The organism is Puerhibacterium puerhi, from assembly GCF_009846865.1.
In the GTDB taxonomy this organism is placed as follows: domain Bacteria; phylum Actinomycetota; class Actinomycetes; order Actinomycetales; family Cellulomonadaceae; genus Puerhibacterium; species Puerhibacterium puerhi.
On the sequence record NZ_WUWN01000003.1, the window covers coordinates 54,597 to 169,939 of the forward strand.

93 protein-coding genes and 2 tRNA genes (1 of these 95 only partly in view) are annotated in these 115,343 nt (G+C 75.6%); 49 read left to right on the forward strand and 46 right to left on the reverse strand.

Features of this window, described 5'->3' with window-relative positions; translation table 11 throughout:
* Positions 1-60: 60 nt before the first annotated feature.
* The 3 genes from GSF02_RS02970 to GSF02_RS02980 all read right to left on the reverse strand — a co-directional run bounded on the left by GSF02_RS02970 (position 61) and on the right by GSF02_RS02980 (position 1,484).
* Positions 61-133, reverse strand: a tRNA-Arg gene (locus tag GSF02_RS02970).
* Positions 134-340: 207 nt separating this feature from the next.
* Positions 341-432, reverse strand: a tRNA-Ser gene (locus GSF02_RS02975).
* Positions 433-581: 149 nt separating this feature from the next.
* A complete protein-coding gene (locus GSF02_RS02980; RefSeq protein ID WP_159792600.1) occupies positions 582-1,484 on the reverse strand; it encodes an EamA family transporter in 903 nt (300 codons plus the stop codon).
* A 171-nt stretch (positions 1,485-1,655) separates the two neighbouring features.
* Here GSF02_RS02980 and GSF02_RS02985 point away from each other — a divergent pair, with 171 nt between their 5' ends.
* The gene (locus tag GSF02_RS02985) at positions 1,656-1,943 is read left to right on the forward strand and encodes a hypothetical protein (protein ID WP_159792602.1); all 288 of its coding nucleotides are present in this window, start codon (positions 1,656-1,658) and stop codon (positions 1,941-1,943) included.
* Between the two features lie 101 nt (positions 1,944-2,044).
* Here the strand turns inward: GSF02_RS02985 and GSF02_RS02990 are convergent, their stop codons facing one another.
* The 3 genes from GSF02_RS02990 to GSF02_RS03000 form a co-directional block, all read right to left on the reverse strand.
* Positions 2,045-3,010 (reverse strand): carbohydrate ABC transporter permease, encoded by a 966-nt coding sequence (locus GSF02_RS02990; protein WP_159792604.1) that lies wholly within the window; start codon positions 3,008-3,010, stop codon positions 2,045-2,047.
* A complete protein-coding gene (locus tag GSF02_RS02995) occupies positions 3,007-3,996 on the reverse strand; it encodes a carbohydrate ABC transporter permease (protein WP_159792606.1) in 990 nt (329 codons plus the stop codon). Before GSF02_RS02995 ends, GSF02_RS02990 begins: the two co-directional genes overlap by 4 nt.
* Positions 3,997-4,103: 107 nt before the next feature.
* Positions 4,104-5,510 carry an ABC transporter substrate-binding protein gene (locus GSF02_RS03000; protein ID WP_159792608.1) on the reverse strand — a complete coding sequence of 469 codons (1,407 nt, stop codon included), beginning with the start codon at positions 5,508-5,510 and terminating at the stop codon, positions 4,104-4,106.
* 326 nt (positions 5,511-5,836) lie between these two features.
* On the opposite strand from GSF02_RS03000, the gene map reads away from it, so the two are divergent.
* Positions 5,837-6,619 carry a type I methionyl aminopeptidase gene (gene map / locus GSF02_RS03005; protein ID WP_159792610.1) on the forward strand — a complete coding sequence of 261 codons (783 nt, stop codon included), beginning with the start codon at positions 5,837-5,839 and terminating at the stop codon, positions 6,617-6,619.
* Positions 6,620-6,640: 21 nt separating this feature from the next.
* Here map and GSF02_RS03010 read toward each other — a convergent pair whose 3' ends face one another.
* The 4 genes from GSF02_RS03010 to serS all read right to left on the reverse strand — a co-directional run bounded on the left by GSF02_RS03010 (position 6,641) and on the right by serS (position 9,904).
* Positions 6,641-7,168, reverse strand: coding sequence for a hypothetical protein (locus GSF02_RS03010; RefSeq protein WP_159792612.1), 528 nt, complete (start codon positions 7,166-7,168; stop codon positions 6,641-6,643).
* Positions 7,162-7,692: a type IV toxin-antitoxin system AbiEi family antitoxin domain-containing protein gene (locus GSF02_RS03015; RefSeq protein WP_159792614.1), complete on the reverse strand. Its 531-nt coding sequence runs from the start codon at positions 7,690-7,692 to the stop codon at positions 7,162-7,164. The genes GSF02_RS03010 and GSF02_RS03015 overlap by 7 nt, the downstream gene beginning before the upstream one ends.
* A gap of 143 nt (positions 7,693-7,835) precedes the next feature.
* Positions 7,836-8,636: an HAD family hydrolase gene (locus tag GSF02_RS03020; protein ID WP_159792616.1), complete on the reverse strand. Its 801-nt coding sequence runs from the start codon at positions 8,634-8,636 to the stop codon at positions 7,836-7,838.
* Positions 8,633-9,904 carry a serine--tRNA ligase gene (gene serS / locus GSF02_RS03025; RefSeq protein WP_159792618.1) on the reverse strand — a complete coding sequence of 424 codons (1,272 nt, stop codon included), beginning with the start codon at positions 9,902-9,904 and terminating at the stop codon, positions 8,633-8,635. The genes GSF02_RS03020 and serS overlap by 4 nt, the downstream gene beginning before the upstream one ends.
* 239 nt (positions 9,905-10,143) lie before the next feature.
* Here serS and GSF02_RS03030 point away from each other — a divergent pair, with 239 nt between their 5' ends.
* Entirely contained in the window at positions 10,144-11,403 is a 1,260-nt protein-coding gene (locus tag GSF02_RS03030; protein WP_159792620.1) for a diacylglycerol/lipid kinase family protein, read from the forward strand.
* A gap of 110 nt (positions 11,404-11,513) precedes the next feature.
* Positions 11,514-16,118 (forward strand): hypothetical protein, encoded by a 4,605-nt coding sequence (locus tag GSF02_RS03035; protein ID WP_159792622.1) that lies wholly within the window; start codon positions 11,514-11,516, stop codon positions 16,116-16,118.
* Positions 16,119-16,130: 12 nt separating this feature from the next.
* Here the strand turns inward: GSF02_RS03035 and GSF02_RS03040 are convergent, their stop codons facing one another.
* Positions 16,131-16,919, reverse strand: coding sequence for a glycosyltransferase family 2 protein (locus tag GSF02_RS03040; protein ID WP_235915336.1), 789 nt, complete (start codon positions 16,917-16,919; stop codon positions 16,131-16,133).
* Between the two features lie 327 nt (positions 16,920-17,246).
* Entirely contained in the window at positions 17,247-18,083 is an 837-nt protein-coding gene (locus tag GSF02_RS03045; protein ID WP_159792626.1) for a DUF5926 family protein, read from the reverse strand.
* A gap of 200 nt (positions 18,084-18,283) precedes the next feature.
* Between GSF02_RS03045 and GSF02_RS03050 the strand changes: the two genes are divergently transcribed.
* A complete protein-coding gene (locus GSF02_RS03050) occupies positions 18,284-19,807 on the forward strand; it encodes a CoA transferase (RefSeq protein WP_235915328.1) in 1,524 nt (507 codons plus the stop codon).
* A gap of 29 nt (positions 19,808-19,836) precedes the next feature.
* On the opposite strand, the gene GSF02_RS03055 is transcribed toward GSF02_RS03050, so the two are convergent.
* Both GSF02_RS03055 and GSF02_RS03060 read right to left on the reverse strand, forming a co-directional pair.
* Entirely contained in the window at positions 19,837-21,177 is a 1,341-nt protein-coding gene (locus GSF02_RS03055) for an MFS transporter (protein ID WP_159792628.1), read from the reverse strand.
* Between the two features lie 133 nt (positions 21,178-21,310).
* Entirely contained in the window at positions 21,311-22,774 is a 1,464-nt protein-coding gene (locus GSF02_RS03060; protein ID WP_159792630.1) for a glutamyl-tRNA reductase, read from the reverse strand.
* Between the two features lie 49 nt (positions 22,775-22,823).
* Between GSF02_RS03060 and hemE the strand changes: the two genes are divergently transcribed.
* The 3 genes from hemE to GSF02_RS03075 all read left to right on the forward strand — a co-directional run bounded on the left by hemE (position 22,824) and on the right by GSF02_RS03075 (position 26,704).
* Positions 22,824-24,017, forward strand: a complete 1,194-nt coding sequence (hemE, locus tag GSF02_RS03065; protein WP_408003852.1) for a uroporphyrinogen decarboxylase — start codon at positions 22,824-22,826, stop codon at positions 24,015-24,017.
* Positions 24,018-24,024: 7 nt separating this feature from the next.
* Positions 24,025-25,593, forward strand: coding sequence for a protoporphyrinogen/coproporphyrinogen oxidase (locus GSF02_RS03070; RefSeq protein ID WP_159792634.1), 1,569 nt, complete (start codon positions 24,025-24,027; stop codon positions 25,591-25,593).
* Between the two features lie 76 nt (positions 25,594-25,669).
* Entirely contained in the window at positions 25,670-26,704 is a 1,035-nt protein-coding gene (locus tag GSF02_RS03075) for a nitronate monooxygenase (protein WP_159792636.1), read from the forward strand.
* A gap of 37 nt (positions 26,705-26,741) precedes the next feature.
* Here GSF02_RS03075 and GSF02_RS03080 read toward each other — a convergent pair whose 3' ends face one another.
* The gene (locus GSF02_RS03080) at positions 26,742-27,311 is read right to left on the reverse strand and encodes a TetR/AcrR family transcriptional regulator (RefSeq protein ID WP_159792638.1); all 570 of its coding nucleotides are present in this window, start codon (positions 27,309-27,311) and stop codon (positions 26,742-26,744) included.
* A gap of 83 nt (positions 27,312-27,394) precedes the next feature.
* Here GSF02_RS03080 and GSF02_RS03085 point away from each other — a divergent pair, with 83 nt between their 5' ends.
* The 5 genes from GSF02_RS03085 to hemL all read left to right on the forward strand — a co-directional run bounded on the left by GSF02_RS03085 (position 27,395) and on the right by hemL (position 33,768).
* Positions 27,395-28,939 carry an MFS transporter gene (locus tag GSF02_RS03085; RefSeq protein ID WP_328798990.1) on the forward strand — a complete coding sequence of 515 codons (1,545 nt, stop codon included), beginning with the start codon at positions 27,395-27,397 and terminating at the stop codon, positions 28,937-28,939.
* 98 nt (positions 28,940-29,037) lie between these two features.
* A complete protein-coding gene (gene hemC / locus GSF02_RS03090) occupies positions 29,038-30,213 on the forward strand; it encodes a hydroxymethylbilane synthase (protein WP_201308759.1) in 1,176 nt (391 codons plus the stop codon).
* Positions 30,210-31,301, forward strand: coding sequence for a uroporphyrinogen-III synthase (locus GSF02_RS03095; protein ID WP_159792640.1), 1,092 nt, complete (start codon positions 30,210-30,212; stop codon positions 31,299-31,301). Before hemC ends, GSF02_RS03095 begins: the two co-directional genes overlap by 4 nt.
* Positions 31,298-32,368 carry a porphobilinogen synthase gene (gene hemB / locus GSF02_RS03100; protein WP_268892833.1) on the forward strand — a complete coding sequence of 357 codons (1,071 nt, stop codon included), beginning with the start codon at positions 31,298-31,300 and terminating at the stop codon, positions 32,366-32,368. The genes GSF02_RS03095 and hemB overlap by 4 nt, the downstream gene beginning before the upstream one ends.
* A complete protein-coding gene (gene hemL, locus GSF02_RS03105) occupies positions 32,365-33,768 on the forward strand; it encodes a glutamate-1-semialdehyde 2,1-aminomutase (RefSeq protein WP_159792642.1) in 1,404 nt (467 codons plus the stop codon). The genes hemB and hemL overlap by 4 nt, the downstream gene beginning before the upstream one ends.
* On the opposite strand, the gene fdhA is transcribed toward hemL, so the two are convergent.
* The 4 genes from fdhA to GSF02_RS03125 all read right to left on the reverse strand — a co-directional run bounded on the left by fdhA (position 33,750) and on the right by GSF02_RS03125 (position 39,387).
* Positions 33,750-34,973: a formaldehyde dehydrogenase, glutathione-independent gene (gene fdhA, locus GSF02_RS03110; RefSeq protein WP_159792644.1), complete on the reverse strand. Its 1,224-nt coding sequence runs from the start codon at positions 34,971-34,973 to the stop codon at positions 33,750-33,752. The two genes, hemL and fdhA, sit on opposite strands and share 19 nt — an antisense overlap.
* Before the next feature lie 113 nt (positions 34,974-35,086).
* Positions 35,087-36,247, reverse strand: a complete 1,161-nt coding sequence (locus GSF02_RS03115; protein ID WP_159792646.1) for an NAD-dependent formate dehydrogenase — start codon at positions 36,245-36,247, stop codon at positions 35,087-35,089.
* An 86-nt stretch (positions 36,248-36,333) separates the two neighbouring features.
* A complete protein-coding gene (locus tag GSF02_RS03120) occupies positions 36,334-37,569 on the reverse strand; it encodes a GAF domain-containing protein (RefSeq protein WP_159792648.1) in 1,236 nt (411 codons plus the stop codon).
* A 111-nt stretch (positions 37,570-37,680) separates the two neighbouring features.
* Entirely contained in the window at positions 37,681-39,387 is a 1,707-nt protein-coding gene (locus GSF02_RS03125; protein WP_159792650.1) for an outer membrane protein assembly factor BamB family protein, read from the reverse strand.
* Positions 39,388-39,610: 223 nt separating this feature from the next.
* On the opposite strand from GSF02_RS03125, the gene GSF02_RS03130 reads away from it, so the two are divergent.
* Positions 39,611-41,497, forward strand: a complete 1,887-nt coding sequence (locus GSF02_RS03130) for an ABC transporter ATP-binding protein (RefSeq protein WP_201308760.1) — start codon at positions 39,611-39,613, stop codon at positions 41,495-41,497.
* A 45-nt stretch (positions 41,498-41,542) separates the two neighbouring features.
* Here the strand turns inward: GSF02_RS03130 and GSF02_RS03135 are convergent, their stop codons facing one another.
* The gene (locus GSF02_RS03135) at positions 41,543-42,853 is read right to left on the reverse strand and encodes an MFS transporter (RefSeq protein ID WP_159792652.1); all 1,311 of its coding nucleotides are present in this window, start codon (positions 42,851-42,853) and stop codon (positions 41,543-41,545) included.
* A 71-nt stretch (positions 42,854-42,924) separates the two neighbouring features.
* Here GSF02_RS03135 and GSF02_RS03140 point away from each other — a divergent pair, with 71 nt between their 5' ends.
* The 17 genes from GSF02_RS03140 to poxB all read left to right on the forward strand — a co-directional run bounded on the left by GSF02_RS03140 (position 42,925) and on the right by poxB (position 63,875).
* The gene (locus GSF02_RS03140; RefSeq protein ID WP_159792654.1) at positions 42,925-43,824 is read left to right on the forward strand and encodes a LysR family transcriptional regulator; all 900 of its coding nucleotides are present in this window, start codon (positions 42,925-42,927) and stop codon (positions 43,822-43,824) included.
* A 57-nt stretch (positions 43,825-43,881) separates the two neighbouring features.
* Entirely contained in the window at positions 43,882-44,226 is a 345-nt protein-coding gene (locus GSF02_RS03145; protein ID WP_159792656.1) for a metal-sensitive transcriptional regulator, read from the forward strand.
* A 27-nt stretch (positions 44,227-44,253) separates the two neighbouring features.
* A complete protein-coding gene (locus GSF02_RS03150; protein WP_159792658.1) occupies positions 44,254-44,562 on the forward strand; it encodes a heavy-metal-associated domain-containing protein in 309 nt (102 codons plus the stop codon).
* Positions 44,563-44,836: 274 nt separating this feature from the next.
* Entirely contained in the window at positions 44,837-47,335 is a 2,499-nt protein-coding gene (locus GSF02_RS03160; protein ID WP_201308772.1) for a heavy metal translocating P-type ATPase, read from the forward strand.
* 109 nt (positions 47,336-47,444) lie between these two features.
* Positions 47,445-48,935 carry a sensor histidine kinase gene (locus GSF02_RS03165; RefSeq protein WP_159792660.1) on the forward strand — a complete coding sequence of 497 codons (1,491 nt, stop codon included), beginning with the start codon at positions 47,445-47,447 and terminating at the stop codon, positions 48,933-48,935.
* A gap of 104 nt (positions 48,936-49,039) precedes the next feature.
* Positions 49,040-49,756: a response regulator gene (locus GSF02_RS03170; RefSeq protein WP_159792662.1), complete on the forward strand. Its 717-nt coding sequence runs from the start codon at positions 49,040-49,042 to the stop codon at positions 49,754-49,756.
* A gap of 100 nt (positions 49,757-49,856) precedes the next feature.
* Entirely contained in the window at positions 49,857-50,762 is a 906-nt protein-coding gene (locus GSF02_RS03175) for an ABC transporter ATP-binding protein (protein ID WP_159792664.1), read from the forward strand.
* A complete protein-coding gene (locus GSF02_RS03180; RefSeq protein ID WP_159792666.1) occupies positions 50,759-52,015 on the forward strand; it encodes an ABC transporter permease in 1,257 nt (418 codons plus the stop codon). Before GSF02_RS03175 ends, GSF02_RS03180 begins: the two co-directional genes overlap by 4 nt.
* Positions 52,016-52,146: 131 nt before the next feature.
* Positions 52,147-53,259 (forward strand): LacI family DNA-binding transcriptional regulator, encoded by a 1,113-nt coding sequence (locus GSF02_RS03185; protein WP_201308762.1) that lies wholly within the window; start codon positions 52,147-52,149, stop codon positions 53,257-53,259.
* Between the two features lie 144 nt (positions 53,260-53,403).
* Positions 53,404-55,065 (forward strand): ABC transporter substrate-binding protein, encoded by a 1,662-nt coding sequence (locus GSF02_RS03190; protein ID WP_159792668.1) that lies wholly within the window; start codon positions 53,404-53,406, stop codon positions 55,063-55,065.
* Positions 55,066-55,132: 67 nt separating this feature from the next.
* Positions 55,133-56,113: an ABC transporter permease gene (locus GSF02_RS03195; protein WP_159792670.1), complete on the forward strand. Its 981-nt coding sequence runs from the start codon at positions 55,133-55,135 to the stop codon at positions 56,111-56,113.
* A gap of 5 nt (positions 56,114-56,118) precedes the next feature.
* Positions 56,119-57,135 (forward strand): ABC transporter permease, encoded by a 1,017-nt coding sequence (locus tag GSF02_RS03200; RefSeq protein WP_235915329.1) that lies wholly within the window; start codon positions 56,119-56,121, stop codon positions 57,133-57,135.
* Positions 57,132-58,847: an ABC transporter ATP-binding protein gene (locus GSF02_RS03205; RefSeq protein ID WP_159792672.1), complete on the forward strand. Its 1,716-nt coding sequence runs from the start codon at positions 57,132-57,134 to the stop codon at positions 58,845-58,847. The genes GSF02_RS03200 and GSF02_RS03205 overlap by 4 nt, the downstream gene beginning before the upstream one ends.
* Positions 58,844-59,809 carry an alpha/beta fold hydrolase gene (locus GSF02_RS03210; RefSeq protein ID WP_159792674.1) on the forward strand — a complete coding sequence of 322 codons (966 nt, stop codon included), beginning with the start codon at positions 58,844-58,846 and terminating at the stop codon, positions 59,807-59,809. Before GSF02_RS03205 ends, GSF02_RS03210 begins: the two co-directional genes overlap by 4 nt.
* 70 nt (positions 59,810-59,879) lie before the next feature.
* The gene (locus GSF02_RS03215) at positions 59,880-61,070 is read left to right on the forward strand and encodes a glycoside hydrolase family 1 protein (protein ID WP_235915330.1); all 1,191 of its coding nucleotides are present in this window, start codon (positions 59,880-59,882) and stop codon (positions 61,068-61,070) included.
* Positions 61,071-61,229: 159 nt separating this feature from the next.
* On the forward strand, positions 61,230-62,078 hold the full coding sequence (locus GSF02_RS03220; protein ID WP_159792676.1) for a CPBP family intramembrane glutamic endopeptidase: 849 nt from the start codon (positions 61,230-61,232) through the stop codon (positions 62,076-62,078).
* Positions 62,079-62,159: 81 nt separating this feature from the next.
* Complete coding sequence (poxB, locus tag GSF02_RS03225; RefSeq protein WP_159792678.1) at positions 62,160-63,875, forward strand: ubiquinone-dependent pyruvate dehydrogenase; 1,716 nt, start codon at positions 62,160-62,162, stop codon at positions 63,873-63,875.
* Positions 63,876-63,964: 89 nt separating this feature from the next.
* On the opposite strand, the gene GSF02_RS03230 is transcribed toward poxB, so the two are convergent.
* Genes GSF02_RS03230 through GSF02_RS03245 form a run of 4 tightly spaced genes read right to left on the reverse strand, consistent with a single transcriptional unit; the run spans position 63,965 to position 69,474 of the window.
* Positions 63,965-65,665, reverse strand: coding sequence for an ABC transporter ATP-binding protein (locus GSF02_RS03230; RefSeq protein WP_159792680.1), 1,701 nt, complete (start codon positions 65,663-65,665; stop codon positions 63,965-63,967).
* A complete protein-coding gene (locus tag GSF02_RS03235) occupies positions 65,662-66,774 on the reverse strand; it encodes an ABC transporter permease (protein WP_159792682.1) in 1,113 nt (370 codons plus the stop codon). The genes GSF02_RS03230 and GSF02_RS03235 overlap by 4 nt, the downstream gene beginning before the upstream one ends.
* Before the next feature lies 1 nt (position 66,775).
* The gene (locus tag GSF02_RS03240) at positions 66,776-67,819 is read right to left on the reverse strand and encodes an ABC transporter permease (protein ID WP_159792684.1); all 1,044 of its coding nucleotides are present in this window, start codon (positions 67,817-67,819) and stop codon (positions 66,776-66,778) included.
* 8 nt (positions 67,820-67,827) lie between these two features.
* Entirely contained in the window at positions 67,828-69,474 is a 1,647-nt protein-coding gene (locus GSF02_RS03245; protein WP_159792686.1) for an ABC transporter substrate-binding protein, read from the reverse strand.
* 293 nt (positions 69,475-69,767) lie between these two features.
* Here GSF02_RS03245 and GSF02_RS03250 point away from each other — a divergent pair, with 293 nt between their 5' ends.
* Positions 69,768-72,569, forward strand: coding sequence for a lysylphosphatidylglycerol synthase transmembrane domain-containing protein (locus GSF02_RS03250; protein ID WP_201308764.1), 2,802 nt, complete (start codon positions 69,768-69,770; stop codon positions 72,567-72,569).
* 69 nt (positions 72,570-72,638) lie between these two features.
* Here GSF02_RS03250 and GSF02_RS03255 read toward each other — a convergent pair whose 3' ends face one another.
* A complete protein-coding gene (locus tag GSF02_RS03255; RefSeq protein WP_159792688.1) occupies positions 72,639-73,100 on the reverse strand; it encodes a helicase associated domain-containing protein in 462 nt (153 codons plus the stop codon).
* 242 nt (positions 73,101-73,342) lie between these two features.
* On the opposite strand from GSF02_RS03255, the gene GSF02_RS03260 reads away from it, so the two are divergent.
* Entirely contained in the window at positions 73,343-74,962 is a 1,620-nt protein-coding gene (locus GSF02_RS03260; RefSeq protein ID WP_159792690.1) for a helix-turn-helix transcriptional regulator, read from the forward strand.
* Between the two features lie 59 nt (positions 74,963-75,021).
* Here the strand turns inward: GSF02_RS03260 and GSF02_RS03265 are convergent, their stop codons facing one another.
* Positions 75,022-75,423, reverse strand: coding sequence for a four-helix bundle copper-binding protein (locus GSF02_RS03265; RefSeq protein WP_159792692.1), 402 nt, complete (start codon positions 75,421-75,423; stop codon positions 75,022-75,024).
* 156 nt (positions 75,424-75,579) lie between these two features.
* Between GSF02_RS03265 and GSF02_RS03270 the strand changes: the two genes are divergently transcribed.
* Positions 75,580-75,966, forward strand: a complete 387-nt coding sequence (locus GSF02_RS03270) for a VOC family protein (protein ID WP_159792694.1) — start codon at positions 75,580-75,582, stop codon at positions 75,964-75,966.
* A gap of 174 nt (positions 75,967-76,140) precedes the next feature.
* Here the strand turns inward: GSF02_RS03270 and GSF02_RS03275 are convergent, their stop codons facing one another.
* The 3 genes from GSF02_RS03275 to GSF02_RS03285 form a co-directional block, all read right to left on the reverse strand.
* The gene (locus GSF02_RS03275) at positions 76,141-76,422 is read right to left on the reverse strand and encodes an HU family DNA-binding protein (protein WP_159792696.1); all 282 of its coding nucleotides are present in this window, start codon (positions 76,420-76,422) and stop codon (positions 76,141-76,143) included.
* Positions 76,423-76,639: 217 nt separating this feature from the next.
* Positions 76,640-77,323, reverse strand: a complete 684-nt coding sequence (locus GSF02_RS03280) for a copper resistance CopC family protein (RefSeq protein ID WP_159792698.1) — start codon at positions 77,321-77,323, stop codon at positions 76,640-76,642.
* Positions 77,324-77,349: 26 nt separating this feature from the next.
* Positions 77,350-77,865, reverse strand: a complete 516-nt coding sequence (locus GSF02_RS03285) for a MarR family winged helix-turn-helix transcriptional regulator (protein ID WP_159792700.1) — start codon at positions 77,863-77,865, stop codon at positions 77,350-77,352.
* A gap of 98 nt (positions 77,866-77,963) precedes the next feature.
* On the opposite strand from GSF02_RS03285, the gene GSF02_RS03290 reads away from it, so the two are divergent.
* The 5 genes from GSF02_RS03290 (at position 77,964) to GSF02_RS03310 (ending at position 83,534) form a co-directional block, all read left to right on the forward strand.
* Positions 77,964-78,539, forward strand: coding sequence for an NADPH-dependent F420 reductase (locus GSF02_RS03290; RefSeq protein ID WP_159792702.1), 576 nt, complete (start codon positions 77,964-77,966; stop codon positions 78,537-78,539).
* 174 nt (positions 78,540-78,713) lie between these two features.
* Entirely contained in the window at positions 78,714-80,765 is a 2,052-nt protein-coding gene (locus GSF02_RS03295) for an NAD(+) synthase (protein ID WP_159792704.1), read from the forward strand.
* Between the two features lie 283 nt (positions 80,766-81,048).
* Positions 81,049-82,437, forward strand: a complete 1,389-nt coding sequence (locus GSF02_RS03300; RefSeq protein ID WP_159792706.1) for a sensor histidine kinase — start codon at positions 81,049-81,051, stop codon at positions 82,435-82,437.
* Complete coding sequence (locus GSF02_RS03305; protein WP_159792708.1) at positions 82,434-83,099, forward strand: response regulator; 666 nt, start codon at positions 82,434-82,436, stop codon at positions 83,097-83,099. Before GSF02_RS03300 ends, GSF02_RS03305 begins: the two co-directional genes overlap by 4 nt.
* Positions 83,100-83,231: 132 nt before the next feature.
* Complete coding sequence (locus tag GSF02_RS03310) at positions 83,232-83,534, forward strand: SHOCT domain-containing protein (RefSeq protein WP_159792710.1); 303 nt, start codon at positions 83,232-83,234, stop codon at positions 83,532-83,534.
* 82 nt (positions 83,535-83,616) lie between these two features.
* On the opposite strand, the gene GSF02_RS03315 is transcribed toward GSF02_RS03310, so the two are convergent.
* Together GSF02_RS03315 and GSF02_RS03320 are read right to left on the reverse strand one after the other, a co-directional pair.
* Positions 83,617-85,746, reverse strand: a complete 2,130-nt coding sequence (locus GSF02_RS03315; RefSeq protein WP_235915331.1) for a penicillin-binding transpeptidase domain-containing protein — start codon at positions 85,744-85,746, stop codon at positions 83,617-83,619.
* Between the two features lie 198 nt (positions 85,747-85,944).
* Positions 85,945-86,649, reverse strand: coding sequence for a hypothetical protein (locus tag GSF02_RS03320; RefSeq protein ID WP_235915332.1), 705 nt, complete (start codon positions 86,647-86,649; stop codon positions 85,945-85,947).
* Positions 86,650-87,226: 577 nt separating this feature from the next.
* Here GSF02_RS03320 and GSF02_RS03325 point away from each other — a divergent pair.
* The 8 genes from GSF02_RS03325 to GSF02_RS03360 all read left to right on the forward strand — a co-directional run bounded on the left by GSF02_RS03325 (position 87,227) and on the right by GSF02_RS03360 (position 97,160).
* On the forward strand, positions 87,227-87,550 hold the full coding sequence (locus GSF02_RS03325; protein ID WP_159792712.1) for a hypothetical protein: 324 nt from the start codon (positions 87,227-87,229) through the stop codon (positions 87,548-87,550).
* Between the two features lie 125 nt (positions 87,551-87,675).
* A complete protein-coding gene (locus tag GSF02_RS19060) occupies positions 87,676-90,603 on the forward strand; it encodes an ATP-binding protein (protein WP_328798992.1) in 2,928 nt (975 codons plus the stop codon).
* A gap of 104 nt (positions 90,604-90,707) precedes the next feature.
* Positions 90,708-92,999 (forward strand): SpoIIE family protein phosphatase, encoded by a 2,292-nt coding sequence (locus GSF02_RS03335; protein ID WP_159792716.1) that lies wholly within the window; start codon positions 90,708-90,710, stop codon positions 92,997-92,999.
* 114 nt (positions 93,000-93,113) lie between these two features.
* Positions 93,114-94,136 carry a sigma-70 family RNA polymerase sigma factor gene (locus GSF02_RS03340; RefSeq protein ID WP_159792718.1) on the forward strand — a complete coding sequence of 341 codons (1,023 nt, stop codon included), beginning with the start codon at positions 93,114-93,116 and terminating at the stop codon, positions 94,134-94,136.
* 114 nt (positions 94,137-94,250) lie between these two features.
* Positions 94,251-94,766, forward strand: coding sequence for a fluoride efflux transporter FluC (locus GSF02_RS03345; protein ID WP_159792720.1), 516 nt, complete (start codon positions 94,251-94,253; stop codon positions 94,764-94,766).
* Complete coding sequence (crcB, locus tag GSF02_RS03350; protein ID WP_159792722.1) at positions 94,763-95,158, forward strand: fluoride efflux transporter CrcB; 396 nt, start codon at positions 94,763-94,765, stop codon at positions 95,156-95,158. Before GSF02_RS03345 ends, crcB begins: the two co-directional genes overlap by 4 nt.
* Before the next feature lie 107 nt (positions 95,159-95,265).
* Complete coding sequence (locus tag GSF02_RS03355; RefSeq protein ID WP_159792724.1) at positions 95,266-96,201, forward strand: 5'-3' exonuclease; 936 nt, start codon at positions 95,266-95,268, stop codon at positions 96,199-96,201.
* 38 nt (positions 96,202-96,239) lie between these two features.
* The gene (locus GSF02_RS03360; RefSeq protein WP_159792726.1) at positions 96,240-97,160 is read left to right on the forward strand and encodes an EamA family transporter; all 921 of its coding nucleotides are present in this window, start codon (positions 96,240-96,242) and stop codon (positions 97,158-97,160) included.
* On the opposite strand, the gene GSF02_RS03365 is transcribed toward GSF02_RS03360, so the two are convergent.
* The 13 genes from GSF02_RS03365 to GSF02_RS03425 form a co-directional block, all read right to left on the reverse strand.
* Complete coding sequence (locus tag GSF02_RS03365) at positions 97,144-97,821, reverse strand: VOC family protein (protein WP_159792728.1); 678 nt, start codon at positions 97,819-97,821, stop codon at positions 97,144-97,146. The genes GSF02_RS03360 and GSF02_RS03365 overlap by 17 nt on opposite strands.
* 145 nt (positions 97,822-97,966) lie before the next feature.
* Complete coding sequence (locus tag GSF02_RS03370; protein ID WP_159792730.1) at positions 97,967-98,449, reverse strand: ribose-5-phosphate isomerase; 483 nt, start codon at positions 98,447-98,449, stop codon at positions 97,967-97,969.
* Between the two features lie 35 nt (positions 98,450-98,484).
* Entirely contained in the window at positions 98,485-100,212 is a 1,728-nt protein-coding gene (locus tag GSF02_RS03375) for a dihydroxyacetone kinase family protein (RefSeq protein ID WP_159792732.1), read from the reverse strand.
* Positions 100,209-101,057, reverse strand: a complete 849-nt coding sequence (locus GSF02_RS03380) for a sugar phosphate isomerase/epimerase family protein (RefSeq protein WP_159792734.1) — start codon at positions 101,055-101,057, stop codon at positions 100,209-100,211. Before GSF02_RS03380 ends, GSF02_RS03375 begins: the two co-directional genes overlap by 4 nt.
* A 30-nt stretch (positions 101,058-101,087) precedes the next feature.
* On the reverse strand, positions 101,088-101,864 hold the full coding sequence (locus GSF02_RS03385; protein ID WP_159792736.1) for an SDR family NAD(P)-dependent oxidoreductase: 777 nt from the start codon (positions 101,862-101,864) through the stop codon (positions 101,088-101,090).
* 101 nt (positions 101,865-101,965) lie between these two features.
* Positions 101,966-103,357 (reverse strand): MFS transporter, encoded by a 1,392-nt coding sequence (locus tag GSF02_RS03390; RefSeq protein WP_159792738.1) that lies wholly within the window; start codon positions 103,355-103,357, stop codon positions 101,966-101,968.
* Between the two features lie 189 nt (positions 103,358-103,546).
* Positions 103,547-104,287 (reverse strand): GntR family transcriptional regulator, encoded by a 741-nt coding sequence (locus GSF02_RS03395; protein WP_201308765.1) that lies wholly within the window; start codon positions 104,285-104,287, stop codon positions 103,547-103,549.
* Positions 104,284-105,222 carry a cyclase family protein gene (locus GSF02_RS03400; RefSeq protein WP_159792740.1) on the reverse strand — a complete coding sequence of 313 codons (939 nt, stop codon included), beginning with the start codon at positions 105,220-105,222 and terminating at the stop codon, positions 104,284-104,286. The genes GSF02_RS03395 and GSF02_RS03400 overlap by 4 nt, the downstream gene beginning before the upstream one ends.
* 62 nt (positions 105,223-105,284) lie before the next feature.
* Complete coding sequence (locus GSF02_RS03405) at positions 105,285-106,325, reverse strand: substrate-binding domain-containing protein (protein WP_159792742.1); 1,041 nt, start codon at positions 106,323-106,325, stop codon at positions 105,285-105,287.
* 60 nt (positions 106,326-106,385) lie between these two features.
* The gene (locus GSF02_RS03410) at positions 106,386-107,411 is read right to left on the reverse strand and encodes an ABC transporter permease (protein ID WP_159792744.1); all 1,026 of its coding nucleotides are present in this window, start codon (positions 107,409-107,411) and stop codon (positions 106,386-106,388) included.
* Complete coding sequence (locus GSF02_RS03415; protein ID WP_159792746.1) at positions 107,401-108,387, reverse strand: ABC transporter permease; 987 nt, start codon at positions 108,385-108,387, stop codon at positions 107,401-107,403. The genes GSF02_RS03410 and GSF02_RS03415 overlap by 11 nt, the downstream gene beginning before the upstream one ends.
* 3 nt (positions 108,388-108,390) lie before the next feature.
* Positions 108,391-109,905: a sugar ABC transporter ATP-binding protein gene (locus tag GSF02_RS03420; protein ID WP_159792748.1), complete on the reverse strand. Its 1,515-nt coding sequence runs from the start codon at positions 109,903-109,905 to the stop codon at positions 108,391-108,393.
* Positions 109,906-110,091: 186 nt separating this feature from the next.
* Complete coding sequence (locus GSF02_RS03425; protein WP_201308766.1) at positions 110,092-110,790, reverse strand: GntR family transcriptional regulator; 699 nt, start codon at positions 110,788-110,790, stop codon at positions 110,092-110,094.
* Positions 110,791-110,928: 138 nt separating this feature from the next.
* On the opposite strand from GSF02_RS03425, the gene GSF02_RS03430 reads away from it, so the two are divergent.
* A complete protein-coding gene (locus GSF02_RS03430; RefSeq protein WP_159792750.1) occupies positions 110,929-111,699 on the forward strand; it encodes a VOC family protein in 771 nt (256 codons plus the stop codon).
* 94 nt (positions 111,700-111,793) lie between these two features.
* Here the strand turns inward: GSF02_RS03430 and GSF02_RS03435 are convergent, their stop codons facing one another.
* Together GSF02_RS03435 and GSF02_RS03440 are read right to left on the reverse strand one after the other, a co-directional pair.
* Positions 111,794-114,430, reverse strand: coding sequence for a phosphoenolpyruvate carboxylase (locus tag GSF02_RS03435; protein ID WP_159792838.1), 2,637 nt, complete (start codon positions 114,428-114,430; stop codon positions 111,794-111,796).
* A gap of 138 nt (positions 114,431-114,568) precedes the next feature.
* Entirely contained in the window at positions 114,569-115,156 is a 588-nt protein-coding gene (locus tag GSF02_RS03440) for an RNA polymerase sigma factor (RefSeq protein WP_159792752.1), read from the reverse strand.
* A 115-nt stretch (positions 115,157-115,271) separates the two neighbouring features.
* Here GSF02_RS03440 and GSF02_RS03445 point away from each other — a divergent pair, with 115 nt between their 5' ends.
* Positions 115,272-115,343, forward strand: the 5' end (the start) of a protein-coding gene (locus GSF02_RS03445; RefSeq protein ID WP_159792754.1) for an Asp23/Gls24 family envelope stress response protein. The gene runs 402 nt beyond the window's last position; only the first 72 of its 474 coding nucleotides appear in the window; it begins with the start codon at positions 115,272-115,274; its stop codon lies beyond the right edge, outside the window.

The following is a 115,343-nucleotide window of genomic DNA, read 5'->3' on the forward strand; positions in this document are numbered from 1 at the left end:
CGGTTCCCGGCACAAGGGAGAAGGCCCCGCACCGGGGGTGCGGGGCCTTCGTAGGGAGCGTGCGCCCGGAGGGATTCGAACCCCCAACCTTCTGATCCGTAGTCAGATGCTCTATCCGTTGAGCTACGGGCGCGTGGCTTGTCTGCCTTCCGGCTGACCGGCCGACGAGAACATTACCCGACCGGGCCGGTTCCCCCAAACCGGATCCGCCCGACGTGACGCACCCCACCAGCAGCGCGGCGGGCGGCCATCAGGGCGGGTGATCAGGGCGAGCACCTCGGCACGAAAGGGCCCCCGGGCAACAGAAAAGGCCCCGGGCTCTTGGCATCCGAGGCCTTCCTGGCGGAGACGGCGGGATTTGAACCCGCGAACGGGTTGCCCCGTTACCACCTTAGCAGGGTGGCGCACTAGACCTGACTATGCGACGTCTCCTCACGGGTGGCCGCTGATGGACCGAAAGACCCACCACAGCACCGTGGCCGTCAGGTTACCCGGACGACCCCTCCAGCGCCAAAGCCGCGCCGACGCGCCAGGAACCAGACCCAGGTCGATGCCCGACGACGGGTTCGCAGCACCGGTCCTCACACGCGCGCACGGGCGGTCATCGCGATCGCCCCGGACACCAGCGCCAGGCCGGCGATCTCGGGCCACGTCGGGATCTGCCGCAGCACCACGGCCCCGACGACGACGGCGGTGGCGGGCAGCAGCGCCGTCAGCACCGAGAACGCGGCGGTGCCGACGCGCCGCAGCACCACCTGGTCGAGCACGTACGGCACCACCGACGAGCAGATCGCCACCACGAGCAGGAACACCAGCACCCGCGGGTCGGTGACGACGTCGCCGGCCGTGCGGGCGAACACCGGCGCGAACACCAGCGCGCCCGCCGCCATCCCGACGGCGAGGCTGTCGATCCCGGAGCCCGCCCCGGCCACGCGCTTGCCGAGCACGATGTAGCCGGCCCAGCACACCGCCGCGGCGCCGATCGCCGCGAGGCCGATCACGACGTCCTGTCGCGGCAGGCCGGACTCGAGCGTCACCCCGGCGAGCAGCACCACCCCGCCCGCTGCCACGAGGATCGCGCCGCGCTCGGCCCAGCCGCGGCCGGTGATCGCGGCGACGGCCACCGGCCCGCAGAACTCCAGCGCGACGGCGACGCCCAGCGGCAGGTGGTCGATGCCCACGTAGAACACGACGTTCATCGCCGACAGCGCGATGCCGAACGCCGCGGCCCAGGCCAGCTCGCGCCCGGTCCACCGCCGGCGCCACGGCCGGCGCCACGCCAGCAGCACGACGGCGGACAGCAGGATCCGCCACCACCCCACCGCGGGAGCGCCCAGGGTGTCGAAGAGCCCCACCGCCACGGCCGCGCCGACGTAGAGCGTCAGGCCCGAGACGACGAACAGCAGCGGGGCGGGGACGCGGGCGAGGGCGCCGCCGGCGCGCGCGCTGGCCGGCGTCGAGCGCCGGCCGTCAGGGGTGGTCACGTGCCGACCCTAGCCGCGCGATGCTCCACGGCTCGCACGGGCCTGGTCCGGCGATCTCGCTGGTGGTCGAGCCGGTGCAGGACCGGCCGGAGCACGAGCGTCCCGCGTCGTCGCCCTCCCCCACCAGGACGACGACGACGGACGCTCGCCGGGTCCTGGCAGGATCGGCGGGTGCCCTCCTACCGCGTGACACTCGCCGTCGGGACGCTGCAGCCCGGCGTCGACCCCGAGGCGGTGCTGCCGGCCGCGTGCGACGCCGCCCGCGCGCTCGCCACCGTCGAGTCGTGGGACGTCGGCGTCGTGCGCGGGCAGGCGCGGATCACGGTGCGGTTCATGGCCGACGCCGACGGCGACGCCCACCAGGTGGCCGACGCCGTGCAGGACGCCGTCGACCGCCTGGCCGACACGTGGGGCACGCGGGTGACCCGCCGGTGGGGCAACCGCTGGCACCCCGCCTGACGGCTGGCGCCGGACGCTCGGCACTCGGACGCCGGACGGCGAGCGGCCCGGGCCGGCGACCTTCCGCCGGCCCGGGCCGCTCGTCCTGCGACGCCGCCGCGTCAGCCCTTGACCGACCCGGCCAGCAGACCGCGCACGAAGTAGCGCTGCAGCGCGACGAAGACCACCAGCGGCACGATGATCGAGATGAAGGCCCCGGCCGACAGGATGTGCCAGTCGCCGCCGCGGGAGCCGGACATCTCCGCGACGCGCACCGTCAGCGGCGCGACGTCGGGCGTGCCGCCCGCGAAGACCAGCGCGACGAGCAGGTCGTTCCACACCCACAGGAACTGGAAGATGCCGAACGCCGCGATCGCCGGCACCAGCAGGGGCATCACCACGCGGAAGAAGATCGTGACGTGCCCGGCGCCGTCGACGCGGGCCGCCTCGACCAGCGAGCTGGGGATGTCCTTCATGAAGTTGTGCAGCAGGAAGATCGCCAGCGGCAGGGCGAAGATCGAGTGCGACAGCCAGACCGTCCAGAAGGAGCCGGCGATCCCGACGTCCACGTACGCGGTCAGCAGCGGGATCATCGTCACCTGGATCGGGACGATCTGGAGGGCGAACACCGCGACGAACAGCCAGTTGCGGCCCGGGAAGTCGATCCAGGCGAAGGCGTACGCCGCCAGCAGCGCGACGGTGATCGGGATGATCACGCTCGGCAGCGTGATCACGATCGAGTTGACGAAGTACTGCACCAGGTTGGTCGAGCTGCCGTACAGGGCGGTCTGGTAGTTCTCCAGCGAGAACTGGTTCTCGCCGGTGAACAGGTTGCCGAACACCGTCCACCAGCCGCTGCGGCGGATGTCGGACTCGGGACGGAACGAGGTGATGAACAGCCCGATCGTCGGGATCGTCCACAGGATGCCGAGCACGATGGCGATGCCCGACGCCCACGGGTTCGACAGCCGGCGCTTGGCCCGGGCGGCCCGCCCGGACAGCCGCCCGGCGCGCGTGCCGCGGCCGGCGTCGACCGCCGGCTCCGGCAGGACGACCTGGGGGCCTTGGGTGAGTCCTCCGGCGCTCATCGGACCTCCTCCGCGAGACGCAGCTGCCGCACGTTGTAGACGATGATCGGGATCACCAGGATGAACAGGACCACCGCGAGCGCGGCGCCGAGGCCGGCGTTGTTCTGCCGGAACGACTGCGTGTAGAACTCGTTGGCCACGACGGACGTGCCGAACTGGCCGGCCGTGGTGGTGCGCACGATGTCGAACACCTTCAGCGTGGTGATCGCGATCGTGGTGAGCACGACGACGAGGGCCGGGCGGATGCTCGGCACCGTGATGTAGCGGAACATCCCCAGGCCGTGCAGGCCGTCGAGCCGCGCAGCCTCGGTGATGTCGTCGGGGATCGCCTTGATGGCCGCGCTGAGCAGGGTCATGGCGAACCCGCTCTGGATCCAGATGAGGATCACGATGAGGAACACCGTGTTCCAGGGCTGGTTGATGAGGAACTGCTGCGGGGGCAGGCCCAGCCACACGAGCAGCTGGTTGAGCAGACCCGTCTGCTGCACGCCCGGCTGGTCGGGCTTGAACTCGTAGACGAACCGCCAGATGATGCTCGCGCCCACCATCGAGATCGCCATCGGCAGGAAGATCAGCGCCTTGGCGAAGCGCTCGAACCGGCTGCGGTCGACGACGACCGCGTAGACCAGGCCGATGAGCGTCGACAGCACGGGGGCGACGAGCACCCAGATCGCCGTGTTGCGCAGCACGATGAGGAACTGCTCGTTCGTGAACGCCGTGACGTAGTTGTCGAAGCCCACGAACTCGGCGCCGCTGCGGTCGAAGAACGAGTTCTTGATGGTGACCAGGCCCGGGTAGACCAGGCCGAACGCCAGGCCGAGCAGCGCCGGCCCGACGAAGCCGACGGCCACGACCCAGCGCGGGACGCGCTTGGGCCGGTCGACGGCGAACAGGATCGCGCCCATGACGACGACGAACAGCAGGATCGCCACCGCCATGACGCCGAACTTCTGTGCCGGTGACCCGGCCTCGAGGAGCCAGTCCATGGCCCGCTCCCTCCAGGGGTGTGATGCCGAGCCGGTGCCGACGGCGCCCGCCCCTGGCGGGGGCGGACGCCGTCGGCGTGCCGGCTGCCGGTGTCGGGGTTCCGGTGTCAGGACTTCGGCCAGGAGCTCTCGATCTGGTCGAGCACCTGCTTGGTGTCCGCCCCTGTCAGCCAGTCGACGATGCCCTTCCAGAAGGTGCCGGCACCGACCTCGCTGGGCATGAGGTCGGAGGCGTCGTAGCGGGCGACGGTCGCCTCGTCCGTGAGCGTCGCGTAGACCAGGCGGTCGAAGTCGGTCGCCAGCAGCTCGGGGTCGAGGTTCTTGTTGGCGCTGACCCAGCCGCCCGCGGGCGTCGCGACGGCCTTGGCGTTGGCCCAGTCGGCGCTGGCCAGGTACGTCTGGAACGCCTGGACCTCGGGCCGGTCGGCGAACGCCGCGATGAACGGGCCGGCGACGAGCGTCGGCTTCTCGTCCGTGGTCTGCGCCGGGAGGTAGAACGCCCAGACGTCGCCGTCCTCGGCCACCTCGGTGCCCTCGGGCCACTGCGCCTGGTAGAAGTTCGCCGCGCGGTGCATCCAGCAGGCGCCGTCGAGGATGCCGAAGCCGGCGTCGGTCCACGGCGTCGTGGCGATGGAGTCGACCCCGCCCAGGCCGGCGTTGACGAAGTCCGGGTTCTTGAGGATCTCGCCCGCGGTGTCCCAGGCCTTCTCGATCTGCGGGTCGTTGAACGGGATCTCGTGGGTGTACCACTGGTCGTAGACGTCCGGACCGGCCGTGCGCAGCACCATGTCCTCGATGAAGTCGGTGCCCGGCCAGCCCGTCGCGTCACCGGACTCGACCCCGGCGCACCACGGCATCGCGACGTCGCCGGACTTCGCGTCGTCGGCGATCTGCTGGCTGAGGGTCATCAGCTCGTCCCAGGTCTGCGGGACCTCGTAGCCCGCGTCCTCGAACATCGAGGGCGAGTACCAGACGAAGGACTTCACGTTGGCGTCGTAGGGCGCCGCGTAGAAGGTGCCGTCGACCGTGCCGTACTCCTTCCAGTCGGCCGAGAAGTTGGCGTCGACCTCCTTGACGACCGGCTCGGGCGCGGGCAGCACGGCGTCGTACTGCCGCACGAGGGTCTGCAGCAGGCCGGGCTGGTTGACGATCGCGATGTCCGGCGGGTCGCCCGCCTGGATGCGCACCGGCAGCTGCGCCTCCTGCTCGCGCGACGCCTCGTACTCGATCTCGACGCCCGTGCACTCGGTGAACGGCTCGTACGACGCCTGGTGCGCCGCACCCTCCGGGTCGACGATCGTCGTGTAGACGTGGACCGTCTTGCCGTCGATGTCGCCGAACTGGTCGTACTTCGAGCAGTCGATCTTGTAGGCCTCGGCGCTGGACTCGCCGCCGCCCCCGCCGCCACCGCCACCGCCGCCGCTGCACGCGGCCAGCACCAGCGCCAGCACCGAAGCCCCGGCACCCGCCGCGAGCAACGAACGACTGCGCCTGGTTCTCGTGGTCGTCCTCATCGTCGTCCTCCACCTCGTCGTGGCATCGGTCGGAGCCTCGCGTGATGACGCGGCTCTCTTCGCGCACAAGGCAACCCCCAAGTGCCGCGGGCCGCAACCAGGAAGGGGGTATCGCCCCCGGTAGGGGGGCGTGTTCACCCATCCCTCACACGACCGTGATGTCCCCGTGATCCCACCGCGTCCTGTCCGTGACCGCCGCCGTCGGGCCTCCGGCGGCCGCCGCCCCGCGGACGCGCGGCGGGACGGCCGATCCCCGCGCCGCGGCCCGGCGTGGGATCCTTCAGGGGCAGACTTGTGCCGTGCGCTGGAGGAGGAAGAGGACACCGATGATCGAGCTGAGGACCCCGCAGGAGATCGAGGAGATGCGGCCGGCGGGCCGGTTCGTGGCGGAGGTGCTCACCGCGTGCCGCGAGGCGGCGAAGCCGGGCGTCAACCTGCTGGAGCTCGACGCCCTGGCGCACCGGATGATCAAGGAGCGCGGCGCGGAGTCCTGCTACATCGACTACCACCCGTCCTTCGGCGCGATGCCGTTCGGCAAGGTCATCTGCACGTCGGTGAACGACGCCGTGCTGCACGGCCTGCCGCACGACTACGTGCTGGCCGAGGGCGACCTGCTGAGCCTGGACTTCGCCGCCGCCGTCGACGGCTGGGTCGCCGACTCCGCGGTCTCCGTCGTCGTCGGCGACCCGGCCGACGCCGAGCGTGCCGCCCGTGACGCCAAGCTGATCCGCACCACCGAGGAGGCGCTGGCCGCCGGCATCGCCGCCGCGACGGTGGGCAACAAGATCGGCGACATCTCCGCCGCGATCGCCCAGGTCGCGCACGCCGCCGGCTACGACATCAACACCGACTTCGGCGGCCACGGCGTCGGGCGCACCATGCACGGCGACCCGCACGTGCCGAACGACGGGCGCGCCGGGCGCGGGTTCCCCCTGCGACCGGGCCTGGTCATCGCCGTCGAGCCGTGGTTCCTCGAGACCACCGACGAGATCTACACCGACCCCGACGGCTGGACGCTGCGCTCGGCCGACGGCTCGCGCGGCGCGCACTCCGAGCACACGATCGCGATCACCGAGGACGGGCCGATCGTCCTGACCGCGCGCGACTGAGCGCCCGCCCCGCCGATCCCGTCAGGGTCGGTTCCGGAATCCGCCCGATCCCGGGACCGACCCTGACGCTTTCCACGTCGACGACGGCAGCAGCAGCTCGCCCGGGCAGGCCCGCCCCGGGCGCCACCCGGCGTCGTCGAGCACCTGCCGCACGTCGTCCAGCATCGCGCCGCTGCGCGCCTGGGCCCCCGTCCAGCGCCGCAGGACCGTCGAGCCGGTGACGATCGCGTTCTGCCGGTGCAGGTCCGCCACCACCGCCTCGCGGGTGCCGTGCACGTCGATGCCGTCCACCTCGCCGAGCAGCCAGCGCCCATCGCCCAGCGCCCACGCGAGGTCGACCCGGGCGAGCAGGCGGCCGTCGGCGCCGCGGACCGGGAGCTGGAGCACGTCCGGCGGCACCCCGCCGTCGACCAGCCGCAGCCGGGCCCACGTCTCGGCCGGCGACTCGGCCCGGGCGTCGGAGGCGTCCCACCACCCGCGGCTGCGCGCCGCGCCCCGGCGCCCGCGGGCGATCTGGCGGGCCCTGGCGAACGCGCGGTCCGTCAGCACCCGACGCTGGCGGAGTCCATCAGCGCCACCGCCGTCCAGCGGTCCACGTCCCCGACCGCCTGCGCGAGCGCGACCTCGGGCAGCACGCAGGGCACCCCGCCGCGGTGCACGATCCGCGGCACCGGCTCGCGGCGCACCCGAGCGCCGTCGGCCCGCGCCGCAGCGCCGCCGCGGCGCAGCGCCACCTCGGGCGTGAACGACGGCGGGACGCCGCGCACGCCGTACAGCACCAGGGCGCTGAGCCCCGTGGCGACGGCCGCGGGACCGTGCAGCAGCACCCCCAGCCGAGCGGTCCGCTCCCGCTGCCGGTCGAGGCGGGCGGTGCGTTCCGCGGGGACCGGGACGGTCGTGAGGTCGTACACGCCCCGAGCGACACGGACGAGCAGACCGGCGTCGACCAGCCGGTGCACGCGCGACTTCGCGACCCCACAGGCCGCGAGCTGCCAGGCAGCGACCAGGCCCGCCTGGGCGTGCGCCGTCGTCACGACGACGGCGGGAAGCGGGGCGAGCGGACGGGCGGCCACGGACCCAGCCGACCAGAGCCGGGGCACCACGCGGGGCCGTCGTCCACAGGTCCGCCGCGCGGCCTTCGCGAAGCGTCAGGATTGGTTCCGGGATCCGGCCGATCCCGGAACCAACCCTGACGGGATCCGACGGGCGGAGGACCTCAGAGCAGGCTGCGCAGCACCGTCGCCGCGCCGTCCTCCTCGATCGTGCCGGTCACCTCGTCGGCCACGGCACGCACCGCCTCGTCGGCGTGCCCCATCGCGACGCCCCGCGCCGCCCACCGCAGCATCTCGACGTCGTTGTGCCCGTCGCCCACGGCGAGCGTGCACGCCGGCTCGACGCCGAGCCGCTCGCGCACGTGGTCCAGGGCGGTGGCCTTGGTGACGCCCTGCGGCGCGATGTCCATCCAGGCGGTCCAGCCGACGGCGTAGGTGACGTCGTCGAGCCCCAGCCGCTCGACCAGCCGGTGGAAGTCCGTGCTCGTGGCGTCGGGGCTGCGCACCACCACGCGGGTGACCTCGCCGCCGGCGGCCAGCTCCTCGAAGTCGACCACGCTGTGCTCGCCGTCGAGCTCCCCGTCGGGGAAGAGCTCGTTCAGCCGGAAGCCGACGCCCACGTCCTCGACCGCGAACCGGGCCTCGGGCAGCTCCTGGCGCAGCAGGCGCAGGGCCGGCTCCGGGTCGAACGTCTCGATCTGCTCCACGACCCAGCCGCCCGGCCGGTCCGGGTCCAGGCGCACGGTCACCGAACCGTTGGAGCAGACCATCCACCCGGTCTCGATCCCCAGCAGCCGGGCCACCGGCGTCATCGCGATGAGCGAGCGCCCCGAGGCGAGGACGACGTGGTGCCCCGCCGCGCGCACGTCGCGCACGGCGTCGCGGACGACGTCGGACAGCGTCTGGTCGTAGTCGAGCAGGGTGCCGTCGATGTCCAGCGCGACGAGCCAGGGCTGCGACGTCATGCGACCGGCTCGAGCACCTCGAGGCCGCCCAGGTACGGGCGCAGCCCCTCCGGGACGCGCACCGAGCCGTCGGCCTGCTGGTGGTTCTCCAGGATCGCCACGATCCAGCGCGTGGTGGCGAGCGTGCCGTTGAGGGTCGCGACCGTGCGCGTGGTGCCCTCGGCGGTGCGCTCGCGCACGTTCAGGCGCCGGGCCTGGAACGTGGTGCAGTTCGACGTCGAGGTGAGCTCGAGGTAGCGCTGCTGGGTGGGCAGCCACGCCTCGCAGTCGAACTTGCGCGCGGCGCTGGTGCCCAGGTCGCCCGCGGCCGTGTCGATCACCCGGTAGGGCAGGTCCGCCTTGGCGAGCATGGCCTCCTCCCAGGCGAGGTAGCGCTGGTGCTCGGCCTCGGCGTCCTCGGGGCGGCAGTAGCCGAACATCTCCACCTTGTGGAACTGGTGGACGCGGATGATGCCGCGGGTGTCGCGGCCCGCCGCGCCGGCCTCCCGGCGGTAGCAGGCGCTCCAGCCGGCGTAGCGCAGCGGCCCGCCGGACAGGTCGAGGATCTCGTCCGCGTGGTAGCCGGCCAGGGCCACCTCGGAGGTGCCGACGAGGTACAGGTCGTCGCGCTCCAGGTGGTACACCTCCTCGGCGTGCTTGCCGAGGAAGCCCGTGCCGCGCATGGTCTCGGGCTTGACGAGCGTGGGCGTGATCATCGGCGTGAAGCCCTCGGCCACCGCCTGGTCGATCGCGGCGTTGAGCAGCGCCAGCTCGAGGCGCGCGCCGATCCCGGTGAGGAAGTAGAACCGCGCGCCCGACACCTTCGCCCCGCGGGCGGTGTCGATGGCGCCGAGGTTCTCGCCCAGCTCGAGGTGGTCGCGCGGCGCGAAGCCCTCGGACTCGAAGTCGCGCGGCTCGCCGACGGTCTTGAGCACGACGTAGTCGTCCTCGCCGCCGGGGGGCGCGCCCTCGACGACGTTGGGGATCTGGTAGAGCAGCTCGTCGAGCTCCTTCTCCGCGGCGTGGGCGTCCGCCTGGCGGGCCTTGACCTCCTCCGCGAGCTGCTTGGTGCGGACCAGCAGCTGCTGCTTCTCCTCGCCCTGCGCCTTGGCGACCTGCTTGCCGAGCGCCTTCTGCTCCGCCCGCAGCGACTCGAAGTCGGCCAGGGACGATCGCCGGCGCGCGTCGGCGTCGAGGGCGACGTCGACGAGGGCCGGGTCGTCGCCGCGAGCCGTCTGGCTCGCGCGGACGACGTCGGGGTTGTCGCGCAGGAGTCGGAGATCGATCACGGGGGAAGCCTAGCGGGGCGGGGCCAGGCGATTCCCGCCCCGTCCGCCGCCGCGCCGCGCCGCGCACCGTCCGCGCCGCCACCGCCGCGAGGGTGTCGCGAGACCGGCCGCGAGACCGGCCGCAAGACCGGCCGCAAGAGCGCCTCGAGGCAGCCTCGAGGTAGCTGCAGGACGGCTGCCCGGGGACTCGGGCCCCGCTCACCACGTGGGCGGACGCTCCTCGTCGTACCGTTGCGGGCATGCGCTGGGAGCTGTGGGTAGCGGTCGCCGCCATGGTGCTGGCCGTGGTGGCCTTCACCGTCGCCGCGGTCGTCGTGATGCGCTCTCGCGGGCGCACCGGCGCGGCGCCGGCGGGTGACCCGGGCGCCGTCGAGCGGCACCCGTCGGGCGAGCGGCTCGCGGTGGTCGTCAACCCGTCCAAGGACGGCGTCGAGGAGCTCGTCGAGGTGGTACGGCGCGTGTGCTCCGAGGCGGCCCTGCCGGAGCCGATGTTCTTCGAGACGACGATCGAGGACCCCGGCGAGGGCCAGGCCCGCGCCGCGCTCGAGGCGGGCGCCGACGTCGTCGTCGCCGCGGGCGGCGACGGCACCGTGCGGGCGGTCGCGGCGGCGATGGTGGACACCGACGTGCCGATGGCGCTGCTGCCCGCCGGAACCGGCAACCTGCTCGCCCGCAACCTCGACATCCCGGTGACGAGCGTCGAGGAGGCGATGGCCGTGGTGCTCGCGGGGCGCGACCGGCGCATCGACGTCGGCTGGGCCCGCATCCTCGAGCACGCGCCGGACGAGGCCGCCGAGGTCGCCCAGGCCGAGCGCGTCGAGGCGGTCCACGCCCGCCAGGCCGCCGGCGGCACCCGCCCCGAGGGCGACGAGCCGCCCGAGCGCCCGGAGGACGGCCGCCAGGGCGAGCCGCCGTACGACCCGCGCGCGGAGGGCCGGCCGTTCCCCGGCACGGTCGAGGACACCGCCGGCGAGAAGGAGATCTTCCTGGTCATCGCCGGCCTGGGGTTCGACGCCGCGATGGTGGCCGACGCCGACGACGCGCTCAAGCGCAAGGTCGGGTGGATGGCCTACTTCCTGGCCGGCGTGCGGCACCTGCACGGCCGCCGCATGCGCGCCCAGGTCACGCTTGACGACCGCGACCCCGTCAAGGCGCGCCTGCGCACGATCCTGGTGGGCAACTGCGGCCGCCTCCCCGGCGGCATCACGCTGCTGCCGGACGCGGTGATCGACGACGGCGAGCTCGACGTCGCGGCGGTCGACGCCCGCGGCGGGCTGGCCGGGTGGGCGCAGCTGTTCGGCGAGGTGGTGATGCAGGGCTTCGGCATGCGCACCGGCGACGTGCCGAAGATCGGCCGCATCGACCACACGCGCGCCAAGAAGGCCCGCATCCGCGTGGAGGACGGCGAGCAGGCGCAGGTGGACGGCGACCCGATCGGCCGCGCCCGCGTGCTCGAGACGTGGGTGGACCCCCAGGCGCTGATCGTCCGCGCGCTCTGAGCGCCGGCGTCGTGGACGTCCTGCGACGGTTCGGCGAGCGGCCGTAGGACGTCCGGTGCGGCCGGGCGGCACGCCCGAGGCCGCGCGGCCCGGCCGCATACGCTTGCCGGGTGATCGTCCGTGCTCGTGCCGCCGCCGTCCTGTCGTCCCTCCTGGCGGTCCTGCTGGGAGCGGCGGTGCTGGTCGGAGGCGCGCCTGCGGCGCTCGCGACGCAGGCCGTGAGCGGGACGACCGCGACCACGCCGTCGGGCACGCCCGGGGGCGACGCGACCGCCACGGACGCCGCCGAGGACCCCGGCCCGGCGGGCCAGGCGCCCGAGCCCACGGCCACGCCGGAGCGCCCGCTCGTCGTCGCGGGCGTCGCGGGCCTCGAGTGGTCCGACCTCGACCGCACCCGAACGCCGCGCCTGTGGGCGCTCGTGGCGGGCGGCGACGTCGCCTCGATCGCGGTGCGCACCCTGTCCCCCACCTGCCCCGTGGACGCGTGGCTGACCGTGTCGGCCGGCAACCGCGTCACCAGCGCTGACACCCCCGCGCCGCCCGACGCGACCGCGGAGGCCGCCGCACCCGCGGGCGGCACGCTGCGCTGCCCGCGGGAGCCCGCGGTGATCGCCGACGGCACCACCGCCGCCGGGACGCCGTCCGCCGCCCAGGTGAGCGGCTGGTCCACGCTCGTGGCCCCCGAGGCCGAGGGGACCGGCAGCTACGGGCGCCCGGGCACGCTCGGCGACGCGCTCGGCGCGGCCGGGCAGTGCGCGACGGCGTTCGGCCCGGGCGCCGCGGTCGCGCTGGCCGGGTCGGACGGCCGGGTGCAGCGCTACCTGCCGGGCCTGCCCGAGCGGGTCGAGCGGCCCGACGGCGGGGAGACGGCCGGGCCCGTCGAGGACCCGCTGGCCGCCGCCCTGACGACCTGCCCGGTCTCGGTGGTCGACCTCGGCACGCTGCCGGACCCCGCCGCAGAGCGCGCCGACGCCCTGCGCGACCTCGACGCCGCCGTCGGCCGCCTCGTGGACGCCCTGCCCCAGGGCGGGCGCCTCCTCGTCGCCGGCGTGGCGGACACGCCGCTCGGGCCCCGCTCGGCCGGGCAGGTGGCCGTCGACTCGGTGCGCGGCGACGGCGCGGCGCCGAGCTGGCTGTCCTCCGGGTCGACGCGCCGCGAGGGCGTCGTCGGCGTCAACGACCTGTCGGCCACGATCGCCACCGCCGCCGGCCTGGACACCACCGGGTTCGACGGCAAGAACCTGGAGCGCGGCGAGCCGCGCCGTCTCGACACCGCCGGCACGGTGGAGACCCGCCGCTACCTCACCACGCTCACCGAGACCACCCCGCACGTCAGCTACGCGCTGCTGGGCACCCTCGTGGCGGCCGCGGTGATCTGCCTTCCGGTGCTGCTGCGCCCGTCGTCGCCGCGGGCGCGCCGCCAGGCGGCCGCGCTGCTCACCGTCGCGGCGATGCTGCCCGCCGGCGCCTCGCTGGCCACGCTGTCGCGCTGGTGGTCCTCCCCCGCGCCCGGCCCGGTGCTGGCCGTCGCGACGGTGCTGCCCGCCGTCGCGCTCGCGCTGGCCGCCTGGGCCGCGGAGCGCGGCCTGCGCCGCCCGCTGCCCGACGGCACCCCGGGCGCGGCGTGGCGCCTGCCCCTGGCCGTCGCCGGCCTCACCTGGCTGGTGCTCACGGTGGACGGCCTCACCGGCACCACGCTGCAGCAGGGCTCCCCGCTGGGGCCGTCGCTGGCGCTCGGCGCCCGCTTCTACGGGTTCGGCAACACCGTGTTCGCCGTGTACGCGACGGCGGCCGTGGTGCTCGCCGCCGGGCTCGCCGCAGCGGCGCTGCAGCGCGGCCGGCGCCGGGCGGCGCTCGCGGCGGTGGCCGGCGTGGGGCTCGTGACCGTGCTCGTCGACGGCCTGCCCGCCCTCGGCGCGGACGCCGGCGGGATCGTCTCGCTCGTCCCGGCGTTCGTGGTGCTGGGCGTGGCGGTGACCGGGCGGCGCGTGCGGCTGCGCCACCTCGCGCTCGCGGCGTTCGCCGCGCTCGTCGTCGTGGCAGCGATCGCGGTGGCCGCGTGGCTCCTGCCCGGCCCGGGCTCGCACCTCGGCCGGTTCGTGCAGCGCCTCGTGGACGGCGACGCCGCCGCGGTCGTGGCGGCCAAGGCCGCGGGCGCGTGGCACACCGTGGCCAGCGTGCCCGGCGCCGCCGCGACGCTGCTGGTCGTGGCCGCGGCCTGGGCGGTCCTGGCGCCCGCCCGGCGGCCGTGGTCGCGGGTGCCGGCGCTGCGCCGGCTGGCCGAGGCGTACCGCGAGCGTCCGGTGCTGCGCGCCGGCGTGGTCGCGCTCGTCGTCGTGGCCGGCGTCGGCTCGCTGCTCAACGACACCGGCGTGGCAGTGGCCTTCCTGGTGCTGGTGCTCGGCGCCGCGACCCTCGGCACGGGGCTGGCGGCCCAGGCCCCGGCGCCCGCCCGGGCGGCACCGCTGCCCGACCCCGACGCCGCCGGCCTGGTCCGCCGGGCGCCCACCACCGTCGTGACCGTGGGCGGCGGCGTGCTCGTGGCGTTCCTGCTGGTGGTGGGCATGGCGCCGCCGAGCTCCGGCACCGGCGTCGCCGGCGGGCAGTCCACCGCCCTCGGCGACCCGGACGCCACCGCCGTCGCCGCGCCCGGGTCGTCGCTCGTCGTGGTGGGCACCGCCGGGATGCGCTGGTCCGACGTGCGCCCCGACGCCCCGGTGGCGCCGACGCTCGCCGGCCTGCTCGCCGACGGCGCCGACGCCGCGGGCGTCGCGCTGCCGACCGGTGCGGCGGCGCGCTGCGTGGAGGGCGGCTGGCTCGCGCTGTCCGCGGGGCAGCTGGCCGAGGCCGCCACGACGCGCGGCGCGGACGGCGCGTGGGCGTGCCCGCCGCTGGCCGTGGAGCCGGGCGCCGGCGAGGGCACCGACCAGGGCGGCGCCGTCGTCGCCGGCTGGGCCGCCCTGCAGGACCAGCAGCGGGGATCGAGCTACGGCGCGCGGCTCGGCCGGCTCGGCACGGCGCTGGCCGGCGCCCCGGCGTGCGCCACCGCCGTCGGGCCCGGGGCCGCCGTCGCGCTCGCCGACGGCGACGGCACCGTGGCGCGCTACCGCGACGTCGACGCCGCGGTGACGCGGGGCTCGGACGCGTTCGACTGCCCCGTCACCGTGGTCGACGCCGGCAGCGCCGTCGTCCCGCGGGAGGCGACCGCCGAGCAGCGGGCCGAGGCCGTCGCCGCCGTCGACGACGTCGTGGGCGACGTCCTGGACGCCGTGCCGTCGAGCGCCACGGTGGTGGTGGTCGACGTCGCGAACGTGCCCGGCACGCAGGCCGCCCTGGGCCTGGGGATGGTGCGGCCGTCGGCGGACCTCGAGGACCGCCCCCGCTACCTGTCGAGCACCGCCACCCGCACGGACGGCGTCGTGCGGCTGCTCGACGTGCCGGCCACCGTGCTGCGCACCGCCGAGGCCGCGGTGCCCGCCACGCTGGACGACACCCCGCTGGCCCGCGCCGCCGTGCGCCCCGCGGACGCCACCGCCACGGCCGACGAGCTCGCCGACCTCACCGACCGCGACCACGTGCGCCGCACCGTGTACACGTGGCTCGTCGACGTCCCGTTCTACGCCGGCCTCGCGCTGGCCGCCGCCTGCCTCGTGGCGGCCCGCACGGGCCGCGGCCGCGGCGCGCGGGCGTGGCGCTGGGCGGAGGGCGCGGCGCTCGCGCTGTCGGCCCTGCCGGCGGCGTCGTTCCTCGGCGCGCTGGTCGGGTGGTGGCGGTTCGCCGCGCCGCTGCCGGCGCTCGTGGTGGGCACGGCGCTGACGACGGCGGTGGTGGCCGGGCTGGGCGCGCTGGCGCCGCGGCGGCCGCTGTGGGCGCCGCTGGGCGTCGTCGCGGGCGTCACCTTCGCCGTGCTGACCCTCGACGGGCTGGTCGGCACCCCGCTCAACCGCGCCTCGCCGCTGGGCTCCGCCCCCACGTTCGGGGCCCGCTTCTACGGCTTCGGCAACCCGACGTTCTCCATCTACGCCGTCGCGGGGCTGCTGTTCGCCGCGGCCGTCGCGCAGTGGCTCGTGCGGCGCGGCCGCACGGCGCTGGCGGCCGTGGCCGTGGGCGTGATCGGCCTCGTCGCGATGGTGGTCGACGTGTGGCCCACCCTCGGCGCCGACCTCGGCGGCGGGCTCGTGCTCGTGCCGGCGTTCGTGATCATCGGGCTGGTGGCGTCGGGGGCGCGGGTCACGCTGCGGCGGTTCGTGCTCGTCGCGGCCGCCGGCGTGGCCGCCGTCGCCGCGGTGGGCGTGCTCGACTGGCTGCGCCCCGAGGCCGCCCGCTCCCACCTGGGCCGGTTCGTGGCCCAGGTGGTCGACGGCGAGGCGTGGGGCATCCTGGCCCGCAAGGCCTCCTACGCGCTGCGCTCGGTGCTCGGCGGGGTGCCGGTGTGGCTGACGCTCGTGGTGCTCGTGGCCGCGGCGGTGCCGCTGCTCGCCCCGGCGCGGGTGCGGGCGCGCTGGACGCCCGGCTGGTTCGCCCGCGCCGAGGAGGGCTGGCCCCTGCTGCGGCCGGCGGTGCTGGCGATCTGGACGATGGCCGTGCTCGGGTCGCTGGTCAACGACTTCGGGGTGCGCATCGCGCTGATCGCGCTGGTGCCGGCGATCCCGATGGTCACCCTGGTGGCGCTGCAGGCCCGCGGCGGCCGGGAGCTCGAGCGGGCCTCGCGATAGCGGCCGGGCCGCTCAGGACTTCGAGTCGCCGTGCACGCCGCGCAGCGCGTCGAACGCCCCGCGCAGGCGGCGGGCGTTGACCGCCAGCATCACGTCGCGGTACTGCCCCGCGCGGTGCACCTGACCCTTGAAGTCGTTGGCGGACGGGCGGTGCTTGAGGTCACACGGCACCTCGACGGCCACGTACCCCTTGCGCAGCAGGTCGATCGTCATGCCGGTCTCCACGCCCCAGCCGTGCGCCAGCGGCGTCGCGGCCTCGAACGCCTCGCGCGTCAGGCAGCGCATGCCCGACAGCGGCTGCTGCGGCGTCCAGCCCGTGAGGTTGTGGATGGCGCGCCGGGCCGCGCCGACGACGATGCCGCGCCCGCCGGCGCCCGGCTGCGGCGGCAGCAGCGCGATCGCGACGTCGGCGACCCCCTCGCGCACCGGCGCCACGAGCGGCGCGGTGTTGACCGCCGTGTCGCCCAGGTCGCCGTCGACGAAGAGCAGCAGCCGCGGCGGGCGGCCCGGGGCGTCGCGCATGGCCACCACGGCCGCGCCCGTCTCCATGGCCGCGGCCTTGCCGCGGTTGTGCGAGTGGCGCACGACGACGGCGCCCGCGTCGCGCGCGACGTGCTGCGTGTCGTCCTCGGACCCGTCGTCGACCACGAGCACGAGGTCGACGTAGGGGATGGCGCGCGCGGACCGTACGGTCGCCGCGATGCGCTCCTGCTCGTCCTTCGCGGGGATGACGACGGCGACACGCTGGGTGTCGCGGCCCGCCCTGCTCGTGGCCGGCCGTGGCGTCTTCGCCACGGGCAGCACGGCCTCGGAGGTGTCGGCCGTCCCGGCGTCCTGCCGGTCGGTCCCGTTCGTCACCACGTCGGGGCCCTCCTGGCCCCGCACCTGGTCGGCGTTCACGCGTGTCCTGCCTGCTGCGTCGTGGGTGTCGATCCACGGGGTTCCCCGGGGATCGGGAGTGCAAAGACTTTCCCTGAGAATGCTACTCCCTCGGTAGCGGAATTCTCGCCGAACGGCGTCGTGGCAGGTCACCCGGGAAGCGCGGAGACGACGACGGGGGTGCCGCCGTGCGGCACCCCCGTCCCGGGCGGCCGGGCGCCGCCGACGACGCCCCAGCCACCGCCGCCGTCAGCGCAGCGTGACCTGGCGCGAGACGATGCCGGCGCGGGCACGGCGCTGGTTCGCGTCCAGCGGCTCGGTGACCGCCAGGGCGGCCGCCAGGCGCTCGCCGAGCTCCGCGACCGGGCCCTCGACGTCGGCGGCCTCGGTGCCCCGGGGCAGCTCCCAGACCGGCACCACGATGCCCGCGGCGCGGAACATGCCGAGGAACCGGCCCTCGCCGCCCGGCAGCGCGATCGCCGAGCGGCGCTCGGCGTGCAGGCGCGCGATCGCGTCGACCACCTGGTCCTCCGGCTCGGGGCGGGCCCAGCGGACGAACTCGCGGCTCATCCGGCACCAGTAGGCCGACTCCACGCCGGGGATCTTCACGGTGGGGATGGTGGCCTCCGCGGCCTCGGACAGCGACGCCTCGACGTCGGAGGTGCGCTCGGCGCCGGCGTCGACCCAGTAGTCGTAGCCGTCGTGCACGGTGACCTCGAACGGGACGGTGAGGTCGAGCACGTCCTGCAGCCGCGGGCCGTCCGACGCGTTCGCGGGCGCGGGGATCGCGGTGCCCGGCTCGGCGTCGATCGCCTCGAGCAGGGCGGCGGCGAGGTCGCGCGAGAGGTCGCCGGAGCTGAGCACGCCCTGGAGCGCCAGCAGCACGGTCCCGTCGGGGCGGTGCATGGCGGCGTAGCCGCCCGGCAGGATCGTCACGAGCAGCACGTCGCGGGCGCCGTGCTCCTCCGTGGTGCGCAGCGGGGCGGTCGCGGAGGGGACGATCTCGCGCATCGCGACCCAGTCGGGCTCGCCGGGGAGGCCCTCGAACGGGCGCAGCACGAAGTCGGTCGCAGAGCTGGAGGCCATGGTCGGGATCCTAGCCGCCGTGCGGCACGCGCGGTCCCCGGGGTCCCGCCTCTCGCCGTTCTCGGCCGCTGCGTGTCAGTACCGGCGCACGCCATACCCGGCGTACGTGCTGACAGGCCCGGGTGTCGGGGGGCTCGGGTGCCCCGGGCGACCGCCCGGCCGCCGGGTGCGGGTGGCCGGGCGTTGCGTACCGTCGTGCTGTGGACGCATGGCGCGAGCTCGTGGCGGCCTACGAGACCGGGACCGGCGTCGACGCCGACGCCCTCGCCGCGGCGCGGCTGCCCGCCCCGGCGGACGCTCCCCCGCCCGAGCCCGACGACCGGCCGTGGCTCGCCGCGACGCTGCCCGCGCTGGACCTGGCGATGGGCTCGGTGGAGGCCGTGCGGCGGGCCGCGGTGCGCGCGGGCGCCACCGGCGCCCTCGCCACCGCGCCCCTGGAGCCCGACCGGATCGCGGCGGCGTTCTCCTCCGAGCGGCTCTTCCGGCTCGACGGCCTCGAGGTCGAGGCCTTCGCCCCGCTGTCCGGCTTCTTCCGCGCCGCCGACGGCTGGGTGCGCACGCACGCCAACTACCCGCACCACCGCACGCGGCTGCTCGGGCTGCTCGGCCTGCACGACGGCGCCAGCCGCGAGGAGGCGGCGGCCACGATCGCCCGGCGCTCGGCGCAGGCGCTGGAGGACGCCGCGACGCAGGCCGGGGCGATCGTCGTGCGCGTGCGCACCGAGGACGAGTGGCGCGAGTCCGCGGCGGGGCGCGCGGCGGCCGGCGGGCCGCTGGTGCGCGTCGAGGCGCGCGACGACGGGCCGGTGGAGCCGGGGCGGCACGAGTCGTCCCGCGCGTGGGACCGGGCCGGCGCGGCCCCAGGGCCCCCGGCGGGGACGAGCGCGGAGGCGGGCGCCCAGGCCGGGGCGCCCGGCGAGGCCGGCGGCGCCGCCCGCCACGCGGCGCCGTGGGACGCCCGGCGGCCGCTGACCGGCGTCCGCGTGCTCGACCTGACGCGGGTCCTCGCCGGGCCCGTGGCCACCCGCACCCTGGCGCTGCTGGGGGCGCAGGTGCTGCGGGTCGACCCGCCGGTGCCGGCCGAGATCCGCTGGGTGCACCTCGACACCGGGCACGGCAAGCGCACCGCCCTGCTGGACCTGCGCGGGGACGGCGACCTCGAGCGCGCGCACCGGCTGCTGGCCGAGGCCGACGTCCTCGTCACGGGCTACCGGCCGGGGTCGCTGGAGGCCCTCGGGCTGCAGGTGCCGCCGGGCGTCGTGCACGCCCGCGTGGACGCCTGGGGCGCCGAGGGTCCGTGGGCGCCGCGGCGGGGCTTCGACTCGATCGTGCAGGCGGCGTCGGGCATCGCGGTCGTGGAGGGCGGCCCCGCTGCCGCCGCCGGCGGGCGGCCCGCCGCGCTGCCGTGCCAGGCGCTCGACCACGGGTCGGGGTACCTGCTGGCGGCCGGCGTGATCGACGCGCTGCTGGCCCGCCGCGCCGACGGACGCGGCCGGGACGTGTCGGTGTCCCTGGCCCGCACCGCCGCGTGGCTGCTCGACCCCGGCGTGCCCGGCGGCGCCCGCGACCCCGAGCACCCGCCGGCCGCCGTCGTGCCGCCGGGGTTCGCGGCCAGCCACGGGCGCGCTCCGATCGTGACGACGGCGCGCCCGGCGCTGCCCGGCTTCGACGACTACCTCGACCCGGCGCGGCCGTGGGGCACCGACCACGCGTCGTGGGTCTGACGGCGCTCACCGCCGCCGGCGCGGGCACGTCAGCCCACGGCGTCCTGCTCGAGCCTCAGGTCGCGCCCGCGGGTCTCCGGCGACAGCAGCGCCCCGACGAACGACAGCGCGATCATCGCCATCATGTAGACCGCCACTGGCCACCAGCTGCCCGACGCCCAGGTGATCAGCGCGGAGGAGACCAGCGGGGCGATGCCGCCGCCGAAGACCGAGGAGAACTCCCGGGCCAGGGAGATGCCCGCGTACCGGTACCGGGAGCCGAACATCTCGGCGTAGAAGGCCCCCTGGCTGCCCACGGTGCCGTAGCCGGCGACCATGAAGCCGACGACCACCACGAGGCCGATGAGCACCTCGTTCCTGGTCTGCAGCAGCAGGAACGCGGGGACGGGGAAGAAGAACAGGAAGCCGAGCACGGCGAGGATCACGGGCTTGCGCCCCACCCGGTCCGTGGCCCAGCCGGCGGCCACGGCGGCCAGGCAGGCACCGAGCGCGCCGTAGAGCAGCACCTCGGGGATGAACGCCGCCTCGACGCCGAGCCAGGTCACCAGGTAGGAGCCCATGAACACCTGGTAGACGTACGACTGCCCGTTCGACCCCATGTTGATCAGGAACACCCGCCACAGGGCCGGGCGCCCGTGGCGCAGGACGTCGCCGATCGGTGTGTCCTTGCGGCCGATCTGGCCCTTGGTGGCCTGCTCGAACACCGGCGACTCGTTCAGCCGCCGCCGGAAGACGTAGGCGGCCACGGTGACGAGCGCCGAGGTGAAGAAGACGGCCCGCCAGCCCCAGGAGGTCAGCGCGGCCTCGTCGAGCCGCTGCGCCCACAGCCACGCCAGGGCGCCGAGCACGGAGCCGAGCGCCGCCCCCACGAAGACCAGCGAGGCGTAGAAGCCGCGGCGGGAGGCCCGGGCCGTCTCGGCCAGCAGGGTCACGCCACCCGCCTGCTCGGCCCCGGCGCCGAAGCCCTGCAGGATGCGGCACACCACCAGCAGGACCGGGGCGAGGAGGCCCACCTGCTCGTAGGTGGGCAGCAGGCCGATCGCGAAGGTGGCGACACCCATGAGGAAGAGCGTGCCCACCAGCACCCACTTGCGCCCCAGCCGGTCGCCGTAGCGGGAGAAGAACAGCCCGCCCAGCGGTCGCGCGGCGAAGCCGACGGCGTACGTGCCGAGCGAGGAGATGACGCCGACGGCCGGCGAGACCTCGGGGAAGAACAGCGTGTTGAAGACGATCGCGGCGGCGGTGCCGTAGATGACGAAGTCGTACTGCTCGAGCGCGGTGCCCACCAGGCCCGCGGCCGCGGCGCGGCGCACGACGGCCGGCTCGACGGCGGTCTCCTCCTCGGCGACCGGGGCGTTGCGGTGCGTCATCGGTCCTCCCCTCCCGGACGGTGCGCCGGGCGGGGTCGTCGCCGTCGACGCACGCCGCGAGGTGGTCGCCCGCGGCGACCATCAGGGTAGACCCGTGCCCGTCACCGCGCGGGGCGAGCGGCGGAGCCTCGGCTCAGCGCGCGGGCTGGTCGGCCGCGGCGCGAGCGGCCTCGGCCTCGGCGGCGCTGACGACGTCGCGCTCGGCGGCGCGCGCCCGGGCCACGGCCTCGGCGCGCACGGCCACGATCCGGTCGTGCAGGGAGGCGTGCACGCGCTTGCGCACCTCGCGGGCGATCGCCTCGACGTCGGCCTCGTCCGGCTCGGCCGGACGGCCCACGGCGTCCACCTCGCCGCGCTCGCGCAGCTCGGCGCGCAGGCGGCCCACGGCCTCGTCGATCTCCGCGCGGGCCTGCTCCTCGGCCTCGTCGAGCAGCGCGACGACGGCGGCGTCGGCCTCCCGGCCCACCTGGTGCTCCTCGAACTCGCGCGCGGCGTCCTGGACGATCTCGCGGGCGTGGTCGACGACGGCGCGGGCCGTGGCGGGCGCGTGCGCCTTGAGCGCCTGCAGGTCGTACAGCAGCACGCCCTCGACGTCGGCGACGCCCGGGTCGACGTCGCGGTGCAGCGCGAGGTCGAGGACCACCAGCGGGCGCCCCTCGGCCTCGTCGCCGTGCTGCGCCGCGGCGCGCAGCCGGGCGCGGGCGACGGCGGCGGCGTCGAGCACGTACTCGATGCTCGCCTCGGGACCGCGGGCCTGGCCGGCGGGGTCGGCACCGGACCCGGCGTCGGACGCGCCGTCGAGCGCGGCGACCGTGCGGCGGCCGCGCGCCCCGGACACCGACACCACGAGGTCGGCCTCGGCGAGCGCCTCGACCAGCGCCTCGCGGTCGCCGTCCAGCGCCACGACCTCGTGCGACTCGGCGAACACTGCCGCGCGGCCGGACTGGGAGTACACGCGGATGTCGTCGCTGCCGCGCTGGCGCAGGGCGGCCACGGAGGCGCCCGCGTACGAGCCGGTGCCGATGAGCACGGTGCGCACCACGCGCCAGTCCGGCAGGGACTCCCCGGCCAGGTCCAGGCCGAGCTTGACCAGCGAGCGGCCGGTCGAGCCCAGCGTGGTGTGCGCGCCGACCCGCTTGGACGTGCGCGAGGCGGTCTGGAAGAGCAGCTCGAGCGTCTTGGACGTGGTGCCCTCGGCCCGCGAGACCTCGAGGGAGCGCTTGACCTGCCCGGCGATCTCCCGCTCGCCCACCACCATCGAGTCCAGGCCGGAGGCCACGGAGAACAGGTGGGTGGGCACCTCGGAGCCGGTGCGCACGGTGAAGGACTCCGCGGCCGTCTCGGGGGTCACGCCGGACGCCTCGGCGACGAGCCGCGCGACGTGCTTGGTGGCGTGGCGGACGCCCTCGCCGTCGAGCGGCGCCTCGACGTCCAGGTAGAGCTCGAACCGGTTGCAGGTCGAGATGACCACGGCGCCCTGCACGGGCTCGCAGGACCGCACGACGGTGCGGCCGACGGAGGCGGAACCCGTGGACAGACGCTCGAGAGCGTCGAGGTCGAGCTCGCGGTGGCTGGCGGTCAGGGAGAGGAGAACCACAATGATCCGACTTTATTCGCCTCTGCGGCCCGGGGCAGAATCGATCTCCGTGACATCTCCCACTCCCGCGGCCCCCGTCCCCGGCTCGGACGCGACGACGCCGCTGCCCGTCGACCACCCGCTCGTCGACGGGCGCACGGCGCGCTCGCCGCTGGTGCGCGCGCTGCGCGGGGACCGCCCCGAGACGCTGCCCGTGTGGTTCATGCGCCAGGCCGGCCGCTCGCTGCCGGAGTACCGCGAGGCGCGCGAGGGCACGGCCATGCTCGAGGCCTGCCTGACGCCGCCGCTCGCCGCGGAGATCACGCTGCAGCCGGTGCGCCGCCACCACGTCGACGCGGCGATCTTCTTCTCCGACATCGTGGTGCCCCTGAGGCTCGCGGGCGTCGGCGTCGAGATCCAGCCGGGCGTGGGCCCGGTGATGGACCAGCCGTACCGCACCGCCGACGACGTCGCCCGGCTCACCGAGCGCGAGCTGACGGACGAGGCGCTGGCCCCGATCGCCGAGGCGGTGGCGCTCACGGCCGCGGGGCTGGACGAGCTCACCGAGTCCGTCGGCGCCCCGCGCGGCGAGACCACCCCGCTCATCGGGTTCGGCGGTGCGCCATTCACGCTGGCCGCCTACCTGGTGGAGGGCCGCCCCTCGCGCGACCACCTGGCCGCCCGCACCCTCATGCACGCCGACCCCGAGACGTGGGCCCGGCTGACCGCCTGGACCGCCGACCTCACCGGCCGGTTCCTGCGCGCCCAGGTCCTCGCGGGCGCCTCGGCCGTGCAGCTGTTCGACTCCTGGGCCGGCTCGCTGTCGCTGGCCGACTACGGCGCGTACGTCGCGCCGGCGTCCACCCGCGCGCTGGCGCACGTGGCCGACCTGCGGGCGGGCTCCGACGCGACGCAGGCCCCCGGCGTCCCGGCCATCCACTTCGGCACCGGCACCGGCCACCTGCTGGGCGCGATGCGCGACGTCGTGCGCGACGCCGGCCTCACCCACACCGCCGTCGGCGTCGACTACCGCACCCCGCTGGACGAGGCGCTCGACCTGCTCGGCCCGGGCGTCGCCGTGCAGGGCAACGTCGACCCGGCGCTGCTGGCGGCACCGTGGGAGGTGCTCGCCGAGCACGTGCAGGACGTCGTCGACCGCGGCGCCGGGGCGCCCGGGCACGTGGTGAACCTGGGCCACGGCGTGCCGCCCGCCACGGACCCCGCCGCCCTGACCCGCCTCGTCGAGCTGGTCCACTCGCTGTGAGCCGGCGGTGAGCGAGGCGGCCGTGGGCGCGGGCGGCCGCGCGCGGGTCGAGGACGTCGACGCGATCGTCGTCGGCGGGGGCGTCGGCGGCCTGGTGGCCGCCCGGACCCTCGTGCGCCGGGGCCTGCACACCGTCGTCCTGGAGGCGGCCGCCCTGCCGGGCGGCCCGGTGCGCGGCGGGGCGTTCGCGTCGCTGCCGTCCGTGCCGCTCGACCTCGGCGTCGAGTCGTACGCGGCCCGTGGCGAGGCGGTCACGGCGCTCGCCAAGGAGCTGGGCCTCGCCGTCGTCTCCCCCGCCGCCGCGCAGGCCTGGGGGTACGCCGCCGGCCGCACGTTCCCGCTCCCCCGCGCGGGCATCCTCGGCATCCCGTCGGTGCCCTGGGCGCCGGACGTCCGCCGGGCGATCGGCTGGCCCGGCGCGCTGCGCGGCGCGCTCGACCGCGTGCTGCCCGCCCGGTTCGCCGACACCTCGTCGCTCGCCACGCTCGTGCGCTCGCGCCTGGGCCGTCGCGTCGCCGACCGGCTCGTGACCCCCGTGGCCGCCGGCGTGCACTCCGCCCCGCTCGACAAGCTCGACGTCGCCGCGGTGGCGCCCGGGCTGCTCGAGGCGTTCCACCGGGAGGGGTCGCTCTCGCGGGCCGTGGCCGCCCAGCGCCGCGCCGCGCCAGCCGGCTCGGCCGTGCGCGGCATCGACGGCGGCGTCCACGGCATCGTCGAGGCCGTCGTGGGCGAGCTCAACGCCGACGCCGAGGGCTGGGCGCAGGTGTCCGACGGCGACCTCGCGCACGCCGGCGTGCGCACCGGCCAGCGGGTGGTCGGGATCGAGCGGCTGCCGGCGCCCGGCCCCGGCTCCGAGGGCGGCGCCGCGGCCGGGTCCGGCTCCGGCGACCCGGGCCTCGGCGGCGAGGACCAGGCCGGCGGGGCGTGGCTCGTGACGACGGCGACCGGCGCCCGGCTGCGCGCCCCGCGCCTGGTGGTCGCGACGCCCGCCGTCGCCGCCCTGCTCTCCCCCGCCCTCGGCGGCGCCACCGCCCCGACGCCGGAGCCCGGCGCCCCGATCGCGCTGGTCACGCTGCTGCTCGACGTCCCCGAGCTCGACGCCGCGCCCCGCGGCACGGGCATGCTCGTCGCCCCGGACGCGACGTCCGGTCCGGGTGCGGGCACCGGCCCCGGCGGGCCCGGCGCCGGCGTGCGGGCCAAGGCGTTCACCCACGCGACGGCCAAGTGGCCCTGGCTCGCGGCGCGCGTGCGCGCGGCGGCCGGCGACGGCGTGCACGTGGTGCGGCTGAGCTACGGGCGCATCGGCGAGGCCCCGGTCGAGCCCGACGTGGCGCAGGCGACGCACGACGCCTCGGTGCTGCTGGGCGTCGACCTGGCCGGGCGCGTGCGCGACCACCTGGTGCAGCGCTGGGACGGCTCCCTGCCGCCGCCCACGCCCGCCTACCGTGCGGCGCTCGGCGACTTCCTGGCGGCGGTGCAGGCCGCGCCGGGCCTCGCCGTCGTCGGCGGCTGGGTGGCCGGCACCGGCCTGGCGTCCATCGTCGGCCACGCGACCGAGACCGTGGCCGAGCTATGACGGCGGCGGTGGTGGTGACGGTGGTGGTGACGGCGGTCGTGACGGTGGTGGTGACGGCAGCGGTGACGGTAGCGCCGTGAGCCGGACGCTGCCGGACCCCCTCGGCGCGAGCGTCCCGGTCCTCGTGGCACCCATGGCCGGCGGTCCCTCGACCCCGGCGCTCGTACGCGCCGCCGCCGGGGCGGGGCACCTTGCCCAGCTCGCGGGCGGGTACCGGAGCGCCGATCAGCTCGGCGCGCAGGTGCGCGCCGTGCGAGAGGCGGGCGTCGAGGCGTTCGGCGTCAACCTGTTCGTGCCGAACCCCGCGCGCGTGGACGCGGCGGCGTACCGGCGCTACCGCGAGGCGCTGCGCCCGACGGCGGCGCGGCTCGGCGTGCCCGACCTGCCCGACGTCCTGGAGGACGACGACGCCTGGGACGCCAAGGTGGAGCTCCTGCTCACCGACCCCGTGCCGGTCGTGAGCTTCACGTTCGGCCTGCCCGCGGCGGACACCGTGCGCCGGCTGCGGGCCCGCGGCAGCGTGACCCTGCAGACCGTGACCGGCGCCGCCGAGGCCCGGGCCGCCGCGGAGCGCGGCGTGGACGCCCTGGTCGTGCAGGCCGCGGCCGCCGGCGGGCACTCCGGCGTCCTGGACCCCGCCGCGCTGCCCTCCGCCACGCCGCTGCCGGACCTCGTGCGCGCCGTCGCGGCCGCGACCGACCTGCCGGTCGTCGCGGCCGGCGGGATCGCCACGCGGGACGACGTCACGGCGGCCCTCGCCGCCGGGGCACAGGCGGTGGCGGTCGGGACCGCCGTCCTGCGCAGCCCGGAGAGCGGCGCCTCGGCGGTGCACAAGGACGCCCTCGCCGACCCGCGCCACGACCGCACGGCCCTGACCCGGGCCTTCACCGGGCGCGTCGCTCGCGCGCTGGTCAACCGCTTCGTCGCGGAGCACGACGCCGCCGCGCCCGTGGGCTACCCGGCGCTGCACCACCTGACCCGTCCGCTGCGCGCGGCCGCGACCGCGGCGGGCGACGCCTCCGCCGTCAACCTCTGGGCCGGGACCGGCTGGCGGCACGCGAGCGCCGACCCGGCCGCCGTCACCCTGGCGCGGCTGGCCTCCGGGCTGTAGCGGGCGCCGCGGACGCGGAGCGCCCGGGTCCCGCGGGTCAGGCCTCCGCGACGGCCTCGTCGATCATCGCCAGGAGCCGGGTGCGCAGCAGGTCCAGGCGCTCCTGGTCGGGCGTCGCGCCCCACAGGGGCGCCCCGCTGATCCCGTCGGCGGCCGCCACGACCACCGCCTGGGCCTCGGGCGGGAGCCCGTCGCCGGCGAGCTCCCGCTCCCACCACGCGGTGTCCTCCTGCGCGAGCCGGGCCACGGCGGGCACGGTGATGAGCTGCGCGGTCAGCGCGATGCGCTCGCGCGCCTCGGACTCCTCGGCCACCTCGGCGAGCGACGCGCGCACGTACGCCCGGGTCAGCCGGCCCGGACCGGCGTCGGCGGGGTCGACGTGCGCCCGCACCGCGCCGCGGAACGCCTCGTTCATCTCCTGCGCCAGCGCCACCACCAGCGCGTCCTTGCTGGGGAAGTGGTAGAGCAGCCCGCCCTTGGACACGCCCGCGTGCTGCGCGACGACGTCGAGCGACGCCGCGACGCCGTGCGTGCGGATCACCTCGGCGGCCGCGTCGAGCACCAGGCGGCGGGTGTCCTGCGGCGTGCGGCCGGCCGTGCGCCCCATCGTGTGTCGCCTCCCCGGGTGTGTCAGGTCTCTCGCACTGTACGGGCTGGATACTGTACCGACCGGTCGGTACAGTATTGACCATGACCCTCCAGACCTCCGAGCCCGGCACGGCGCTGTCGGCGCGGCGCCGCTGGGCCGCGCTGGCGGTGCTCACGCTGGCGATCCTGCTGCTCGCGGTCGACGGCACCGTGCTGTCGCTGGCCGTGCCCTCGCTGACCCGCGACCTGGCCCCGACCGCCACGCAGATCCTGTGGATCGGCGACATCTACTCGCTGGCCCTCTCCGGCCTGCTCGTCGTCATGGGCACGCTGGCCGACCGGGTGGGGCGCAAGCGCCTGCTCCTGGTCGGCGCCACCGCGTTCGGGCTCGCCTCGCTGCTCGCGGCGTCCGCCTCGACGCCCGAGATGCTCATCGCCGCGCGCCTGCTGCTCGGCGTCGCCGGCTCGACCATCATGCCGTCGACCCTGTCGATCATCCGCAACGTGTTCCCGGACCCGGTCGAGCGCACCCGCGCGATCGCCGTCTGGTCGGCGGCGGCGGGCGGCGGCGCGGCGCTCGGCCCGCTCGTGGGCGGCACGCTGCTCGAGCACTTCTGGTGGGGCTCGGTCTTCGTCATCAACGTGCCGGTGATGGTGGTGCTCGTCGTCGCCGGGCTGTGGCTGCTGCCGGAGTCGAAAGATCCCGACCCCGGCCGGTTCGACCTGCCGTCGGCCGCGCTGTCGCTGGCCACGGTGCTGCCGTTGGTCTACGCCGTGAAGCACACGGTCTCCGCGGGCGTCGACCTGCTCGGGCTCGCCTGCGCGGCCGTGGCGGCCCTGGCCGGCACGGCGTTCGTGCGCCGCCAGCGGCGCCTGGCCGCGCCGATGATCGACGTGGAGCTGTTCCGCACGCCGGCGTTCTCCGGCGCGGTGCTGGCCAACTTCATCGGCGTGTTCGCCCTGACGGGGCTGCTCTACTTCTTCTCGCAGTACCTGCAGCTCGCCCGCGGGTTCAGCCCCCTGCGGGCGGGGCTGGCGGAGCTGCCCGCCACGCTGGCGTCCATCGCCGTCGTGGCCGTCGTCGGCACCGCCGTCGTGCGGCTCGGCCGCGGCCGCACCATCGCCGTCGGCCTGCTGCTCACCGCCGCCGGCCTGATCACCGTGGCGGCGGCCGAGGGTGCCGCGTCCTACCTGTGGCTCGGCCTGGCCCTGGTGCCGGTCGGCCTCGGCGTCGGGCTGGCGCAGACCGTCACGACCGACGCCGTCGTCTCGGCCGTGCCGCCCCACAAGGCGGGCGCCGCCTCCGGCATCTCGGAGACGGCGTACGAGCTGGGCGTCGCGCTCGGGATCGCCGTGCTCGGCTCGCTCCTGACGCTCGTGTACCGCTCGTCGCTGGCGCTGCCCGGCGGGCCTGACCGGGGCCGAGCGGGCCGCGGCCGAGGACTCGCTGGCGTCGGCGGTGTCCGTGCTGCCGGCCGGGCACCCCGCCGCGCACGCGGCGCAGGAGGCGTTCGTGGGTGCGATGCAGACGACGTCGCTGGTGGCGGCCGCGGTGACCCTGCTCGGCGCGGTCGTGGCGTGGCGGACGATCCCGTCGGCGCGGGCGGCCGCCGCGAGCGGTCGGGCGGTGCGCTGACGGCGGCGTGAGCAGGAACGTGACCCGGAACTGACGCGGCCCGGTGAGTCCGACCACAGGACGCCCCGCGCGTTTTCGTGCGGGCCCGGCTCGGGGAGACACTGGGCAGGTGACGACTCCCGCCTCCTCGACGTCGACCGCTGCGCCGAGCCGCCCGATCCGCCTCGGCACCCGCGGGAGCGCGCTCGCGACCACGCAGTCGGGCCTCGTGGCCCGCCGCCTCGAGGAGCTGACGGGCCGGCCCGTGGAGCTGGTGCGCATCCGCACCGAGGGCGACGTGCGCACCGGCTCGCTCGCGAACCTCGGGGGCACCGGCGTGTTCGTCACCGCCGTGCGCGAGGCGCTGCTCGACGGTCGCTGCGACATCGCCGTGCACTCCCTCAAGGACCTGCCCACCCGCCCGGCCGAGGGCCTGACGATCGTCACGCCCGAGCGGGAGGACCCGCGCGACGCCCTGTGCGCCCGTGACGGGCTCACGCTCGAGCAGCTGCCGCGCGGCGCCCGCGTGGGCACCGGCTCGCCGCGCCGCGTCGCGCAGCTGCTCGCCGCGCGCCCGGACCTCGACGTCGTCGACATCCGCGGCAACGTGGACACCCGGCTGAACCGGGCGCTCGGCCCGGACGCGGACCTCGACGCGGTCGTGCTCGCGTGGTCCGGCCTCGCGCGGCTGGGCCGCACCGACGTGGTCACCGAGGCGCTCGAGCCCGCGGTCGTGGCCCCCGCCCCCGGGCAGGGCGCGCTGGCGGTCGAGGCGCGCAGCGAGGACGTGGCGCCCGGCGGTCCGCTCGCCGAGGCGTTCGCCGCGCTGGACCACCGCCCCACGCGCCTGGCCGTGCTCGCCGAGCGGGCGCTGCTCGCCCGGCTCGAGGCCGGCTGCGCCGCGCCCGTGGGCACGCACGCGCGCATCGTCGAGGACCAGCTCGTGCTCGGCGCGGTGGTGGCCCGCACCGACGGCACCGAGCAGCTCAAGCACCGCGCGTCGGTGACCCTGCGGCGCCAGCCGGCCGCCGACGACGACGCCGCCCGCGAGCTCGGCGTCCGCGTGGCCGAGGCGCTGCTCGCGGACGGCGCGGACCGGCTGGCGCCCCTCGCGGCGAGCGGCACCGCGCGCCCGCAGCAGGGCGCTGTCGACCCGTCGCCGACGGGCGCCCCGGGGGCGGACACCGAGGCGAAGCCGGCGAGCCCGCGGCGCGCGCCGAGCGGCGACGGGCACGCCCGCGCGCACCGGGACGCGGGCCTCGACGAGGTCGGCACCGCCGCGGACGACCCCGCGGAGCGCCAGTGACCCTGCCGCTCGCCGGCCGGACCGTGCTGCTGCCCCGCGACCCCGAGCGGGCCTCGGGGCTGGCCGCGCGCCTCGAGGCGCTGGGCGCCACGGTGCTCGTCGCGCCGGCCACCCGCACCGAGCCCGCGCCCGACCCGGCCGCGCTCGAGGCCGCGGTGCTCCGCCTGGCCGACGGTGCCTACGCCTGGGCGGTCCTGACCAGCGTCAACGCCGTGCGGGCGCTCGAGGAGGCCGCGGCGCGCGTGGCGCCCGGGGGGGCGGCGGCGCTCAGCGGCCCGACGGCGTCCGGGGATGCCGCGGCGCTGCTGGCCGGCGCGCCGGTCGCCTGGGCGGCCGTCGGGCCGACCACCCGGCGTGCGCTGGAGGCGCTCGGCGTGACAGTCGCCCTGGTGCCCGAGCACGAGCGGTCCGCCGAGGGGCTGGTGGCGGTCTTCCCCGACCCGCCCGCCGCCGTGCCCTCCGCCCCCACCGACGTGTCAGAACCAGCGCACGGTATGGCCGGCGCCCGTACTGACAACGCTGCGGGTGACGCCGGGTTGTCAGAACCAGCGCACGGTATGGCCAGCGCCCGTACTGACAACCCGGGATGGGTGGAGCGGCCCGCGCGGCGGGTGCTGCTGCCCCAGGGCGACCTCGCGCGCGCCATCCTGCGCGACGGGCTCGCCGCCCGCGGGTGGGAGCCCGACGTCGTCGTCGCCTACCGCACCGTGCCGGTCGCGCTGCCGGCCGACGTCGTGCGGCGCGCCACCGCGCCCGGGCCGGACGCCGCCACACCCGACGGCGCCACGCCGGACGGCGCCGCAGACGACGGCGCCGCCCCCGCCGCCGGCGTCGACGCCGTCGTGCTGACCTCCGGCAGCGTGGCGCGCCAGGTCGCCGCCCAGCTCGGCACCGCCCTGCCCACCGTCTGCATCGGCCGCCCGTCCGCCGAGGTCGCCGCCGAGGTCGGGCTCGACGTCGCGGCCGTCGCCACCGCGCCCACCGATGCCGCGCTCGCCGACGCCGTCGTGCGCGCGCTCGCCGCCCCAGCCACCCCGTCGGAGCCCGCCACCGCCCGCCCCGACACCATCGAGGAGGATCCCCTGTGAGCCAGAGCTCCGGCATCGTCTACCGGCCCCGCCGCCTGCGCGCGACCCCGCGCATGCGCCGCCTCGTCGCGGAGGCGCGCCTCGCCGCCGCCGACCTGGTGCTGCCCCTGTTCGTCAAGGAGGGCATCGACGAGCCCGTGGCGATCACGAGCATGCCCGGCCAGCTGCAGCACACCGAGGACTCGCTGCGCCAGGCGGTCGAGGCGGCCGCCCGCGCCGGCGTCGGCGGCGTGATGCTGTTCGGCATCCCGGCCGTGCGTGACGCCGTCGGCTCGCAGGCCGACGCCCCCGACGGCATCCTGCAGCGCGGCATCCGCATCGCGCGCGAGGCCGTGCGCACCGTCGAGGCCGAGACGCACCGCCCCGGCCCGGTCGTCATGGCCGACACCTGCCTCGACGAGTTCACCGACCACGGCCACTGCGGCGTGCTGGCCACCAGCCCCGACGGCGAGATCGTCGTCGACAACGACGCCACGCTGGAGCGCTACGCCGCCATGGCCGTGGCGCAGGCCCGCGCCGGCGCCGAGGTGATCTCCCCGTCCGGGATGATGGACGGCCAGGTCGCGGTGATCCGCGACGCGCTCGACGACGCCGGCTTCACCGACGTGTCGATCCTCGCCTACAGCGCCAAGTACGCCAGCCCCTTCTACGGCCCGTTCCGCGAGGCCGTGGACAGCGAGCTGCAGGGCGACCGGCGCACCTACCAGATGGACGCCGCCAACGGCCGCGAGGGCCTGCGCGAGGCCGACCTCGACCTCGCCGAGGGCGCCGACATGGTCATGGTCAAGCCCGCCGGGTCCTACCTCGACGTGCTGCGCCAGGTGGCCGACCGGTCCGACGTGCCCGTGGCCGCCTACCAGGTGTCCGGCGAGTACGCGATGATCGAGGCCGCCGCCGCGAACGGCTGGATCGACCGCAAGGCGTCGATCCTCGAGTCGGTGCTCGGCATCAAGCGCGCCGGCGCCGACGTGATCCTCACCTACTGGGCGATCGAGATCGCCGCGTGGCTGTGGGCGGACGTCGCCGCGCCGGCCGCGAAGGCCACGGAAGGGAACCAGGAAGCATGACTGACACCTCGGGCTTCGGCCTGGTGGAGGGCGCCCAGGTGGCGCTCGAGCAGCCCACGGACAACCACGCCGCCTTCGTGCGCGCCCAGGCCGCGATCCCCGGCGGGGTCAACTCCCCGGTGCGGGCCTACGGCTCGGTGGGCGGCGACCCGCGGTTCCTCGCCCGCGCCCAGGGCGCGTACGTGTACGACGTCGCGGGCACCGAGTACGTCGACCTCGTCGGCTCGTGGGGGCCGGCGCTGCTCGGGCACGCCCACCCGGAGGTCGTCGCGGCCGTGCAGGACGCCGCCGCGCGCGGCCTGAGCTTCGGCGCCCCGACGGTGGCCGAGGTGGAGCTGGCCGAGGAGGTGCGCCGCCGCGTGCCGGCCGCCGAGCGCGTGCGCCTGGTCTCCACCGGCACCGAGGCCACGATGACGGCGATCCGCCTGGCCCGCGGCGTCACCGGCCGGCCCCTGGTCGTGAAGTTCGCCGGCAACTACCACGGCCACGTCGACGCGCTGCTGGCCGAGGCCGGCTCCGGCGTCGCCACGCTGGCGATGCCCGGCACCGCCGGCGTGACCGCGGCGTCGGCCGCCGAGACGCTCGTGCTGCCCTACAACGACGTCGCCGCCGTCGAGGAGGCCTTCGCCGCGCGCGGCGACCAGGTCGCCGCGGTCATCGTCGAGGCCGCCCCCGCGAACATGGGCATCGTGCCGCCGGAGCCCGGCTTCAACGCCGCCCTGCGCCGCATCACCCGCGAGCACGGCGCCCTGCTGATCCTCGACGAGGTGCTCACCGGCTTCCGCGTCAGCGCGGCCGGGTTCTGGGGCTACGACAACGCCCGCGAGGGCGCCGAGCAGTACGTGCCGGACCTGTTCACGTTCGGCAAGGTGATCGGCGGCGGCATGCCCGTGGCCGCGCTCGGCGGCCCGGCCGCGATCATGGACCAGCTCGCCCCGCTCGGCCCCGTCTACCAGGCCGGCACGCTGTCCGGGAACCCGGTGGCGGTGGCCGCCGGCCTGACGACGCTGCGCCTGGCCGACGAGGCCGTGTACGCCCGCGTCGACCTGGTGGCCGACACCCTGGCCACCGCCGTCGGGCAGGCCTTCGAGGCCGAGGGCGTGCCGCACCGCGTGCAGCGCGCCGGCAGCCTGTTCAGCGTGTTCTTCGGCCCGGGCGCGCAGGCCGACGGCGTGCGGGACTACGCCCAGGCGCAGGCGCAGGAGGCGTTCCGGTACCGGGCGTTCTTCCACGCGATGCTCGACGCCGGGGTCAACCTGCCGCCGTCGGTGTTCGAGGCGTGGTTCGTCTCGGCGGCGCACGACGACGCCGCGGTGGAGCGCATCCTCGCGGCGCTGCCCGCCGGCGCCCGGGCGGCGGCCGGCTGCAGCGGCCGTGGGACTCAGGCGGCCTTGATGTAGCCGTTCGGGTTGAGCACGTACTTGCGCGCCGCCCCCTGGTCGAAGTCCCGGTAGCCCTGCGGCGCCTGCTCCAGCGGGATCGGCGTCGCGTTGACGGCCTTCGCGATCTGTACCTTGTCGTGCAGGATCGCGTTCATCAGGCCGCGGTTGTAGCGCATGACGGGGCACTGGCCGGTGGTGAACGACAGCGACTTGGCCCAGCCGAGGCCGAGGCGCAGCGACAGCGAGCCGACCTTGGCCTCCTCCGTCGGGGCGCCCGGGTCACCGGTCACGTACAGACCGGGGATGCCGAGGGCGCCGCCGGCCCGGGTCACCGCCATGAGGCTGTTGAGCACCGTCGCCGGCTTCTCCTGGCCCGCCTCGGACCCGTGCCCGTGCGCCTCGAAGCCGACGGCGTCCACGCCGACGTCGACCTCCGGGACGCCGAGGATCTGGTCGAGCTGGTCCTCGATGGGCCCGGCCGACACGTCGATCGTCTCGCACCCGAACGACCGCGCCTGCTCCAGCCGCTGCGGGTTGAGGTCGCCGACGATGACCACCGCCGCCCCGAGCAGCTGGGCGCTGACCGCCGTCGCGAGGCCCACCGGGCCGGCGCCGGCGACGTACACGGTGGAGCCGACCTGCGTGCCACCGGTCTTGGCCCCGTGGAAGCCGGTCGGGAAGATGTCGCTCAGCATGGTCAGGTCGAGGATCTTCTCCATCGCCTGGTCCTTGTCGGGGAACACCAGGCAGTTCCAGTCGGCGTACGGCACCAGCACGTACTCCGCCTGGCCGCCGACCCAGCCGCCCATGTCCACGTACCCGTAGGCCGAGCCCGGCCGGTCGGGGTTGACGTTCTCGCAGATGCCGGTCTTGCCCTCCTTGCAGTTGCGACAGCGGCCGCAGGAGATGTTGAACGGGACCGACACGATGTCGCCGATGTTGACGAACTCGACGTCGGGGCCCTTCTCCACGACCTCGCCGGTGATCTCGTGGCCGAGGACCAGGCCCTCGGGCGCGGTGGTGCGGCCGCGGACCATGTGCTGGTCCGACCCGCAGATGTTGGTCGCCACGGTCCGCAGGATGACGCCGTGCGGCACCTTGCGGCCGACGTTGGCCGGGTTGACGCCCGGGCCGTCCTTCAGCTCGAACGTGGGGTACTCGGTCTCGATGACCTCGACCTTGCCCGGGCCCTTGAAGGCGACGGCCCTGTTCTTGTCGGGCATGGGTGCTTCCTCCTCGGTGTTCGCTCTCGGGGTGTTCCCTCTCGGGGGTGTTCCCTCTCGGGGTGCCCCGGGTGACCTGTGCTCGGCCCCCGGGGGGGGTGGCGGTGCAGGCCTCAGCGCCCGCCCGCGGTGTACGAGTGCGCCCCGGCGCCCGCGAGCGCCCCGCCGTCGACGATCAGGTACTCGTCGCGGATCGGGCGGCCCTCGAGGAAGCACTCGAGGATCTCGCGCGTGCCCGCGGCGTAGCGGGCCTGGGCCGACAGCGACGTGCCGGACGTGTGCGGCGTCATGCCGTGGTGCGGCATCGTGCGCCACGGGTGGTCGGGCGGCGCCGGCTGGGGGAACCACACGTCGCCCGCGTAGCCGGCCAGCTGGCCGGACTCCAGGGCGCGCACCACCGCGTCGCGGTCGCAGATCTTGCCGCGCGCGGTGTCGACCAGGTAGGCGCCGCGCCGCATCGTGCCCAGCAGCGCCTCGTCGAACAGCCCCTCGGTCTCGTGGTGCAGCGGCGCGTGGATGGTGACGACGTCGCACTGCGGCACCATGTCCTGCACCGTCTCGTGCCACTCGACGCCGAGCTCGGCCTCGACCTCGGGCGGCAGCCGGTGCTTGTCGGTGTAGTGCAGGTGGACGTCGAACGGCTTGAGGCGGCGCAGGACGGCGGTGCCGATCCGGCCGGCCCCGAACGCGCCGACGTGCATGCCCTCGAGGTCGTAGCTGCGGGAGACGACGTCGGCGATGTCCCAGCCGCCGTCCTTCACCACCTGCCACTGGGGCAGGTAGTCGCGCACGAGGGCCAGGATCATCATCACCGTGTGCTCGGCCACGCTGATCGAGTTCGAGAACGTCACCTCGGCCACCGTGATGCCGTGCTCGATGGCCGCGTCGAGGTCCACGTGGTCGGAGCCGATCCCCGCGGTGATCGCCAGCCGGAGGTTGGGCGCGGCCTCGATGCGCTCGCGCGTGAGGTAGGCGGGCCAGAACGGCTGGGAGATGACGACGTCGGCGGAGGCGAGCTCCCGGTCGAAGTCGCTGCCCTCGCGGTCCTTGTCGCTCGTCACGACCAGCTTGTGGCCCGCCGCCTCGAGGAAGCCGCGCAGCCCGAGCTCCCCCGAGACGCTGCCGAGCAGCTCGCCCGGGGTGAAGTCGAGCCCGCTGGGGGTGGGCGTGGTCTGCCCGTTCGGATATCGGTCGATCACCGGGATCGAGTCCCGCGCGTACTGCGGCGGATACCCGCCGGCCGGGTCGGGGTAGAGCACGGCCAGGACCTTCATCGCAGCCTCCGGTTCGTCGTTGAAGCGGTGGTGCCCGCGACGCTAGGAGCCCCCGGGTAGCGCAGAGGTAGCGACGCGTGCGCGGCTCACGCACGCAGGTCGGCGTCGATGCGCTCGAGCTCGGCGAGGGCCTCGGCGCGCCCCGGCGTGCCCGGCTCGTACGCGCCCGCGACGCGATCCCACAGCTCGGCGTCGTCGTGGTTCTCGGGGCAGCGGGCCAGCTCCAGCAGCAGCCCGGCGTCGTGGCGCTCGAGGACCGCGGTGCGCAGCCGCCGGGCCACGTCGTGCCGCACCGACTCGATCCCGGGCGCGGTGGACCCGGGCAGCACGCCGCCGGCGTGCGCCGCCACGGCCTCGGCCAGGCGGCCGGTGCGCACGAGGTCGACGACTCGCCAGGCGTCGCAGGTCGGCGTGCGCTCGAACCGGTACGGCCGCGGCGTCAGCCGGGCGGCACGCCCGAGCGGGGCCAGCGCCTCGCGCAACCGGCGCATCTCGGCGCGCACGACGACGGCGTCCCGCCGGCCGCGCTCGAGCAGCCCGGCGAGGTGCTCGGCCGACAGCCCGGCGGGGAACCACGCCAGCAGCAGCGCGATCTCCGAGTGCCGGGCGCTGAGCTCGACGCGGCAGCCGCCGGCGGCGAGCACCGCGCGACGGCGGCCCAGCGCCCGCAGGTGCGCGACGGCGACGGCGTCGGGCCCGGCGCCACCGGAGTCCCCGCCACCCGCGGCGGGCAGGTCCTCGAGCGCGAGCCGTGCCTCGACCGCCGCGGCGGCTGCCGTCAGGACGGCCAGCTCCTGCCCCCGCTCGGCGAGCGCGGGGCCCGTCAGGCCGAGCACCCCCACGACGTCGCCGCCCGGGGCCCGCACGGGCGCGGCCCAGGACACGACCTCCGGCCCGAGGTCGGCGTGGTGCTGGGGGCCGGTGACCCGCACCGGCGCCCGGCACGCGGCGGCGGTCCCCACGCCGTTGGTGCCGACGGCGGCCTCGGACCAGTCGTAGCCGGGACGCAGCCCCAGCGCGTGGGCACGCCGGCAGGCGTCGTCGTCGCCCACCACCGCCAGCACGCGCGCGCCCGGGTCCGCGACGGCGAGCGCGAGCCGCCCCGGGCGCATCACGGGCTCGAGCAGCTCGCGCAGCAGCCCCACGTGCCGGCCCAGCGGGCCGCAGCGCAGGCGCCGGTCGGCGTCCTCCGTCGACAGCGCCCGGCGCGGGCGCGCCGCGGTGCGCGGCGGGGCCTGGGCGAGCGACCGCTGCCGGGACTCCGCGACCAGCCGCGCGATCGCCCCCGGCGACGGCGGTACGAGGGTGGGCGGAAGGAGCACGGTGGTCCCCTCGTCGTCGAGGTTGCACTGTCCTCTCACGGTAGGCCGCTCCCGGGCCGGCGGACCACCCCTGGACGGGCCTCCCGTCCACTCCTCGGCCCCGGGCTCGTGCTAGCCGAGGCCCTCGATCCGGTCCGGGCCGCCGCGCAGGAGGTGCCCGTCGACCGCGAGCGTCCACGCCTGGACGTCGCCGTCGAACGGCTGGGACCACACGACCTCGCCGGTGCCCACGTCGTAGGCGGTCAGCTTCCCGGCGCTGCCGTCGGAGCCCCAGTCCGGGCTGAGCACCACGACGCGGCGGCCGTCGGTGAACGCCTGCCCCATCCCCTGTGCGGTCATCGCGAGGTTCTGCGCGTCAGCCGCGCCGACGTCGGTGGCCCACCGGGACCTGCCGGTCGCCGCATCCAGCCCCACGAGCCGCCCCTCCTCGACCGTCAGCACGGTGCCGTCCACCTGGGCGAGCACGCCGCTGTCCGGCCGGCCCGTCCGCCAGGCCGGGGAGAGGCCGTCGGTGCGCAGGGCGACGAGCGCCCCGCCCTCACGCACGAAGAGCAGGTCCTCGCCGGTGCCGTCGGTGACCGCCGGGACGATGAGCGGGCCGGGCAGCTCACCCGCCGCAGTGCCGTCACGGCGCACGAGCGACCACCGGCCGGTCGCGTCGAACGACTGGGTACCGTCCTCCAGGATCTCGGCGGCCGGCGGCACGGCGTAGCCGTCCGCGACGGCGACGGCGCGCACGCCCCACGGCTCGCCACCGCCCAGCCGCACGCCCTCGGGGGTCAGCTGGGCGCTCACGCCGCACCCCTCGACGGTGACGACGTCGCCCGAGGCGTCCACCCACACCTTCGTGTCCCCGTCCAGCCGCGGCACGTCGCCGTCCAGGATCACCGAGATGCAGGAGTGCACGTCGACGGTGGGCTCGGCCGCCAGCGTGGTCGACCACCGCTCCTGCCCGGTGACGGCGTCCTCGAGCGTGACGCGCAGGTCCCGCGCCAGGATGGGGCTGCGGGGCCGCCAGTCACCGACGCCCTCGTCGACCAGCTCCGGCATGGTGGGCGGCTCCCCCAGCCGCACCAGCCGCAGCAGCCCGCCGTCGGCCGTCGGCATCGCCACCGCAGCAGGTGGGGGCTCGCCCTCGGTGGTGAGCCCGGCCGGACCCTCGACACCCGGCAGCGCGCGCTCGGCGACCACGTCACCGGCCGCGTCGAGGACCAGTGCAGACCACCCGCCGTCCGTCCGCACCACGCACACGAGCCGCTCCGACCGGGTGATCCCGCCGGGCCCGCACGTGGACGCCGGCACGTCGCGGCTCCATCGATCCTCACCCGTCGCGGGGTCGAGCGCCCGGAGCGTGACGGACCCGCCCTCGGCCGCGCCGGGGACCCACAGCGACTCCTGCTCCATGACGACCAGCAGCGAGCCCACCTGCGCCACGGGCCACACGGCCCCGTCGGTGGTGGTCGTCCACGCGGCGTGCGGTGGCGTCGCGAGGTCGACGACGCCGCCGGGCAGGGCGCGCAGTCGCTCGACGCGGCGCTGGTCGGCGACCGTCGCGGCCACGCCGGCACCCGCGACCAGCGCGAGCGCCGCCACGCCCGCGACCACGAGCCGCGTGCGCGGCTGGCGGGCGAGCCAGGCCCGGAACCGTGCCCCGCGGCCCGGAGCGTCGGCGGCCGGGTCCGCGGCCGGGTCCTTCGGCGCGGACGTCCCGTCGGGCGAGGACGCGGGGTGCGGCGTCGCGTGCGCGCCGACGCCGTCCTCGTCGTCCGGCACCAGCTCGACGATCAGCGGGCGGTCGCTACCGCGTCCTCGGGGCACGCGCCGAGGCTAGCCCGCCAGGCTCCGGCCGGCGTGGACCTCGCGGTCGCGCCGTTTCCCGTGAAACCGACGGCCGCCCGGGCACGGCCGGGCGCCCCGACGGTGGGCCCGCCTCACGGGGAACTCTCCGCCGTCCCGAGCGGTTGTCCAGCCAAGAGCCCCTCCCGGTCGACCGGGTCAACTGTCGTTGTCCCAGGACGGAGCGTCAACCATGGTTGACACCATGAGCCCGACCACACCCGACACCCCACCACCCGGCGCCCCGGGCGCCGCCCCGGCGGGCGCCGCGCCCGGCGCGGGACCGACCGCCGCCGCCCGCCCGGGTCGCGAGCGCCTGCGCATCCTGCTCGCGTTCGTCCGCCCGCACCGCCGCACGCTCGGGCTCGGCCTCGCGCTCGGCCTGGTCGCGACGGCGATGAGCCTGGCCACCCCGATGGTCACCAAGTGGGTGCTCGACACGCTCTCGAGCGGCGCCGGCCTCCTCGCGCCGGTGTCGTGGCTGGTGGCGCTCATGCTCGTCGGGTCGGTCGTGGGCATGTACCAGTGGATGCTGCTCGGGCGGCTGGCGGAGGAGATCGTCTACGAGGCGCGCGAGTCGCTGGTGGTGCGCTACCTGCGGGCGCGGGTGGGCGCGCTGACGTCCCGGCCGGCGGGCGAGCTGGTCACCCGCGTCACCTCGGACACCCTGCTGCTGCGCGAGGCGGCGTCGAACTCCCTCGTCAGCCTGGTGAACGGGGTCGTGTCGCTGGTCGGCACGCTCGTGCTCATGGCGGTGCTCGACCTGGTGCTGCTGGCCTCCACCGTCGCCGCGATCGTCGTCGTCGCCGTCGTGATGGCCCTGCTGCTGCCGGGCATCGGCCGCGCCCAGCACCGCACGCAGGAGGCGGTCGGCCGGCTCGGCGGCGCCGTCGAGGGCGCCGTGCGGGCGGTGCGCACCGTCAAGGCCAGCCGCGCCGAGGAGCGTCAGGGCCGGGCGATCCTCGCCGACGCCCGCGACGCCCGCCGTCACGCGATCACCGCGGTGCGCACCGAGGCCGTCGCGTGGACGGTGTCGTGGGGCGGCATCCAGCTGGCGATCATCGTGATCCTCGGCCTGGGCGCCTGGCGGGTGTCGCAGGACGCGCTCGCGGTCTCCAGCCTCGTGGCGTTCCTGCTCTACGCGTTCAACATCGTCGGGCCCATCACCGAGCTGACGCAGGCGTTCACCACGCTGCAGTCCGGCATGGCCGCCGCCGAGCGCATCCGCGAGGTGGAGCAGATGCCGCTCGAGGCGGAGCCCCGCGAGGCGGCCCCGGCGCCCGCCCGCGCCACCGACGCGCCGGGTGACCGCCCGGTCGTCCGCCTGGACCGGGTCACCGCCGGCTACGCCGACGGGGCGCCGGCGGTCCGGGACGTCTCGTTCGACGTCCCGCGCCGCGGGCACGTGGCGCTCGTCGGCCCGTCCGGCGCGGGCAAGACCACGATCCTGTCGCTGCTGCTGCGGTTCCTCGACCCGCAGTCCGGCGAGATCCGCCTGGACGGGACCCCGTACGACCGGCTCACCCACGCGCAGGTGCGCGAGCAGTTCGCCTACGTGGAGCAGGAGACGCCGGTGGTGCCGGGCACCATCCGCGAGAACCTGCTGTTCAGCCGGCCCGACGCCGGGGAGGACGAGGTGCGCCGCGTCCTGGCGGCCGTGCGCCTGGACGGCGACCTCGCCGCGCTGCCCGACGGGCTGGACACCTCGCTCGTGTCGTCGTCCGTGTCCGGCGGGCAGCGCCAGCGCATCGCGCTGGCCCGGGCGCTGCTGCGCGAGCCCGCCGTGCTGCTGCTCGACGAGGCGACGTCCCAGGTGGACGGCCTCACCGAGGCGGCGATCCACGACGCGATCCGCGCGCAGGCGCGCCGCGGCGCCGTCGTGACGGTGGCGCACCGGCTCTCGACTGTGCTGGACGCCGACCGGATCCTCGTGCTGGAGCAGGGCCGGGTCCGGGCCGCCGGCACGCACGAGGAGCTCTACGCCGGCGACGAGCTGTACCGCGACCTCGTGGCGGCGCTGCGCATCGCCGTCGACGGCGTGCCGGCCGGCGCGGCGCCGGGCGGCGGGCCGCAGGCGGCACCGGTGCGCTGACGGCGGCGCCGAGGCGGCGTCAGGACGGGCGCCGCCTCGGCGCAGTCAGCCCGCGGGCCGCTCCCCGTACAGCGCCAGGACGAGCGCCACCGCGCCCAGCGCGGCGACCAGCCCGGCCACGAGCGGCCACCCGCCCCCGTCCCAGGCGATCCCGGCCAGCCACCCGAACACGCTCGAGCCCAGGTAGTACGTGACGGTGTACAGCGCGGTGGCCTGCGCGCGACCGGTCACCGCCCGCGCGCCCACCCGGCTGGAGGCCACGGCGTGCCCCACGAACAGGCCGGTCACGAGCACCACGACGCCGGCCACGACCACCACGAGCGGCCCCGCGAGCGTCACGAGCGCCCCGACGGCGAGCAGCGCACCGCCCAGCGCGATCACCGCGCGGTGGCTCCACCGCCCGGCCAGCCACGCCGCGGCCCGCGAGCCGGCCGTCCCGGCCAGGTAGGTCAGGAAGATCAGCGACACCGCGGTGGGCGCGAGCCCGTACGGCTGCGCCTCGAGGCGGAACGGCAGGTAGTTGAAGATCGCGACCATGCCGCCCACGAGCAGCCCGCCGACGGCGAACAGGGCGAGCATGCGCGGGTCGCGCAGGTGGGTGCGCACCGCGCCGCGAGACGACGGTCGGGTGTCGCCGCCGGTCCGCGCGTCACGGGACTGCACGCCGGCGGGCCGCGCGGCGGCGGCACGCCCACCGGCGGGCGCGCCGCCGCGCGGCAGCAGCACCACCAGCACGGCCATGAGGACGGTGAGCGCCACGCCGACGACGACGAGGCCGCCGCGCCAGCCGAGCCACTCGCCCGCCGGCGCGGCCAGCAGCCGCCCCGACAGCCCGCCCACCGACGTCGCCGCGACGTACGACCCGGCGAGCGCCCCGGCGCGCAGCGGCGTGGCGGACTCGTGCACCAGCGTCATGGCCAGCGCGGGGATGCCGCCGAGCGCCGCGCCCTGCAGCAGGCGCCCGGCGACCAGCAGCTCGAACGTCGGCAGCAGCGGCACGGCCACGGACAGCACGGCGGCCGCGACGGCGGCCGCGCGCATCGCGGCGGGGCGGCCCACGCGGTCGGACAGCCATGCCCAGGGCAGCACGGACAGCGCCAGGCCGGCGGTCGCGGCGGAGATCAGCAGGGAGGTGCGGGAGGGGGCGACGCCGGTGCCCGCCGCGACCTCGGTGAGCAGGCCCTGCGGGGCGTAGAGCAGGGCGAACGTCGCGACGCCGGCGCACCACAGCGCCGCGGCGAGGCGGCGCTCGGCGGACGCGGCCGTGCGGGCGCGGACGCCCGGCGCGGAGGCGCCCGGCGCGGGAGTGCGCGCCGCGGAGGCGCGCGCCGCGGGGCTGTCGACGACGGAGGCCATGCGCGCGACGGTAGGCACGCCCGACCGATGGCTCCAATGCATCTGGCGCCCCACCTTCATACGCTGGCGTCATGGATGACGCGACGGTCCGCGCGCTGCTGCCGCACCTGCCCGTGCTGGTGGCCCTGGGCGAGGTGGAGCACGTGACGCTGGCGGCGGCGATGCTGGGCATGCCGCAGCCCACGGTCAGCCGCACCGTCCGCCGCCTGGAGCAGCGGCTGGGCACCCCGCTGCTCGAGCCCGCCGGCCGCGGGGTGCGGCTCACGCCGGCGGCCCGGGCGCTGGTGCCGTTCGCCCAGCGGGCGCTCGACGAGGTGTCCCAGGGGCTCGAGGCGATGGAGTCGGTCGAGCGGCGCGTGCGCGGCACGGTGCGCATCGCGTTCCAGACGTCCCTCGGCGAGCAGCTGGTGCCCGAGGCGATCCGCGCCGTCCACGGCGCGGAGCCCGCCGTGCGGTTCGGGCTCAGCCAGGGTGCGCGGCAGGCGTGCCTCGACGCGCTGCGGGCGCGGGAGGCCGACGTCGCGCTCGTCTCGCGGCTGGACCCCGCGCCGCCGGGGCTCGACGTCGTCCACCTCTTCGACGAGCCGCTGGTGCTGCTGGTGCCCCGCGCCCACCCGCTGGCGGCCGCCGGGTCGGCCCGCGTGGCCGACCTGGCGCGCGAGCCGCTGGTCACCCTCAAGCCCGGGTACGGCCTGCGCGGCTCCACGGACGAGCTGTTCGCCCGCGCCGGCGTGCTGCCCACCCTGGCGTTCGAGGGCGAGGACCTGCACACGCTCGAGGGGCTGGTGGCCGCCGGGCTCGGCGTCGCCGTCGCGCCCCGGGCCGCCACCCCGCCGGCCGACTGCGCCCAGGTGCCGCTCGACGACCCGCGCGCGGTGCGCGACATCGGCGCGGCCCTCCTGCCCGGCCGCCGGACGGCCGCCGTCGACCTCGTGCTCGACGCGCTGGTGCGGCTGACGGCCGGACGGTGACCCGCGTCTCGCTGTCCTGCCCTTGACTTGGTACCCCCCAGGGGTATCTTGGTGGGTATGGACGAGACCACCAGCCACGTCGCCGCGTCCGCCGACGCGCCCGCCGACGCACCCGAGGGGCCGCACGGCTACGCCTCGGACAAGGCGGCGTACCTCAAGCGCATGCGGCGCATCGAGGGCCAGGTGCGCGGCATCGCGCGCATGATCGACGAGGACGTCTACTGCATCGACATCCTCACCCAGGTGTCGGCCGTGACGAAGGCCCTGCAGGCAGTGAGCCTGGCGCTCGTCGAGGACCACCTGGGCCACTGCGTCGTCGACGCCGCCCGGCAGTCGCCGGACGACGGCGCCGCCAAGGTGCGCGAGGCCGCCGAGGCCATCGGCCGTCTCGTGCGCAGCTGACCCCGACCGGAAGGAACCCGAGATCCCATGACGACCGTGACCCACCTGTCCGTGACCGGCATGACCTGCGGCCACTGCGTCTCCTCCGTGACCCGCGAGCTGCTCGCCGTCGCCGGCGTCCAGGACGTCGTCGTCGAGCTGCACCCCGGCCAGGCCTCGTCCGTGCGCGTGGTCTCCGACCGCGCCGTCGACGAGGCGGCGCTGCGGGCCGCCGTCGACGAGGCCGGCTACGACGTCGCCGAGCTGACCGTCGTCGACGACGCGCTGGCCGCCGAGATGTCCGAGCAGGCGCCCGCGCGCCAGGCGACGCACACGCTCCCGATCGTCCCGAAGTGACCCGCGGGCGGTGACGGGAGCGCCCCGCACCGCGCCCGCCTCCCCCCGCTCCCCACACCCCCCTGCTGCTCAGCGCCCACCGCCCGTGCCGCCCCGGCCCGGGCCGGTCAGTGACGCCTCGACACGGACGCCCCGACGGCGTCCCGACCCCGGAAGAAGGCACGCCGTGAGCACCCCCAGCACCCGTGACACCGCCACCGGCACGACCGGGACCACCGGCCCCGACGCGCCGTCCGCGCCCGTCCTGCGCGAGGTCGACCTCGCCGTGGAGGGCATGACGTGCGCGTCCTGCGTGGCGCGCGTCGAGCGGAGGCTGAGCAGGCTGCCGGGCGTCACCGCCGCGGTGAACCTGCCGCTGGAGAGCGCCCGCGTCACGCTGACCGAGGACGTCGACGACGCCGCGCTGCTCGCGGCCGTCGAGGCCGCCGGGTACTCCGCGCGCGTCACCGGGACGTCGCGACCCGCCGCGGCCCCTGGGCACCACGACGGGCACCACGACGGGCACCACGACGGGCACGGGGCGAACGACGGGCACGGAGCGCACGCCGGGCACGTCCCGGCGCCCGAGCACGCCGACGGGCACGCCGACGGCGCCCACCACGCCGGCCACGCCGGCACCCACGACGCGCACTCCGGCCACCAGCACGTCGAGTACCGCGGCCAGGACCTGCTGCGCCGGCTGCGCGTCGCGGCGGTGCTCACCGTGCCGGTGCTGGTGCTGTCCATGGTGCCGGCCATCGACTTCCCCGGGCAGGAGTGGATGGTCGCCGCCCTCGCGGTGCCCGTGGCCACGTGGGCGGCCTGGCCGTTCCACCGCGCCGCCGCGAAGGCCGCCCGGCACGGCAGCTCCACGATGGACACCCTGGTGTCCATCGGCGTGATCGCGGCGACCGCGTGGTCGCTCGTCGACCTCGTGCGCGGCGGCGAGCAGATGCTGTACTTCGAGGTGGCCGCCGTCGTCACCACGTTCCTGCTGGCCGGGCGCTATGCCGAGCACCGGTCCAAGCGCCGCGCGGGCGACGCGCTGCGGGCCCTGCTGGAGCTGGGGGCCAAGGACGCGGAGCGGGTAGCCCTCGACGCCGACGGTGCGCCGCGCCGCCGACCCGACGGGGCGTGGGACGCCCACCGGGTGCCCGTCGAGCAGCTGCGCGCCGGCGACGTGTTCGCCGTCCGCCCGGGCGCCACCGTCGCCACGGACGGCGTCGTCGTCGACGGCGCCTCCGCCGTCGACACCTCGCTGGTCACCGGCGAGCCGGTGCCGGTGGACGTGACGCCCGGCGACGCCGTCGTCGGCGGCACCGTGAACACCTCGGGCCACCTGCTGGTGCGCGCCACCCGGGTGGGCGCCGAGACCACGCTGGCCCGGATCGGGCGGCTGGTGGCCCAGGCGCAGACCGGCAAGGCGCCGGTCGCCCGGCTCGCCGACCGCATCTCGGCGGTGTTCGTGCCGGTGGTGCTCGTGCTGGCCGTGCTCACGCTGGCCGGCTGGCTGCTGGCCACGGGCGACGTCGACGCCGCGTTCACCGCCGCCGTCGCGGTGCTGATCATCGCCTGCCCCTGCGCGCTCGGGCTGGCCACGCCCACCGCGATCCTGGTCGGCACCGGCCGCGGCGCCCAGCTCGGCGTGCTCATCAAGGGGCCGGAGGTCCTGGAGCGCACCCGCACCGTGGACACCGTGGTGCTCGACAAGACCGGCACCGTCACCGAGGGCCGCATGCGCCTGGAGCGGGTGGTGACGCCGACGGGCGCGCTCGAGCTGCCGGGCGACGACGGCGCCACGGACGGTGACGGGACCGCGGGCGGCTCCCTCGGCGCCGGCCCGGCCGGCGACGACGCGCGCGAGGCGCTGCGCTACGCCGCCGCCGTCGAGGCCCTCAGCGAGCACCCCATCGCCCAGGCGGTCGCCGCGGCGCCCGAGCGGCTGCGCACCCGCGTCGCCCGGGGCGCCGAGGCCGCCGAGGCCGCCGAGGCCGCCGAGCCCGAGCTCGGCGTCACGGGCTTCGTCGCCACGGCGGGCGGCGGCGTCGAGGGCGTGGTGCGCCGCAGCCACGCCGGCCTGGGCACCGACCTGCTCAACTCCCGCCGCGTGCTGGTGGGCCGGCTGAGCTGGCTCGACGCCCAGGGCGTGCGCGTCCCCGCCGCGCTGCGGGACGCCGTCGACGTCGCCGAGCGCGGCGGCGCGACCACCGTCGTGGCGGCGTGGGACGGCGTGGCCCGGGCGTCGTTCGAGCTGCGCGACCCGGTCAAGCCGACCTCCGCCCGGGCGGTCGCCGAGCTGCGCGCGCTCGGGCTGCGGCCCGTGCTGCTCACGGGCGACGGCGAGGGCGCGGCCCGCGCCGCCGCGAGCGCCGTCGGGATCGACGCGGCGGACGTCGTGGCGCGGGTGCTGCCGGAGGACAAGGCCGCCGCGGTCGCCCGCCTGCAGCGCGAGGGCCGCGTGGTGGCGATGGTGGGCGACGGCGTCAACGACGCCGCGGCGCTGGCCACCGCCGACCTGGGGCTGGCGATGGGCACCGGCACCGACGTCGCGATCGAGGCCGGCGACATCACGCTGATGCGCGGCGACCTGCGCGCCGCGGCCACCGCCGTCCGGCTCTCGCGCCGCACGCTGCGGGTGATCAAGCAGAACCTGTTCTGGGCGTTCGCGTACAACGTGGCGGCGATCCCGCTGGCGGCGGCCGGGGTGCTCAACCCGATGATCGCCGGCGCCGCGATGGCGGCCAGCTCCGTGCTGGTGGTGGGCAACTCGCTGCGCCTGCGCCGCACCGCCTGACCCTCCGGGGCGGGGCGCCCGGGCGGGGCGTCCGGGCGGGGCGCCCGGGCGGCGAAGATCCGTCTCGCGACGGAGGCGCCCGGGGGGCGCCGATCCCTAGGCTGGGCGGATGCTGCGCCCGAGCACCGCCCCCGCCGCGGTACGCCGCCCCCCGCTCGCCGAGCGGGTCCGCGACTGGTTCGGCGACTGGTTCGGCATCGACGAGGACTGGGAGCGCGTGCCCGCCGACCCGCGCGCGGCCGCCCGCCACGACCTGGTGGTGGGGCTCGCCCTGGTCGCCCTCACCGCGCTGACCCTCGAGATGGCGCGGAGCGCCGGGGCGTTCGAGGGCGTCGACCAGCCCGGCTGGCTGCTGCACCTGGCCGCCGCCTCGGGCGCGGTCCCGCTGCTGTGGCGGCGCCGGTACCCGCTGGCCGTGCTGGTGCTGTGCTACGCGCACTTCCTCGGCGTGGGGCTCGCCCTGCCCGTGGTCACGACGACGGTGTCGCTGCAGGTCGTCTACTTCGTCGCGCTGTGCACCGCCGTGGCCTGGGCCCGCGACCGGCGCGCGATGGTGCTCACGGTGGGGCTCACCGTGCTGGCGATGTTCCTGTGGATCGTGTGGGACATCGCCGTCGGGACGGGCGTGCAGGCGATCATCGACCAGCTCGACCTCGACGACGCGCACCCCGGCCTGATCGACCCCGCCGTCGCGATGGTCGGCTACACGTGGATGCTCAACCTGGCCTTCTTCTTCGGCGCCATCGCCGCCGGCCAGCTCATGTGGCGGGCGGCGCGGCGGCAGGCCCAGCTCGCCGAGCAGGCCGCCACGATCGAGCGGCAGGCCGCCGGGCTGCAGCAGCAGGCAGTGGTCGAGGAGCGGCTGCGCATCGCCCGCGAGCTGCACGACGTCGTCGCCCACCACGTCTCGGTGATCGGCATCCACGCCACGGCGGCCCGCCGGCTCGTCGCCAAGGACCCCGACGCCGCCGCCGAGCCGCTGGCGACGATCGAGGCGGCGTCGCGCGAGGCGGTGACGCAGATGCGCGGGCTGCTCGGCACGCTGCGGGCCAGCGCGCCGACGGTGCCGGAGCCCGGGACGCCGCACCCCGGCGGGTCGGCCGCCGGCGGCGGCGAGCACGCCGACCGCTCCCCCGAGCCCGGGCTCGCCGACCTGCCGCGGCTGTGCGCGGCCGCCGACGGCCTCGAGGTCACGCTGCGCACGGTCGCCGAGCCGCCGGGTGCGGCGGCGTCCGTGCCCGCCTCGATCGGCCTGAGCCTCTACCGCACCGTGCAGGAGGCCCTGACCAACGTGCGCAAGCACTCCACCGGCCGCCGGGTCGGCGTCGTCGTGCGCGTGGAGCGCCCGGCCCCGGGCGCGCCCCGCCCGGCCGGCGCCGGCGACCGGTTCGCGCACGGGTTCGCCGAGGTGGAGGTGCTCGACGACGGTCGGCCGCTGGCCGGCTCGTCCGGCTCGGGCCTGGGCCTGCTGGGGGTCCGCGAGCGCGTCGCGACGCACGGCGGCACCGCCGAGATCGGGCCTCGGCTCACCGGCGGCTACCGTGTGCGCGTCCGCCTCCCGCTGCCCGCCGCGGGCCCCGAACCCCTGGAGCGTCAGTGACCGCGAGCCCCGCCGACGTCCCGGCCGACGCCCCCGCGGGCGCACCGGCCTCCACGGGCGGCCCAGCCTCTGCGGGCGCACCGGCGCCTTCGGCGGCCGTACGCGTGCTGCTCGTGGACGACCAGCAGCTGGTGCGCTCCGGCTTCCGCCTCATCCTGTCGGTGGAGGACGACGTCGAGGTGGTGGGCGAGGCGCCCGACGGCGCCGCCGCCGTCGAGGCCGCCCGCGCGCTGCGGCCCGACGTCGTGCTCATGGACGTGCAGATGCCCGTGATGGACGGCATCGAGGCCACCCGCCGGATCGCCGCCGAGGACCTCGCCAAGGTCCTGGTGCTCACCACGTTCGACCGGGACGACTACGTGTTCGACGCCCTGTCCGCCGGCGCGTCGGGGTTCCTGCTGAAGAACTCCGACGCCGAGCACCTGGTCGAGGCGGTGCGCACCGTCGCGGCCGGGCACGCGCTGCTGGCGCCGCAGGTCACGCGCCGCGTCATCGCGCAGATGGTCGCGGCGGGCGCGGCGCCGGCGGGCGGCCCCGCGGCCGAGCCGGTGGCGCAGCGGTCCGCGCCGTCGTCGCCGGCGTCGTCGCCGACGCCACCGGCCGGCGACCCCCGCCTGGCGCTGCTCACCCCCCGCGAGACGGAGGTGCTCGAGCTCGTGGGCGAGGGCCTGTCGAACGCCGAGATCGCCCAGCGGCTGTTCCTCGGCGAGGCCACCGTCAAGACGCACGTGTCGAACCTGCTCGCCAAGCTCCAGCTGCGCGACCGCGTGCAGGCCGTGGTGCTGGCGCACCGCTGCGGGCTGGTCGGCCCGACCGCCTGACCGCGCCGTCGCCCCCGGTCCCTCCGCCGCGAGGATGACCCGCGGATCTCCCCCTCGCGGCCGATCCGCCACCCCCGGGGGCCGCCCTAGCGTTCACGTCATGACGAACGGCAGGCACGGCGCGGACCTCGAGCTCCGCGACCTCACCCGGGACTTCGGCGCGACGCGCGCCGTCGACGGCATCACGTTCACCGCCCCGTCGGGGCTGCTCACGGGCTTCGTCGGCGGCAACGGCGCCGGCAAGACCACCACGATGCGCATGATCATGGGCGTCCTGGCGATCACGAGCGGCGAGGTGCGCTTCGGCGGGGCCCCCGTCACGGCGGCCGACCGGCGCACGTTCGGGTACATGCCCGAGGAGCGCGGCCTGTACCCCAAGCAGCCGGTGCTCGACCAGCTCGTCTACCTGGCGCGCATCCGGGGCATCGGCGCGCGCACCGCCCGCCGCGAGGTGCTCGACCACCTCGAGCGCCTCGGCCTGGCCGACCGCGCCAAGGACCACGTGGAGAAGCTCTCGCTCGGCAACCAGCAGCGCGTGCAGATCATCGCTGCGCTCATGGGCTCGCCGCGGGCGCTGGTGCTCGACGAGCCGTTCAGCGGCCTCGACCCGGCAGCCGTCGACGGCATGGCGGACCTGCTGCGCGAGCACACCGCGCGCGGCGTGCCGGTGCTGTTCAGCTCCCACCAGCTCGACCTCGTCGAGCGGCTGTGCGAGCGACTCGTGGTGCTCAAGGGCGGCCGCGTGGTCGCCGCCGGCGCCCGCGAGGAGCTCGAGCGCGCCGGGCGCGTGCGCCACCGCCTCGTCGTCGCGCCCGACGCCGGGTGGGTGCGGGGCGTTCCGGGTGTGCACGTGGTCGACGTCGACGGCCCCACCGCGCTGGTCGAGCTGGCCGACGAGCCCGCCGGCCAGCGCCTGCTGGCCACCGCGCTGGAGCGCGGCCCCGTCCACGAGTTCGCGGCGGTGCGCCCGTCGCTGGCCCAGATCTACCGCGAGGTGACCGCATGAGCACGCTGACCGCCCCCGAGCGCACCCGGACGCCCGAGCACGCCCTGCCCGGCGGCGACGACGGCACGCGCCATGCGTGGGTGCTGGTCATGACCCGCGAGATCGTCGCGCGGGCCATGAACAAGTCGTTCCTGGCCAGCCTGGCGGTCTCCGTGGTGATCGTCGCGGCGATGTGCGGGTTCTTCGCCTGGCAGTCGACCAAGACGGAGTCGTTCACCGTGGCCGTGTCCCCGCAGGACGCCGTCGCCGTCGCTGCCGTGCAGGCCGTGGACGCCACCGGCGCCGAGCAGGACCCGCAGGTGCGGGCCGAGGTGCTCGACGTCGCCGACGACGAGGCCGCGCTCGCTGCGCTCGAGGACGGCGAGGCCGACGCCTGGCTGCGCCCGGCCGACGACCCGGCCGACGGCTGGGTGCTCGCCGGCGACGGCGAGCCCTCCACGACGCTCACGGCCATGCTCTCGGCAGCCGTGTCCGACGGCGTGCTAGCGCGCAACGCCGAGGCCGCCGGCACGTCGTGGGAGTCGCTCAGCACGGGCAGCACCCTGACGACCCAGGTGGTCGAGGGCGGCGTGGACTCCGGCCCGGGCTCGGCCGTGTGGGTCATCGGGTTCGTGTTCGCGCTGCTGTTCTTCGCCGGCGCCATGGGCTCCGGCGCCATGATCGCCAGCAGCGTGGTGGAGGAGAAGCAGTCGCGGCTCGTCGAGATCCTCGCCGTCGCCGTGCCGCTGCGCCAGCTGCTCGCGGGCAAGATCCTGGGCAACTCCGTGATCGCGCTGGGGCAGAACGTCATCCTCGCCGCGGTGGGCCTCGTGGGCCTGTCCTTCACCTCGCTGACCATGCAGCTGCCGGCGTTGTCGGCGTCGGTGCTGTGGTTCGTGGCGTTCTTCGCCGTCGGCTTCGTGGCCGTCGCGGCGGTGTTCGCGGTGGGCGGGGCGCTGGCGTCGCGCGCCGAGGACGTCGGCTCCACGACCAGCCCGATCATGATGGTGCTCATGGTCGTGTACTTCGCGACCTTCATGGCCGAAGGCCAGCTGCGGACCGTGCTGTCGTTCGTGCCGCTGACCAACGTGGTCACCATGCCGACCCGGGTGATGACCGGCCAGACCGCCTGGTGGGAGCCGCTGGTGTCGCTCGCGGTCCTCGCCGCCACGGCGGTGCTCGCCGTCGTCGTCTGCGAGCGCGCCTACCGCGGCGCGCTGATGCAGACCGGCGGCCGGGTCAGCTGGCGCCGGGCGCTCACCGCAGAGGCCTGACCGCCGCCTCCCCCGAAGCGTCGTCCCGGCGACGTGCGGCGCGAGCGTAAGGTGGTGCCGCTCGGCGCGCCCCGGCACCCCTCGCGCCGCCCGTCCCCGACGACGTCGACAGGGGAGCCGGTGAGGACAGCGTGACCAAGACCCCCACGGTGTACGACGTCGCACAGCGCGCCGGGGTGTCCATCGCCACCGTCTCGCGCGTGCTGCGCCGGCCCGACGACGTGCGCGAGCAGACCCGCGCGGTGGTCCACGCGGCCATCCGCGAGCTCGGCTACGTGCCCTCGGCCTCCGCGCGCGGGCTGGCCGCCCGCCACACCGGCGTGCTCGGCCTCTGCTTCCCGGACGTCGACGGCATCGACGACGTCGCCGACCTGCCCGCGCCGGTGGCCGTGGGCGCCCAGGTCGAGGTGGTCCCCGACCACACGCCGTCGCCCGGCTCGCGCTGGACGAACCTGTACATCGCCGAGGTGATGCGCGGGGCGGAGCTCGAGGCGTGGCGGCACGCGCTCGCGGTGATGATCTCCGTGCCGCGCGGCCCGCAGCGCGAGCAGCTCGTCAGCGACCTCGCCGGCCGCGTGGACGGCCTGGCCGTGCTGGCCGCCACGATCCCCGACGACGTCCTGGCCCGGATCGCGCGCCGTATCCCCGTCGTGGTCATGGCCGGCCCGCCGCGCGACGACGGCCTCGACCACATCGGCGTCGACAACGCCGCCGGCGTGCGCGCCGTCGTCGACCACCTGGTGCGCGACCACGGCTACACCGACCTCGCGTTCGTCGGCGGCCCGGACGCCTCGCCGGACGCCCGCGACCGGTTCGCCGCGTTCCGCGCGGCGCTCGCGGCGAACGGCCTGCCGGCGCCCGAGGCGCCGCTGCTGGCCGGCGACTTCACGCGTACGACGGCGCGCACGCTCGCCGCGGGCCTGGTGCGCGACCACCGCGCCACCGGCCGCCCGCTGCCCCGCGCGCTGGTGTGCGGCAACGACCAGACCGCCCTCGGGGTGCTGGACGTGCTGCACGACGCCGGGGTCGACGTGCCCGGCACGGTGGCCCTCACCGGGTTCGACGGCATCGACGCCACCCAGGTGTCGGTGCCGCGGCTGACCACGGTGAGCCAGCCGATGCTCGACCTCGGCCGCGCCGCCGTCGAGCTGCTGCGCCGCCGCATCACCGACCGCACGACGCCGACGTCGGCGGTGAACCTGCCCGTGCGCGTGCTGCTGCGGGAGAGCTGCGGCTGCCGCTGAGCACCCGCGTCCGCGCGATCACCTGCGGCGTCGCCGGCACGGTTGTCCACCGCCGATGTATGCGCTTACACTCACACACTGCAGCGCGCGACAGCGGCGCGCGGCCCCTCGCAGGAGAGGCCTCGACGAAGAGGAGTGGATGACATGACGCGCACAGCGCGCACGGCACGGCGGCTCGCGGCCGCCGCCGTCACGGTCGGCGTGCTCGCCACGGCAGCGTGCTCGGCACCGGTGCAGACGAACCAGGGCGCCGCCTCGGACCGTGGCGGGAACAGCTCGATGCTCATCGCCGCCGACAACGGCTCGCCGACGTTCGACCGGAACTTCAACCCGTTCTCGTCGGGCAAGCGCAACACCGCCACCTACATCTACGAGCCCCTCGTGATCATCAACGAGATGAGCGGCGAGGAGACGCCGTGGCTGGCCACCGGCTACGAGCAGCCGGACGCCCGGACCATCGTCTTCCACATCCGCGAGGGCGTCACCTGGTCCGACGGCGAGGCGTTCACGCCCGAGGACGTCGTGTTCACGTTCGACCTGCTCAAGAAGCACCCGCAGCTCGACCTCAAGGGCGTCTGGAGCCACATGGAGTCGGCCGAGGTCGACGGGCAGGACGTCGTCGTCCACCTGTCCGCCGAGGACGTGCCGGCCGCGCAGATCATCAGCCAGTCGCTGATCGTGCCCGAGCACCTGTGGAAGGACGTGCCGGACCCGGTCACGTTCACCAACGAGAACCCGGTGGGCACCGGCCCGTACACGCTCGGGGAGTTCACCCCGAACCAGTACACGCTCGAGAAGAACCAGGACTACTGGCAGGCCGACAAGGTGGCCGTCGAGGAGCTCGTGCAGCCCGCGGCCAACTCGGAGCTCGACATCGTCAACAACGGCTACGACTGGGCGTACGCGTTCATGAGCGACGTCGAGGAAACCTGGGTCAAGGCCGACCCGGACCACAACACGTACTGGTTCCCGGCCGGCGCCACCATCGCGCTCATCCCCAACATGACGAAGGCGCCGTACGACGACCTCGACTTCCGCCGCGGCCTCGCGGCGGCCCTCGACAAGCAGGCCATCGCCGACAAGGCCATGCAGGGCTACGTGGGCCGGGCCAGCCAGACCGGCCTGATGCTGCCGAGCCAGGAGGCCATCCTCGACCCCGACATCCCGAACGAGGGCTACGTCGACCAGGACACCGACGCCGCGCTCGAGCACTTCGCCAAGGCCGGCTACACGCAGCAGGGCGGCAAGCTCGTCGACGCCAACGGCAAGCAGCTGACGATCCGCATCACCACCCCGAACGGCTGGTCCGACTGGCTGCAGGGCGTCGAGCAGGTGCGAGGCCAGCTCGGCGAGCTCGGTATCGAGGTCGAGGTGGTGCAGCCGCAGCCGGCCGCCTACCAGCAGGAGCTCCGCTCCGGGCAGTTCGACCTGATCATGGGCACCGTCGGCGGCACGGGCCAGCCGTTCCAGGACTTCAACGGCATCCTCGGCGCGGAGTTCAACCGCCCGATCGGCGAGACCGCGTCCGGCAACTTCGGCCGCTTCAGCTCGCCGGACGCCGACGCCCTGCTCGCCGAGCTCAAGACGACCACCGACGAGCAGCGCCAGGTGGAGATCGCCCAGGAGCTGCAGCAGCTGACCTACGACCAGCTGCCGATGATCTCGCTGTTCTACGGCGGCTCGTGGGGCCTGTTCTCGACGAAGAGCTTCACGGGGTGGCCCAGCGAGGACGACCCGTACGCCTCGCCCAAGACGTGGGACTCGACCCCGCTGCTGATCCTCACCAGCCTCGAGCCCGCCGAGTGACACCCCGCCGGTGACGGTGCGGCCCGCCCCGCGGGCCGCACCGCCCCGCCCGACCCGGAAGGTTCCGATGCGCTACGTCCTGCGCAGGCTCGGACTGCTGGTCCTGACCCTGTGGGCGGCGGTGACGCTGAACTTCGTCATCCCGCGACTCATGCCCGGCTCCCCCACCGACGCCGCGATCGCCAAGCTCGCGCAGAACGGCCCCGTCACGCCCGCCGTGCAGGCGGCCATCGAGGCGCAGCTCGGCGTGCCCGGCGGCTCGTGGTGGAACCAGTACGTCGACTACCTGGGCAACGTGCTGACGCTTGACTTCGGCGTCTCGTACACGTTCTTCCCCCAGCAGGTGTCCGGCCTCGTCGCCGGCGCCCTGCCCTGGACCCTGATCATGGTCGGCCTGGTGACGGTGCTGGCGTTCGTGCTCGGCACGCTCATCGGCGTCGGTGCGGCGTGGAGGCGCGGCACCTGGGTCGACTCGCTGCCGACCGTGGGCGGCAGCTTCCTGTCGGCGTTCCCGTACTTCTGGACGGCGCTGCTCATCGTGTTCTTCCTCGGCTACGTTGCCGGGTGGTTCCCGACGTCGGGCGCCTACTCCGCCACGGCGACGCCGAACCTGTCGTGGCAGTTCCTCGGCGACGCGCTCTACCACGCGGCGCTGCCGGCGGCCACGATCCTGCTCACCTCGCTCGGCGGGTGGATCCTCGGCATGCGCAACGCCATGATCAACACCCTCGGCGAGGACTACGTGACGTTCGCCGAGGCCAACGGCCTGCGCGGCCGCACCGTGGCGGTCCGCTACGCGGCGCGCAACGCGATCCTGCCCAACCTCACCGGCTTCGGCATGGCGCTCGGCGGCGTCGTCGGCGGGTCGCTGCTGGTGGAGCAGGTGTTCGCCTACCCCGGCGTCGGCTACCTGCTCTACAACGCCGTGACCAACCAGGACTTCCCGCTCATGCAGGCGCTGTTCCTCATGATCACCGTGAGCGTCCTGGTGGCGAACTTCCTCGTCGACATCCTGTACGGCATCCTCGACCCCCGCACGAGGCGGTGACCCCCGTGACCCGACCCTCCGAGAACTCTCCCGGCGCCGCGCCCGACACCGGCACCGCCCTCGCCACGACGTCGCCCGCCGCGACGCCGTCGACCACCACGCCGCCCGCGCCGCCCGCGCCGGGCCGTCGCACGTGGCTCGACACCACCGCGCCCGGCCGCGCGCTGCAGGTGCTGGGCCGCGCCGTCGCCACCGTGTGGTCGAACCCCAAGGCCCGCGCCGGCCTGGTCATCCTCGGCGTGTTCGTGCTCATGGCCCTCCTGGCGCCGTGGCTGGCGCCCTACGACCCGCACGACGACTCCTTCGGCCGCAACGAGCCCGGCTCGGCGGCGCACTGGCTCGGCACCACGGGCAACGGCGAGGACGTGCTGTCCCAGGTGATCTACGGCTCGCGCATCTCGCTGCTCGTGGGCCTCGTCGCGGGCGGGCTGTCCACCGTCGTCGCCGTGGTCATCGGCCTGTCGTGGGGCTACCTGCGCGGCTGGGGCAACGACGTCGTCAACTTCCTGGTCAACCTGTTCCTGGTCATGCCGGGCCTGCCGCTGATGATCATCATCGCCGCGTACCTGCAGAACGGCGGGCTGCCGATGATCATCCTGGTCGTCGTCATCACCGGCTGGGCGTGGGGTGCGCGCGTGCTGCGCTCGCAGACGCAGTCGCTGCGCTCGCGCGACTTCGTCACCGCGGCGATGTTCTCCGGCGAGAGCGCCCCGCGGATCATCTTCCGCGAGATCCTGCCGAACATGACCTCGATGATCGCGGGGTCGTTCTTCGGCGCGGCCACCGCCGCGATCCTGTCGGAGTCGGGCCTGTCGTTCCTCGGCCTGGGCGACATGGCGACCGTGAGCTGGGGCTCGATGATCTTCTGGGCCCAGAACTCCATGGCCATCCTCACCGGCCAGTGGGTGCTGCTGTTCGCCCCCGGCCTGTGCATCGCGCTGCTGGCCACCGCGATGACCCTCGTCAACTTCGGCGTCGACGGGCTCAGCAACCCGCGACTGCGGGAAGGGAGCGGTCGATGAGCCTGCTCGAGATCCAGGACCTGTCAGTCGTCTACGAGCCGCGCGGCGCGGCGCCGACCCTCGCGGTCAAGGACGTGTCGCTCACTCTCGAGCAGGGCGAGTTCGTCGGGCTGGTCGGCGAGTCCGGCTCCGGCAAGTCCACGCTGGGCTTCGCCGTGACGCGCCTGCACAAGCCGCCGGCGCGGATCGCCGCGGGCCGCATCGTGTTCGACGGCGTGGACGTCGCGCAGCTGGACGCCGAGGAGCTGCGCGTGCAGCGCCGCGGCGGGTTCGCCATGGTGCTGCAGTCCGGCATGAACGCCCTCAACCCGGTGCGCACGGTGGGCAACCACTTCACCGACGTCTTCGCCGCGCACGGGCACGTGCCCACCGCCGCCCGGCGCCGGCGCGCCACCGAGCTGCTCGACAAGGTGCAGCTGCCGTCCACGGTGCTCGACCGCTACCCCGGCGAGCTGTCCGGCGGCATGCGCCAGCGCGTCTCGATCGCCCTGGCCCTGAGCCTCGAGCCGCGGCTCATGGTGTTCGACGAGCCCACCACCGCCCTCGACGTGCTCGTGCAGCACGCCGTCATGGACACCATCCGCGAGCTGCAGGCCGCCGAGGGGTTCACGGCCGTGCTCATCAGCCACGACCTCGGCGTGGTGCTGGAGTCGGCGCAGCGCGTCGTCGTCATGCACGACGGCGAGGTGGTCGAGGACGGCGCGGCGCGGCAGGTCTTCGAGGCGCCCGCACACCCGTACACGCAGATGCTGCTGAGCCACTACGCCGACCCGCGCGCCGAGGTCGTCGAGCTGCCCGGGCTCGAGCGGCGCGCCCCGGCGGTGACGGAGCCCGGGGCCGCACCGGCGTCGGCTCCGGCCGCCGGGACCGTCCCGGCGGCGGGGACCCCCGCGACCGGCCGCCGCGCGGCCCGCGACGCGATCGTCGTCGACCACGTGTCCAAGGTCTACCCGCCGCCGCGCCGCGGCGAGCAGCCGGTCACGGCTGTGGACGACGTCTCGTTCCGGCTCGAGCCCGGCGCCGCGATGGCGCTGGTCGGCCAGTCCGGCTCCGGCAAGTCGACCATCGCCAAGATGGTCACCGGCGTCGAGCGGCCCACCTCGGGCACCGTCACGTTCGGCGACCTGCAGGTCGACCGGCTCCGCCGCCACCAGCTCAAGCGCCTGCACACCGACGTCCAGATGGTGTTCCAGGACCCGTACTCGGCGCTCAACCCGCTGCACACGGTGGAGTACACGCTCACCCGGCCGGTCGAGAACTACACGGGTCTGCGCGGCGAGGCCGCCCGCGAGCGCGTGCTGGGCCTGCTGGAGAAGGTGGGGCTGACGCCGGTCGAGCAGTTCGCCGCGAAGCTGCCGCACCAGCTGTCCGGGGGCCAGCGCCAGCGCGTGGTCATCGCCCGGGCGCTCGCCTCGGACCCGCAGGTGCTGATCGCCGACGAGCCGGTGTCGATGCTCGACGTCTCCCTGCGTGCCGGCGTGCTGGCCCTGCTCGAGGAGCTGCGCGCCGAGACCGGCGTCTCGCTGCTGTACATCACGCACGACCTGCTGTCCGCCCGCGTCATCACCGACCGGATCATGGTGCTGCACCACGGCAGGGTGGTGGAGTCCGGCGGCACCGCGCAGGTGCTGCGATTCCCCGAGGACGAGTACACGACCCGCCTGCTGGACGCGATCCCGCAGCCGGCCCGCCGGTTCGGGGGCGTCGCGTGAGCGCCCGGCCCGGCCGCCCGTTCTCGGTGCTGCCGCTGCCCGCCGGCGTGGAGCCGCTGGTGCTCGACGTGCCCGTCGGGCCGCTGACCGCCTTGCGGGCGCAGGTGCCGGACGGCGTGGACCGGCGCGCGGTCGCGCTGCTGGTGCCGGGCTTCACCGGCTCCAAGGAGGACCACCGGCTGCTGCTGCCGCTGCTGGCGGAGCGCGGCGTCGAGGCGTGGACGTACTCCCAGCGCGGGCAGGCCGACTCGGCGGCTCCGGCCGGCGTCGAGCAGTACCGGCGCGAGGACTTCACCGGCGACGCGCTCGACGTCGCCGTCGTCGTGGCCGACGCCGCGGGGCTCGGCGCCGGGTCCGGGGCGGGGGTGGGCGCCGGGTCCGGCGCGGGCGCGCTGCACCTCCTGGGCCACAGCTTCGGCGGCACCGTCGCGGCGCACACCGCCGTCCGCGACCCGCGGCCGTTCGCCAGCCTGACGATGCTGTGCTCCGGCCCGCACGGCTGGCCCGGCCGCAAGGAGGCCGAGCGCGCCCGGCTGCTCGCCGCGGCCGGCCGCGTGGACCTGTGGACGCTCGACAACCCGGCGCTCGCCCGGCGCCTCGCCGCCGACCCCGGGCTGCTGGGCTCGCTGGACCCCGACACCCGGTTCCTGCGCGAGCGGTCGGCCGCCACCAGCGTCGACAACCTGCTCGGCGCGATCGAGGTGCTCGCCGACGTCCAGGACGTCACGCCGGCGCTCGCTGCGACCGGCCTGCCGGTGCTCGTGGCGCACGGCGTCGACGACGCCGCGTGGCCGCAGCCGTGGCAGCGCCTCATGGCCGAGCGCCTCGGCGCCCGGTACGCCGTCGTCGAGCAGGCCGGGCACCTGCCCAACGTGGAGAACCCCGCGGCGACCGCCGACCTGCTCGCCGGCTTCTGGACCGGCGCCGAGCCCCGGCACCCCCTGAGAACCCGGCGCCCCTGACACCCCGGCACCCCTGAGACCCGGCACCCCTGAGACCCGGCACCCCTGAGACCCGAGACGACGAACGACAGTGAGGAACACCGTGCTGCACTTCCCCGACGGCTTCCGCTGGGGGGCCGCCACCGCGGCCCACCAGATCGAGGGCAACAACTACGCCAACGACTGGTGGCCTCGCGAGTGGGCCGAGGGCACCTCGATCGTGGAGCCCAGCGGCGACGCCTGCGACTCCTTCCACCGCTACCGCGAGGACATGCAGTGCCTCGTCGACGCCGGGCTGGACACCTACCGGTTCAGCATCGAGTGGAGCCGCATCGAGCCCGAGGAGGGTTTCGTCTCCAAGGCCGGCGTGGCGCACTACCGCCGCATGGTGGAGACGGCTCTCGAGCTCGGCATCACCCCGATGGTCACGCTCATGCACTTCACCGTGCCGCGCTGGTTCGCCGACGAGGGCATGTGGCGCTCCCCCAAGGCGGCCGACCGGTTCGCCCGGTTCACCGAGCTCGCACTGCCGATTCTCGGCGACGACGTCGAGTGGGTGTGCACCATCAACGAGCCGAACATCGCCGCGATGATCGCCGGCGGCGAGGACCCGGCCAACCTCGTGGCCTACGGCCTGCCCGCGCCCGACCTGCACGTGGCGGACACCCTGCTCGAGAGCCACCACCGCGCCCGCGAGATCCTCGCCGGCGTCGGCGGCATCCGGTCGGGCTGGACGGTGGCCACCCAGGACTTCCAGCCCGAGCCGGGCTGCGAGGACGTGGCCCACGAGTACGGCCACCAGCGCGACGACTGGTACCTCGAGGCCGCCCGCGGCGACGACTGGGTGGGCGTGCAGGCCTACACGCGCACGATCATCGGCCCCGACGGTCCGCGCCCGGTGCCCGAGGGCGTCGAGACCACCCTCACCGGCTGGGAGTACTACCCGCTCGCGCTCGAGCACGGCGTGCGCTCGGCCTGGGAGAAGACCCAGGGCGTGCCGGTGTTCGTCACCGAGAACGGCATCGCCACCGCCGACGACGCCCGCCGCGTCGACTACACCGAGGCGGCGCTCGCCGGGCTGCACGCGGCGATCGCCGACGGCGTCCGCGTCGAGGGCTACCTGCACTGGAGCCTGCTGGACAACTACGAGTGGGCGTCGGGCTACCGGCCGACGTTCGGCCTGATCGAGGTCGACAAGGACACGTTCGAGCGCCGGCCGAAGCCGTCGCTGGGCTGGCTCGGCTCGGTGGCGCGGGCGAACGGGCTGACCCCGCGCGCCTGACCGGGCCCTCCTGCCCTGCGCTGCCGCCCACCGCCGGGACGGTGGGCGGCACGCCTGGGAACGGTGGGCGGCGCGCCTGCGGCCGGTGGGCGGCACGCCTGCGGCCGGTCCGCAGCCCGGCCGCAGGCCGCGCCCAGGGTCGCGGCCTAGCCTGGTCGGGTGACCGCCGTCGTCCCCGACCCCGCCCCACCGCTGGTGCGCCCCGGCGCCGCCGAGCGCCGGCGGATCACCTGGGAGATCTGGATCCTGCTGCTGCTCAGCCTCGCGAAGTCGGGCGTGTACGCGGTGGTGAACATCGCCGCGCGCTTGACGGAGACGACGCCGCTGGCCGAGCAGAGCACCACGCTCAACGCCTCCCAGTCGCCGCGGCCGTACCTCGACCTCACGTACCAGCTGCTCGGCATCGGGTTCGCGCTGGTGCCGGTGGCCCTGGCGGTCTACCTGCTCGCGCAGCGCCGCGGCGCCCCGCCGGTCAGCCGCGCGACCGGGCTCGACTGGTCCGCCCGCGGCGCGGACCTGGTGCCGGGCCGACGGCGGCGCGACGTCGGCTGGGGCGTCGCCCTCGCCGCGGCGATCGGCATCCCGGGCCTGGCCTTCTACGCCCTCGGGCGGGCCCTGGGCATCACGGTGTCGGTGCAGGCCAGCGGCCTGGACGCGCACTGGTGGACGGTGCCGGTGCTGGTGGCCTCGGCGATCGAGAACGCCGTGCTGGAGGAGGTCATCGTGGTGGCCTACCTCTTCGAGCGCACCCGCGACCTGGGCTGGGGGCCGTGGCGGTTCGTCCTCGCCAGCGCGCTGCTGCGCGGCTCGTACCACCTGTACCAGGGCTTCGGGCCGTTCCTCGGCAACGTGGCGATGGGGCTGGTGTTCGGCTGGTTCTACCGGTCGCGGTGGGGCCGACGGCGCGTGGTGCCGCTGATCGTGGCGCACACGCTGCTCGACGTCGTGGCGTTCGTCGGCTATGCGCTGGTCCCGGCGGCGTGGCGCGAGGCGCTCGGCATCACCTGAGCCGAGCGGCGGGCGGACGAGGGCGGCCATAGCCTCGTGCGGAGCAAGGAAGCCCGCGAGCCACGACCGTGAGGAAGCCCCATGCCAACAGTCGCCCAGCACCTCGTCGACAGCCTCCACTCCTCCGGTGTCCGGCGGGTCTACGGGATCGCCGGGGACTCGCTCAACGGGGTCACCGACGCGCTGCGGCGCAACGGTGACGTGGAGTGGGTCCATGTGCGGCACGAGGAGGCGGCGGCGTTCGCGGCGTCGGCCGAGGCCGCCGTCACGGGCCGGCTCGCCGTGTGCGCCGGCAGCGCTGGGCCCGGGAACCTGCACCTGATCAACGGCCTGTACGACGCGCAGCGCTCCCGCGTGCCGGTGCTCGCCATCGCCGCGGACATCCCCAGCTCCGAGATCGGCACGGGCTACTTCCAGGAGACGAACCCGCGGGACGTGTTCCGGGAGTGCTCGGTCTACGCGGCGGTCGTCTCCAAGCCCGAGCAGATGCCCCGCCTGCTGCGCATCGCCGTGCACGAGGCGCTGTCCAAGCGCGGCGTGGCGGTGCTGGTCCTCGCGGGCGACATCGCGCTGTCCCAGATCGACGCCCAGCCGGAGGCGTTCCACATCGACGCGCCGCACGTGGTGCCCGCGGAGGCGGCGGTGTCGGCGGCCGCGACCGCGCTCAACACGGCCGAGCGCGTGACGATCCTCGCGGGTGCCGGGGTGCAGGGCGCGCACGACGAGCTGGTGGCCCTGGCGGAGCGGCTCAAGGCGCCGGTCGTGCACGCGATGCGCGGCAAGGAGTTCGTCGAGCCGGACAACCCCTACGACGTCGGCATGACCGGGCTGCTGGGCTTCAGCAGCGGCTACCGGGCGATGGAGGCGTGCGACACGCTGCTGATGCTCGGCACCGACTTCCCCTATCCCCAGTTCTTCCCGCGGGACTCGACGATCGTGCAGGTCGACGTGCGCGGCGAGCAGATCGGCCGGCGCGCCAAGGTGGACGTGCCCGTCGTCGGCGGGGTCAAGGAGACGGCGACGGCGCTGCTGCCCCGGCTGCGCGACCGGCACGACACCCGGCACCTGGACGCGATGCGCAAGCACTACGCGCGGGCCCGCAAGAGCCTCGACGACCTGGCGACGCCGTCGCGCCGCACGATCCACCCGCAGTACCTGGCCCGCGTCGTGGACGAGGCGGCCGACGACGACGCCGTCTTCCTGCCCGACGTCGGCTCGCCCGTGGTGTGGGCGGCGCGCTACCTGCGGATGAACGGGCGCCGGCGGCTCATCGGGTCGTTCACCCACGGGTCGATGGCGAACGCCGTGTCGCAGGCGATCGGCGTGCAGGCGGCCCAGCCGGGCCGCCAGGTCGTCGCGCTGGCCGGCGACGGTGGCCTGGCGATGCTGCTGGGCGAGCTGCTGACGCTCGTCCAGAACAAGCTGCCGGTCAAGGTCGTCGTGTTCAACAACTCCTCGCTGAACTTCATCGAGCTGGAGATGAAGGCCGCCGGGTTCGTCACGCACTCCACCGGGCTGCAGAACCCGGACCTCGCGAAGCTCGCCGAGGCGATGGGGGTCAAGGGGGTGCGGGTGGAGTCGGCCAAGGCGCTGCCGGGCGCCGTCAAGGAGGTGCTCGCGCACGACGGGCCCGCGCTGCTCGACGTCGTCACCGAGCGGCAGGAGCTGGCCATCCCGCCGACCATCACGGCCGAGCAGGCGCAGGGCTTCACGCTGTACGCGATCCGCACCGTGCTGTCCGGCAAGGGCGACGAGCTGCTCGACCTGGCCCAGGCCAACTGGCGCCAGCTCTTCTAGTCCTCCGCCGAGATAGAGAGGTCCCCGCCCGAGATAGAGAGGTAGCTCTCTATCTCGGGCGGGGACCTCTCTATCTCGGGCGGGGAGGGTCAGCGCGTCAGCGCCGCCAGCTCCTCGCGCCGCGCGCGCTGCGCGACCGGGTCCGGGACCGGCAGCGAGGCCAGCAGCCGCCGCGTGTAGTCCTCCCGCGGGGCGCCGAGCACCTCGGCGCCGGTGCCCTCCTCGACCAGCCGGCCGCGGTACAGCACCGCGATCCGGTCGGCCAGCAGGTCCACCACGGCCAGGTCGTGCGAGACGAACAGGCAGGCGAACCCGAGCTCCTTCTGCAGCTCGGCGAACAGCTCCAGCACCCGCGCCTGCACCGACACGTCCAGCGCCGACGTCGGCTCGTCGGCCACCAGCAGCTCCGGGTCCAGCGCCAGGGCCCGGGCCAGCGACGCGCGCTGGCGCTGGCCGCCGGACAGCTCGTGCGGGAACCGGTCGCCGTACGAGCGGGGCAGCTGCACCGCCTCGAGCAGCTCGTCGACGCGCCGGCGGGCCGCCGCCGGCGACGACGCCCGGCCGTGCACGACGAGCGGCTCGGCCACGCACTCGGCGATGGTCAGCAGCGGGTTGAAGCTCGTCGCCGGGTCCTGGAACACGAACCCGAGCCGCGGCCGCATGGCCTTGAGGGCGGCCGGGCGCGCCCCGCGCATCTCGGTGCCGAGCACGCGCAGCGAGCCGCCGCTGGCCGGCTGCAGGCCGGCGATCGCGCGGGCGATCGTCGTCTTGCCCGAGCCGGACTCCCCCACCAGGCCGAGCACCTCGCCGGGCCGGATGGCCAGCGACACCCCGTCGACGGCGGTGAACCCCGGCCGGCGGAACCGGCCCGGGTAGGTGATGGTCAGGTCGGTCGCCTGCACCACCGGCTCGGCGTCGGCCCACCCCGCGGGGCGGTCCGCGGCGCGCGCCTCGGCGCGGGCGGTGCCCTCGCCGATACGCGGCACGGCGCCCAGCAGCGCCCGGGTGTACGCCGCCTGCGGCTGCGCGAAGAGCTCGCCCACGGACGCCTGCTCCACGACCTTGCCCTGGTACATCACCGCGACGCGGTCGGCCAGGTCGGCCACCACGCCCATGTTGTGGGTGATGAGCACGATGGCGGTGCCGGTCTCGTCCCGCAGCCGCCGCAGCAGCTCCAGGATCTCCGCCTGCACGGTGACGTCGAGCGCCGTCGTCGGCTCGTCCGCGACGATCAGCCCCGGGCCGAGGGCCAGCGCCATCGCGATGACGATGCGCTGCTTCTGCCCGCCGGAGAACTGGTGCGGGTAGTGGTTCACCCGCTGCTCCGGGTCGGGGATGCCGACCTGCCGCAGCGCCTCGACCGCCCGGGCGCGCGCCTCGGAGCGCGACACCCGGCCGTGGGCGCGCAGCCCCTCGGCGATCTGCCAGCCCACCGGGTACACCGGGTTGAGCGCCGTGGACGGCTCCTGGAACACCATCGCGACGTCGCGGCCGCGCACCTGGCGCAGCCGCGCCGCCGGCACGGACACGACGTCGGTGGCGCCGTCCCGCCCGGACAGCAGCACGGCGCCGCGCGTCGTGGCCGTCGGGGGCAGCAGCCCCAGGATGGTCTTCGCCGTGACGGTCTTGCCCGAGCCGGACTCGCCGACGATCGCGAGCACCTCGCCGGGGTTGACCTCGAGGTCCACGCCGTCGACGGCGCGCACCGGCCCGTGGTCGGTGGCGAACGAGACGGCCAGGTCCTTGATCACCACCACCGGGTCGCGGCCCGGCGCTGTCGAGGCGCTCATGCGCGGTCCTCCTTCTGCTCGGGCCCGGCCGGGCCCGCGGTGGGGCCGGCCGCCTTCAGCTCCGCCTCCACCGACGTCTCCACCGACGCCTGCACCGACGTCTGCGCGACGTCGCCGGCGACGTCCGCCGACGCCGTGCGCGTGCGCAGCCGCGGGTCGGCCAGGTCGTTGAGCGACTCGCCCACCAGCGTCATGCCGAGCGCGACGACGACGATCGCCAGGCCGGGGAACAGCGCGGTCCACCAGATGCCCGACGTGACGTCGGCGATGGAGCGCTGCAGGTCGTAGCCCCACTCCGCCGCGGCGGTGGGCTCGATGCCGAAGCCGAGGAAGCCCAGCCCGGCGAGCGTGAGGATCGCCTCGGAGGCGTTGAGGGTGACGATCAGCGGCAGCGTGCGCACGGAGTTGCGCAGCACGTGCCGCGTCATGATCCGCACGTGCCCGGAGCCGAGCACCCGGGCGGCGTCGACGAACGCCTCGCCCTTGACCCGGACCACCTCGGAGCGCACCACCCGGAAGTACTGCGGCACGAACACCACGGTGATGCTCAGCGCGGTGGCCATGATGCCGCCCCACATGGAGGCCTGGCCGCCGGAGATGACGATCGCGGCCAGGATCGCGAGCAGCAGCGACGGGAAAGCGTAGATCGCGTCCGCCACGACCACCAGCACGCGGTCGAGCCAGCCGCCGAAGTACCCGGACACCAGGCCGAGCACCACGCCGATCACGATGGAGGCGAGGATCGCCACGACGACGACGTACAGCGCCGTCTGCGCGCCCCAGATCACCCGGGACAGCACGTCGTAGCCGCCCACCGTGGTGCCGAGCCAGTGCTCGGCCGACGGCGGCTGCTGGGCGCCGAAGGCGCCCTCGGGGGTGCGCAGCTGGCTGTGGTCGTAGGGGGCGAGCACCGGCGCCAGCACGGCGACCAGCACGAAGAGCCCGGTGAGCACGAGCCCCGCCACGAGCGGGCCGCGCTGCAGGCCGACGCTCTGGCGCAGCTGGTGCACCACCGGCAGCCTGCGCAGCCAGCCGCCGCGCCCGCGCGCGTGCACGGGCGCCGCGCCCGCGGTGCCGACCGGCCCGAGGCCGGAGTCGAGCTGAGCCATGTCAGTACCTCACCCTCGGGTCGACGAGGGCGGCGATGACGTCCACGAGGAAGTTCGTCACCGCCACGACGACGGCCATCAGCACGACGATGCCCTGCACGGCCACGAAGTCGCGGGCCTGCAGGTACTCCGACAGCTGGAAGCCGAGGCCGCGCCACTCGAACGTGGTCTCGGTGAGCACCGCGCCCACCAGCAGCATCGCCACCTGCATGCCCACCACCGTGATGATCGGGATGAGCGCCGGGCGCCAGGCGTGCGCCCGCACGAGCCGCGACTCGCGCACGCCGCGCGAGCGGGCGGCGTCGACGTACTCCGTGCCGAGCGTGCCGATCATGTTGGTGCGCACGAGGCGCAGGAAGACGCCGGCGGTGAGCAGGCCGAGCGCGATCGCCGGCAGCGCCGCGTGCCGCAGCACGTCGCCGACCACCTCGGGGTCGCCCGTCGCGATGGCGTCGACCAGCATGAAGCCGGAGCCGGCGTCCGCCTTGGCCATCTCGATCTCGCCGGACGTCGACACGCGCCCCGCGACGGGGAACCAGCCGAGGCCGACGGAGAAGACCAGCTTGAGCAGCAGGCCGGCGAAGAACACGGGCGTCGCGTAGGCGAGGATCGCCAGCACCCGCAGGACGGCGTCGGGCCACCGGTCGCGGAACGACGCGGCGAGCATGCCCAGCGGGATGCCCACCACGAGGGCGACGACGACGGCGTACACCGTCAGCTCGAGGGTGGCCGCACCGTACTGCGTGAGGATCTCGGTGACCGGCCGGTTGTCGCTGAGCGTGGTCCCGAAGTCGCCGCGGAAGATGCCGGTGAGGTACTCCCAGTACTGCACGACCAGGGGCCGGTCGTAGCCGGCCTCGTGGATGCGCTCGGCGAGCTGGTCGGGGGTGAGGCGGCCGCCGAGGGCCGCCGTGATCGGGTCACCGGTGGCGCGCATGAGCACGAACACCGTGGTGACGAGGATGAACACCGTGGGGATGATCAGCAGGAGGCGCACCAGGACGTACCGTCCCAGTGCGCCTCCCGCCGTACCGCGCGAAGCCACGACCGGTGTCAGCCCCGCGACAGCGCGCCGTAGCGGAACTTGAACGACGCGTCCAGCGTGTCCTCGGCGCCCTCGATGTCGGACGCCACGACCGCCACCTGCGCACCCTGCAGGTACGGCACCGTGGACAGGTCCGCGGCCACCGCCTCCTGGATCTGGCCGATGAGCGCGGCGCGCTCCGCCGCGTCGGCCGTCACCGCCTGCTGCAGGATCAGGTCGTTCACCTCGGCGTTGTCGTAGTGGTTGCCGAGGAAGTTCTCCTTGAGGAAGAACGGCGTCAGGTAGTTGTCGGCGTCGGAGTAGTCCGGGAACCAGCCGAGCTGGTAGGCCGGGTAGACGTCGGACGTGCGGTCCTTCGAGTACTGCACCCACTCGGTGGTCTGCAGGTTCACCGTGAACAGGCCGTCGGCCTCGAGCTGGTCCTTGATCAGGGCGTACTCGTCGCCCGACGACGGGCCGTAGTGGTCGTTCGAGTACTGCAGGCTGAGCTCGACAGGCGTCGTGACGCCGGCGGCCTCGAGCACCTCCTTGGCCTTGGCGGCGTCGGGCGCGCCCTGGCCGTCGCCGTACATCTCCTTGAGGGGCTCGGTGGCGCCGGTCAGGCCCGCCGGGACGAAGGAGTACAGCGGCGTGTAGGTGCCCTTGTAGACCTGCTCCGCGATCGCGTCGCGGTCGAGCAGGTGCGCCACGGCCTGGCGGACGGCGAGCGCCTTGTCCGCGTCGGCGTCGGGCTGCGCGGCACCGTACGGCTGCGTGTCGAAGTTGAACGTGATGTAGCGGATCTCCCCGCCCGGGCCCTCGACGACCTTGACGCCGTCGTCGCCGCGCAGGTCCTCGACGTCGGTCGCGGACAGCGAGCGGAACGCCACGTCGACGCCGCCCTCCTGGACCTCGAGCTTGAGGTTCGACGAGTCGGCGAAGTACCGGACGTTGACCTCCGGCGTCTTCGCGGCGCCGAGCACGCCCTGGTAGCCGTCGTACGCCTCGTAGGTGATGAGGGAGTTCACCTCGTAGCTGGTGATGACGTACTGGCCGGCGAACGCCTCGCCGTCGACGATCTCCTGGTCGGGCGTGAGCGCGTCCGCCGCGAAGACCTCCTCGTCGACGATCGGGCCGGCGGGCGAGGACAGGATCTGCGGGAAGACCTGGTCGTTCTCGCTCTTGAGGTGGAAGACGACGGTGGTGTCGTCGACGGCCTCGGTCGACTCGAGGTTGTACAGCAGCGACGACGGCCCGTTCTCGTCCGCGATGGCGAGCTGCCGGTCGAACGTGAACTTCACGTCCGAGGAGGTCAGGTCGTGCCCGTTGGCCCACTTCAGGCCCGGCTTGAGCTTGACCGTGTACTCGGTGGGCGAGGTGAACTCGGCCGACTCGGCGATGTCCGGCTGGACGTCCGGGCTGCCGTACGGCGTGTTCATCAGGAACGGGTACACCTGGTTCATCACGGCGAACGACCCGTTGTCGTACGAGCCGGCCGGGTCGAGCGAGGTGATCTTGTCGGTCGTGCCGACGGTGATCGCCTCACCGCCGCCCTCGTTCGCGCCGGCCTCGTCGTCGCTGCCTCCGCCACCGCAGGCGGTCAGCGCCAGGGTGATCGCCGTCATGCCTGCCGCGGCGGCGGTCAGTCGCCGTCCGGACACCCGGATCGAGCTCATCTCGTGGTTCCCCTCTCTGGGGCGTGTGCGCGTTCTCCCGCGGCCCGACGTCGGGCCGCCGCGCGCGGCCACGGGGCCGCGGCGCGGGGAGGTTTCTAGCACACCCGTGTGTCACCCCCGTCACACATCCGTGTCACACCGGACAGCTGTGACCGCATCGTGACCACAACGTGACCGTGAGGCCCTCAGGGCCCGGCAGGACCGTCCGGCAGCTACCGGCGCTGCCGGATCGTGACCGGCACGACGCGTGCCGCCCCGGCGCTCGCGGGCGCCGCCGACCTAGACTCGACGGCATGTCCGACGACAGCGCGGCGGGTACGTCGCCTGCCCGGGCGCAGCGGCCTCCGGTCGTCGAGGTCGGGTCGTTCGTCGGCCCCGACGGCGCGCTGCGGCGCGCCCCGGCCACCGCTGCGAGCACGCACGATGCCCGCTCCGACGCCGCCCCGGCGACGGGGCGGGACGCGGGCGACCCCATCGGCGCCCCGTCCGGCCCCGCCGACTCCCGCCCTGCCGCCCCCGCGTCCGGGCCCGCCGCGGCACCGCAGCGTGGCGGCGGCGGGTCGCACCCGTCGACGACGGCGCTGCAGGCAGTGCTCTTCGGCGACGGCGCCCTCCCGGGCACCGAGCCCGACCTGGTCCGCGTCGTGGACACCCCGGAGCGCCGGGTACGCCACCCCAGCGACGTGCTCGGCGTGATCGTCTCGGCGGTCGGCGTCGCGCTCGTGCTCGTGCTGTCCGTCGTCGCGCACGGGACCACCGAGGGCGTCACGCAGGACGTGCAGGGCTTCGCCGGCCTGCTCGCGTCGCTGCTGTTCTTCCCCGTCAACGTGCTCGAGGGCATCGTGACGATCATCGTCCCGGTGGCGGTGCTCCTCGAGCTGCTCGCGCGGCGGCTGATGCGCCAGATGGTCGAGTCGATCGCCGCCGCCGCGCTGGGCCTGGCCCTGGGCCTGCTGGCGCTGTTCCTCGTCACCCAGGTCGGCAGCCCCGAGCTGGTCCGCAGCATGTCGGTGTGGTCGTCGGGCCTGTGGCAGGTGACCATCCCCGCCTACATCAGCGCGATCGCCGCGCTGCTGACGGTCGCCGGCCCGCGCACGCGGCGCCGCACCGTGCGCTGGTCGTGGAACATCGTCACGGTCGCGGTGCTCGTCGTGCTCATCACCGGCCAGGTCTCCCTGCCCGGTGTCCTGGTGACGCTGCTGCTCGGCCGCCTGGCCGGGCAGGCCGTGCAGTACCTGTCCGGCGTGCGCAGCGAGCGCGCCTACGGCCCCGAGCTGGTGCAGGCGGTGCAGCGCGCCGGCTTCCGCCCGGTGGCGCTCGTGCGGGTGCGCGACCTGGGCGAGGAGGTGCCCGACGGCGGTCCTCGGGACGGCGAGGCCGTCGCGCGCTCGTCGGACCCGGCCGCCGCCGCCCTGACCCGTACCGGGGACAACCGCGTCTACGCGATGCTCGACGAGGAGGGTGTGCGCCGCGACGTCGTCGTGCTCGACGGCGACCGGCAGGTGTTCGGCGCGCTGGCCCGCGTCTGGCGGGTCGTGCGCATGCGCGGGTTCGAGAGCCGCGCGGCGATGTCGCTCAAGGCGGTCGCGGAGCACACCGCCCTGCTGAGCCACGCCGCCGCCGCGGCGGGCGTGCGCACCCCGCGGCTGCTCGGCGTCGGCATGGCCGCCGACTCGGTGGCGCTGGTGCAGGAGCACGCGCGCGGCGCGGTGGCGCTGCGCGACCTGCCGGACGCCGCCTTCGCCGGCGAGCGCGGGGACGCCCTGCTCGCCGCGGCCTGGGACCAGCTGCGCCGGGCCCACGCCGTCGGCATCACCCACCACATGCTCACGCCGGACACCGTGCTCGTGCACGACGACGACGCGGGCCGTCCGCACGTGTGGCTGACCGGCTGGGAGCTGGGCGAGATCGCCTCCTCGGCGCTGTCGCGGCGCCTGGACCTCACGCAGATGCTGGCGCTGCTGGCGCTGCGCGTGGGCGCCGAGCGGGCGGTCGCCTCGGCGGTCGCCGCGCTGCCCGACGAGGACATCGCCGCGATCGGCCCGCTGCTGCAGACCATCGCCCTGCCGCCGGACACCCGCGTGGCGGTGCGGCGCGTCAAGGGGCTGGTCAACGACCTGCGCACCGCCCTGGTGGAGCGGCTGCCGGAGGCCGACGTGCAGCCCGTGCGGCTGACGCGCTTCGGCGCTCGCACGATCATCACGGCCACGCTGACCGTCGTCGCCGTCGCCGTCATCGTCACCACGATCAACTTCCAGGAGATCCGCGCTGCGTTCGCCGAGGCCAACCCGTGGTGGGTCGCCGCAGCGTTCGTGCTCGCCACGGCCACGTGGTTCGGGTCGGCGCTGACCCTGGTGGCGTTCTCCCCCGGCCGCATCCCGGTCTGGCGGGCGACGCTCGTGCAGATGGCGGGCTCCTTCGTGTCGCTGGCCGCGCCGGCCGGGATCGGCCCGGCGGCGCTCAACCTGCGCATGCTGACCCGCCGGCAGATCACGACGCCGATGGCCGTCGCCACGGTGGGGCTGGTGCAGGTGTCGCAGTTCGTCGTCACCGTGCTGCTGCTCGTGGTGCTGTCGCTGACCACCGGGTCGGGCAGCCTCGTGTCCCTGCCGTCGACCACGGTGCTCATCGCCATCGCGCTGGTCGCCGTCGTGGTCGTCGCGCTGCTGCTCGTGCCCGCGATCCGGCGCTGGGCGTGGGAGAAGACGCGCCCCACGATCGAGCAGGTGTGGCCGCGGCTGTCCCAGGTGCTCGGCCAGCCCGTGCGGCTCGCCCTGGGCCTCGGCGGCAACGTGATCATGACGCTCGGCTACGTGCTGGCGTTCGACGCGGCGCTCGAGGCGTTCGGCCGCGACCTCGGCATCGTCGACGTGGCGGTCATCTACCTCGTGGGCAACACCCTCGGCGCGCTCGTCCCGACGCCCGGCGGCATCGGCGGCGTGGAGGGCGCGCTCACCGCGGGCCTCACCGCCGCCGGCGTCCCCGCCGCGATCGCGCTGTCTGTGACGATGCTCTACCGCGTCGTCTCCTACTGGGGCCGGGTGCCCGTGGGCTGGGCGGCGATGCGGTACCTCGAGAAGAAGGGCGACCTCTAGCGCGGGTCCCCCGGCGGCGCGGCGGCGTCCCGGCGGGGACGCCGCGGCGTCCGGGCGGGGACGCCGCGCTCAGTCCTCCTCGCGGTCCGCGACGGTGCCGTCCCAGCCCGGCAGGAGCCGGTCGAGCGCCGCGTGCCGCTCGGTGCTCCAGCGGCCCGGCCGGTCCGGGTCGGCGGCCGCCGCCCGCTGGTCGTGCAGCCATCGCCCCAGGCGCGCGGTCTCGGGGTCGGCGGCGCGCTTGGACGGCCACGCCCCGGTCGCCGCGCGGTACGCCGCGACGGCGCGCGCGTTGAGGTTCCAGCGCATCATGTGCGGGTCGCGCCACCCGGGCAGGGCGTCGTCGAGCCGGCGCACCTGGTCCTCGGTCAGCGCCCGGCCGGCGAAGCTCCCGGTCCACCGCTTGCGCTGGCGCGCGAACCACCAGGCGAGGGCGCGCTCGGCGTCGGCGCCCGCGCTGGACGACGGCAGGCGGCCGCGCTCGGCGACGAACCGCACGAGCGCCTCCAGGCTGTCCGTCCAGGCGTCGGGCACGGAGCGCATGGTGGTCGAGCCTCCGGGGGCGTCGAGTGAGGGAGCCGGGCCGGCACGCCGGCGCGGGGCCTCGCACGGGGAGGCCACCCCGCTCCGGGCGCGCGCTTGCCGGTTGCCGGAGGAGAGCACATCGGGAAAACCGCCGGCAGGCCCGCCCAGCGGCGGAAATTCATCAACGCTTCATCCACCCGGGCGGGTGCTTCGGCCCATTTGTCCCTGGGGACGCTTGGCAGGATCCAAGGGTGACCCATCCGGTGACGGACGGCGGCGACCAGGCGGTGCGCGCCGCGCTCACGTCGGGCGGCCTCACGGCCGTGGAGGAGCTCTTCGACGAGCTCTGGTTCGACCTGCCCGACCGGTTCGCGCGGGAGGTCGTCGCCGCCACGCGTACGGTCGGCCCCGACGAGCTCGACCGGCGTCCCCGGCTGCTCCAGGCGGTGTTCCTGTCCGAGTACCGCCTCGGCTACGGGGCCGGCGATCCGGAGCTGCGCAAGGTCGTGCAGTTCTACCGGGACCAGGGCCGCCGGTACAGCCTGCGGCTGTCGTCGGTGCGCAGCGCTGACCTGCTCACCGCCGGGACCATGGCCGTGATCTCGGCCCGGCTGCAGGGCGACCTCGAGGCCTCCGAGCGCATCGGGTCCTGGGTGGACAAGCAGCTGACGCTCGGCGGCGGCCGCCGGATCGTGCCCGTCGGCAGGACGGAGGTCCCCGCCCGGCCCGGGTGGCTCGCGACCGAGCGGGGCCTCACCGCCACCCTGGCCGGCCGGCTCGACCACGCCGTCCAGCTCTACCAGCAGGCCCGCGCGCAGGCCGGCCGCCCGCCCCGCGCCCACTACGCGGGGGCCAACGCCGTCGCGAACCTGGCCCTGCTCGCCGCGTACCGGGGCCACCTCGACCTGGCGAACCGGTGGCTGGACGAGCTCGACGGCCTCGGGGCGGTCCCGGCGTGGACCGAGCACCTCACCACCGTGGGCGCGAAGATCGCCCGCGCCCTGGTGGCCGTCGAGGAGCTGGACCAGGCCGCCGCCGAGGCGTACCTGGCGCAGGCGGGCAGCGCGACGCAGAGCGTCGAGCTGTGGCCGTTCCTGGCCTACGCGCACGCCCTGCGCGACGCGGTGTGGGGCGACCCGCACTCGGGCCTCGCCCGGCTCGACGAGGCGCGCTTCAGCCACGGCGCCGAGGGCGCCGACGTCCCGGCGATGACCGGCGAGCTGCTCGCGCGCGCCGAGGGCGTCCTGCTGGCCCGGGCCCAGGCGGTCAGCCGGCTCGTCCACCTGCGCGACGAGCGGCACCACGAGGACACGCTGGGATTCTGCGCCGCCTGGGCCTACCTGCGGGCGGGCCAGCACCACAAGGCGGTCCAGGCGGCGGTGCAGGGACTCCAGGCCGGCCCGCGCCGGGTCTCGGACGTCGTCGGGCTCCACGCCACGCTGGCGGTCGCGCACCTGCGCCTGGGCCGGACCGACCGCGCGGCGACGGCGTTCACCTCGGCCGTCCACGCGCGGTCGGGCCCTCGCCACCTGCTGCCCTTCATCGGCCTCGACCCCGCGGACCTGCGCCGGCTGTCGGCGGCGGCCGGGCTCGAGATCGACCTCCCGCTGCCGGTCTGGCGCTCGGCGACGGGCGCGGCCGACGTCGCCGCGGCCCCCGTCCGGCTCACCCCCCGTGAGCACGCCGTGCTGGCGGGCCTCAGCGACGGCAGCACCGCGGCGAAGGTCGCCGCGTCCCTCGGCGTCGCCCCCACCACGGTGCGCACGCAGATCCGCAGCATCTACAAGAAGCTCGGGGCGTCCTCCCGCCAGGAGGCGCTGGCGCGCGCCCACGACCTGGGGCTCGTGCCCTCCCGGCCGATCGGTCGCTGACGGCCGCGCCGGCCCGTCGGCGCTCGCCGCCGCGGGCCCGTCGGGCCGCGGCCCCCGGCTCAGCCGATGCTGTCGAGGAGCGCGACGCACGCCTCCTCGCAGGCCCGGCAGGCCTGCGCGCACACCTTGCAGTGCTCGTGCATCTCGGCGTGCGAGGCGCACTCGTCGCCGCACGCGCGGCAGACCTGGACGCAGGCGCCCAGCACCGCGCGCGTGACGCTCGCGTCGTAGGCGGTGTGGCGGGACAGCACCCGGGCCGTGGTGTCGCAGACGTCCGCGCAGTCGAGGTCCGTGCGGACGCACCTGCGCAGGTCGGCCACCATGTCCTCGCTCAGGCAGGCGTCGGCGCACGCGGTGCACGCCTGCGCGCACGCCACGAGGGCGTCGACGGCGTGCGCGAGCAGGTCGCGGTCGAGGCCGATCTCGCCGGGGTGGGCGTCGATCATCGCGCTGGTGTGCATGGCTGCTCCTGGGCTCGACCGGGTCACCCTCCCGACCGCCGCGGCAGCGGCCCGGCGCGGGCGTCGTCCTCTCGACGCTAACGACGCCGTGCGGCGCCCGCACGCGCGGCGGCCGCAGAAGTCGTGACCGCCCGGCACCCCGTCTAACGTGGGGGAATGTTCCTGGGGTCGCAGGTGAACCTGTATGCGGACGACGTCGAGCGGGTCGTCCACTTCTACGCCAAGCTCGGCTTCGTGGAGACCTACCGGCACGGCCCGGAGGGCTCGCCGCGGCACGTGGAGGTCAAGGGCCCGGGGCTCGTGCTGGGGATCGCGTCCCCGCAGGCGGCCCTGGAGGAGCACGGGCTCGACGTCTCCCAGGACGGCGCCGCCATGGAGATCGTGCTGTGGTGCGAGGACCTGGACGTCGCCTACGCCGCCGCGCTCGACGCCGGCGCCGTCGTGCTGCGCGAGCCGCACGTGTTCCAGGACGGGCGGCTGCGGGTGGCGTGGGTCGCCGACCCGGCCGGCAACCCGCTGGAGCTGGTGCAGCAGCTGCGCTGACCGCCGTCGGCCACCGGCTCCGTCGCCACCGCGGCCCGGCCGCCGGTCCGTTCCCGGAGCGCGACCCGGGCGCCGGTCCGTTCCCGAACCGCGGCCGCCCGCGGACGCCGAGAGGCCCGCCCCGCACGACGCGGGACGGGCCTCTCGCTCTCGCTGACCGGGGTCAGCGCGAGGTTACTGGGCGACGGCCTTCTTCAGCAGCGAGCCGGCCGAGACCTTGACGCCGTAGCCGGCGGGGATCTGGATCTCCTCGCCCGTGCGCGGGTTGCGGCCCGTGCGGGCGGCGCGCTCGACGCGCTCGACCGCGAGCAGACCGGTGACCTTGACGGCCTCGCCCTTGCCGAGGGACTCGATCAGCACCTCCTGGAACGCGTTGAGGGCGTTCTCCGCGTCCGCCTTGGTGAGGCCGGACTTGGCAGCGATCGCCGAGACGAGCTCGGACTTGTTGAGCGACATGCGGATCCCTTCTCCAGTTCACGCCGCACGGCGGGTGCCGTGGAGCGTCACGTTCAGCGCCTTCCACGGCCCGAGGGCGGGAAGTCGAGGGACACACTAGGGAATCGGCGCGGATTTCCGCGACTCTGCGCCCCTGTGTCTGCCGTTGTGTCGTGCCGGTTCCGCGTCGATCCTGTGGACGGACCACCCCGCGGGCCCCCGGCGCCCGGTGACACCCTCAGCGCTCGGCGGGCCCGTCCTCGCGCCGCGCGGCCTGGCTGATCGCGGCCCTGCGGCGGGCCGCCGTCACCGCCGCCGTCCCGCCGGCGACCAGGAGGGCCAGCAGGCCGAGCACCGCCCACGGCCCGGTCACGCCGCCGCCCTCGTGGCCGGCGTGGGTGCCCGCGGCCGGGGCCGCCGCGGCCGACGAGGTCGCCGACGGCGTCGGCGCGGCGGCGGACGACGCGGCGGCGGACGGCGAGGCGGCGGACGGCGACGGCGAGGCCGCGCCGTCGAGCGTGAAGCCGAGCGCGCCCTCGATCGGGTGCCCGTCGGAGGACACGACGCGCCAGGCGACCGTGTACGCGCCCGCCGGGAGGTCGGCCGGGAGCGCTGCGACGACCTGCGTGCCCGCGACCTCCGGCGCACCCGCGTCGACCGGGGCGCCGGACGCGTCGGTGACCACCACCTGCGTCCCCGTGGGGATCACCTCGCCGCTGAACTCCAGCGTGACGGCGGCCGGTGGCGCACCCAGCACCGCGCCGTCCGCGGGGTCGGAGGAGACGAGACTGTCGTGCGCACCGGCCGGGGCGGCGGCCAGCGCGCCGCCGACCAGCGCGGCGAGCACGACGAGGAGCGGACGCAGGAGCGCGACGGGCGCAGGGCGGCGCCGCGCGACGGCGTCGAGAACGGCGACGGGCATGGCCTCGACCCTAGGGCGCGGCGCGGTCAGTCGCGCTCGACGGGCCGGCCGGTGCGCACGTCCGCCGTGCGCACGGCGATGAGCCCGTCGGGGTCGAGCTTCTCGAGCAGCGCGTCGGCGATGGCGGTGAGCTGGCCGACCTGCTGCGGGGTGAGCGCGTCGAAGACGTGCCGGCGCACGTTCTCCACGTGCGCCGGCGCCGCCTCCTGGATGGTGGCCCAGCCGCGGTCGGTGAGGTAGGCGTTGGTGGCCCGCGCGTCCTCCGGGCAGGGGCGGCGCTCCACCAGCCCCCGCTCCTCCATGCGGCGCACCACGTGGGACAGGCGGGGCAGCGTCGCGTTGGTGCGGGCGGCCAGCTCGCTCATGCGCAGCACCATCCCCGGCGCCTCGGACAGCCGGGCCATCACGAAGTACTCGTAGTTGGTCAGGCGCGAGTCGCGACGCAGCTGGCTGTCGAGCACGCCGGGCAGCAGCTCGACGACCGCCACCAGCCGGGTCCAGGCCTTGAGCTCGTCGTCGTTCAGCCACCGCACGTCGTCCATGCCCGCATTCTCGCACATTGGTTGACGCAACAACTTATGCGGGCTACGGTGCCCGTGTTGGTTGTAGGGACAACTTTCATCGATCCGAGGAGGGCCGCATGGCCACCGTCAGCATCATCGGTACCGGGAACATGGGCACCGCCATCGCCGGGATCGCCCGCAAGGCCGGCGCCACCGTCGAGGTCATCGCCCACGCCGACGCCGACAAGCCGGTCACCGGCGACGTCGTCGTGCTCGCGGTCCCGTTCCCCGCGCTGGCCGAGATCGCCGCGCAGCGCGGCGAGCAGCTCGCCGGCAAGGTCGTGGTCGACATCACCAACCCGGTGGACTTCGCCACCTTCGACGGGCTGACCGTGCCCGCCGACAGCTCCGCCGCCGCGCAGCTGCAGTCCGCCCTGCCGCAGGCCCGCGTGGTCAAGGCGTTCAACACCAGCTTCGCCGCCACCCTCGCCTCCGGCACCGTGGGCGAGCAGACCACCACGGTGCTCGTGGCGGGCGACGACGACGCCGCGAAGGCGCAGGTCGTGGACCTCGTCAAGGGCGGCGGGCTGCGTGCCCTGGACGCCGGCGGCCTGAAGCGCGCCCGGGAGCTCGAGGCCGTCGGGTTCCTGCAGATGGTGCTGGCCGCGCGCGAGCAGATCGGCTGGACGGGCGGCTTCGCCGTCCAGGCCTGACCCGGCACGGGGGCCGACGCCCCGCCGACCCAGCCCGCCCGCCCGCCGGCCCAGCCCGCCCCGCCCGTCGGCCCCGGTCGACCCCGGTCGGCCCCGGTCGGCCCCGGTCGGCCCCGGTGGGGCGCACGGGCGGGCGTCGGGGCACGTCGCAGCCACCTGCGGCAGACTCGGGGCATGCCGGTCAGCAAGGACTTCTACTCCGCCTACGCCCAGGGCTACGCCCGGGTGGCGGCCGTCACCGTGCCGGTGCGCGCCGCCGACCCCGCCGCCAACGCCGCGACGATCCTCGAGCAGGCGCGCGCCTGCCACGACGAGGCGGTCGCCGTCGCCGTCTTCCCCGAGCTCGGGCTGTCCGGCTACTCCAGCGACGACCTGTTCCTGCAGGACGTGCTGCTCGACGGCGTGCTGGAGGCCCTGGCCGAGATCGTCGAGGCGAGCGCCGACCTGCTGCCCGTGCTGGTCGTCGGCGCCCCGCTCGAGGTCGGCTCCCGCGTGCTCAACTGCGCCGTCGTCGTGCACGGCGGCCGCATCCTCGGCGTCGCCCCGAAGTCCTACGTGCCCACCTACCGCGAGTTCTACGAGCGGCGCTGGTTCGCCCCCGGCGACGACCGCCGCGGCCAGACGATCGAGCTGCTCGGCCAGCCGGTGCCGTTCGGGCCGGACCTGATCTTCGCCGCGTCCGACGTCGCCGGCCTGCGCGTGCACGTCGAGGTGTGCGAGGACCTGTGGGTGCCCGTGCCGCCGTCGGCCGAGGCGGCGCTGGCCGGGGCGACCGTGCTGGTCAACCTCTCGGGCTCGCCCATCACCGTGGGCCGGGCCGAGGACCGCCGGCTGCTGGTGCGCTCGCAGAGCGCCCGCTGCCTGGCCGCGTACGTGTACGCCGCCGCCGGCCAGGGCGAGAGCTCCACGGACCTGTCCTGGGACGGGCAGACGATGATCTACGAGCGCGGCGAGCTGCTCGCCGAGACCGACCGGTTCCCGGACGGCCCGCGCCGCGCCGTCGCCGACGTCGACCTGGACCACCTGCGCCAGGAGCGGCTGCACCAGGGCACGTTCGACGACAACCGCCGCACGCTGGCCGACCGCACCGGCGCCTTCCGCACCGTGGAGTTCGAGCTGCGCCCGCCGGCCGGCGACGTGGGCCTGCGCCGGCGCGTGGATCGCTTCCCGTTCGTGCCGGACGACCCCGAGCGCCTGGCCCTGGACTGCTACGAGGCGTACAACATCCAGGTCTCCGGCCTGGAGCAGCGCATGACGTCGATCGGCAGCCCGAAGATCGTCATCGGCGTCTCGGGCGGCCTCGACTCGACGCACGCGCTGATCGTGGCCGCCAAGGCGATGGACCGGCTGGGCCGGCCGCGCACCGACATCCTGGCCTACACGATGCCGGGCTTCGCCACCGGCACCGAGACGAAGGACCGCGCCTGGCGCCTGGGCCGCTCCCTCGGCGTGACGTTCGAGGAGCTCGACATCCGGCCCGCCGCCACGCAGATGCTCACGGACATGGGCCACCCCTTCGGGCGGGGCGAGAAGGTCTACGACGTCACCTTCGAGAACGTCCAGGCGGGCCTCCGCACCGACTACCTGTTCCGGCTGGCCAACCACCACGGCGGCATCGTGCTGGGCACCGGCGACCTGTCCGAGCTCGCGCTCGGCTGGGCCACCTACGGCGTCGGCGACCAGATGTCGCACTACGCGGTCAACACCGGCGTGCCCAAGACGCTGATCCAGCACCTCATCCGTTGGGTCATCGAGTCGGGGCAGTTCGAGGCCGAGACCAACACGGTGCTCGACGAGATCCTCGGTCAGGAGATCTCCCCCGAGCTCGTGCCCGCCGACGACGACGGCAAGCTGCAGTCCACCGAGTCGAAGATCGGCCCGTACGCGCTGCAGGACTTCACGCTGTTCTACGTGCTGCGCCACGGGTACGCGCCGAGCAAGATCGCCTTCCTCGCCTGGCACGCCTGGCGCCACGCGGCCGCCGGCGAGTGGCCGCCCGGGTTCCGCGGCGAGCACGCCGAGTACGACCTGGCGACGATCCGCCGGTGGATGCAGCTGTTCTTCCGCCGGTTCTTCGCCAACCAGTTCAAGCGGTCGGCGATCCCGAACGGCCCCAAGGTGGCCGGCGGCGGCACGCTGTCCCCGCGCGGCGACTGGCGCATGCCGTCGGACGCGTCGTCGGCGGCGTGGCTGGCCGAGCTGGAGGCGAACGTCCCGGAGGCCTGACGGACCCGGGGCGCGGCCGGCCCGCGTCCCGCCCGCGCCCGTGCCGCCGCCCCTGCCGGCGTTGCGGGTCCCTGGGACGACGGCGACCAGCACCGCAGGCGGACGCGCCCGCGCACGCCCCCCCTGCGGGGGGTGGGGGCCCGTGGGCGGCCGCCACAGGGGGCCCTGTCTCGGACGCCCAGGGACCCGCAACGGCGGTCGGGCGGCGGGTGGTACCCCGGGACGACGGCGACCAGCACCGCAGGCGGACGCGCCCGCGCACGTCCCCGCGTAGCGTCGGAGCGTGCTGTCGCTGCCCGGCCCCGCCGCGGGACCCGCCGAGCCCGTCCCGCCGGCGCCCGGCCCGCCGCCCGGCCCGCTGGACCGACGCCGCCCGCGCGTCTTCCTCGCGGTCGCCGTCGCGCTCGTCAGCGTGGTCGGCACGCTCGGCGCCGCCTACGGCCCCGGACGGTGGGGCGGCTGGGGCCCGCGGCACGCCCCGTCCGACGCCGTGGCGGGGACGGCCGGCGTGCTGGCGGCGCGCCCGCTCGACGCCGGGGCGTTCCTGCTGGTCCTCGTCGCGCCGGCGGCGATGGTGGTGCTGCTGCCCCGCTGGCAGCGCACCGCGACGGTGGTGACGGTCGCGGCGACCGGCGCCTACCTGCTGGTGGGCTACCCGTGGGGACCGGTGATCGCCGGCGCCACGGTGCTGCTGGCCGCCGTCGTGCTGTCCGGGCCCGCCCACGCCGCGCGCCGGACGGCGTGGGCGGGGGGCGCCCTCCTGGCGGGTGCGGTGTGGAGCGCGGCCGCGCTGCGCGGCGACTCCCCCGCGCCGGGCGGGCTCGCCGGCGGGGCGGCCTGGGCCGCGGTCGCGCTGCTGGTGGTCAGCGCCCTGCGCGACCGGCTCACCCGGGCGGCCGAGGCGCGCGCCGCCGCCGCCCGCAGCCTCGCCGAGCGCCAGCGCACCGCCGTCGCCGCCGAGCGCCTGCGCATCGCCCGCGAGATGCACGACGTGCTGGCGCACTCGCTGTCCGCGATCACCGTGCAGGCCGGGGTGGGGCTGCACCTGCTCGACCGCGACCCCGCCCAGGCCCGCACCGCGCTGACGAACATCCGCGACACCAGCCGCCAGGCGCTGGACGAGGTCCGGCTCGTGCTCGGCGTGGTGCGCGCCGGCGGGGAGGACGCGGCAGACGGCGCCGGCCCCGCCGACGCCGCCGCGTCGCTCGCGCCCACGTGGACGCTCGCCGCCCTCCCCCGCCTCGTCGAGCTGGCCGGCACGCAGACCCGCGCGGCACGGCTGGTGGTCGACCCCGCGGCGCGCGACCTGCCCGAGCACCTGGCCGGCGTGGTCTACCGCGTCGTGCAGGAGTCGCTGACCAACGTGCGCCGGCACGCGCCGGCGGCCACGCGCGTCGACGTCGCGGTCGCCGTCGCGGGCGGCCGCCTCGTGGTCACCGTGGACGACGACGGCGGTGCGACCGCGCCGCCGGGCGCCGCGGGCTACGGCCTGCTCGGCATGCGCGAGCGGGTCGAGGGCGTGGGCGGCGTGCTGGACGCCGGCCCGACGGCGGCCGGCTGGCGCACGCGTGCGACGCTGCCGTGGCCCGGGGCGGGCGGGACCCCGCCCGGCACCCCGCCCGGCCCGCCGACGCCCCGCCCGCCAGCACCCGACCCCGAGGAGGCCCCGTGATCGACGTGCTGCTCGCCGACGACCAGGCGCTGGTGCGCGGCGGCTTCCGCGCCCTGCTCGACGCCGAGGACGACGTGCGCGTGGTCGGCGAGGCCGCCACCGGGGACGACGCCGTCGCCCTCGCGCTGCAGCACCTGCCCGACGTCATGCTCATGGACGTGCGCATGCCCGGCACCGACGGCCTGGAGGCCACCCGCCGCATCGTCGCCGACCCGCGCGCGGCGGGCGTGCACATCGTCGTGGTGACCACCTTCGAGCTCGACGAGTACGTGGCCGAGGCGATCCGGGCGGGCGCGTCCGGGTTCCTCGTCAAGGACACCGAGCCGGCCGACCTGGTGCGCGCCGTGCGGGTCGCCGCCCGCGGCGACGCGCTGCTGTCCCCCACCGTGACCCGTCGGCTGCTGGCCCGCGTCGCCCTCGCGACGCGCGACGTCGCCGCGCCCGCCGCCCTGGCCGACCTCACGCCGCGCGAGCGGGAGGTGCTGGTCGAGGTGGCGCGCGGGCTGTCGAACGACGAGATCGCCCGGGCGCTCTACCTGTCGGAGTCCACGGTCAAGACGCACGTGTCCCGGGTGCTCACCAAGCTCGACGCCCGCGACCGCGCCCAGCTCGTGGTGGTGGCGTACGAGGCGGGGCTCGTGCGGCCCGGCTGGGCCCGCTGACCCCGGCACGCGGCGCGGCTCGGACGGCACCGCGGGACCACGGCGGTCGGTACGCGGGGCCGACGACGTGCCGACCGCCGCCGACCAGGGTGGGTGGTGCGGCCGACGGTCGGCCGCACCGAGGAGGTCGTCATGCTCACCACCGACGTCGCCACGCTCGTGGCGCACCCCGGCTGGTACGCCGCCCAGGGCGGCGGGCCCGGCTGGTGGATCGTCTTCCCGATCCTGTGGTTCCTGCTGTTCGCGACGGTGGTCTTCCTGATCGCGCGCCGCGCCCGCCGCGGCTGGGCCGCGTGGGGCCCGAACGGCCCGCACCGGGGGTCGGGGCCCGACCCCGTCGCCATCCTGGGCGAGCGGTACGCCCGCGGCGAGATCGACGAGGCCGAGTACCGCACGCGGCTCGCGGTGCTGCGGCCGGAGCCGCCGCAGCGCTGAGCCGCGAGGTGCGGGGCCGGCGCCTGCGGCTGCGCCTGCGCCTGCGCCGAAGGGCGTCAGGGTCGGCGCGGCGGCCGCGGGGTCAGGAGCCGGTGAGGAATGCGTGCATCAACGGGCCCGACGTCGTCGACCCGCGCTCGCCGGTCTCGACGAACACCGCGACTGCCAGGTCGCCGGCGATCGCGATCATCCAGGTGTGCTGCTGCGCGCCGTCGGCCCCGTACTGGGCGGTGCCGGTCTTGGCGCCCACGATGTCGGGCACGTCCTGCAGCGCGCTCGCGCTGCCGTCCGTGACGACGGCGTGCATGAGGTCCCGCAGCGTCGCGGCCTCCTCCTCGGTGAGCTTCGACTCCGGGGCCGGGCTGGCGGAGGCCGACGCCGGCGCGTCCGGGTCCGCGGACGCGTCCGCCGACGCGCCCGCCGAGGCGGCCGCGGGCGCCGCCGACGCGCCCGCGTCGGGCGCCTCGCCGGACTCCTCGCCCTCCGCACCGCCGGCCGCCACGGGCTGGACCAGCACCGGCTCGACGCGGTGCCCGGCGGCCACGCTCGCGGCGACCGTGGCCATCGTCAGCGGCGAGACCTCGATCCGGTCCTGGCCGATGAGGCTCGCCGCGTGCTGGGTCGGGTCCGCGTCGGTGGGCACGTTGCCGAAGAACGCCGGCGCGCCGAGCGCCGACTCCACGCCGAGGCCGAGGTCCGCGGCGGCGTCGTGCAGCTCCTGCTGCGAGACGCGCTCGTGCTGGCCGATCATCGCCGTGTTGCACGAGTGCGCGAACGCGGTGCGGAAGGGCACCTCGCCCGTGGCCGACGCGGGGTACTCGGGCACGTTGGCGAACCGGCGCCCGCCCACGGTGATGGTCTCCGGGCAGGTCACGGTGGTGTCGGGGGCGATGCCCGCCCGGCCGAACGCCAACGCGTCGACCACCTTGAAGGTGGAGCCGGGCGCGTACTTGCCCAGCATGGCGGTGTTGTAGCCCTCGCTGCCCGGGCCCGAGGCCGCGGCCAGCACCTCGCCCGTCGACGGCCGGACCGCGACGATGGCGCTCGCCGGCTCCTGGTCGGCCAGCACCTGCTCGGCGCGCTGCTGCAGGCCGACGTCGAGCGTGGTCTGCAGCGGCGTCCCCGCCTGGGCCTCCTGCCGGTACAGCTCGCGCGGCTCGCCGCCCTCGGACTGCGCGGTGACGACGACGCCGGGCGTGCCGGCGAGCTGCTCGTCGTACTGCCGCTGCAGGCCGGACAGCCCGGTGACGTCCCCGGCCACGACGCGGCCGCCGGACTCCTCGACGATCTCCGCGGTCGCCTCCCCGGCGCGCCCGAGCACCGGCCGGGCGAACGTGGAGGTCGGCGCCAGCTCCATGGTGTCCTCGACGGCCAGGACGCCCGGGATGGCGGTGGCGGCCGCGACGTCGACCACCGGCGCCTCCCGGCGCACCGTGATCGCCTCGACGAACGCCTTCTCCCCCGCGCCGGCGACCTTCTCGGCGTACGCGGCCGGGTCCATGGGCGTGCCGCCGGCGGAGACCAGCTCCGCGAGCGCCGTGGCCGACGACGCCCACGCGTCCGACCCGACGCGCGTCTTGTCGATGCCCAGGCGCCACACGTCGCGCGCGGTGACGATCGGCTGGCCGGCGCCGTCCAGGATGTCCGCCCGGTCGGCCTGCACGCGGCTCACCGTGAGCCGCTCTCCGCCCTCGAGCTCGGGCGCGAGGATCGCCGGCGTCCACGCCACCGACCAGTCACCCTGCTCGTCGGACCCCTCCGCGCCCTCCTCGTAGGTCATCTCGGCGCTCGTGAGGTAGGTCCACTCGGCGTCGCCGCCCAGGTCCCACGTCCACGCGAGCGTGGCGGTGGCCCGCTTGCCGGCGTCGTCGCCGTCGTCGTCCACCGACACCTTCTCCAGCTCGACGCCCGCCTCCTCGCTGCCGGACGCCTCGAGCAGCGGCGCGAGCACCTCGGTCAGCTGCGTCTGCGGGTCCGACGACGTCTCCGTGGTGAGCTCGACGCCGCTGAGGTCGCCGGCCCGCAGCGCCCCGACGAGCTCGTCGGCGGCGTCCTGCGCCGGTGGCACGTCGGGCGTGCAGGCGGCCAGCGGCAGCGCGAGCGCGGGGACGACCAGCAGCGCGAGGCGGCGGCGGGCGCGGGGCAGCACCCGGGAGGTCACCGACGGGGCACGACGCCCCGGGGATCGGGTGGCACGGGTCACAGTGGGCACGGCCGGGAGGCTATCGGAGGCCGCCGACGGCGTGGGGCAGGCCGCGCGGTCCTCTCCGCGGCGTCCACAGGGCTTTCACCCGACGCCACGTCGCCCGCGCGCCGCCTCCTCGCGGTGGACGCGCCGGTGCCGCGCCACCCGGGGGGCGACGCGGCACCGGCGGTGCCGTCAGCGCGGAGCTGCTCGGCGACGCGAGGCTCAGGCGCTGGCCAGGGGTACGGCCTTGACCACCGGCTCCCAGCGGCCACGGTCCAGCGGCGGGGCGTCCTCGTCGATGCGCCCGGCCCAGACACGAGCGTCCGCGATCGTGGCCTCCAGCAGCTCGCGCAGCCGGTCGTCGCAGTCGGGGACGAAGGCCTCGGCGATGCCCTGCACGGCCGTGGACACCACCGACGGGGCGGCGTCGCGCACGAACCGCTTGGGCTTCACGTGCGTGCCCTCGCAGAACTTCTGCGCCCACTCCGCCGTGCGGGGCACGGTCGCGAGCGCCGCGACGGACTCCGGGGCGAGCGTGCCCAGCGGGCGTCCCTCCAGCACGTCGAGCATGCGCTCCGACCCGTAGATGGCCACGGCGAGCGTCTGCTGGCGGTCGGCCGGCGCCACGGGCAGGGCGGTCTGCGCGGCGCGCAGGGCGATGCGCACGTCCCAGCGCGGGTCGTCGCTGGCGAGCCCGATGACCGACGGGATCAGCGGCGCCAGGCGCGGGCGCTTCTCGTCGCTGGTCAGGTCGTTCACCGCACGCGCGAGCATGGCCAGCAGCGGGTGCGTGCACTGCGGGTGGTCGCTCCAGCGTTCGCCTGCGAGATACGACGCCAGCTCCATGAAGCAGGCGCCTTTCTTCGGGTTCCGGTGCTTGCCGCGTCCCAGCATCGGCAGGACGTCGAGCGTGTCGTCTCCAGCCACGGTCCACCCCCGGTTCGGGTTCGGCTCTGCACTTCGTCGGCAGCTACTCCAGTGTGCGCGCGGTGTGACGCACGCCGCAACGGATAAGCGGCGCCCGGGGGCCGCCCACGGCTACCCGTGGCGGGTGAACTCTCGCCGGCCGGCGACGGGCGGGTCGTCGCGGGGTCCACCCCCGTGCCGCGTCCGCGCGGGTGCGGGCCGGAGGTCGACGAAGGGCGACTGTTCGGTGATTCGTTGGCTGATCGGCGATCCGGATCGCCGATCAGCCAGCGAATCACCGAACGGACCGGAGGCCTCGCGCGGGGCCGGCCGCGGACGGCGCCGCACGGCGCTGCCCACGGCACTGGGCCGCCGCGCCCCCGGCACCGGGACGCCGCGCCCCCGCCACTGAGGCGCCGCGCCCCCGGCCCTGAGGCGCCGCGCCCCCGCTCTGAGGTGCCCGGTGGCCGTCTGAGGTGGGCCGACGCCCCAGGAACGGTCGATCGCCCGATGCCGCCACCCGGTGCCTTACCGCGAGCGTGGAGCGCATCGAGGGATGCACGAGGCGCCGACGCGGCGCGAGGACGAGGGAGCGGTCATGACGAGCAGCACGTGGGACCCGAGCACCGACGCCGAGGTGGCGTACCGGGCCGAGCAGGCGCAGCGGGCGTACGCCGGCGGAGCGCGAGGCGGGCGCCGCGAGAGCTGGGTGCGCGCCGCCGCGCGCCAGTGGTGGGACCTGTGGGTGCGGGGCACGGCGTGGGTCGGCGAGGGCGTCTCCCGCGTCGGCGACACGCTCGACGGCGTCACCGCCCAGCACGACGGCTCGTGGGACGAGTACGTGGCGCGACGTGCCGCGGAGATCGAGCGTGGCCTGGACGGGGCGCGGCCCGAGGACGCCCGCCGCGCGACCGGCCGATGAGCGCGGGGGTGCCGGTGCACGGCACGCGGGCGGCCGGCGGCCCGACCGCCGCCACCGACGCGGCGCCGTCGGCACCCCCGCGAAAGACGGCGACGCGCGTGGGTGGCGGGTGGGACGATCGGCAGGTGCGCCGATCCACGTCCGTCCCCCTCGTCGGTCGCCAGGACCAGGTGGCGACCTTCCGCCGCGCGCTCGAGCGCGCCGCCGACGGGCGCCCCGGGGTGCTCCTCGTCGGCGGCGACGCCGGCGTCGGCAAGACCCGCCTCGTGACGGACCTGGCCCGCACGGCCGAGGCGGCCGGGGCGCGCGTCGTCGTGGCGCACTGCGTGGACCTCGGCGAGGTGGGCATCCCGTACCTGCCCTTCGCGGAGGCGCTGAGCCTGCTGCGCGCACCGGGCGGCGCGGTGGACGCCGCGGTGCGCGAGCGCCCGGCCCTGGCCCGGCTGCTCGACCCGGCGTCCGCGCCCGCCCCGGCCGGCGGCTCGAGCGCCGACCAGGCGGAGCGCCTGCAGCTCTTCGACGGCATCGCCTGCTGCCTCGCCGCGGCGGGCGCGCCGGGCGCCCCGCTCGTCCTCGTGCTCGAGGACCTGCACTGGGCCGAGCCGTCGACCCGCGACGTGCTGCGGTTCCTCGTCGCCCGGCTGCGCGGCGAGCACCTGCTGGTGGTCGGCACCTACCGCAGCGACGACCTGGACCGGCGCCACCCCCTGCGGCCGCTGCTGGCGGAGCTGCACCGGATGTCCGCCGTCGAGCACGTCGAGCTGGCGCCGTTCACCGCCGACGAGCTGCGCGCGTTCACCACCGCCCTGGCCGAGGCGCCGCTGCCCGACGACGAGTTCGACCAGGTGCTGCGGCGCAGCGAGGGCAACGCGTTCTTCGCCGAGGAGCTCGTCAGCGCCGGCGTGCCGTCCGCCGGCCTGCCGTGGTCGCTGACGGACGTGCTGCACGCCCGGCTGCAGCGGCTGGACCCGGCCGTGCAGGAGGTGGCGCGCGTGGCGTCCGTCGCCGGCCGGCAGGTGCGCGAGGACGCCCTGCGGGCCGCGGCGGCCCGCACCCGAGCGCTCGCCGACCCGGCGGTGCTCGACGCCGCCCTGCGCGAGGCCGTGGCCCGGCAGGTGCTCGTCGTCGAGGGCGAGAACCTCGCGTTCCGGCACGCGCTGCTCGCCGAGGCGCTCTACCTCGACCTGCTGCCCGGCGAGCAGGCCGCGCTGCACCGCGCCTACCTCGCCGCGCTCGACGAGGCCCCCGGCCTCGGCAGCCCCGCGCAGCGGGCGCACCACGCGCTGCGCGGGCACGACCTGCCGGCGGCGCTCGCGGCGTCGTACGAGGCCGCGACCCGGGCGGCGCGGCTGCTCGCGCCGGACGAGCAGATGCGCCACCTGGAGCAGGTGCTGGACCTGTGGGACTCCGTGCCCGACGCCGCGGCGCGGGTGGGCACCGACCGCGTCGCGGTGACGCTCGCCGCGAGCGACGCCGCCAGCCGCGCCGGGCACCGGACGCGCGCCGAGCAGCTCGCGCGGCTCGCGGTCGGCGCGCTCGAGGACGACCCGGCGCGCCAGGCGACGGCGCGCAACGTGCTCGCGCGCTGCCTGCTCGACCTGGACATCACCGTCGCGGCGCACGAGCAGGCCACCCTCGCCGTCGAGCAGCTCGACGGCGACGGCCCGTCGCCCGCGCTGGCGCACGCCCTCTCGCTGCTGGCCCGCACGCTGCTGGAGCTCGACGAGGACGACCGCGCCCGCGCGGTCGCCGCCCGCGCCGTCGCGACCGGGCGGGCGGCCGACGCCCCCGAGGCCGAGGCCGACGCGCTGACCACGCTGGCCGTCCTCGAGGTCGACGACCACGCGGCCGCCGCCGACGTCCTGCGCCAGGCGGCCCGGCGCGCTGCAGACGCCGGCGACCTGCTCACCGAGCTGCGCTCGGCGTTCAACCTCATGACCACCTACTACTACGCGGGCGACCTGCCCACGGCCGAGCGGCTGCTGCACGAGGCGCTGGACCGCGCCCGGGCGACAGGCCTGGCCTGGAGCCCGTACGGCGTCTCGCTGCACCAGCTCGCGGAGATCGTGCGGTTCGTGCGCGGCGACCTCGCCGTGCGGCCCGCGCCCGACGACGTCCCCGCCCCGGCGCTGCCCGCGGTCCTCGCCGCGGGCATGTACGCCGCCGTCGCGCGGGGCGACGACGACGTCGTGCAGCGCGCCGAGGCGCTGCGCGCGCACTGGGAGACCGACGGGTCGCTGGCGCTGTACGCCGGCGGCACCCACGTCGACGCGCTGACGTGGGCGGGCCGCTACGGCGACGCCGTCGCCGCCGCCGTCGAGCTCACCGACCACCTGGGCCGCGTGTGGTGGGAGTTCTTCCTGGGCCGCATCTGGATCTGCGCGCTGGCGATCGCGGCGCTGGCCGAGGCCGCCGAGGCGGTCGGCGCCGACGAGGCAGCCCGCCCGGCGCTGCTGGCGCAGGGCGACGAGCTGCTGCGGCTCGCGCACACGACCGCCGAGCGCGGCAGGCCCCGCGGCGGGCGCATGGGCCCCGAGGGCCGCGCCTGGCTGCTGCGCGCCGAGGCGGAGCACTCCCGGCTGCGCGCCGCCGTCGGCGAGGCCGCGCCCGACCCGGCGATCTGGGAGGCGACGCTGCGGGAGTTCGACTTCGGCTACCGCTACGAGGTCGCGCGCACCCGCTTCCGGTGGGCGCAGGCGCTGCACGCCTCCGGCGACGCCGGCGCGGCCGAGGTGGAGGCGGCCGAGGCGCTGACCGAGGCCGACGCCATGGGCGCCGCGCCGCTGGCCGCCGCCGTGCGGGCGTGGGCGCGGCGCGCGCGCATGCCGCTGCCCGGCGTGCGCCGCGAGGGCCCGTCGCCGCTCACCGACCGCGAGGAGGAGGTGCTCGAGCTCGTGGCCCAGGGCCTGAGCAACCGGCAGATCGGCGAGCGCCTGTACATCTCCACCAAGACGGTGAGCGTCCACGTGTCGAACCTGCTCGCGAAGCTCGGCGTGTCCGGGCGGGCCGAGGCCGTCGCCGTCGCGCACCGCCGCGGGCTGCTGCGGGCCTGACCGCCAGCCGGGCGCGCGCCTGACGCCCGCCGGACGGGCGAACTCGGCGACGCCTCCGGAACTGCACCTGGAACTGCGGGGGCGTCGTGGCTTTTACTGAGCCAATGGCTCCCGACGTGCAGGCTGCCCGCCAGCCCCGCCCGGGGCTCTCTGCTGCCGACGAGGCCTTCGACCGGGTGGCGCGGCTCGTGCACCGCCACCTCGGGGTCCCGGCGGCCTTCGTCTCCGTGCTGGCGCCCGGCGGCACCGTCCTGCCGGGGGCGCTCGGCCTCGCGGCGGACGTGCAGGCCGCCCGCCGCACGGAGGTGCCGCAGCCGCTGACCCGCCGGGTGATCGACTCCGGCCCGCTCGTGCTGCCCGACACCGCCGGCGACGCCGACGCGCCGTCCGTGACGGGCCTGGTCGAGTGCCCGGTCGCGGCCGTGGCCGCCTACCCCCTGCACGGGGCGGGCACCGGCGCGGTGGGCGCGCTGTTCGCCGTCGACGACCGCCCGCGGGCATGGACGGACGCGGACCTCGCGACGCTCGCCGACCTGGCCGCCACGTGCAGCGGCGAGATCCGCCTGCGCACCGAGCGGGAGCGGGCGCAGGCGGCCGAGCGCGCCGCCCGGCGGGCGCAGCGGCGCTCCCAGCTGCTGCTGAGCCTGTCCGAGGCGTTCGCCGACGCCATCAGCGCGGCGCAGGTCGAGGAGCGCATCGGGGAGATCCTGCGCACCGGGGCCGGCGCGCGCTGGTCGTCGCTGGCGCTGGTCGACGGCGACCGGCGGCGCATCGCGTACGTCTCCCCGGGACCGCAGGACCCCTACCTGTCGGCCTCGATGGCGCCGGCCCGGATCGACGACCCCCGGCCGCTCGCCCAGGTGGTCCGGACCGCGCGGCCGCTGTACTTCCGCGACCACGCGGAGCTCGCCGCGGCGTTCCCGACGGTGGCGCCCCAGGTGAGCACCGGCGGGGCGTGGTCGTTGTTGCCGGTGGTCGCCCGCGGCCTGGTCGTCGGCGTGATCGTGACCGGCTGGGACGACGAGCGCGAGCAGGACCCGGACACCGCTGCGCTGGAGACCACGCTGGCGCAGTACGTGGCGCACGCGCTCGACCGCGTGGCGCTGCTCGAGGAGCGCCGGCACGTGGCCACCACGCTGCAGGAGGCGCTGCTGACGGCGCCGCCCGCCGTGCCGCACCTCGACATCGCCTCGACGTACGTGCCCGCCACGCGCACCGACCAGGTGGGCGGCGACTGGTACGACGCCGTGGCGATCGACGAGGACACCACCGTGCTGATGATCGGCGACGTCACGGGCCACGACATGGCCGCGGCGGCGCAGATGGGCCAGCTGCGCTCGATGCTGCGGGCGCTGGCGTGGAGCCACGACGAGCTGCCGTCGGCGCTGCTGACGCTGCTGGACCGCGCCAACCACCGGCTCGGCCCGGGCGCCGGCGCCAGCGCCGTCGTCGTACGCCTCGAGCGGCTGCCGGCCCGCGGCGAGCACGCCGAGACCGCCGCGGAGCCCGGCTCCTACGTCGTCACCTGGTCGAACGCGGGCCACCCGCCGCCGCTGGTGCTGCGCCGCGACGGGAGCGTGGAGCGGCTCGACGCCCGCCCGGACCTGCTTCTCGGCGTCGCGCCCGCGACCGAGCGGCACGACCACACCGCGACCCTCGGTCCCGGCGAGACGCTGCTGCTGTACACGGACGGGCTGGTCGAGCGGCGCGGCCTGCTGCTCGCCGACCGGATCGCCGAGCTCGCCCGCGCGCTGGCGGCGACGCGCGGCGCACCGACCTCGACGCTGCCGCCGACGCTCGTGCGCCGCCTCGTCACCGGGCCGCAGCGCGACGACGTCGCGGTGCTCGCCGTCCGCGCCCGCGTCACCGCGCCCGCGGGCGTGCAGCCGTCCGTCGGCCCGGTGCGGGCGGTGCGGCAGGTCGCCCCGCACCTGGACGACCTCGGGCCCGCCCGGCGGTGGGTCGACGACGTGCTCGAGACGTCGGGCGTCGGCGCCCGCGAGCGGCACACCGCGGTACTGCTGACCAGCGAGCTGGTGACGAACGCGCTCGAGCACGGCGCGCCGCCGGTCACCGTGACCGTGGAGGTCACGTGCGCGGCGCTGCGGATCGCCGTGCGCGACGGCTCCGGCGCGCTGCCCGTGGTGCGCCACCCCGCACCCACCGAGCTGTCCGGCCGCGGTGTGCAGTTCCTCGCGCGGCTCTCGGCGCGCTGGGGCGTGGAGGTGCACGACGGCGTCGGGGCGCCGGGCGCGGACGGTGCCCGCCGCGCGGGTGACGACGTCGCGCGCGGCACGGGTGAAAACGGCGTCGGTGGCGATGCCGTCGCTCCCCCCGGCAAGACCGTCTGGTTCGAGCTCGACACCGCGCCGGCGCCGGTAGGCGCCGAGGCGTGACCGCGCGCGCCGGGCGCGGGCGGCGCCGCCAGGCCCCGGCGCGCGGCCGGCGGGACGGTTGACCGGGCGCACGGCCCCTGCCGTTCGTCGGACCCTCCGCGTAGCGTGTGAGGCATGACTCAGGCCACCGCTGCGCCGCGGGTCGCCGACGACGACGTCGCCGCCGCGCTGGAGTCCTACCGAACCGAGCTGCGGGGCTACTGCTACCGCATGCTGGGCGGCGCCTTCGAGGCGGACGACGCCGTCCAGGAGACGCTGCTGCGGGCGTGGCGCGCCTACGACCGGTTCGAGGGCCGGTCGTCGCTGCGCTCGTGGCTGTACCGGATCGCCACCAACGTCTGCTTCGACCACCTCGGCTCCGCCGCCGCGCGCCGCGAGCGCCCCATGGGCCTGGGCGGGCCCGCCGAGCCGGTGGAGGAGAGCTTCGGCGAGACGTTGCCGGAGGAGCGCTGGGTCGAGCCCGTGGCCGACGACGCCGTGCTGCCGCGCGAGGGCGATCCCGCGCAGGTGGCGGTGGGCCGCGAGTCGATCCGCCTGGCCTTCGTCGCGGCGCTGCAGTACCTGCCGCCCCGCCAGCGGGCGGTGCTCGTGCTGCGCGAGGTGCTGCGCTGGTCGGCGGCCGAGGTCGCCGGGCTGCTCGAGATGTCGGTGCCCGCGGTGAACAGCGCGCTCCAGCGCGCCCGGGCGACGCTCGAGCAGAAGGCGCCGTCGCGCGAGGAGGCCGCGGCCGCGCCGGCGGCCCGGCCGGGCGCCGCGTGGGCGGAGGCGATGCTCGAGCGCTACCTCGACGCCTTCGAGCGCTACGACATGGAGGCGCTGGTCGCGCTGCTGCGTGACGACGCCGTGCTGAACATGCCGCCGTACACGATGTGGGTCCAGGGCAAGGAGGACATCGCCGCGTGGATGCTCGGCCCCGGCGCGGAGTGCCGCGGGTCGCGCTGCGTCCCCGTGCGGGCGAACGCCTCCCCGGCGTTCGGGCAGTACCGACCATCCCCCGGTGGCGGCTACCACGCCTGGGGCCTGGTGGTGCTGGAGGGTGACGAGGTCGGCCGGGTCTCCGGGATCACCACGTTCCTCGACACCGGGACGTGGTTCCCGAGGTTCGGCCTGCCGGAGCACCTGCCCGCCGAGGGCTGACGGGCGCCTCGGCGCCGCTCGGGGCCCGCCCCGGCGGGGCCGACGCGCGGGCGGGTCAGCGGTGCGCGCGGCGCGCGGCGCGTGCTGCACGGCAGCGTGCTGTACCATGGGTCGGTGACCTCCGCGCCGCTCCCCCGCTCCCGGCAGCCCCGGGAACGGGTCGTCCCGTCGGCGCGCGCCCCGCACCGCGACTGGCGGCTGGTCGGCTGGGTGGCGCTCGGCGGCGCCGTGGGCTCGGTGCTGCGGTACGCCGTCGCGCTGGCGACGCCGGCGCCCGGCGGCTGGCCGCTCGGCACCCTCGCCGTCAACGTCGTCGGGGCGTTCCTGCTGGGCCTGCTGCTGGAGGCGGTGGCCCGGCGCGGCCCCGAGACGCGGCGCCTGCAGCGGCTGCGGCTGACCCTCGGCACCGGGGTGCTCGGCGGGTTCACCACGTACTCGTCGTTCGCGCTCGAGGCCGACCAGCTGCTGCGCGACGGCGCCGCCCCGCTCGCCGTCGGCTACCTCGCCGCCACCCTGGTGCTCGGCACGCTCGCCGCGCTCGCCGGCGTCGCCGTCGGCGCGCGGACGCCGCGCGGCCCCGTCGCGCGGCTGCTGCACGCGCCCGACGACGCCCCGGGGCGCGCCTCGTGACGGGCCCGCTCGCGTTCCTGCTGGTCGCCGTCGGCGGCGGCGTGGGCGCGGCGGCCCGGTTCGTCGTCGCCGACGCCATCAGGGCCCGCCGCACCACCGCCCTGCCGTGGGGAACGGTCACGGTCAACGCGGTCGGGTCCCTCGTGATCGGCGTGGTGGCGGGGCTGGTGCTCACGGTGGGCGCCGACGGCGGCGGCCTGGAGTCGTGGCGCCTGCTGCTCGCGACGGGCCTGTGCGGCGGGTTCACCACCTTCTCCACGGCCACTGTCGAGGCGGTGACGCAGCTGCGGGGCGGGCGGCCCGGCCGCGCGCTCGCCACGACAGCGGCCAACCTGCTGCTGTCGCTGGCCGCCGTGGCGCTCGGGCTGGGGATCGTCCTCCTCCTGGCCTGAGGTGGAGGCGACCGGGACGCGGGGCCGGGGCCGCCGCCGAGGCCGCCGTACGCGCCGCGCGCCCAGGGTGCCGCCGCCGCGTCACCGCCGGGTGCGAGAGTGTCCCCGTGAGCCTCCTCCTGCTCGACACGGCGTCCCTGTACTTCCGGGCCTTCCACGGCGTGCCGGACTCGCTGCGCTCGCCCCGGGGCGAGCCGGTCAACGCCGTGCGCGGCCTCCTCGACACCATCGCGTTCCTCGTCACCGAGCACGGCCCGGACCGGCTCGTGGCGTGCTGGGACGACGACTGGCGGCCGGCCTGGCGGGTCGAGGCGATCCCGTCCTACAAGGCGCACCGCGTCGCGCAGCCCGGCGGCGGTCCCGGCGGACGCGACGTCGAGGAGGTGCCCGAGGCGCTCGTGCCCCAGATCGCTGTGATCGTCGACGTGCTCGCCGCCCTGGGCATCGCCCGCGTCGGCGCGCCGGGCTACGAGGCCGACGACGTCATCGGCACGCTGACCACGCGCGCCGTCGCCGCGGGCACCGGGCCGGTGAGCGTGATGACCGGCGACCGCGACCTGTTCCAGCTCGTCGACGACGCCGCGGGCGTGCGCGTGCTGTACCCGGCGCGCGGCGTGCGGGACCCCGACGTCGTGGACCAGGCCCGCCTCGCCGAGAGGTACGGCGTGGCGGACGGCGACGCCTACGCCGACATGGCCGTGCTGCGCGGCGACCCCTCCGACGGGCTGCCCGGCGTGCCCGGGATCGGCGAGAAGACGGCGGCCAGGCTGCTCGCCGAGTTCGGCTCGCTCGAGGCGCTGCTCGCCGCCCGCGACGCCGGCGACCCGCGCCTGACGAAGACCCAGCGGCAGCGGCTGCTCGACGCCGCGGACTACCTCGCCGTGGCGCCCGCCGTCGTGCGCGTGGCGCGGGACGCCCCGCTGCCCGACGCCGACGACGCGCTGCCCCAGGCCCCCGCCGACCCGGAGACGCTGCAGCAGCTCACCGAGCGGTGGGGCCTGCGCTCCAGCGTCCAGCGCTTGCTGACGGCCATGGCGCTGTGACGGCGGCTCCGGCCGCCCGGGGTGCCGTCGGGGACGCCATGCCGCTGCGCGACCGGCTGCTGGCGGTGTCCGTGGCGGTGATGTGGGGCGCGAACTTCCTGGCCATCGACGCCTCGCTGGGGCACTTCCCGCCGATGTTCCTCGTGGCGCTGCGGTTCGCCCTCATCGCCGTGCCGACGATCCTGCTGGTGCCGCGGCCCGACGTGCCGCTGCGGTGGCTGGTCGGGTACGGCGTGGGGTTCGGCACGCTGCAGTTCCTGTTCCTGTACTGGGGGATGGCCGCCGGGATGCCGGCCGGCCTGGCCTCGCTGGTGCTGCAGGCGTCGGCCCCGTTCACGGTGCTGCTGGGCGCGGTGCTCCTGCGCGAGCGGGTCAGCGGCCGGCGCCTGGTGGGGATCCTCGTCGCGGCGGCCGGGCTCGCCGTCGTCGGCTGGGAGCGGGCCGAGCACGCCGCGGTGCTGCCGTTCCTGCTGACCCTGGCCGGGGCGCTCGGCTGGGCCTTCGGCAACCTCTGCAGCCGGCAGGCGCGCCCGTCGCAGCCCCTGCACCTGACCCTGTGGATGTCGGTGGTGCCGCCGCTGCCGATGCTGGCGCTGTCCCTGCTCACCGAGGGTCCGGCCCGCATCGCGGAGTCGTTCGCCACGCTGGGCTCGCGCTCCGGCGTGGTCGCCCTGGTCGGTCTGGCGTACACGGTGCTGGTGGGCACCGTGCTGGGCTCGGGCGTGTGGACCGGGCTCATGGCCCGGCACCCGGCCGGCGTCGTCGCGCCGTTCTCCATGCTCGTGCCGGTGGTGGGCATCTCGACGGCGTGGCTGGTGCTCGGCGAGACCGCCTCGCTGCTGGAGATCGCCGGCGGCGTGCTCGTGGTGGGCGGCGTGCTGCTGGGCGCCGCCGGGTCGCGGCGCCGCGCGCCGGAGCCTGCGGTCCCGGAGCCGGCGCCCGTCAGGCCGACGGGCTGAAGACGCAGAACTCGTTGCCCTCGACGTCCGCCATCACGGTCCAGCGGATCTCGTCGTCGGGCTCGCGCAGCACGCGCGCGCCGCGGGACACCAGGTCGGCGACCGTCACCCCGGGGCGCAGGTCCACGTCCCAGTGCACGCGGTTCTTCACGGTCTTCGGCTCGGGCACGGGCGCGAAGTCGAACGACTCGAACGGCACGCCGGCGGCGCCGTCGAGCCACCACCAGCCGTGCTCGGCGTCGTGGCCGAGCTCACCGCCGAGCAGCCCCTGCCAGAACCGGGCCACCGCCTCGGGGTCGGCGCAGTCGACGACGACGTCCTTGAGCCGGTAGTCGCCCACGGGCCTCTGCTCGAAGACGCACAGCTCGCCGCCCTCGGGGTCGGCCACCACGGTCCACGGGAAGCGCCCCGGCGCGGACAGCCGCGGGCCGACGACGTCGTCAAGCGCGGCCGCCCGCACGTCCAGGTGCACGCGGTGCTTGACGGTCTTGGGCTCGGGCACCGCGTTGACCCACACCGTGCGCTCGGGCCGGTCGCCGCGCAGCACGACGCCGCGGTCGAACGGCTCGGGCCGCAGGCCCAGCACCTGCCCCCACCACCGGCTCAGCAGGTCGGCGTCGACGGCGTCCACGCACAGGTCCTTGTACGACACCAGCGTCATGCCGGGAGCGTACGGCGACCGCGGCCCGCGCACCGCCGCACCCGCCGAGATAGAGAGGTGCCCCGCCGAGATAGAGAGGGGGCTCTCTATCTCGCCGGGACACCTCTCTATCTCGGCGCGAGGGGTCTCTATCTCGGCGAGGAGGTCAGCAGGCCGGGGCCTGTCGCTCGCCCGCCGCGCGGTCGTACTCCTCGAGCGCGGCCACCTTCGCCGCCGAGGCGGAGGTCTCGTCGAAGACGTGGTCCAGCCACTGGCTCGCGAGCTGCTTGGCGAGCTCCAGCCCGATGACGCGCTGGCCGAACGTCAGCACCTGGGCGTTGTTCGACTTCACGAGGCGCTCGACGGAGAAGGAGTCGTGCGCCACCGAGGCGCGCACGCCCGGCACCGTGTTCGCCGCCATCGCGACGCCGATGCCGGTGCCGCACACCAGCAGCGCGCGGTCCACCTCGCCGTCGGCGACCTTGCGGCCGGCCGCGACGCCGATGTGCGGGTAGTCGACGTCCTCGTCCGAGCCGACGCCGACGTCGACGACCGCGTCGACGCGCGGGTCGTCCTGCAGCTGCTTCTTCAGCGCTTCCTTGTACTCGTAGCCGGCGGAGTCAGCGCCGACGGCGATGCGCCATCCCATGTCGTGGTCCTTCGCTCTCGATGTCAGAGGTTCGGTCAGCGGGCCTGCGCGGCGAAGACGTCGGCCGCGGCGGTGACGCACAGCGCGAACGACACCGCGCCCGGGTCCGGCGTGCCCACCGAGCGGGCCGCCAGCGGGCGGGCGCGGCCCACCTGCGGCGTCAGCTCGGCGGTCTTCTCGGCGGCCCAGGTGGCGTCCTCGGCGGCCCGGCGCCAGGCGCCGGCCAGCCCGCCGGCCCCGGAGGCCAGCTCGCGCCCGAGCGCCTCGACGAACGGCACGACGGCATCGAGCAGCGTCTTGTCGCCCACGTGCGCCTTGCCGAGCGAGGTCAGCGCGTCGAGGTAGGCGCGGGTGGCGGTCACGGCGGCGTCGGGCCCGGGCAGCCCGGCGTTGCCGAGCACAGCGCCGGCGGCGCGCAGGCCGGCGCCCCACAGGACGCCGGACGTGCCGCCGGCGAACTCCGCCCACGCGTCGCCCGCGGCCTCCAGCACGCCCCGCGCGCCCCAGCCGGCCTCGGCGGCGCGGCGGGCGGCGGCCAGCCCGTGGTCGATGCCGCGGACCATGCCGCGCCCGTGGTCGCCGTCGCCGGCCACCGCGTCGATCCGGCCGAGCTCCTGCTCGGCGTCGTGGATCACCGCGGCCGCGGCCTCCAGGGCCGCGACGACGCCGGCGGCCAGGGCCCGCGAGCCCTCGTCGCCCTCGGCCGGCACGGCCTCGGCGGTCAGGTCCGCCAGCTCCTCGTCGGCGTCGTCCCCGGCCTCGACGGCCGCGGCGCCGCGGCGCCACGCCGGGGTCACCGCGGGGTCCAGCCACAGCTCCTCGAGCTCGTCGTCCAGCCAGGTCAGGGTCAGCGAGACGCCGCCCATGTCCAGGCTGGTGACCAGCTCGCCGACCTCCGGAGCGACGATCGTCAGCCCGGCCTCGCGCAGCAGCGGCGCCACCGACGCCCACAGCACGAACAGCTCCTCGTATTTGGTGGAGCCCAGGCCGTTGAGCACCACCGCCACGCGGCCGTCGGCGTCGGCGGGGCGCTCGGCGAGCAGGCGCTCCACGAGCAGCCGCGCCATCTCGGGCGCCGGCATCGAGTCGATGTCCTCGAGGCCCGGCTCGCCGTGGATGCCCAGGCCGAGGCCGACCGCGCCGTCCGGAACGGTGAAGTGCGGGGTGTCGGCGCCGGGGAACGTGCACCCGGAGAACGCCAGCCCGAGCGTGAACGTGCGGTCGTTGGCCAGCTGCCCCAGGCGCACGACCTCGTCGAGGTCGTGCCCGCGCTCGGCCGCGGCGCCCAGCACCTTGAAGACGACGAAGTCGCCCGCGATGCCGCGGCGGCGGTGCTTCTCGTCCGCCCCGGCCGACGCGACGTCGTCGGTGACGATCAGCTGACGCGCCGGGATGCCCTCGGCCTCGAGGCGCTCGCCCGCCAGGCCGAAGTTCATGACGTCGCCGGCGTAGTTGCCGTAGGTGTACACCACGCCGCGGCCGCTGTTCGCGAGCCGGCCCACCGAGTAGGCCTGGGCCGTGGACGGCGAGGTGAAGATGTTGCCGACGACGGCGCCGTCGGCGAAGCCCGGGCCCACCACGCCCATGAACGCCGGGTAGTGGCCGGACCCGCCGCCGACGACGACGGCGACCTTCGGCGTGCGCGAGCGGCGCCGGCGCACCACGCCGCCGGGCACCTCGCGCACGAGGTCGGCGTGCAGGTCGGCGAAGCCGGTGACGGCGTCGGCGGCGAACTCGGCCGGGTCGGCGTAGATGCGGGTCATCGCTGCACCTCCGCCACCAGGGCGGTCATCTCGTCGTACGAGCGCTGGGCGTCGGCCTCGCGCTCGTGCTCCTCGACGTCGTGGGTCTCGAGCTCCAGCACGTACGTGCCCGCAAAGCCGGCCGCCTCGAGCGCTGCCATGGTGCCGCGGAAGTCGACCTTGCCCCGGCCGATGCCGAGGTTGAGGTTGCCCGGCACGGCGTCGCGCAGGTGGACGCGCTCGACGCGGGCCGCGTGCTTGGTGGCCCAGGCCACGAGGTCCTCGTCGGAGGCGACGACGTGCGAGGTGTCGAGCAGCAGGCCGATCTGGTCCGGCCCGAGCAGCTCGAGCACCCGGTCGGCGCGCGCGGCCGACCAGGCGAAGCGGCGGTGGTGGAGCACCTCGGCCAGCAGGCGCACCCCGTGCTCGGCGGCCAGCGCCGACACGAGGCGCAGGTTCGCCGCGATCCGCTCGAGGTCGGCGGCCTCGTCCACGTACGGGTCCCAGGACTGCCCGCCGGCCGGCAGGATGAGCGCCCCGCCGGTCGCGGCCGCGAGCCGCACCAGCGGCAGGGCCGTGGCCGTGAGCGTCTCGGCGTCGAGCGCCGGGTCGTTCAGCGGGCCGACGTCGCCGTTCACCGCGCCGGCGCGCAGGCCGTGGCGCTCCAGCTCGGCCACGTAGTCCTGCGGGTCACCCGTGAAGGGCACCGGCACGTGGTCGCAGACGCCGGGCAGCGCGCCCAGGTCGACCTCCTCGGCGCCGGTCGCGGCGATGAGCCGCACGGCCTCCTCGAAGGGGCGGAACCGGAAGGTGATGGTCGAGATGCCGACGCGCTGCGTCGACGCAGCCGCTGCAGGGGTGCTCATGGTGGTGCTCCGTCCGCTCGTGGCCCGCCGTCAGGCGATGTACGAGCCGCCGTTGATGTTCTGGGTGGTGCCGGTGATGTACGAGGAGTCCTCGCTGGACAGGAAGACGGTCAGCGCGGCGATGTCCTCCGGGGTGCCCTGGCGGCCCATCGGCACGGACGCGGCGAGGCGGGCCTCGTTCTCGGCGTCGGTGGCGCCGGCGCGGATGTCGGTGTCGACGACGCCGGGGCTGATCGCGTTGACGGTGATGCCGTGCGGGGCCATCTCGCGGGCCAGCGAGCGGGTCAGGCCGAGGATGCCGGCCTTGGCGGCCGAGTACGGCGTCTTGGAGAACACGCCGCCGCCCTGCTGCGCGGAGACCGACGACATGTTGACGATGCGGCCGTAGCCGTTCTCGATCATCGCGGGCAGGAAGGCCTGGCAGGCCAGGAACGTGCCGGTGAGGTTGATGTCCAGGACGCGGCGCCACTCCTTCATGTCCACCTCGAGGAACGGCACGGGCGAGGCGACGCCGGCGATGTTCGCCAGGGCGCCGACGGGCGGCAGCCCGGAGGCGGCGACGGTGGCGGCGGCGCTGCGCACCGACTCCGGGTCGGTGACGTCGACGCCGAGGCCGATCACCGGGACGCCGTGGGCGGCGGCCAGGTCGTCGGCGGCCGACTTGGCGCCGGCCTCGTCGATGTCGAGCAGGGCGACGGCCCAGCCCTCGGCGGCGAAGCGGGTGGCGGTGGCGAAGCCGATGCCGCGGCGGGAGGCGGCGCCCGTGACGACGGCGGTGCGCTGGCCGACTCCGGTCTGGTAGCTCATGGGAGGTTCCTTCTCTTCGTGGTCTCTTCGTGGTGCGGGGGGTCGGCCGGCGCCGCCGACGCCCCGGGCCGAGGCGCCGCGCGGGCGCCCCGGCCCGGGTGTCAGGCGCCGGTGGTGGCGAGGCTCGAGGCGCGGCCGGTAGTGCCGCCGGCGGCCTGCTCCTGCGCGAGGGCCGCGGCGGTGGCGCGCTCGGCCTCGGCGCGCCTGGCGGGGCCGTACGTCTCCGGCGTGACGAGCGCGGCGACCAGGCCGATCGCGCCGTAGACGACGAACAGGACGGCGGGGCCGGCCCAGCCGAACGCCTCGTACAGGGACACGGCCCAGAACGCGGTGAAGCCGGAGACCACGGCGGCGAGCTGGTAGGCCAGCGAGGCGCCCGAGGAGCGGGTCTCGGTGGAGAACAGCTCGGAGAACCAGGCGCCCTGCGTGCCGGCCAGCGAGTTGTGGCAGAACACGAACGCGATGACGAACACCGCGATGACCAGGCCGAGCCGGCCCGTGTTCACCATGAGGAACATCGGGACGCCGAACAGCAGCATCAGCGTGGTGCCGATCAGGTAGACCGGGCGGCGGCCGACGCGGTCGGTGAGGCGGCCCCACAGCAGCGTGGCCGGCAGGCCGAGCAGCGCGGCGACGACGATCGCGAGGATCGTGTGCGGGCGGGTGGCCAGGCCGTTGCTCTGGACGTACGAGGTGATGTAGGTGATCGAGACGGCGTAGCCGGCGGTCTCCGCGATGCGCAGGCCGAACGCGCGCAGCAGGTTGCGCCAGTCCTGGCGGATCACGGTGAGCAGCGGGTTCTTGGCCAGCGTGCCCTGCTCCTTGGCGTCCTCGAACTCCGGGGACTCCTCCACCTTCAGGCGGATGTACAGGCCGGCGGCGATGAGCACGGAGCTGAGCAGGAACGGCACGCGCCAGGCCCAGTCGCCCGGCAGGCCCGCGCTCGCGAGGAACGCGAGGTTGGCGAGCAGCAGGCCGAGCGGGAAGCCGGCCTGCGGGATGGCCGTGAAGGCGCCCTTGCGCCGCCACGGGGCGTGCTCGTACGTCATGAGGATCGCGCCGCCCCACTCCGCGCCGAAGGCCAGGCCCTGGATGACGCGGACGATGACGAGCAGCACCGGGGCCAGGATGCCGACGGTGGCGTACGTGGGCAGCGCCCCGATCGCCACGGTGGACAGGCCCATGATCAGCAGCGAGGCGACGAGCACGGGGCGACGGCCGATCTTGTCGCCGAGGTAGCCGCCGATGATGCCGCCGAGCGGGCGGGCCGCGAAGCCGATGCCGAGCGTGGCGAAGGACAGCAGCAGGCCCGTGGTGGGGTTGCTGTCGGGGAAGAACGCGTCGCCGAAGTAGAGCGCGGCCGCGGTCCCGTAGCCGATGAAGTCGTAGTTCTCCACCGTGGTGCCGACCGCGCTGCCGATGGCGGTGCGCAGCTTGTGGCGGGTGCCGAGCACCGGGCTGGCGTCGCCCGCTGCGGCCGTCGTCGATGTCATCGCATCTCCCTTGATGTGGGCCTCGTCAGTAAAGCCGCGTTCAGATTCGACTGTTAACAGTCAGACACAAGAAGGTTGCCGAACGGTGCGCCGGGTTGTCAAGCGGCCTGGTGACGACCTGGCGGGAAGGCCGGTTGCGCGCGCCGTCGCACGTGGTCGGCGCGCGCCGTCGCACGTGGTCGGGCGCCCTCAGGCCCCGCCGCGCTCCTGCATCCGGGCGACGATCCGCGTCGCGGCGTCATGCATGTGCTCGCGCAGGAACTCTGCGCCGCCGGCGGCGTCGCCTGCCTCGACGAAGTCGACCAGCGGCAGGTGACGCTCGGCCGCCATGTTGTGCAGCGCGGTCTCCGGCCCGGCGGCGGTGATGGCCGCGCGGGTGAGGCCGCTGACCGCGCGCCAGCTCCGCACGAGCGTCTCGCTCCCGCTGAGCGCGCAGAGCAGCTCGTGGAACGCCATGTCGGCCTGGATCTGGGCCGGGAAGTCCCCGACGGTGCCGCGCATTGCCCCGAGCGCCTCCCGGAGGCGGGTGGCCGCCCGGACGTGCTCCGGCGCGGCGCACACGAGCTCGACGGCGAGGCTCTCCAGTGCCCGGCGGACGGCGAAGATGTCGCCCACCTCGCGGTCGGTGACCACGCGGACCGACAGCCGGCCGCGGGCGTCGGCCGACACCAGGCCCTCCTGCTGCAGGTGCCGCAGCGCCTCGCGCAGCGTGCCGCGGCTGACGCCGAGGGACTCGCTCAGCTCGACCTCGGCCAGGTGCGTCCCCGGCGCCAGCTCGCCCGAGCTGATCGCGTCCCGCAGCCGGGCGTGCACGTGCTCGCGGCGCGTCTGGGAGTCGATCGAGCCGAGCGCACGCAGGCCGCCCGCACGTCCCGGTCGCCCGCCCTCGCTCCGGGCGCGGGCGGATGCGGCCGGGAGCGCTGTACTCACAGGATCGCCACCGGGTTGAGCGGCGAGCCGGTGCTTCCCGGGATGTTCAGTGGCGCGACGACGAGCGCGAACGTCGAGCGCCCTGCCTGCGCGCAAGCCTCCGACAGGGCGTCGAGCTCGAGGTTGTCGAGCAGCGGCACCCCGGCCATGGTCAGGCAGAGCACGTGGATGGGCAGAGTGACCCCGGCGACCGGGCTGGGCCGTACGTCCGTCTCGCCGTCCGCACCGAACACCGACACGCCTTGCTCGAGCAGCCAGGGCACAGCTGCGGCGTGCAGGCCCGCCGCGGCGGCGTCCGCGTCCCAGGCGCCGAGCTCGCGCCTGCGCCGGTCGTGCCCGTTGCGCAGCAGGAGTGCGTCGCCCGCCCGCAGCGTGACGCCCGTGCGGGCGAGCGCCTCCTGCACGTCGGCCAGGGACCACACGGTCCCCGGCTCCGTCCAGGGCTCGCCCGTCAGCGCCGGCATGTCGAGCAGGACGCCGCGCGTGGCCAGCACGCCGAACTCGGTCACGTCCCCCACGCGCATCCCCTCGGCCGTCGTCGCCTTCGCCGCGTCCGCGCCACCGAAGAAGGCGCCCTCGTAGGCGATGTGGGAGAACGAGTCGATGTGGCTGACCACCTTGCCGTGGTAGTCCACGCCCACGAAGTCCTTGTAGCAGGTCGGCTCGACGTCGCCCTCCGCCAGGGTGCTGCCGGCCATGGACAGGTAGTGCAGCGCGGGCCGGGGGTTGTCGAGGTCCGGCTGCGTCGGCAGTGGCCTGGACAGTCCGACCGTCCGGCCGATCCGCACCTCCTCGGCGAACGCCGTGCGGGCGACCTGGTCGGTGATCCGGCGGTAGAGGGGAACCCCGTCCCGCCCGTCACCCCAGACGCGCACCCGCGCGGCGAGCTCGTCGAACTGCGCCTTGGTGGTGTCGATGGTCGAGGCAGTGGGCATGGTGCGTCCGTCCTTGCGGTGGTCGGGAGCGCGGCCCCGAGGAGCCGCGCTCCCGGCGTCGGTCAGAAGTCGTAGTCGTCGATGTTGTCAGCCGTGAAGACCAACGGCGGCGACAGCGTGATCCGCAGGCCGGCGTCGTCCTTCTCGGGCGAGTACTCCCCGAGCCGTCCGGCCTCGAAGGCCTGATCGGTGGCGACGTCGCCGTGCGCGAGGGCGTAGGCCGTCTCGACCACCAGGTAGCCGTGGTCGGCCGGGTTCCACAGGGCCGCGGACTTCAGGGTGCCGCTCTTGAAGTACTGCCGGATCGCGTTGGGCGTGGAGTTGCCGACGACGGCCACCTTGCCCGACAGCCCGAGGTTCTCCACCGCCTGCGCGGCGCCCGGCAGGGCTGCGGTCGTCACCGCGAACAGCCCCTTGAGGTCCGGGTTGGACTGGATGAGGTCCGTGGCCTGCTGCATGGCGCGCTGCTGGTCCTCGCCCGACTCGACGGTGGTGACGACGTCGATGTCCGGGTACTTCGCCGCCAGCTCCTTCTCGATGCCGTCGATCCACGCCACCTGGTTCGGCGCGGTGAACGTGGAGGTGATGATCGCGACGTCGCCCGCGCCGCCCACCTGCTCGCCCATCAGGTCGGCGAGCTGGGCGCCGAAGGCCGCCGGGTCGACGAGCTGGACGAACACGTCGCGCACGTCCGCGTCGCCGTCCCAGCTCATGACCTTCACGCCGGCAGCCTCGGCAGCCTTGAGGGCCGGCGCGACGGCGGCCTCGTCGTTGGCCGCGATCGCGATCACGTCGACCTTGGCGTTGACCATGTTCTGGATGATCTGGATCTGCTGGCTCGCCTCGTCGGTGCTCGGGCCGTTCCAGATGACCTCGACGTCGTCACCCAGCTCGGCGGCCGCCTCGTCGACGCCCTTCTTGACGACCTCGTAGTACGGGATGCCGTTGATCTTGGGGATCACGGCGACGCGCACGGGCCCGTCGGCGCTCGTCGCCGAACCGCTCACAGCGGCACCGGAGGTGTCGGGGCCCGCGCACGCCGTGAGGAACAGCGCGGCGGAGCTCGCGAGGGCCGCGGCGAGGAGGAGGGACTTCCGCTTCATCGTGGTGTCCTTTGCTGGCTGGGGACGGCGGCGCTGTTGCCGCCGCCCGGGGGGGTGGGGTCAGGCAGAGGTGGGGGCGGGGATCTCGCCCGGGGCCGCTGCGCCCCCGGAGCGGGACGGCGCGGCCTGGCGGCGCGCCGCCAGGCGCGTCAGCATCGGGGGGGTCCAGCGGTAGATGCTCGCGGTGACGATCAGCGTGACGCCGACGAAGAGGGTCTGGACCTCGGTCGGCACGAAAGCGATCGACATCCCGTTGTTGAGCAGCGCGATGAAGACCGTCGCCATCGCGGTTCCCCAGAGGGTGCCGCGCCCACCGGTGAGCGCGGCCCCGCCGACGACCACGACCGTGACCGCGAGGAGCTCGAACCCGGTGCCGAAGTTGGACTTGGCGCTCGAGGACATGCCGGCGACGAGCAGCGCCGCCAGACCGCTCAGGACGCCGGAGGTGGCGTACACCGTGAGCGTGAGGGCACGTACTCGCAGCGTCGCGTACCGGGCGGCCGAGGCGGAGGTGCCGGTCGCGTACAGGTACTCGCCCAGGGCCGTGCGCGACAGCGCGAGAGCGGCGAGGAGGACCACGACGACCCACAGCACCACGGGCGTCGGCAGGCCCCCGGTGGTGCCGAGACCGACGAACGCGAGGGCCGGGTGCACCGTCAGCGAGCGGCCCCCGGACAGTGCGAGCGCGAGGCCGCCATAGACGGCCATGGTCGCCAGCGTGACGACGATGGCCGGGAGGGCCAGGCGGCTGACGAGCCAGCCGTTGGCCAGCCCGCACAGCGCGCCGACGATGAGCGGCACCGCGATGCACACCGCTGCCGGCGACCCGGCCTCCGAGACGAGGCCGGCGGAGACGGCGCTGAGCGCGAGGGTCGACGCGACCGAGAGGTCGATGCCGCCGATGAGGATGACGAAGGTCATGCCGACCGCGATGATCCCGAGGGGCGCGGCGAGGTTGATGGCGCTGACGACGTTGCCGACGCTGAGGAAGTAGGGCGAGAGCGTCGACATCGTCACCACGACGATGACGAGCAGGAGCGCGAGCACGGTCGGGGCGAGCGCCCGCTGCAGCGACCTAGCGGACATGGGCCACGTCCTTTCGGGTGAGGAACCTCGCGCGCAGCGACGCCCCCTGGCGCCGGCGCTGGAGGACGGAGACGACGAGCGCCGCGACGATGAACAGCCCCTGGAGGGCACGGGTCCACATCGAGTCGATGTGGAAGAAGATCAGGGCGGAGCCGGTCAGCTCCACCAGCACGGCGGCGAGCGAGATGCCCAGGACCGTGCCGGTCCCGCCGAAGACGCTCGCACCGCCAACCACCGCGATGGTGATCGCAGCCATCGTGATGTTCGCGCCCAGGTTGGTCTGGGCCTGACCCAGACGGGCGACGGTGAGCGCCGCCGCGAGCCCCAGCATCAGGCCGTTGACGACGAACGTGCCGCCCTCCACCGCCTTGACGCGGATCCCCGCGAGCCGGGCGGCCTCGAGGTTGGACCCCACGGCAAACACGGTCCGCCCGAGCGGCCGGCGGGTGAGCACCCACCAGCCCAGGACGAGCGCGGCGAGCGCGACGTAGATGGGCACGGGCAAGCCGAGCAGACGGCCGGTGCCGAACCAGGTGTAGCCGGCCGGCAGGCCCACCACCCACGCGCCGCCGTGGGTCAGCAGGACGAGAGCCCCGGTGAAGATGCTCGAGGTGCCGAGGGTGGCGATGATCGACGGGATCTGGACGATCGTCACCAGCACCGCGTTCACCAGGCCCAGCAGGGCACCGGCAACGACGGCCGCGAGCACGGCGACCAGCGGAGGGACGCCGGCGAGCGCCACCTGCGCGCCGATCACGCCGGTGATCCCGAAGATTGCGCCGGCGCTGACGTCGATGTTGCCGGTCGCGATCACGACGAGGGCGCCGAGCCCGACGATCGCCGACACCGCGACGCTGGTGGCGAGGGTCAGCACGTTGGCGCCCGCGTAGAAGGACGGGGCCGCGACGCCGAGGGCGACGAGGACGACGACGAGGAAGGCCCCGATCGAGACCGAGGCTGAACGGTCGTGGTGCACGGGTCATGCCTCCGAGACGACGGGGGTGGACGTGAACGCGAGCGACATGACGTCCTCGGGACTGGCTCCGCCGGGAAGCTCCCCCACGACCCGCCCTTCGCTCATGACCAGGACGCGGTCGGACATGGAGACCAGCTCCGGGAGGTCGGACGACAGCAGCAGGACGCCGACACCGTCGGCGACGAGGGCGTCGACCATCTTGTGGATCTCGAGCTTGGCCCCGATGTCCACGCCGCTCGTCGGCTCCTCGAGGATGACGACGGAGGGCTTCGGCTCGAGCACCCGGCCCAGGAGGACCTTCTGCTGGTTGCCGCCGGAGAGGTCGCCGATCGCGTAGTCCGGGATCGCCGGCCGGACGCCGAGCTCGTCCAGACGGCCGGCGGCGGCCTTCGCGCGACGGCGGTTGTCCAGCAGCCCGAAGCGCGTGTACCGCGACAGCGTCGTCAGCGTGAGGTTGGAGATCAGGCTGCGCCCACCGAAGACGCCCTGGCCGCTGCGGTCACCGGGCAGGTAACCGAGGCCGGCGCGGCGGCGTGCCCACGGCGTCGCCGGGGGCTCCTGACCGAGGATGCGCACGGTGCCCGACTCGGCGGGGCGCAGCCCGGCTACGGCCTGGGCCACCTCGGTGCGGCCGCACCCCACCAGGCCACCGATCCCGACGATCTCGCCGGCCCGGAGGGTGAACGACACGTCGCGCACCTCGGGCCCGCTGCGCAAGGCCTCGACCTGGAGCACCGGGGCCCCGGGCTCCTGCCGGGCGTGGGCGTGCAGGGCGGCCACGTCTCGGCCCACCATCCGGTTGATCACCCACGCCTCGTCGACCTCGGCCGCCGGTGCGGTGGCGATGCTCTCCCCGTCCCGCAGGACCGTGATGCGGTCCGCGATGCGGAAGATCTCCTCGAGCCGGTGCGAGATGTACACGACGGCGACGCCGCGCTGCCGGGAGTCGACGAGGAGCGAGTGCAGGCTCTTGAGCTCGTCGTCGTTCAGCACCGAGCCGGGCTCGTCGAGGATGAGGATGCGAGCGTTCCTCAGGAGCGCCCGAGCGATCTCCACCTGCTGCGCCACAGCCTTGCTGACATCGCCGACGCGCCGCCCGAGCGGGATGTCCATCCCGAGGCGGTCGAAGAGCTCGCGGGCCTCGGCCCGCATCGCCGCCCAGTCGATCCGTCCGGCGGCGCGCTTCCAGGCGCCCAGGTAGAGGTTCTCGAGGACCGACAGGTCGGGCGCGAGGCTGGTCTCCTGGTAGACGACCGCGACCCCCCGGTGCAGCGCGTCGTGCGGCCCACGCAGGGTCACGGGCTGCCCGTCCAGCTCCACGGTGCCCCCGCTCGGCTGGTGCGCGCCCGCGATGATCTTGATGAGCGTGGACTTGCCGGCGCCGTTCTCGCCGAGAAGGGCATGGACCTCGCCGGCTCGGAGCTCGAAGTCGACCCCCCGCAGCGCCCGGACCCCGCTGAAAGTCTTCGTGATGCCGCGCAGCCGCAGAGTCGGCTGCTGTGGCGACGTCGTCGTCATGTGTCTCTCTCTGTCCCTGTGCTGCACTGCACGGGCGTCCTCGATCGGAGGATGCTGTTTGTCAGTCGTATTGTTAACAGACCGACAGCAGGACTGTAGCGTGCGTCACGGTGCAGATGTCAAGCGGGTGCTGCGCCGGTGTCGCTGAGCCGCCCTGGGCCGCTTGCGCGCGGGCGCGCGAACGCCTCAGGCAGTGGCGTCGGCAGCCTGGGCCATGTGCTGCTTGATGCGCTCGGCGGCCTGGAGCATGTGGGTGCGCAGGAACTCCCGGCCACCCGCTGCGTCGCCGGTCTCGACGAACTGCACGAGCGGAGCGTGCCGCTCCACAGCCATGTTGAGCACCGCGGTCTCCGCGCCGGCGGCGGTGATCGCCGCACGCGTCAACCCGCTGACGCTCCGCCAGCTGTGCACCAGCGTCTCGTTCCCGCTGAGCTCGCACAGGAGCTCGTGGAACGCGAGGTCGGCATCGAGCTGCGCCACGAAGTCACCCTCGCTGCGGCGCAGACGCTCGAGCCCTTCGGCCATCCGCGCCGCGGCGCCCTCGCGGCGTTCCAGCCCGCACACCAGCTCGAACGCCAGGCTCTCCAGGGCGTGCCGAACCGCGAAGATCTCGTCGACCTCCCGCGCCGAGACGATGCGGACGGAGAGCCGCCCGCGCGAGTCGGAGGACACGAGCCCCTCCTGCTGCAGCTGCCGCAGCGCCTCGCGCAGCGTGCCCCGGCTGACGCCCAGCGACTCGCTCAGCTCGACCTCGGCCAGGTGCGTCCCCGGCGAGATCTCCCCAGAGCTGATGGCCTCACGCAGCCGCGCATGGATGAGCTCCCGTCGGGTCTGAGGCTCGATAGAACCCAACGCGCGCAAGGACGACTTCGCTGCGGATGCCACGGGCACAGCCTACGGGCGCGCCCGCCGGACCTCACCGAGCACCGGCTCGATGAGTTCGGCCCCGGAGCGTCGTCTCCATCCCCGCAAGGCCTGCCGGCCCGCCACGACCGGCTCCCTTTCGACCCGATGGAGGCGCTCATGCCCGCACGTCCCGCCGTCCCGGACGGCGCACCGATCTGGCTCGACCTCACCACCGCGGACGCCGGCGCCAACGACCGGGCCGTGGCGTTCTACACCGCCCTGTTCGGGTGGCAGCACGCAGGCTACGGCCCCGACTTCGGCGACTACGGCGCGTTCACCAAGGACGGCGCGCCCGTGGCCGGCGTCGGGCCGCGCATGACGCCCGAGCAGCGCCCCGCCTGGGGCGTGTACCTGCGCTCGTCCGACGTCGACGCGACCGCCACCGCGATCACCGCCCATGGCGGCACGGTGATCGCCGGGCCCGACGACGTCCCCACCCAGGGCCGCTTCCTCACCGCCGTCGACCCCACCGGCGCAGAGATCGGCTTCTGGCAGCCCGGGGGCCACGACGGCTACGCCCTCTACGGCGAGCACGGCGCCCCGAGCTGGTTCGAGCTGTGGACGAACCGGTACGAGGACGCCGTGGAGTTCTACCGCGCCGCGGCGGGCTGGCCGGTGAGCACCATGAGCGACACCCCGGACTTCCGGTACAGCACCTACGGCGAGGGCGACCAGGCGCTGGCCGGGATCTTCGACGCGACGGCGGTGCTCGGCGGCGGCACGCCGTCGTGGGCCGTCTACCTCGGGGCCGACGACGCCGACGCGACGGCGGCGCGCGCCGTCGAGCTCGGCGGCAAGGCCGGCGAGGGGCAGGACACGCCGTACGGCCGGCAGGTGGGCGTCCAGGACCCGAACGGCACCTGGTCCCAGCTCATCGGCGTCCGCTGACGCCGCGTCGGCGCCCGCCGACACGTTGTGGGTAAAGGACACGCCGGGCGTTCCGCGGAACGCCCGGCGTGTCCTGTACCCACAACGGGGAGGGTCAGCCGGTGTTCTGCAGGCCGGCGCTGACCCCGTTGACGGTGAGCAGCAGCAGGTGCTGCCAGCGGTCCTTCGACGCGCCGTCGACCTTGCCCTCGGAGCCGCCCTCGGTGCGCAGCGCGCGCAGCGCCCGCACCTGCAGCAGCGACAGGGCGTCGACGTACGGCGAGCGCAGCTGTACGGCGCGGCCCAGCACCCGGCGGTTGGCCAGCGGCCACGGGTTGCCGGTCACGGCGAGCACCTGCTCGCGGGTCAGGCGCAGCTCGTCGAGCACCAGACGGGCCAGGTCGTCGCGGTCGCCGAGCTCGAGGTACTTCTCGGCGATGCGCTCGTCGGTCTTGGCGATCGACATCTCCACGTTGTCCAGCAGCGTGGTGAACAGCGGCCACTCGCGGTAGGCCGCGCGCAGCCGCTCGACGTCGCCGAACTCGCGCATCGCGGTGCCCAGGCCGTACCAGCCGGCCAGGTTGATCCGCGCCTGCGACCAGGAGAACACCCACGGGATCGCGCGCAGGTCGTCCAGCGAGTTCACCGACAGGCCGCGCTTGGCCGGGCGGGAGCCGATGGGCAGCAGGCCCACCTCCTCCAGCGGCGTCACCTGCGCGAACCACTGCGGGAAGCCCTCGGAGCGGACCAGCTCGTGGAACCGGGTGCGCGAGGAGGCGTCCAGCGCCTCGGCCACGTCGGTGAACCGCTCGGTGGCCTCGACGTTGCGGCGCTCCACGCTCGGCGCCGACGCCAGCAGCGTCGCCGCGGCGACCTGCTCGATGTGCCGGGCGGCGATGGTCGGGTCGCCGTAGCGGGCCAGGATGACCTCGCCCTGCTCGGTGAGCTTGAACCGGCCGTCCACCGAGTGCGGCGGCTGGGCCAGCAGCGCCCGGTTGGCCGGGCCGCCGCCGCGGCCGAGCGACCCGCCGCGGCCGTGGAACAGGGTCAGCGTGATGTCGTGCCGCTGCGCCCACTCGGCGATGCGGGCCTGCGCGGAGTGCAGCGCGAGCGTCGCGGCGACCGGGCCGACGTCCTTGGAGGAGTCGGAGTAGCCGAGCATGACCTCGACGCGGCGGCCGTTCTCCGCCAGGCGCCGCTGCACCTGCGGCAGCTCGAGCATCGCCTCGAGCATCTCGACGGACCGCTGCAGGTCGTCGAAGGTCTCGAACAGCGGGATCGCGTCGATGACAGGGGCCTCGCCCGTGCCCTCGAACGCCAGCTCCGCGAGCCGGTAGACGGCCGCGAGGTGCTCCGGCTGCTGGGTGAACGAGACGATGTAGCGGCGCGCGGCGCGCTCGCCGAACCGGCGCTGGACCGCGCCCAGCGCGCGGAAGGTGTCGAGCACCTCGCGCGTGCGGTCGGACAGGTCCGGGCTGTGGACGCCCTTCTCCTCGATCTCGGCCAGGGCCGCGGCGTGCACCTGCGAGTGCTGGCGCACCTCGATCTCCGCCAGGTGGAACCCGAAGGTCTGCACCTGCCAGATCAGCCGCTGCAGGTCGCCGTAGGCGGCCCGCGTCGCGCCGGCCTCGAGGAGCGAGTCCTGGACCACCTGCAGGTCGGCCTCGAGCTGCTCGGGGGCGCCGTAGGCGAGGTCGGCGTCGCGGCGGCGCGTGGCGCCGATCCGGTCGGCGATCACCAGCAGGACGGCGCGGTGCGGCTCGTCCGGCGACTCGGCGGCCGCGGCGGCGGTCACGACGTCGGACAGCTGGCGCTGCTTGGCCCACAGGGCCTGCAGGGCCGACGACGCCGGGGTGCCCTGCTGGGCGAGCGTCAGCTTGCGGCCGACGGCGCGCGCCTGGTCCTCGAGCGCCGTGAGCACGTGCTCGGACGCGAGGGCCACGGCCTGGCGGGTGATCTCGGAGGTGACGTTCGGGTTGCCGTCGCGGTCGCCGCCGATCCAGGTGCCCAGGCGCACGAACGGGCGCGCCACCGGCGCGGTGCGCCCCGCGTCGCCGCCCAGCAGCCAGTCGTCCAGGCGGCGGTAGACCTCGGGGAAGGTCTGGAAGAGCGTGGAGTCGAAGACGCCGACGGCGGTCTTGACCTCGTCGATCACCGTCGGCTTGGCCGCACGGATCGGCGAGGTGCGCCACAGCACGTCGATCTCCGCCAGCAGCCGGCGCTCGTTCTCGGCGCGCGAGGTGCCGCCCGGGTGCAGCGTGTCGCGCTCGGCCAGGAGCGTCGAGATGCGGCGCACCGAGCGGGACACCGCGCGACGGCGGGCCTCGGTGGGGTGGGCCGTCAGCACGGGGCGGAACTCGATGTCCTGGAGGCGGCGCAGCGCCTCCTCCCGGCCGATCTCCTCGGCGAGCTGGGTGAAGGCCTGCGGGATGGAGTCGTCCATCGCCGCCCCGGCCGAGGCACCCTGCTCGCGCTCGCGCAGCACGCGCACGCGGTGGTACTCCTCGGCGAGGTTGGCCAGGTGGAAGTAGCACGTGAAGGCCCGCGCCACCTCCTCCGCCCGCTCCAGCGGGAACGAGCACGCCAGCTCGTACGCCTCGTCGAGCGCCGCGGCGTCGCCGCCGTAGGCGCGGATGGTCAGCTCGCGCAGCCGCTCGACGTCGTCGAGCAGGCTCTTCCCGCCGGTCTCCTTCAGGATCGTGCCCAGGAGGCCGCCGAGGAGGCGGATGTCGTCCCGCAGCGGGTCAGGCATCTCGTGGCGCGCCACGACCCGCTCGGTGCCCTGCTGGTTCTCGCTCACGCCCCGAGGGTATGCCGGAATGCCCGAGGGGTGGACATCGCGTCCGGCACCCGGGCAGCGCCGTGGACCGGTCCGCCCAGGGCCGCGGCCTCACCCCCAGTCGTGCAGCGTGGCGAGCAGCGCGCGCCGGGCGCGGTGGATGCGGACCTTGACGGCGCTCTCCGTGGTGCCGAGCAGGCGGGCGACCTCGGCCTGCGAGCGCCCGTCGAACGTGTGCAGCACCAGCGCGGCCCGCTGGTCGAACGGCAGGCGCGCGATCGCCGCGACCACGGCGTCCTGCCGCCCGCGCCCCTCCACCACGGCCTCGAGCGGGGTGCCGGCGTCGGCCAGCGTGTCGTCCGGCGGCACGGCGGCCTGCGGGCGCGCCCGGCGCAGGTCCCGGCAGCGGTTGATCACGATGCGCACGAGCCACGTGGACAGCCGCGCGTCCTGCCGGAAGCGGGGCACCGCCCGCCACGCGTGCTCGAGGGCGTCCTGGACCACGTCCTGGGCGTCCTCGGGGTCGCCGGTCATGCGCAGGGCGACGCCGTAGAGGCGGTCCCGGTGCCGCCGCACCAGGACGTCGAACGCCGCGGCGTCGCCGGCGCGCGCCCGGGCGACGAGGTCCGCCTCCAGGAGCGGGGCGTCGTCGGGCCACCGGCCGGGGCCGGCCACGGGAGCCTGCGCGTCGTCGGGCATGGCGGTCTGTAACCTCCCCGACCTCCCCCGGGTCTAAAGGGTGGGCGGACAACCACCGTCCCCCAGCCCCGGGCCCGGCGCATGCCGGGCCGCCAGCACGGGAGGCAGGACAGACATGAGCAACCCGACCAGCTCCCCCTCGCCCGGCTCGACGTCGGGCTCCGGCTCGAGCGCCGTGGCCTCCTCG

Excerpts from the sequence above, each read along its gene's own strand:
- GSF02_RS03270 (WP_159792694.1), top strand. The coding sequence starts at position 75,580 with ATGTTCCTGGGGTCGCAGGTGAACCTGTATGCGGACGACGTCGAGCGG.
- GSF02_RS03310 (WP_159792710.1), top strand. The coding sequence starts at position 83,232 with ATGCTCACCACCGACGTCGCCACGCTCGTGGCGCACCCCGGCTGGTAC.
- GSF02_RS03405 (WP_159792742.1), bottom strand. The coding sequence starts at position 106,325 with ATGAAGCGGAAGTCCCTCCTCCTCGCCGCGGCCCTCGCGAGCTCCGCC.
- GSF02_RS03280 (WP_159792698.1), bottom strand. The coding sequence starts at position 77,323 with ATGCCCGTCGCCGTTCTCGACGCCGTCGCGCGGCGCCGCCCTGCGCCC.
- GSF02_RS03115 (WP_159792646.1), bottom strand. The coding sequence starts at position 36,247 with ATGAAGGTCCTGGCCGTGCTCTACCCCGACCCGGCCGGCGGGTATCCG.
- GSF02_RS03400 (WP_159792740.1), bottom strand. The coding sequence starts at position 105,222 with ATGCCCACTGCCTCGACCATCGACACCACCAAGGCGCAGTTCGACGAG.
- poxB (WP_159792678.1), top strand. The coding sequence starts at position 62,160 with ATGCCAACAGTCGCCCAGCACCTCGTCGACAGCCTCCACTCCTCCGGT.
- GSF02_RS03180 (WP_159792666.1), top strand. The coding sequence starts at position 50,759 with ATGAGCACGCTGACCGCCCCCGAGCGCACCCGGACGCCCGAGCACGCC.
- GSF02_RS03365 (WP_159792728.1), bottom strand. The coding sequence starts at position 97,821 with ATGACGCTGGTGTCGTACAAGGACCTGTGCGTGGACGCCGTCGACGCC.
- GSF02_RS03205 (WP_159792672.1), top strand. The coding sequence starts at position 57,132 with ATGAGCCTGCTCGAGATCCAGGACCTGTCAGTCGTCTACGAGCCGCGC.
- GSF02_RS03250 (WP_201308764.1), top strand. The coding sequence starts at position 69,768 with ATGTCCGACGACAGCGCGGCGGGTACGTCGCCTGCCCGGGCGCAGCGG.
- GSF02_RS03420 (WP_159792748.1), bottom strand. The coding sequence starts at position 109,905 with ATGACGACGACGTCGCCACAGCAGCCGACTCTGCGGCTGCGCGGCATC.
- GSF02_RS03150 (WP_159792658.1), top strand. The coding sequence starts at position 44,254 with ATGACGACCGTGACCCACCTGTCCGTGACCGGCATGACCTGCGGCCAC.
- GSF02_RS03160 (WP_201308772.1), top strand. The coding sequence starts at position 44,837 with ATGACGTGCGCGTCCTGCGTGGCGCGCGTCGAGCGGAGGCTGAGCAGG.
- GSF02_RS03190 (WP_159792668.1), top strand. The coding sequence starts at position 53,404 with ATGACGCGCACAGCGCGCACGGCACGGCGGCTCGCGGCCGCCGCCGTC.
- GSF02_RS03085 (WP_328798990.1), top strand. The coding sequence starts at position 27,395 with ATGACCCTCCAGACCTCCGAGCCCGGCACGGCGCTGTCGGCGCGGCGC.
- hemL (WP_159792642.1), top strand. The coding sequence starts at position 32,365 with ATGACTGACACCTCGGGCTTCGGCCTGGTGGAGGGCGCCCAGGTGGCG.
- GSF02_RS03145 (WP_159792656.1), top strand. The coding sequence starts at position 43,882 with ATGGACGAGACCACCAGCCACGTCGCCGCGTCCGCCGACGCGCCCGCC.
- GSF02_RS03140 (WP_159792654.1), top strand. The coding sequence starts at position 42,925 with ATGGATGACGCGACGGTCCGCGCGCTGCTGCCGCACCTGCCCGTGCTG.
- GSF02_RS03000 (WP_159792608.1), bottom strand. The coding sequence starts at position 5,510 with ATGAGGACGACCACGAGAACCAGGCGCAGTCGTTCGTTGCTCGCGGCG.
- GSF02_RS03080 (WP_159792638.1), bottom strand. The coding sequence starts at position 27,311 with ATGGGGCGCACGGCCGGCCGCACGCCGCAGGACACCCGCCGCCTGGTG.
- GSF02_RS03340 (WP_159792718.1), top strand. The coding sequence starts at position 93,114 with ATGACTCAGGCCACCGCTGCGCCGCGGGTCGCCGACGACGACGTCGCC.
- GSF02_RS03325 (WP_159792712.1), top strand. The coding sequence starts at position 87,227 with ATGACGAGCAGCACGTGGGACCCGAGCACCGACGCCGAGGTGGCGTAC.
- GSF02_RS03055 (WP_159792628.1), bottom strand. The coding sequence starts at position 21,177 with ATGACGCACCGCAACGCCCCGGTCGCCGAGGAGGAGACCGCCGTCGAG.
- GSF02_RS03195 (WP_159792670.1), top strand. The coding sequence starts at position 55,133 with ATGCGCTACGTCCTGCGCAGGCTCGGACTGCTGGTCCTGACCCTGTGG.
- GSF02_RS03290 (WP_159792702.1), top strand. The coding sequence starts at position 77,964 with ATGGCCACCGTCAGCATCATCGGTACCGGGAACATGGGCACCGCCATC.
- GSF02_RS02995 (WP_159792606.1), bottom strand. The coding sequence starts at position 3,996 with ATGGACTGGCTCCTCGAGGCCGGGTCACCGGCACAGAAGTTCGGCGTC.
- GSF02_RS03375 (WP_159792732.1), bottom strand. The coding sequence starts at position 100,212 with ATGACCCGCATCTACGCCGACCCGGCCGAGTTCGCCGCCGACGCCGTC.
- GSF02_RS03390 (WP_159792738.1), bottom strand. The coding sequence starts at position 103,357 with ATGACATCGACGACGGCCGCAGCGGGCGACGCCAGCCCGGTGCTCGGC.
- fdhA (WP_159792644.1), bottom strand. The coding sequence starts at position 34,973 with ATGCCCGACAAGAACAGGGCCGTCGCCTTCAAGGGCCCGGGCAAGGTC.
- GSF02_RS03285 (WP_159792700.1), bottom strand. The coding sequence starts at position 77,865 with ATGGACGACGTGCGGTGGCTGAACGACGACGAGCTCAAGGCCTGGACC.
- GSF02_RS03020 (WP_159792616.1), bottom strand. The coding sequence starts at position 8,636 with ATGACGTCGCAGCCCTGGCTCGTCGCGCTGGACATCGACGGCACCCTG.
- map (WP_159792610.1), top strand. The coding sequence starts at position 5,837 with ATGATCGAGCTGAGGACCCCGCAGGAGATCGAGGAGATGCGGCCGGCG.
- GSF02_RS03410 (WP_159792744.1), bottom strand. The coding sequence starts at position 107,411 with ATGTCCGCTAGGTCGCTGCAGCGGGCGCTCGCCCCGACCGTGCTCGCG.
- GSF02_RS02990 (WP_159792604.1), bottom strand. The coding sequence starts at position 3,010 with ATGAGCGCCGGAGGACTCACCCAAGGCCCCCAGGTCGTCCTGCCGGAG.
- GSF02_RS03045 (WP_159792626.1), bottom strand. The coding sequence starts at position 18,083 with ATGGCCTCCAGCTCTGCGACCGACTTCGTGCTGCGCCCGTTCGAGGGC.
- GSF02_RS03440 (WP_159792752.1), bottom strand. The coding sequence starts at position 115,156 with ATGCCCGACGACGCGCAGGCTCCCGTGGCCGGCCCCGGCCGGTGGCCC.
- GSF02_RS03360 (WP_159792726.1), top strand. The coding sequence starts at position 96,240 with ATGCCGCTGCGCGACCGGCTGCTGGCGGTGTCCGTGGCGGTGATGTGG.
- GSF02_RS03235 (WP_159792682.1), bottom strand. The coding sequence starts at position 66,774 with ATGGCTCAGCTCGACTCCGGCCTCGGGCCGGTCGGCACCGCGGGCGCG.
- GSF02_RS03335 (WP_159792716.1), top strand. The coding sequence starts at position 90,708 with ATGGCTCCCGACGTGCAGGCTGCCCGCCAGCCCCGCCCGGGGCTCTCT.
- GSF02_RS03385 (WP_159792736.1), bottom strand. The coding sequence starts at position 101,864 with ATGAGCTACCAGACCGGAGTCGGCCAGCGCACCGCCGTCGTCACGGGC.
- GSF02_RS03435 (WP_159792838.1), bottom strand. The coding sequence starts at position 114,430 with ATGCCTGACCCGCTGCGGGACGACATCCGCCTCCTCGGCGGCCTCCTG.
- GSF02_RS03265 (WP_159792692.1), bottom strand. The coding sequence starts at position 75,423 with ATGCACACCAGCGCGATGATCGACGCCCACCCCGGCGAGATCGGCCTC.
- GSF02_RS03130 (WP_201308760.1), top strand. The coding sequence starts at position 39,611 with ATGAGCCCGACCACACCCGACACCCCACCACCCGGCGCCCCGGGCGCC.
- GSF02_RS03030 (WP_159792620.1), top strand. The coding sequence starts at position 10,144 with ATGCGCTGGGAGCTGTGGGTAGCGGTCGCCGCCATGGTGCTGGCCGTG.
- GSF02_RS03230 (WP_159792680.1), bottom strand. The coding sequence starts at position 65,665 with ATGAGCGCCTCGACAGCGCCGGGCCGCGACCCGGTGGTGGTGATCAAG.
- GSF02_RS03370 (WP_159792730.1), bottom strand. The coding sequence starts at position 98,449 with ATGGGATGGCGCATCGCCGTCGGCGCTGACTCCGCCGGCTACGAGTAC.
- GSF02_RS03275 (WP_159792696.1), bottom strand. The coding sequence starts at position 76,422 with ATGTCGCTCAACAAGTCCGAGCTCGTCTCGGCGATCGCTGCCAAGTCC.
- GSF02_RS03430 (WP_159792750.1), top strand. The coding sequence starts at position 110,929 with ATGCCCGCACGTCCCGCCGTCCCGGACGGCGCACCGATCTGGCTCGAC.
- GSF02_RS03165 (WP_159792660.1), top strand. The coding sequence starts at position 47,445 with ATGCTGCGCCCGAGCACCGCCCCCGCCGCGGTACGCCGCCCCCCGCTC.
- GSF02_RS03245 (WP_159792686.1), bottom strand. The coding sequence starts at position 69,474 with ATGAGCTCGATCCGGGTGTCCGGACGGCGACTGACCGCCGCCGCGGCA.
- GSF02_RS03295 (WP_159792704.1), top strand. The coding sequence starts at position 78,714 with ATGCCGGTCAGCAAGGACTTCTACTCCGCCTACGCCCAGGGCTACGCC.
- GSF02_RS03175 (WP_159792664.1), top strand. The coding sequence starts at position 49,857 with ATGACGAACGGCAGGCACGGCGCGGACCTCGAGCTCCGCGACCTCACC.
- GSF02_RS03135 (WP_159792652.1), bottom strand. The coding sequence starts at position 42,853 with ATGGCCTCCGTCGTCGACAGCCCCGCGGCGCGCGCCTCCGCGGCGCGC.
- GSF02_RS03380 (WP_159792734.1), bottom strand. The coding sequence starts at position 101,057 with ATGAGCACCCCTGCAGCGGCTGCGTCGACGCAGCGCGTCGGCATCTCG.